This is a genomic window from Kitasatospora sp. NPDC001132, assembly GCF_053598415.1.
Map to the genome: position 1 here is coordinate 111,798 of NZ_JBSFKF010000003.1, position 112,793 is coordinate 224,590.

The following is a 112,793-nucleotide window of genomic DNA, read 5'->3' on the forward strand; positions in this document are numbered from 1 at the left end:
TGAGGGTGGCTGGGGTGGGGCAGCCGAAGGGGGCGAAGTCTGCAGGGGTTTTCTGTAACTTGCCGGAAACTTGCAGCGCTGAACCTAGAGGCGCCCGGAGGGACCGTCAAGACCCCGGCACGACGGGGCCCCTGGTCCGACGAACCCCGCACGACAAGGGCCCCCGGCACGACAGGACCCCGGTCCGACGACACCCCGGCACGACAAGGGCCCGGCAGCCGTAGCCACCGGGCCCCTCACCTGTCCTGGTTCACCGGCCCGTCAGGAGCCGGTCCGGGCTCAGCCGGTCTGGACGGAGGTGTCGTCGATCACGAAGCTGGTCTGGAGCGAGGCGTCCTCGGTCCCGGCGAACTTCACCGTGACCGTCTGGCCCGCGTAGGACGACAGGTCGAAGGTGCGCTGCTGGTAGCCCGCCGCGGCGTCCACGTTGGAGTAGGTCTTCAGCGTGGTGCCGTTGACCGACACGGTCAGCTTGTCGTACGCGGTGCTGCCCGACTCGGCGGTGTCGATGTGCAGCCAGAAGCTCAGCGTCGCCTTGCAGCCCGCCGGGATGGTCACCGTCTGCGACAGCGAGTCCGAGTGGGTGGAGCCGTAGCCGTTCAGCCACGCCTTCCAGGAGCCGCTGTGGGCCGCCTGGGAGGTGCTGCTGTCGATCACGCCGCTGGACGCCGTCCACGGGGTGGCCGTACCGGTCTCGAAGCCCGTGTTGCCCAGCAGCTGCGCCGGGGTGCAGCCACCGCCACCGGTCGAGACGGTCCAGGTGAAGCTGGTGCTGCCGGTCTTGCCGGCCGAGTCCTTCGCGGTGACGGTCACGTTGTAGGTGCCCGCGGTGGAGGCGGTACCGGTGATCGCGCCGGAGGAGGAGATCGACAGGCCGGTGGGCAGGCCGGTCGCGGTGTAGGTCAGCGGGGCGGTGCCGCCGGTGGCGCTGATCTGGAGGTTGACCGCGCCGCCCACGGCGGTGGACTGGTTGCCCGGGTTGGTGACGGTCACGCCGCCGGAGGGCGCCGTGCCGACGTTGACGCCCGCCCAGGCGGTGCTGACCGCGGTCAGCTCTGCGCTGCCGGCACCGTACAGGTCGGTGGCCGCCTTCTCCGTCGCGGTGCGCGCCGCGGCGTAGTTGGTGCTGGAGGTCATGTAGGTGGTCAGGGCGCGGTACCAGACGGCCGCCGCCTTGTCCCGGCCGATGCCGGTGACCGTGATGTTGCCCTGGGTCGGCGAGTCGTAGCTGACGCCGTTGATGACCTTCGCGCCGCTGCCCTCGGACAGCAGGTAGAAGAAGTGGTTGGCGACGCCGGACGAGTAGTGGACGTCCTTGTTGCCGACGGTGGAGGACCAGTAGTCGGCCGAGGCGCCGTCCTTGGACGGCTTGTCCATGTAGCGCAGCGGGGTGCCGTTCCCGTTGATGTTGATCAACTCACCGATCAGGTAGTCGGGGTTGTCGGTCGGGATGTTGGCGGAGAACTCGACCATGGTGCCGAAGATGTCCGAGGTGGCCTCGTTGAGGCCGCCGGACTCACCGGAGTAGGTCAGGTTGGCGGTGGCCGCGGTGACGCCGTGGCTCATCTCGTGGCCCGCGACGTCCAGTTCGGTGAGCGGAGCGGTGTTGTTGCTGCCGTCGCCGTACGTCATGCAGAAGCAGGAGTCGTCCCAGAACGCGTTCACGTAGTTGTTGCCGTAGTGGACGCGGCTGTAGGCGCCGACACCGTCGTTGCGGATGCCGTTGCGGCCGAAGGTGTTCTTGTAGTAGTCCCAGGTGGCCGCGACGCCGAAGTGGGCGTCGACCGCGGCGGACTCGCCGTTGTTGACGGTGCCGTCGCCCCAGGTGTCGGTGGACTTGCTGTACAGCGTGCCGGTGCCAGAGGTTCCGTGGTTCAGGTTGGTGGTGTACATCCCGCCGCGGGCGGCGTCCTTCATCTGGTACGTCGAACCCGACTGGGTGGTACCGATGGTGACGTTGCCGACGAAGACGCCCTTGCCGGAGCCGGTCTCGATGCCGTCCCACTGCTGGATGACCTGGCCGCTGGTGGCGTCGGTGACGACGTGCATCTTGCTCGGGGTGCCGTCGGACTTGGTGGAGGAGACGACGGTCTCCCAGGCCAGCCGGGGGCTGTTGTCGGCGGCCCAGACCACCAGGCGCGGCGCGGTGTCGACCGCGGTGCCCGACTCGGCGGCGAGCGCGGCGCTCTGCGCGGCCGGCGCGGCCAGCTTCGGCGTGGTGCTGACACCGCTCAGCGAGGCGGTGCTGGCCCGGTCCACGCTCTTGGTCGCACCGGTGGGCGCCTGGTGCACCACCAGGTCCCCACCCAGGACGGGCAGTCCGTTGAGGGTGCGCTCGTACCGCAGGTGGCGAGTGCCGTCCGCGTCCTGGATGACGTCCTTGGTGACCAGCTTCTCCTCGCCGCTCAGGCCCAGGCTCTGGGCGAGGGTGGCGGTCTGCTGGTTCGCGACGGAGATCAGCTGGGCGCGGCCGGCCTGCTGGGCCGCGACGGCGGCCGGCGCGTCCGGGGTGGCCGCCTGGGCGATCACCGGGAACCCGGTGACCAGCAGCGCGGTGGAGGCGGCCATGACAACCGCCGCCTTCCGGGCGTGAGCGTAACGGGACATGCGGACTCCTTTTCCGACCGGCGCTGGGTCGCGCACGGTGGAGAGAAAACCTGGGCCGCGGTTGCGGCGCAGTGGGGGCCCCCGCCGGGTGCGACGGGAGTGCGGGATGCGGTGCTCACAACTCGTTGCAGGGTCGGGACGCGCTGCACCTGAACTGGAACGGCTGCACCGGGGGGTGGGGCCCCCTCGTCTACAGCCGGGGGAATCGTGGCAGCAAACGAGCCGTTAATGACAGATGCATGCCACGGATTGGCCGATTCATTACCGAAACCGTATGCAGGCCGGTTCGTCAGTTGTGTTACCCCGCGACGAACTCGTGAACACGGTTTTCATGCCCCGAACAAAGTTCGATCACTGCCGGATGTCGGTGACCAGCACTCAGGTCCGCTTCCCCCGGCGGCGGGTGGCCGACAGCGCCCGGCAGACCCGGCACGTCACAGTTCCGGCCGTGCCATCGACGGTTTCCGGCCAGAGTGCGCCCGGAACGGAACCGGCCCTCCCCCACACGCAGCCGGGCCCCGCACCACCAGAACGGTGGTACGGGGCCCGGGAGTTGCAGAGGTGTACGAACCGGTGTCGGACGAACCCGCACCGGGCGCACCCTCACCGGACGGACCGGTGTCGGACCGACCGGTGTCGGACCGTCAGCGCTGGACGAACACCGCCACGGTGCGGCCCGGCACGGTGAAGGTCCCGGTCGCGGCGTCGAAGCCGGACCGCTGCACCACCCGGTCCGCCCCGCCCGCCTGGACGGGGTGCAGCGCCTGACCGGTGCCCCGCAGCGCCGGCACGGTCTGCGCCTGCGCCGCGGGCGTGGCGTTGAAGACCACCGTGATGCCCTTCTCCGCCCCCGGCAGCCCGGTGCCGTCCAGGTGCAGGGTGATCACCCCGGGCGTCTCACCCGCGGTGCCGGAGAGCGGGTAGGAGAGCCGCTGCTGGACGGCGGCCAGGGTCGGCAGCGAGAACAGCGGCGAGGACTGCTTGATCCGCAGGAACTCCTGGTACTGCGCGGAGGTCGCCCGGATGTCGGCCGCGCCGACGGTCAGCTCCGGGTCGGCCAGCAGGGATCGGGCCGCCGCCCACTGCTCCTGGTTGTCCTTCGCCATCGGCAGGCCGCGGCCCCAGCCGTTGCCGTCGGCGGGGTCCCAGTGGATCGCGTTGAACCAGTCCCCCGAGTCGTAGGAGTTGGAGTCGAGCGACTTGGAGCGCAGCAGGTCGCTGCCGGCCTGGGCGAAGCCCGCGCCCTGGGTGAGCGCGGTCAGCGAGAGCCCGAGCGCCTGCATCCGGGCCCGGTCGGCGGGCGCGGTGCCGGTCGGCAGCTTGTACGCGAGCGCGTCGAAGAGATCGGTGTTGTCGTGGGCGTCCACGTACTCCACCGCCTCGCCGGGCTTGGCCGCGTACCCGGTCGGGGCACCGTTGTAGTCGACCTGGGCACCGGTGACGGGCTTGCCCGAGCTGTCGGTGAAGGAGTAGCCGGCCAGGTTGCCGGTCAGCCCGACCTTCAGCTGGTCCATCTGGTGCAGCAGCCGGGCCTTCTGCTCCTCCGGGGTGCCGTTCGCGGCCGAGCCGTTCGGGTCGGTGTACAGGCCCGAGGCGAAGCCCTGCTGCTGGGCGGAGTTCAGCATGAAGTTGCCGCCGCGGGCGGCGTCCCGGATCCGGTCGTCGAAGGTGGCGATGCCGGTGCCGGCCATGTTGACCTGGGTGGCCTGCACGAACCGGGCGTCGTTGGCGACCACGCCGAAGTTCCAGCCCTCGCCGTAGAGCAGGACGTTCCGGCCGTCCACGCCGTCCGAGTCCGGCGTCATCTTCCGCAGCGCGGCCTGCACGTCCAGCATGGTGGACTTCGGGTCCAGGCCCATCAGGTCGAAGCGGAAGCCGTCCACCTTGTACTCGCGGGCCCACAGCGTCACCGAGTCGACCACCAGCCGGTTCATCATGGCGTGCTCGGGCGCGGTGTCGGAGCAGCAGCTGTCCGTCGTCACCTTGCCGTTGGCGTCCAGCCGCTGGTAGTAGCCGGGCACCACCCGGTCCAGCACCGAGTGCTCGGCCTGGCCGCTGGCGGCGGTGTGGTTGTAGACCACGTCGAGCACCACCCGCAGCCCGGCCGCGTGCATCGCCTGCACCATCTGCCGGAACTGCACCGTCCGGGCCACCCCGTTGGGGTCAGTGGCGTAGGAGCCCTCGGGCACGTTGTAGTGCAGCGGGTCGTAGCCCCAGTTGTACGCGTCGTCGGCGGCCACGGCCGCCACGCACTCCTGCTGCTTGGGGCCGTCCGCCGCAAGGGACTTGAGGTCGCAGGCGGGCAGCTTCTGGTCCGTCCGGTTCTCCCGGACGGTGGCGATGTCGAAGGTCGGCAGCAGGTGCACCGTGGTCACCCCGGCCTTGGCGAGCTCCCGGAGGTGCCGCATCCCGGCCGAGTCCGACTCGGTGAACGCCAGGTAGGTGCCGCGCTCGGCGGCCGGGACGGTGGAGTCCTCGACCGAGAAGTCCCGGACGTGCAGTTCCTGGATCTGCTGCTGCGCGGGCGGGACGGCCTGCGGGCGGGCGTGGTCGTCCCAGCCCTTCGGCTTGAGCTCCCTGGCGTCGAGGTCGGCGACCAGGCTGCGCTTCGAGTCGGTGGACAGCGCCACCGAGTACGGGTCGGTGACGGTGTTGACGACGACCTGCTGCACCGAGGGCGCCCAGACCTTCACCTGGTACAGGTAGCACTTGCCGTCCAACTCGCGCTTGTCACGGACGACTTCCCACACCCCGGTCTCGTCGTCCAGCTTCAGCGGCAGCGTCTTCGGGGTGCCCCCGGTGGCGCTGTCGTAGACCTGGACGGAGACCTCCTGCGCGGTCGGCGCCCACAGCGACAGCGCCACCTTGCCGTTGTAGTGGGCCGGCCCGAAGTCGACCTTGCCGGTCTTCCCGGCGTACAGGTCGTCCAGCACGCCCGGGATCTGCACGCCGGTGGCGGCCGACACCGCGCCGCTGGGCAGGTGTTCGGTGAACAGCAGCTGGGCGCGCAGCGCGGCCGGGACGCGGGCGGTGTCCCTCGGGTCCACGGTGAAGGCCCGGTAGCCCGTCAGGTGCGGGTACTTCGCCTTCTGCGCGTCGGTCAGCCCGCCCTTGACCGGGGTGAGCCGCAGCCACTTGCCGGGCTTGGTCAGCGCGCCCCGGTCGGCCCGGATGCCGCCCTCGGGGTCGTACACCAGCTGGGCGCTGGTGCCGCCGGCCAGGGCGTCGTCGCCCGAGCCGTAGTTCGCCGGGACGACGACGGTCCGCGCGTCGATCCACTGGGCCTTGGCGGCGGCGAGGTCGACCTGCGAGGAGGCGGCCGGGTTCTGCGGCAGCAGGTAGCCCTCGCGGCCGCCCAGGATCCAGACCTCCTTGCCGTTGACGGCGAAGTCCAGCGACTGGTCGGCGGGCAGGTCCTTGTCGTTGCCCTTGTGCAGGATGTAGCTGAGGCTGGTCGCCCCGGGGGCCAGCGGCACCTCGAAGACGGCGCCGAAGGCGTCGCGGCGCGCCGGCGCCAGCGGCTTGCCCCAGTCGGTGGGGGCGGCGGCGCCGGTCCAGTCGTGCAGGCCCCAGCCGTCGTAGTCGCCGTCGGCCCGGTTGTAGTGGATGACGGCGGTGTTCGCGGGCTGGCTGTTCGGCGGCCCGGGGTCGGCGGTGCGCACGGCCGGGTCGCCCTGCCGGAGCCACACCTCGCCGGTGCTGCCGACGTCGAGGTGCCGGTCGGCGTCGACGTCCTTGACGCCGTCCTTCTCCACGATGAACCCGACGTCCGAGGCGCCGGGCTTCAGCCGCACGTACGCGAAGGCGCCGTACGCGTCCCGCCCGGTGAAGGCGTGCCCGGCCGGCCACTGGGTGGACTCGCCGTCGGCGAGGCCGCCCCAGGCGTAGAGGTTCCAGCCGTCGTAGTCGCCGTCCGGCCGGTTGTAGTGGACGACGGCGTACGGGCGGGAGCCGGCGGTGGGCACCGGCTTGGGCGCGGGGGCGCCGGTGGTGAAGCTCGCGGTGGCGGACCGCAGGTGGCCGCTGGAGTCCTGCACGACGGCCTTGTAGCGCACCACCGTGCCGGGGGCGACGGCGCCGAGGTCCTGGGTCACCGCGTACTTTCCGGTGTCGGCGGTGCCCAGGGTCTGCCAGGGCCCGTTGCCGATCTGCGCGGCGAAGCTGACCCGGTTGAAGCCCTTGTCCGTCGTGGCGCCGACGGTGACCAGCCCGGTCGAGCCGTCGGCCGGCGGCTGCACCGAGAGCTGCGGCGCCGAACCGACGGCCGCGAGCTTCCCGCCCGCCTTGAACACCACGGAGGAGAGCGCCGGCACGGTGACCGTCACCTTGCGGTCGGCGCCGCTGGTGATCCGTTCCCCCGCGGACGGGTGGATCCGGTCGAAGCCCATCCCCGCGGAGAAGGTGTCCAGGGTGACGGTCTTCGCCTCGGTGGCGTTGTTGACCGCCACCAGGTACTCGACCTGCTGCCCGGCGTCGATCCGGGAGAAGGCGTACACGCCCGCGCCGTCGGCGGCGTACCGCTCGATCTGGGCGCCGTCGGCCAGCGCCGGGTTGTCCCGGCGCAGCTTGGCCAGCCCGGCGACGCCCTGGTAGAGCTCGCCGCCCTGCCCGTACCGGTCGGCCGGGCCGGCGGGGCCGCCGAGCACCCGGTCGGCGTTGTAGGAGTCGGTGCGCGAGGCGAACATGTCCTGCCGGGCGTCCTTGTCGCCGCCCGCGCCGGTGAAGCCCTGCTCGTCGCCGTAGTAGACGACGGGCTGGCCGCGGGTGAGGAACTGCAGCTCGTTGGCGAGCCGGTCCTTCTTCAGCAGGGTCGCCTCGTCGGCACCCGGGTTGTCGGCGAGCAGGAAGGAGCCGAAGCGGCCCATGTCGTGGTTGCCGAGGAAGGTCGGCAGCTCGTACGCGTCGGTGTCGGCGCTGGTGTAGCGGTAGTCCTGGGCGTAGACGTCGGCGAGGTTGCGCGCCGAGCCGCCCTGCGAGACGTAGGAGCGGGCCGCGCCCTGGAACGGGAAGTCCAGGGTGGCCTGGAGCCTGCCCTTGGTGACGTACGGCGAGGTGACCGCCGGGTCCCCGGAGTAGACCTCGCCGAACATGAAGAACTTCTTGTTGCCCTGCTTGGCGGCGAAGTCCTTGAGCGCGGGGGCCCACTGCTGCCAGAACGCCATGTTGACGTGCTTGACGGTGTCGATCCGGAAGCCGTCCACGCCGGCGTCCTTGACCCACTGCTGGTAGACCTTCTCGAAGCCCTTCACCACCTTGGGGTTCTGGGTGTCGAGGTCGTCCAGGCCGCTGAAGTCGCCCTCGGTGGCGGACTCGCCGACGAAGGTGGAGTCGCCCCGGTTGTGGTAGAGCGCCGGGTCGTTGAGCCAGGACGGGGTCTTGGCCGTGGCGTCGGCCGGGGTGCGGAAGACCGGGGTGTAGGGGAAGGAGTCCCCGGTGGTCTTCGGCCAGGGCGAGCCGGCATCGGCGACGGCGGTCTCGTCCACCGGGTTCCCGTCCGCGTCGAGCGTCGGGTAGGCGCCGGCGGAACGGTAGCCGTACTGCTTCTCGGCGTAGTCGATGACGTCGGCGGTGTGGTTGGTGATGACGTCGAAGAAGACCTTGATGCCGCGGGCGTGCGCCTTGGCGATCAGCTCCTTGAGCTGCTCGTTGGTGCCGAAGTGCGGGTCGACCTGGGTGAAGTCGGTGATCCAGTAGCCGTGGTACCCGGCCGAGGCGTCGGCCCCGCTGCCCTGCACCGGCTTGTTCTTGAAGATCGGGGCCATCCAGATCGCGGTGGTGCCGAGGTTCTGGATGTAGTCGAGCCGCTGGATCAGCCCGGCCAGGTCGCCGCCGTGGTAGAAGCCCTTGTCGGCGGGGTCGAAGCCGTTCTCCAGTCGCCCTCCGGTGATGCCGCCGGTGTCGTTGGCGGCGTCGCCGTTGGCGAAGCGGTCGGGCAGGACGAAGTAGAACTGCTCGCGGCTGAGGTCGTGCCGCCCGGCGGTGGCCGCCAGCGCGGCGTCCGAGGGCGGGGCCGGCGGGGCGGCGGCGAGGGCCGCGGGGGCACTGCCGAGGGTGGCGGCGGTCAGTGCGGCGGCCAGCAGGACGGCCGTGCGGCCGGGCGGTCTGCGACGGCCGGTGGTTCGTCGGGCAGTGCTCCGTCGGGGGCGGAGCGGGGCATCGGCCACTGAGGGCTCCCTTAGGGGAAGGGTCGATCGATTTCCCAGGAAGCTAGCGGCCTGCAATATGTTTCAGCAAGATGCAGAAACCGTTTCGTAGCGGGAAGTTCCAGGTGGGTGACCGTCTCCGACCACCCCGGTTACTCCCCTGGAGCGACGAGCGTGACAATGGGACGTATGTCCGTCCCACCGGTATGCACCCAACCCCCGAACACCCCCTACCCCGGTGGGAGCCGGCCCGTAGCCCTCAAGGGGGACAGCCGGTGAAGAATCCACTTCCAGAGGATGAGCAGACGGCTACGAGCGGTCTGGCAGACTTGCCGTCCATGGGGGAACCGACCGAGATCCAGCGAGGCGGCGCCGGGCGCGCCGACGCGGCGAGCGGTGGCGGTTCCGAAGCAGCGAAGGCCGTCCCCGGCCGCCTGCCCGATGGAGCCACCCGTGCCGCCCAGTCCCGTCCCGCAGCCCTGCGCGCGCACATCAGCGCCCAGCGCCGCTCACCGGCCAGGCCGCGGATCTGGTTCGAGCTGGCGCTGATCGGGATCAGCTACTGGATCTACTCGATCGTGCGCAACGCGGTTCCCGAACAGGAAGCGATAGCCCAGAAGCACGCCAGCTGGATCTGGGACCTGGAGCACCACCTGGGCATCGCCGTCGAGCACTCGATCAACCACGCCGTGGACAGCGTCGGGTGGCTCATCACCGGGATGAACTACTACTACGCGACGCTGCACTTCGTGATCACGATCGGCGTGCTGGTCTGGCTCTACCGCAGCCACCCCGGGCGCTACGTCGCGGCCCGCTCGGTGCTGTTCGTCACCACCGGCATCGCCCTGGTCGGCTTCTACTTCTTCCCGCTGGCCCCGCCCCGGCTGATGACCGACGGCGGCTTCATCGACACCGTGAAGGTCCACGGCACCTGGGGCTCGATGGCCTCCGGGCCCGCCGCACACGTCTCCAACCAGTACGCGGCGATGCCCTCCATGCACATCGGCTGGTCGATGTGGTGCGGTCTGGCGATCTTCTTCCTGGCCCGCCGGACGTGGGTCAGGGTGCTCGGCCTGCTCTACCCGGCCGCCACCCTGGTGGTCATCGTCTCCACCGCCAACCACTTCTGGATGGACGCCGTCGGCGGCGTACTCTGCCTGGCGGTGGGCTTCCTCGCCGCCCGCTGGATGTACCACGAGTGGGTGTACCGACTGCCCAAGGTGCCCGCCCGGGAGGCGGTGGCCGAGCAGCCGATCACCGTCCCCGAGCAGTGGAGCGAGCCCGCGGTCAGCAGCGCCCGCCGCTAGGCCCGTCCCCAGGACCTCCCGGAAGGGGCCCCTGAACAGGGGCCCCTTCCGCGTACCCGCCGGCGCTCGTCCCTCGGTCGCGCCCGCCGGTCGACCCGTCAGCCGACGCCGTAGAACAGCCGGTCCACCACCGCCCGGGCCCGACGGGTGGTCCGCCGGTAGTCGTCCAGCAGTTCGCCGCTGTGCCCGGAGCCGTACCCGAGGTAGCGGGCCACCCCGGCCAGCTCCCTGGCCTCCCCCGGGAAGCTGTCCCCCGGCCGCCCGCGCACCAGCATCACCGCCGCCCGCACCCGGGAGGCCAGCACCCAGGCCGCGTCCAGCACCTCGGCGTCCTCCGGCTCGACCAGCCCGCCCGCCACGGCGGCCGCCAGGGCCGCCCTGGTCCGGGTGGTGCGCAGGCCCGGCAGCTCGTGCCCGTGCCGGAGCTGCAGCAGCTGCACCGTCCACTCGACGTCCGCCAGCCCACCCCGGCCGATCTTGGTGTGGGTGGTCGGGTCGGCCCCGCGCGGCAGCCGCTCGGCCTCGATCCGCGCCTTGATCCGGCGGATCTCCATCACGTCGCGCTCCGGCACCCCGCCGCCCGGGTAGCGCAGCGGGTCGATCAGCTGCCGGAACCGCGTGCCCAGCTCCTCGTCCCCGGCCACCGGCTCGGCCCGCAACAGCGCCTGGCTCTCCCAGGCGTGCGACCAGCGCCGGTAGTACGCCGCGTACGAGGCGAGGGTGCGCACCAGCGGTCCGCTGCGGCCCTCCGGCCGCAGGTCGGCGTCGACCAGCAGCGGCGGCTCGGTGGAGGGCGCGCCCAGCTGGGAACGCAGCTCGTGGCAGACCGCCTGGGCGGCCCGGGCGGCCTCCTCCTCCAGCGAGCCGAGCAGCGGCTCGTGGACGAAGAGCACGTCCGCGTCCGAGCCGTAGCCCAGCTCGTGGCCGCCGAAGCGGCCCATGGCGATCACCGAGATCCGGGTCGGCAGGTCCCCGTGCTCGGCCTCCCATCCGGCGACGCAGGCGCGCAGCGCGCCGCCCAGGGTGGCGGCGTTGAGCGCGGTGAGCGCCTCCCCCGCGGTGTCCAGCGCCTCGGCGGGGTCGTCCCCGAGCCGGCCGAGCACGTCCGCGGCGGCGGTACGGAACAGCTCCCGGCGGCGCACCGAACGGGCGGCGGCCACCGCGGCCCGGGTGGAGCCGGCCCGGCCGACGGCGGCCAGCACCTCCGACTGCAGCGCCGCCCGGCCGCGCGGTTCCAGGCCCTGCGGGTCACCCAGCATGGCCACCGCCTCGGGGGCGCGCAGCAGCAGGTCGGGCGCGAGCCGGCCGGCCGACAGCACCCGGGCCAGCTGTTCGGCGGCGGCGCTCTCGTCGCGCAGCAGCCGCAGGTACCAGGGGGTGCGGCCGAGCGCGTCGGAGACCTGCCGGAAGTTGAGCAGCCCGGCGTCCGGGTCGGCGGACTCGGCGAACCAGCCGAGCAGCACCGGCAGCAGGGTGCGCTGGATCGCGGCCTTGCGGCTCACCCCAGAGGCGAGCGCGCTGAGGTGGCGCAGCGCGGCCGCCGGGTCCGCGTAGCCCAGCGCCTCCAGCCGGGCCCGGGCCGCTTCCGGGGTCAACCCGGTGGCTCCCGGCGGCAGTTCGGCGACGGCGTCGAGCAGCGGCCGGTAGAACAGCTTCTCGTGCAGCCGCCGGACCTCCACCGCGTGCCGCTTCCACTCGCGTTGCAGGGCGGCCACCGGGTCGGCGCGGGTGTCGTCGTTGATCAGCGCGGCGAGCGAGCGGGCGAGGCGGCGCAGGTCCTCCTCGGCGGTGGGCATCAGATGGGTGCGGCGCAGCCGGTACAGCTGGATGCGGTGCTCCAGCGAGCGCAGGAAGCGGTACGCGGTGTCCAGCGAGGCGGCGTCCGCCCGGCCCACGTACCCGCCGCGGGAGAGCGCGGCCAGCGCCTCCAGGGTGTTGCCGCTGCGCAGCGCCGGGTCGGTGCGGCCGTGCACGAGCTGGAGCAGCTGTACGGAGAACTCGACGTCGCGCAGCCCGCCCGGGCCGAGCTTGAGCTGGCGGTCCAGTTCGGTGGCCGGGATGGAGTCGACGACCCGGCGGCGCATCTGCTGGACGTCGGCGACGAAGTTCTCCCGGGCGGCGGCCTGCCAGACCATCGGGGCGAGCGCCTCGACGTACGCGGCGCCGAGCTCGGCGTCCCCGGCGACCGGGCGGGCCTTGAGCAGCGCCTGGAACTCCCAGGTCTTGGCCCAGCGCTGGTAGTAGGCGAGGTGGCTGGCCAGGGTGCGCACCAGCGGGCCGTTACGGCCCTCGGGGCGCAGATTGGCGTCCACCGGCCAGATGGTGCCCTCCCCGGTGGTGTCCGAGCAGAGCCGGGTGAGGGCGGCGGCCAGCCGGGTGGCGGCCTTGACCGCGTCGTGCTCCTCGACGCCCTCGCGCGGTTCGGCGACGAAGATGACGTCCACGTCGGAGACGTAGTTGAGTTCGCGGCCGCCGCACTTGCCCATGCCGATGACCGCGAGCCGGCAGGCCGCGGCGGCCTCCGGGTCCTGCTCGGCGGCGAGGTCCAGGGCCGTCTGGAGGGTGGCGCCGGCCAGGTCGGCGAGTTCGGCGGCGGCCTGCGCGAGGTCGGTGGTGCCGGTGAGGTCGCGGGCGGCGATGGCGAGCAGGCAGCGGCGGTAGGCGACGCGCAGCGCGTTCGCGGGGCCGAGGGACAGGTCGGCGCGGACGCCTTCGGCGAGGGCGCGGCGGAAGTCCTCCGGGCCGGGGTGCATGTCGCGCAGCTCGAAGGTGACCAGCACGTGCCAGTCGTGCGGGTGCCGGGCCAGGTGGTCGCCGAGCGCGGTGGAGACGCCGAGCACGCCGAGCAGCCGGTCGCGCAGCGGCTTGGAGGTGGTGAGGGTGTCGCGCAGGGTGTGCCGGTCGGCCTCGTCGGCGGCCTCCAGCAGCCGGGCCAGGCCGAGCAGCGCGAGGTCGGGGTCGGCGGTGGCGCCGAGCGCGTCCAGCAGCACGGGGTCGTCGGCCAGGCCCTCCAGCCCGGGGCCCTCCAGCAGCCGCACCGCCCGCGCCGGGTCGGTGAACCCGCGCCGGACCAGCCGGTTCTCCGGCCGGCTGACCCGGCTCCCGGCCCGTTGTTCCTCCACCGCCATCGACCCCTCCATCCGTCCGCCCAAGCAGGTTACGCGCCTGTGGGCCGCCCCGCCGGGCATGCCACGGGCCCGGTCCGCCCGAGCGCCGGCGGGCCGGGCGGCGCGCCCCCGGGGCGCGGCGTGGCGTGTCGGCTTGCCCGCCGGCTCGACGGCGCGGTGGAGTACGCATGGCCGGCCGGGACGCCCGCCGGGGCGGTGCCCGGCGCGGCCCCGCCCGCCCCCTCCCCCCGCACTCCCGCCCGAAGGGACGACCCCATGGCGACCGAGCACCCGGCCGAGCGGAGAGCCCCGCGCCGACACCCCCTGCGGCTCGCGATCGGCGCGCTCGGCGACCTGCTGTTCACCCTCGGCGTGCTGCTCGCCCTGCTGGTCGTCCACTCGCTGTGGTGGACGAACCTCACGGCCGACCGTCACGCGGACCTCTCCGCCGCCCGGCTGCGCCAGTCCTGGTCGGCCCCTGCCCCGGCCGCCCCGCCGACCGACGCCGCACCGCCGCTCGGCCAGGGCGACGCCGTCGGCTTCCTCCACGTCCCGGCCCTGGGCGCCGGCTACCAGGTGCTGATCAAGGTCGGTACCGACGGGGAGACCCTCGCGGACGGGGTCGCCGGAGCCTACACGGCGCCGTACCGCTCGGCCATGCCGTGGGAGGCTTCGGGCAACTTCGCCCTGGCCGCCCACCGCGACGGCCACGGCGCCAGGTTCCACGACCTGGACCGGCTGCGGCCGGGCGACCCGCTGGTCGTGGAGACCAGGGACCGCTGGTACGTCTACCGCGTCGACGCCACGCTGCCCGAGACCGCCAAGGACGACACCGGTGTCATCGCCCCGGTCCCCGTCGGCTCGCCGTACGGCGGGCCGGGCCGCTACATCACCCTGACGACCTGCACGCCGGTCTACACCTCGCTGTACCGGATGGCCGTCTGGGGCAGCCTCGTCCGGGAGGAGCCGATGGACCCGGACCGCACGCCGCCCGCCGAGCTGCGCTGAGCCGGTCCGGTGGACATGCGACGGACGGGCGGTGCGCCACGCGCACCGCCCGTCCGCCAGCCGGTCAGATCCGTCGGTCGGTCACCGGGCACTCCGGTCGGAGCGCCGGCCGGCGCGCATGGCCACCGCACCCGCCGCGATGAGCGCCGCCGAGAGGCCGAACAGGGCCGGCGAGGTGTCGCTCCCCGTCTCCGCCAGCTCCCAGTGGTGCCAGCCGTGCTCCTCCTCGTGGCCGCCGTGGTGGCCCTCGTGACCTCCGTGGCCCTCGTGCCCCTCATGGCCTTCGTGGCCCGGGTGGCTCGGGTGGCTCGGGTGGCTCGGCCCGTGCCCCGGCCCCTCGCTGTACTTGGCCTTGTTCACATTGGAGATGTTGTTGGTCTGCGAGGCCGACTGACTGTTGCTCGCCGTGTTCTGCGAGGAGTTGTTCGCGCTGGCGGTGGCGCTGTTGTTCGCGTTGTTGTCAACGGTGTTGACGACGGTGTTCTGGACGACGACCGTCACGTTGACGTTCTGGTCCTGGCTCTGTTGGCCGTTCTGGGACTGTGACTGGTTCTGGTTCTGGTTCTGGCTCTGGCTCTGGCTCTCGGACTGGTTGCCGCCACCACCGTGGCCCCCACCGTGGTCGCCGGGGCCCTCGCCCCCACCGTGGTCACAGGGGTTGCAGTGGCAGGCGTGGTGGTGGTGGCAGTGCTTGCCGGTGAGGCCCGACAGTCGGTCCAGCTCGCCCAGTCGGTCGAGGTACCCGAACGTCGACGGCAGGGCCGTGTTCCGACCGCGCTCGCCGTCCTCCTCGCCCGGCTCGGTTCCTTCCGCGGCCGGCGGCTCCTCCCCGCCCGGCTCGGCGGCGGTGACGGCCGGGGCCTGGGCCTGGGCCTGGGCCGGAGCCGCCGCCGCGGCCGGAGCCGCCGCCGGAGCCGCGGCCGGGGCGACGGCCGGGGCCTGGGCCTGGGCCTGGGCCGGAGCCACCGCCGGGGCCGCGGCCGGAGCCGCCGCCGGGGCCGCCGCCGGGGCCTTGGCCGGAGCCGCGGCCGGGGCCTTGGCCGGGGCCTTGGCCGCGGGCGCTTCGGCCGTCGCCGTCACTGTCTTGGTGCCCTCCGTCCGCGAGGACTGACGGGCCACCAGTTCGGACGGGACGGCACCACGGCTGTCGAAGTTCCAGGTATGGGTGGCTCTACCGCTGCCCTCCGCCGCCGCACGGAGGAGCCCGTCGACCCATTCACCCTGGGCCTCCGCCGGTACGGCGGCTGTGTGGTGGTCGGCGACGGGCGAGGCGTAGGCCGCGGAGCCGGCACCCAACACGAGGGCGGCCGAGGTCAGTCCGGACAGGGCCAGGGCGGTGATTCGAGTACGCATGACACTCCAGGATGATCCGCAGAACGGATCTTCTGCTTACGCCTCCGCGTCACCCCGCCATGGCGCGCACCGCTGCAGAGTAACCTCATTGGCCCAGCGGATTAGCGTGCGTGGGGTACACCGCCCGAGCGGCCCGGACCGGCCGACGAACCGTCAGAGCACCTGGAGGTTCTTCCGCAGCTCGAAGGGGGTGACCTCGGAGCGGTACTCCTCCCACTCGTGCTTCTTGTTGCGCAGGAAGAAGTCGAACACGTGCTCGCCGAGGGTCTCGGCGACGAGCTCGCTGCGCTGCATCAGGTCGATGGCCTCGCCGAGGTTCTGCGGCATCGGTTGGATGCCGAGGGCGCGCCGCTCGGAGTCGGTGAGCGCCCACACGTCGTCGTCGGCACCGGGCGGGAGTTCGTAGCCCTCCTCGATGCCCTTCAGGCCGGCCGCGAGGGTGACGGCGTAGGCGAGGTAGGGGTTGCAGCCGGTGTCCAGCGAGCGGACCTCGATCCGGGTGGAGCCCTGCTTGCCCGGCTTGTACATCGGGACCCGGATCAGCGCCGAGCGGTTGTTGTGGCCCCAGCAGATGTAGGACGGCGCCTCGCCGCCGGCTCCGGCGGTGCGCTGGGAGCCGCCCCAGATCCGCTTGTACGAGTTCACCCACTGGTTGGTGACGGCGGCGGTCTCGGCGGCGTGCTTCAGCAGGCCGGCGATGAAGGAGCGGCCGACCTTGGACAGCTGGTACTCGGCGCCGGACTCGTGGAAGGCGTTGCGGTCGCCCTCGAACAGCGAGACGTGGGTGTGCATGCCGCTGCCGGGGTGCTCGGAGAACGGCTTGGGCATGAAGCTCGCGTGTACGCCCTGCTCCAGCGCGACCTCCTTCATGACCAGTCGGAAGGTCATGATGTTGTCGGCGGTGGACAGCGCGTCGGCGTAGCGCAGGTCGATCTCCTGCTGGCCGGGGGCGCCCTCGTGGTGCGAGAACTCGACCGAGATGCCCATCGACTCCAGCATGGTGATCGCCTGGCGGCGGAAGTCGTGGCCCACCCCGCGCGGGGTGTGGTCGAAGTAGCCGGACTGGTCGGCGGGGATCGGCGGGGTGCCGTCGCCGGGCAGGTTCTTCAGCAGGAAGAACTCGATCTCCGGGTGGGTGTAGAAGGTGAAGCCCTGCTCGGAGGCCTTCTCCAGGGTGCGCTTGAGCACGAACCGGGGGTCGGCGAAGGACGGCGAGCCGTCGGGCATCAGGATGTCGCAGAACATCCGGGCGGTGCCCGGGGTCTCGGAGCGCCACGGCAGGATCTGGAAGGTGGTCGGGTCGGGCTTGGCGATCATGTCGGACTCGTACACCCGGGCGAATCCCTCGATCGCCGAGCCGTCGAAGCCGATGCCCTCCTCGAAGGCCTGTTCCAGCTCGGCCGGGGCCACCGCGACCGACTTCAGGAACCCGAGCACGTCGGTGAACCACAGCCGGACGAACCGGATGTCACGCTCTTCGAGCGTCCGAAGCACGAACTGTTGCTGCTTGCCCATGGGGACAGTCTCACCTCTGCTCTTTACGCTCGTGTTACGCCTCGGAGGCCCCCGCAAAGACCTCGTAAAGCGGCTGCCCCCATCATGGCCGATCTCCGCCCGACCCGGCAGCGCCGACCCCCGCCGTCACTCCCCACCCAGGACATAGCGTCAGTTAGACGATTACACTCGGGGCATGCCCAATCTCCGTCTCGCCCTGAGCCAGATCGACCCCTGGGTCGGTGACCTCGACCGCAACGGCGACGAGGTGGTGCGCTGGACCAGGCTGGCCGTGGAGGCCGGCGCGCAGCTGGTCGCCTTCCCCGAGATGGCCCTCACCGGGTACCCGGTGGAGGACCTCGCCCTGCGCGGATCCTTCGTCGAGGCCTCCCGCGCCGCGCTGGTCGGGCTGGCCGACCGGCTGGCGGCGGACGGGCTGGGCGAGGTCCCGGTGGTGGTCGGCTACCTCGGGCGTTCGGAGCACGCCTCGCCGCGTTTCAACCGCCCGGCCGGCTCCCCGCAGAACTGCGCCGCGGTGCTGCACCGGGGCGAGGTGGTGACCCGCTTCGCCAAGCACCACCTGCCCAACTACGGCGTGTTCGACGAGTTCCGCTGGTTCGTCCCGGGCGACCAGCTGCCGGTGCTGCGGGTGCGCGGGGTGGACGTCGCCCTGGCCATCTGCGAGGACATCTGGCAGGACGGCGGGCGGGTCACCGCCGCCCGCGAGGCCGGCGCCGGGCTGCTGCTGGTGGTCAACGGTTCCCCGTACGAGCGGAACAAGGACGACCAGCGGCTGGAGCTGGTGCGGCGCCGGGCGGCCGAGGCCGGCTGCACCCTGGCGTACGTCAACATGGTCGGCGGCCAGGACGAGCTGGTCTTCGACGGCGACTCGATCGTGGTCGGCACGGACGGCGAAGTCCTGGCCCGCGCACCGCAGTTCGAGGAGCACCTGGTGGTGCTGGACCTCGATCTGCCGGCCGCCGCGAGCGACGACACCGACGGGCTGCTGCTGAGCGACGGCCTGCACCTGGTCCTCACCGAGCTGGGCGGCGAGCCGCAGGCCGCGCCCGCGGTGCGGCTCACCGCCGGGGTGGCGCCGCGGATCTCGGACGAGGCCGAGATCTGGGCCGCGCTGGTCTCCGGCACCCGGGCGTACGTGACCAAGAACGGCTTCCGGTCGGTGCTGCTCGGCCTCTCCGGCGGCATCGACTCGGCGCTGGTGGCCGCGATCGCGGTGGACGCGGTGGGCGCGCGGAACGTGCACTGCGTCTCCATGCCCAGCCGCTACTCCTCCCAGCACTCCCGGGACGACGCGGCCGAACTGGCCCGCCGCACCGGGCTGTCGCTGCGGACCGTCTCCATCGCCCCGATGTTCGACGCCTACCTGGGGGCGACCGAACTGACCGGCCTGGCCGAGGAGAACCTCCAGTCCCGGCTGCGCGGCACCCTGCTGATGGCGATCTCCAACCAGGAGGGGCACCTCGTGCTCGCGCCCGGCAACAAGAGCGAGCTGGCGGTCGGCTACTCGACCCTGTACGGAGACTCGGTGGGCGCCTACGGGCCCATCAAGGACGTCTACAAGTCACTGGTCTTCCGGCTGGCACGCTGGCGCAACGAGGAGGCCGAGCGGCGCGGCGAGGTGCCCCCGATCCCGGAGCACACCATCACCAAGCCGCCGTCCGCCGAGCTGCGGCCGGACCAGGTGGACACCGACTCGCTGCCCGACTACGACGTGCTGGACAGCGTGCTGACCCGCTACATCGAGGGCGACGAGGGCCGGGACGCGATCGTCGCGGCCGGCTTCGACCCGGCCCTGGTGGACCGGGTGGTCCGGCTCGTCGACACCGCCGAGTACAAGCGGCGCCAGTACCCGCCGGGCCCGAAGATCTCGGCCAAGAACTTCGGCCGGGACCGCCGCCTGCCGATCACCAACCGCTGGCGGCGCGGCTAGCGGACGGGCTGGTAGCGGTAGCTGGCGGCCACCCCGAGGTGGTCGCTGCCGTCCCGGGGCAGGGTGCGGGAGTCCACCGGGTCCAGCCCGCCCTTGCTCATGATCTGGTCGATCCGGGCCGTCGGGAAGGCGGCCGGCCAGCTGAAGCCGAAGCCGTCTCCGGCGGCGCCCTGGGCCGAGCGCATCTGCGAGGTGACCGGCGCCAGGCTGCGGTCGTTCATGGTGCCGTTGAGGTCGCCGAGCAGCAGGACCTTCTTCAGCGGCTCGGCCTCGATCGCGTCGCCGAGCGCCTGCGCGCTGAGGTCCCGCTGGTTGACGGTGAAGCCGCCCTCGGCCTTCAGCCGCACCGAGGGCAGGTGCGCCACGTACACCGCGAGCGGGCCCTGCGGGGTGGTGACCTCGGCGCGGAAGGCCCTGGTCCAGCCCATCTTCAGGTCCACCGGGGAGACGTCCCCGATCGGGTACTTCGACCAGAGCCCGACCGTGCCCTCCACGGTGTGGTGCGGGTAGGCGGCGGCGAGCCCGGTCTCGTACGAGCGCAGCTGCCGGCCGGCCAGCTCCTGCAGGGCGACGATCTGGGCGCCGGAGTCCACCAGGGTGCGGATGGTGCCCGGCACGTCGGTGTTGGCGGCGGCGACGTTGTGGCTGACCACCGTCCAGTCGCCCTTGCCGCCGCTCTTGTCCGACAGCAGGCCGCCGAACAGGTTGACCCAGAGCACCAGGGGCAGCAGCAGGGCGACCAGCGCGGTGGCGGAGCGGCGCAGCAGCGCGGGCACCAGCAGCACCGGGACGGCCAGGCCCAGCCAGGGCAGGAAGGTCTCCAGCAGGCTGCCGAGGTTGCCGACGCTGTTGGGTACCTCGGCGTGGAAGGCGAGCAGCGCGGCGGTGAGCACGGCCAGCGCGGCGATCACCAGGCCGCGCCGCCAGGTGCCGCTGCCGCGGGCGTCCCGGCCCCAGTGGCGCAGGCCGAGGAAGCCGCCGCGGCGCGCCGTGGGGGCCGGGCCGTCGGCGCCGCCCCCGGGGGCCGCGATCCGCTCGGTCCTGTCCGCCTGCGCCATGAAGTGGCTCCCGTCGCTCGTGCCGTCGCCGTTCCGGTGCCCGGCCCGTCGTGAGTGCGGGCGTCTACCGGGTCGGTGCCGGTGTGGTCGGACCCGGCTCAGCCTATGCCGGGACAGACGTCGGGCCTGCTGAGCGGGTTCCGGCGTGGCCCGGTTTGGTGAGGGAGGCCACGTCCGGGGCGAGGCCGGGCCGGGGGGGCGGGCGAGGCCGCGCGGGGGCGGCCCGGTCAGCGGGGTGCGAGGCCCTCGAGCACGGAGTCGACCAGCTTGCGGGCCAGGTCCGGGTCCTCCAGGTCGGAGTCGTCCCACAGGATGCTGCGGTAGAGGATCGGCCCGAGCAGCAGGTCGTTGAGCAGGTCCACGTCGAGGTCGTCGCGGATCACGCCCTCGGCGACGGCCTGGCGGATCAGGCGGAGCCCGACCTCCCGGCGCGGTTTGATCACCCGCTCGCGGTAGGCGGAGTACAGCTCGGGCAGGGTCTGCATCTGGCCGAGGGCGGCCTTGAGCACCCAGCGGGTTCGCTTGGCCAGGCCGCGCCGGCGGATGTGGTCCACCAGGGCGATCAGGTCGGCCCGGGCGCCGGCGCCGGCGGACTCGGGCAGCGGCTCCTCCAGCCGGCTGACCACGTCGACCAGCAGGGCTTCCTTGTTGGGCCAGCGCCGGTAGATGGTGGCCTTGCCGACGCCGCCCGCGGCGGCGATGCCCTCGATGGTGAGCTCCGACAGCGCGGTGCCGCCGGCCATCAGGTCCTCGACGGCCGTGAGGATGGCCTGCTCGGCGGCCTCGCTGCGGGGCCGGCCACGGCGTACCTCGGCGCAGTGCTGCCCGGTGCCGGCGGTCGGCGTGTCCGTCTTCATCCCCGCTGTCTCTCCCTCGTGGTCGGCCCCGCCACCCGGTGGCGTACCCGGATGACAGGGCCATTGTCACTCAGTCACGGCGCGCGCCGGCCGCAGGTCGGGCGTCCGCGGCCGCGGCCTCCCGTGCCTGGCCGCGCTGTTCGGGGGCCGGACCGGCCGGGCCCGCGGGGGTGGCCGGGCGGCGCGGCAGCAGGAACCAGGCGACCACGGCGCCGACCAGCGAGACGCCCACCGAGAGCGAGGCGACCACGTGCATGGCGTGGATGAAGGAGTCGTTCGCCGGGGCGATCAGCGCCTGGCCGCCGGGGATGCGGTCGGCGATGGCCAGGGTGGCCTCCAGCGACTCGCCGGCCTTGTCGCGCAGGTCCTCGGGCAGCCGGGTGAGGGTGTCGGCCATCCCGTCGCGGTAGGCGGTGGAGAGCACGGCGCCGAGCACGGCGACCCCGAGCGAGCCGCCGACCTGGCGGAAGGTGTTGTTGACGGCCGAGCCGGCGCCGGCCTTCTCCCGGGGCAGCGAGGCCATGATCGCGACGGTGACCGGCGGCATGACGTGCGCCATGCCGGCGCCCATCACCAGGCCGAGCAGGACCAGCACCCAGATCGGGCTGGTGGCGGTCAGCACGACGTAGCCGAGGAACCCGAGCGCGACCAGCAGCATGCCGCCGGTGGCGGTGGCGGCGACGCCGAGCCGGTCGACCACCAGCCGGGCCCGCGGGGCGAACACCAGCTGGGCGGCGGCCAGCGGCAGCATCAGCACGCCGGCCTGGAGGGCGCTGTAGCCGCGCACGCTCTGGATGTAGAAGACGCCGAAGAAGGAGACGCCCATCAGCGCGAAGAAGATCACGCCGACGACCACCACGGAGGCGCTGAACACCCGGTTGCGGAACCAGGTGACGTCCAGCGCGGGGAACGGGGTGCGGCGCTCGAACCAGACGAAGGCGGCCAGGGCGAGCACGCCGACCAGGGTCGGCACCCAGGCCTCGACCGCGGTGAAGTCGGCCAGCTCGCCGCCCTTGATGATGCCGTAGATCAGCGCGACCAGGCCGACGATCGACAGCAGCACGCCGACGGGGTCCATCCGGCCCGGGTTGGGGTCCTTGGACTCGGGGACGAGGATCACCATCGCGACCAGCGCGACGACCACGATCGGGACGTTGACCAGGAAGACCGAGCCCCACCAGAAGTGCTCGATCAGCAGGCCGCCGGTGATCGGGCCGATGGCGATGGCCAGACCGACCGCGCCGGCCCAGATCCCGATCGCCTTGGGCTGCTCGGAGCGCTCGAAGACGTTCATGATGATCGCCAGCGTGGCGGGCATCGCGAGCGCGCCGCCGACGCCCATCAGGGCGCGGTATCCGATGAGTTCACCGGGCGAGGCGGCCAGCGCGGACAGCAGCGAGGCGACTCCGAAGACCAGCATGCCGGCCAGCAGAGCGCGCTTGCGGCCGAACCGGTCGCCGAGCAGGCCTGAGGTGAACAGCAGTCCCGCGAAGACCAGGGTGTAGGAGTTGATCGACCATTCCAGGTCGCTCTGGGTGGCTCCGAGTCCGACCGGCGCGGGGGTCGCGATGGTCTTCATCGCGACGTTGAGGATCGAGTTGTCGAGGACGACGACGAGCAGGGCGAGCAGCAGGGTGGCGAGGATCACCCAGCGCCGACGGTGGATGGCTTCCGACACACGAGGTGGCGCGGCTGCGGTGGTCATGGTTCTTCCCGTCCGTGTTGGCGTGGCACTGGCGGGCATTTACGAGCCGAGCACGTCTCGCAACCCCCCGCACCAGAGTAGCGGCCGATACGATACGAGCCGAATCCGTTTCGTAAAGGGCGGGCAAATTCGGGAGGCTCCCGCGCGCCCTGGCCCGGGGCGGCCCGCACGCCCGGTGTGTCCCGGATCGCACCGGGACGACCGCACCCCTCTTTGCGCCGGAGCCGGGGCGTGCAAGCATGGAGGTGATCCGGGGACGCCGTACGGCGCCACGAGACGACAACCCTTCAGGAGTCCGTTCGATGAACGCTTCTACGCCTTCGCCTGCCCAGAACCAGGCGTCGACCACCTCCCTCTACGGCGGGGTCACCAACCGCCGGGTCACCGTCCGCGACCTCGCCGCCGCCAAGCAGCGCGGCGAGAAGTGGTCGATGCTCACCGCCTACGACGCCCTCACCGCGGGCGTGTTCGACGAGGCCGGCATCCCGGTGCTGCTGGTCGGCGACTCGGCGGGCAACTGCCACCTCGGCTACGAGACCACCGTCCCGGTGACCATGGATCAGATGGTGATGCTCTCCGCCGCCGTCGTCCGCGGCACCAAGCGGTCCATGATCGTCGCCGACCTGCCGTTCGGCTCGTACCAGGAGTCCCCCGCGCAGGCCATGCACAACGCGGCCCGGCTGATGAAGGAGGCCGGGGTCGGCGCGGTCAAGCTGGAGGGCGGGGAGCGCAGCGCCCGCTCGATCGAGCTGCTGGTCGAGGCCGGCGTCCCGGTGATGGCCCACATCGGCCTCACCCCGCAGTCCGTGCACGCCCTCGGCGGCTACCCGGTCCAGGGGCGCGGCGACGAGGCGGCGCACCGGCTGCTGCGCGACGCCAAGGCCGTCCAGCAGGCGGGCGCCTTCGCGGTGGTCCTGGAGGCCGTCCCGGCCGAGCTGGCCGCCCAGGTCACCGAGCAGCTGGCGATCCCGACCGTCGGCATCGGCGGCGGGCCGGACACCGACGCGCAGGTGCTGGTCTGGACCGACATGGCCGGCATGACGGCCGGCCGGGTGCCCAAGTTCGTCAAGCAGTACGCCGACCTGCGGACCGTCCTCGGCGACGCCGCCCGGGCGTACGCCGAGGACGTGCGCACCGGCGCCTTCCCGGCGGCGGAGCACAGCTTCCACTGACGCGACGGCGCCTTCCGCCGACGCACACGGCCCCACGGCCCCGCTCCACAGCCCGGAGCGGGGCCGCTGTCGTGTCCGCGGGCGCGGCCGAGAACCGGTGACAGCGGCCTGACAGCGGACGGGGCGGGCCCGACAGGGAGCTGACAGCGGCGGCGGACAGCCTGGGGGCATGACACGAATCGCGACGGCCCCGAACGACCGGGGAACCACCTCCGCACACGCCGTGGAGGTGCACGGCATCGTCAAACACTTCGGTGGGACCAAGGCCCTCGACGGGGTCGACCTCACCGTCAGGGAGGGCACCGTCCTCGGCGTGCTCGGCCCCAACGGCGCCGGCAAGACGACCCTGGTGCGCATCCTCTCCACCCTGATCAAGCCGGACGCCGGCACCGCGTACGTCGGCGGCTACGACGTGCTGCGCCAACCCAAGCAGCTGCGCCGCACGATCGGCCTCACCGGCCAGTACGCCTCCGTGGACGAGCTGCTCTCCGGGTACGAGAACCTCTACCTGATCGGCCGGCTGCTCGACCTCTCCCGCCGCGACGCCAAGGCCAGGGCCACCGAGCTGCTGGAGCGCTTCTCGCTCACCGAGGCCGCCAAGCGGACCGCCAAGACCTACTCCGGCGGCATGCGCCGCCGGCTCGACCTGGCCGCCAGCATGATCGGCCGCCCCCGGGTGCTCTACCTGGACGAGCCCACCACCGGCCTGGACCCGCGCACCCGCAACGAGGTCTGGGACGAGGTGCAGCGGATGGTCTCCGAGGGCACCACCGTGCTGCTGACCACCCAGTACATGGAGGAGGCGGAGCAGCTCGCGAACGAGCTGACCGTCATCGACCGCGGCCGGGTGATCGCCAACGGCGCCGTCTCCGAGCTCAAGGCCAAGGTCGGCGGCCAGACCCTCCAGGTGCGCCCGGCCCACCCGGCCGAGCTGCCGGACATGGCCCACTGCCTGCGGGACATCGGCATCACCAACGCCACCGTGTCCACCGACACCGGGCTGCTCGCGGTGCCGATCACCGACGACGCGCAGCTGACCGCGGTGATCGGGGTGCTCGGCACCCGCGGCTTCGCCGTCGCCGGCATCGACACCAAGGTGCCCAGCCTGGACGAGGTCTTCCTCGCCATCACCGGCAAGCCCGCGTCCGCCGCGGACACCGCCCCCAGCCTCGTCAAGGAGCCCGTCGCATGACCACCGCCACGCTCACCCCCGCACCGGGCCGCACCACCCGGCCGTCGGCGGAGGACAGCCGGATCGGCCTGGTCGGCGCCCTGCGCCACGTCGGCGCGCTGACCCGGCGCAACCTGATGCGGATCAAGGCCGACCCGGAGTCGATGTTCGACGCCGTGCTGATGCCGATCATCTTCACCGTGCTGTTCGTCTACGTCTTCGGCGGCGCGATGGCCGGCGACCAGGACACCTACAAGCAGTACCTGATCCCCGGGCTCCTCGGGCAGACCGGCCTCACCCTCGCGATGGCCGTCGGCACCGGCCTCAACAGCGACTTCCAGACCGGCGTGATGGACCGTTTCCGCACCCTGCCGATCGGCCGGTCCTCGGTGCTGCTGTCCAAGATCGCCGCCGAGACCCTCCGCGGGCTGCTCTCCTTCGCGATCCTGATCGGCTTCGCGATGTGCATCGGCTTCGAGGTGAAGACCGGTCTGCTGGAGGTGCTGGCCACGATCGGCCTGGGCCTGGTGTTCGGCATGTCGATCGTCTGGATCTCGATGCTGCTGGGCATGGCCCTGCGCAGCGCCCAGGCCGTCCAGGGCGTGGCCATGCTGGTCCTGATGCCGATGCAGTTCGGCAGCTCGATCTTCGCCCGGACCGACACCATGCCGGGCTGGCTGCAGGCCTTCACCAAGATCAATCCGCTGTCGGCGCTGGCCGACGCCTCCCGCTCGCTGCTCAACGGCGAGGGCCCGGTGGCCCATCCGGTGATGATCGTGCTGATCTGGTCGGCCGCCGTCACCGCGGTCTTCGCCCCGCTGGCGGTCGCCCGCTTCCGCAAGCGGACCTGACCCACCCGACCACCGTCGGCCCCGCGGGGGAAAGGCCGACGGGCAGGACGGCCGGCCGCCCGGGACGGGGCGCCGGCCGACGTACGGGCCCGTGCGGCCGGTGACCAGGGGACGGGCGCCGGCCGTACGGGCTCGACCGCGCGCCGCCGCACCGGCTCGACCGCAGGGGCTAGCCGATCAGCCCCTCCAGCACCTCGAAGACCTGCTCCTGGGTCATCCCGACCCCGCCGGCCCGGGCCTCCTCGTACCCGGCCCCGCCCAGCAGCTCCCGCAGGACGGCCTCGGTGCGCACCCGCTCGGCCCGGTCCAGGTAGCCGCCCTTGGGGCCGTTCAGGCCACCGTGCGCGGCGGTCAGCACGGCCGCCACCCGGGCCCGCTCCAGGTCCCCGTCGCGCTGGGCGAAGGCGCACAGCACCGCCGTCACCGCGGGCACCACCAGGACCGTCATGTGTTCGGCGAAGCCGCTCGCCGCCGTCACCGCCCGCAGCTGCCGCCAGCCGTCGCGCAGCAGCTCGAACCCCGCCTCCGGATCCCCGGCCCGGGCGATGATCCAGCCGCGGGAGCTCCGCAGCATCCCGCTCACCAGGCTCGGCGCGAAACCGCCGACCCGGACCGTGTCCAGCCTGTCCAGCTCGGCCAGCGCCTGCGCGAACTCGCCCCGTTGGGCGTGGATGCCGCAGAGCGCCAGGTGGCCGAACATCAGTGCCCCGGTGGTGGACTGGTTGAGGCCCGGGGTGTCGATCAAGGCCAGCGCCTCGCGGATGACCCGCTCGCCGCGGTCCATGTCGTGCTCCAGGAGGGCGCTGCCCAGGTTCACCCGCAGGATCGGCACCTCCTGCGACGCGCCCAGCTCCTCGACCAGCTCGATCGCCCGCGCGTACGCCTCGGCGGCGGCCGCGGACTCGCCCCGGTTGGCCAGCGACTCGCCGTGCGCGGACAGCGCCTGGGAGGTCCCCCAGAGGTCACCCGACCGCTCGTACAGCTCCAGCGAGCGCTCGCCGTCCACGATGCTCTGCTCCGCACCGCTCGGCCAGTCGTTCATCATCCTGGCCCGCACCTGGAGGATGAAGGCCAGGTCGCTCACCTCGCCGTACTGCTCGCAGCCGCGGACGGCGTCGTCGATCAGCTCCTTCATCACGTCCGTGCGGCCGGCCAGGAAGGCGCCGAACACCCGCATCAGCCCGGGGAAGCGGTAGGCCTGCGGCAGGTCCGGCGTGTAGGCGTCCATCAGCCGCTGGGCGACCCGGATCGCCTCCGGGTCGCCCAGGACGTCCAGGTTGCCCTCGAACAGCCCGATCAGCCGGAACATCGCGAGCAGCCGGCGGGCCTCCTCGACCACCCCGGCGGACAGCGGCAGCTCGTACGCGAAGACGCTGCGCTCCAGCGGCACCGGCCGCGGGGCGTCCGGGCCGAACGGGTCCGGGCCGAGCGCGGCGACCGCGTTGTACCAGGTGCGCGCCTCCAGGCTGTAGCCGCGCAGCGACCAGTACCAGCTCATGCCCACCGCGATGAGCAGCGCCTGCTCCTCGTCCCGCAGGTCGATCGCCCGGCGCAGCGCCGTCCGGATGTTGTCCTGCTCGCGCTCCAGCACGGCCAGCCAGTGCAGCTGCCGGGGGCCGTGGATCTGCCCGTCGGAGACGGCGACCAGGGTGCGGAAGTACGCCAGGTGGCGGGCCTCGGTGGCGGTGCGCTCTGCGGCGGACTCGGCGAGGCGCTCGGTCGCGTACTCGTGGATGGTCTCCAGCATCCGGTAGCGCGGCAGGCTGGCCCCGTCCAGGTCGGCCACCAGCAGGGACTTGTCGACGAGTGACAGCAGCAGGTCGGCGACCTCGCCGGAGGCCACCTCGACGCCGTCGGCGCAGACCGTCTCGGCGTCCTCCAGCTGCCAGCCGCCCGCGAACACCGAGAGCCGGCGCAGCACCGCCCGCTCCCGCTTGCCCAGCAGGTCCCAGCTCCAGTCGACCACCGCGCGCAGCGTCTGCTGGCGCGGCAGCAGGGTGCGGCTGCCCGCGGTGAGCAGCGCGAACCGGCCGTCCAACCGGTCGGCTATCTGGCGCGCCGTCATCACCCGCAGCCGGGCGGCGGCCAGTTCGATGGCCAGCGGCAGCCCGTCCAGCCGGCGGCAGATCTCCGCGCAGGCCTCCGGGTCGCCCTGCGGGTCGAATCCCGGACGGGCGGTGGCCGCGCGCTCGGCGAACAGCCGCAGCGCGACCGGGTCGGGCAGCGGCTCGACCGGCAGCACCGTCTCGCCGGGCACGCCCAGCGGCTCACGGCTGGTGGCGAGCACCGTCAGCCCGGGGCACTCGGCGAGCAGGGCGTCGGCGAGGTCGGCGGCGGCCTGGATCAGGTGCTCGCAGTTGTCCAGGACGAGCAGCATCCGGCGGTGGCGGCAGTGCTCGACCAGCCGACGCACCGGGTCCTCGGCCCGCTTCTCGATCACCTCGGCGACCATGCTGGTGCTGTGCAGCACGATCTCGCGCAGGCCGAGCGCCGAGACCACGGCGGCGGGCACCGCGCCCGGGCTCTCCAGCGGGGCGAGTTCGACCACCCAGACGCCGTCCGGCCAGCCCCCGGCGGACTGTTCGGCGCGGCCGGCCTCGGTCGAGAGGCTGGTCTTGCCGGAGCCGCCGGGGCCGGTCAGGGTCACCAACCGACGGTCCGTCAGCATCCCGCGCAGCGTGGCGAGATCGTCCTCACGGCCGACGAAGCTGGTCAGCCGGCCGCGCAGGTTGCCGCCGGGGCGCGGGAGTTGGGACGCGGGTGCGGCGTCGGGCCCGGGGGTCGGGGAGCCGGCGGGCTCCGGCTTCGACGCCCGCTGCTCCGCGGGGGTTGCGGGGGTTGCGGGGGTTGTGAGGGCTGCGGGCGTCGCGGGCGTCGGGGCGAGCAACTCGGCGTGCAGGGCGCGAAGTCCGCGGCCCGGGTCGACGCCGAGCTCCTCGGCCAGCGCGCGCCTGGTCCGCTCGTAGTGGCGCAGCGCCTCGGCCGTCCGCCCGCTCCCGTGCAGCGCCCGGATCATCAGCAGCTGCAACGACTCGTCCAGCGGCTGCCGTTCGCACAGCTCGGCCAGTTCGGCGACCAGCTCCGCGGCCCGGCCGAGGCCGAGTTCGGCGGTGATCCGGTGGCGGCGGGCCTCCTCGCGCTGGGCCTCCAACCGGACGGCCGGGCCGCCGCGGTCCGGCAGGTCGGCCAGCGCGGGGCCGCGCCACAGTGCCAGCGCCGCGCGCAACCTCTCGGCGGCGAGCGCGTCGTCCCCGGCGTCCAGGGCGCGGCGGCCCTCGCCGGTCAGCCGCTGGAAGTCGGCGAGGTCGGAGGCCGGGGCGGTCAGCCAGTACCCGGCCGGGCCGGAGCCGACCTCGTCCCGGCCGATGGTGCGGCGCAGCCGGCCGACCAGGGTCTGGAGCGCGGCGGAGGAGTCCTGCGGCGGATCGGCGTCCCACACCTCGTCCACCAGGAGGTCGGCCGGGACCGGACGGCCCTGCCGCAGGACGAGGGCGCTGAGCAGGGCCCTCAGCCGGGCGCCGCCGATCGGCACCGGGGTGCCGTCGTCGTGGTGGGCCGTCGTCGTCCCGAGGATGCCGTAGTACACCGGACCATTCTGGTCGATCGCCGGGGGAAGGGCCGCACATTTGTCCTGGGCCCCTCCCCCGGCGGGCGCGTAGGGTGGAACGCCACCGCGCTCCCGGACGTTCACCGGGAGCCGCTTGTCCGGCCACCGGACCGCCCGGCATGATCGACCACGGTCCGAAGCCGATCCTCTTCCCCTGCCCACGGAGCACCCACACCATGACCTTCGCCGCCACGCCGCGCTCCCGCAGCGAGGACCGCCGGATCAGCCCGGTGTTCTGGGTGCTCCTCGCCGTCCTCGGCACCTCCGGCTGGGCGGTGTACCAGGGTTACGGCAACGCCTCGTTCGGGGTGTTCCTGTTCGTGGTCGCGGGCTGGATGGTCTCCCTCTGCCTGCACGAGTACGCCCACGCGCGCACCGCGCTGCACGGCGGCGACATCACCGTCGGCGCCAAGGGCTACCTCACGCTCAACCCGCTGAAGTACGCCAACGTACTGCTCAGCTTCGTGCTGCCGATCGTCTTCGTGATCCTCGGCGGCATCGGCCTGCCCGGCGGCTCGGTCTGGATCGAGCGCCACCGCATCCAGGGCCGGCTCAAGCACAGCCTGGTCTCGGCGGCCGGCCCGCTGGTCAACCTGCTCATCGCGGCGGCGCTGCTGATCCCGATCGGCGCGGGCTGGCTGGACGATCCCACCGTGCACGCGTACTGGAACGGCTACGAGCTGATCATCTCGCCGTTCTCCGGCGCGCTGGGCTTCCTCGGCTTCCTGCAGCTGAGCGCCGCGGTGCTGAACCTGCTGCCGGTGCCCGGGCTGGACGGCTACGGCATCGTCGAGCCCTGGCTGTCGTACAAGACCCGGCGCGCGGTCGAGCCGTTCGCGCCGTACGGGATGCTCGCGGTGTTCGCGCTGCTGTGGCAGCCCCAGGTGAACCAGTTCTTCTTCGGGATCGTCCACGGCCTGATGACCCTGTTCGGCGTGGACCAGGACTACGCGACGCTCGGCCGGTACCTGTTCAGCTTCTGGAAGAACTAGCCCCGGCTGGTTGCCGGGCCGGCTCAGCCCTGCTCGGCGACCGCGGCGGCGATCTTGGCCCGGCGGCGGTTCATCCACAGCACGTTGCTGGCCACCCCGGCCAGCGGCAGCCAGATCAGGCCCAGCCAGAAGCCCTGGACCAGCGAGACCACGAGGGCCACGAGCGCGAGGACGACGGCGGCCAGGGCGAAGACGGACGTGCGAGGCATGGCGGAAGGCTCCTAGAACGGGTGCGGGCGGCCGGGTCACGGCCGCCACCCATTGTCGCCGACCTCACCTCCGGCGCCGGGCCAGGGGTGAGGTCGACACGGCCGTCGGGCCCGTCCTGTCGGTCAGGGCGGACCCGGGGACGACCGGTAGGACGGGCCGTCGCTCAGACGTCGGTGATCCGCAGACCCGCGTGGGCCTTGTAGCGGCGGTTGACCGAGATCAGGTTGGCCACCAGCGCCTCCACCTGGTGGGCGTTGCGCAGCCGGCCCGCGAAGACGCCGCGCATCCCGGGGATGCGGCCGGCCAGGCCCCGGACGATGTCCGTGGCCTCCCGGTCGTCGCCGAGCACCATGACGTCGGTGTCGACGGACTCCACCGACTCGTCCTGGAGCAGCACGGCCGACAGGTGGTGGAACGCGGCGGTGACCCGGGAGTCCGGCAGCAGCGCGGCGGCCTGCTCGGCGGCGCTGCCCTCCTCCGGCTTCAGCGCGTACGCGCCCTGCTTGTCGAAGCCCAGCGGGTTGACGCAGTCGACGACGATCTTGCCCGCGAGCTCCTCGCGCAGCGCCGTCAGGGTGGCGGCGTGGCCGTCCCACGGGACCGCGATGATCACCACGTCGCTCTCCCGGGCGACGGTGGCGTTGTCGGCGCCGCGCACGCCGAGGCCCAGCTCGGCCGCCGAGGCCTCGGCCCGGGCGGCGTCGCGGGAGCCGATGATCACCTGCTGGCCGGCCTTGGCCAGCCGCAGGGCCAGGCCCCGCCCCTGGTCGCCGGTGCCGCCGAGGACACCGACCACCAACTGCGAGACGTCGGGTACCTCGTGGGCCGGGTTTGTCGCTGAATCGAGGGAAGTCATGGGCCGATCCTGCCAAATCCCGGGCCTCGCGGGACATCCTGGGCCGCATGGACGCGGTGAGAGTTTCGGCACTCCGGGAACGGCTGACGGGAACGGGCTGGCTGGAGGCGGTCGGCGGCTTCGCCGGGGCGCTGCGCCGATCGGTGGACCGGCGCGGGGCGAGCGGGCTGCTGCTGGTCGGAACCGAGACGTACGAGCCCTGGCACCTGGCCGCCCACCTGGACGACCAGGCCGCCTGGTCGGACGTCCCCGGGCTGGCACCCACCCTGCTGCGGCACAGCCCGCCGGCCGACGCCCCCGCCCATCTGACGCACGATCTGCGCAGACTCGCCGAGGCCGGGCGAGGCGCCACCGTGCTGCTGGTGGTCCCGCGGACGGCCGGCGCCCCGCTGCTGGAGCGGGTGCACGACGCCCGGCGGCACGGCGCGACGGTGCTGGCGCTGGACGGGGGCGGGCCGGGCGGGCCGGGCGGGCCCGGTGAACCCGGCGGCCTCGGCGGCCTCGCCCGTCCTGGCGGTCACGGCGGTCACGACGGTCTCGGCGGTCTCGATGAGCTCCGCGAGCTCGCGCACGAGCGGCTGGTCGTCGGCACCGCCGCCGAGGAGCCCTTCGACCTCGCCCAGCACCTGGTCAGCGCCGCCGCCGGGCAGCGGCCCGGCCTCCGCTCCGTCCGGGCCCGGCTCGCCGACCTCGCCGGGCGGCTGACGTCGACGCCCGCGATCAGCCGCTGGTAGCCGGGGGCGGCCTTCGGTCCGTCGGCACGTGCCGGTCCGTCACCACGTGGAAAACCCTTTGCGGAAGGCGTGACCACCACCCGAGGATGATGGTTCGTGAACGTCGACGAACCCCCGCATCCCCCCGTGTCCGGACGCGCCCGGAAGCTGGTGCGCTCGCTGACGCCCGACCTGTCCCCCTGGCGCGCCTCCCGTGACTTCCGCTACCTGTGGACGTCCGGCTGCGTCACCAGCTTCGGCAGCTTCCTGACGTTCATCGCCGTGCCGATGCAGATCAAGGAGCTCACCGGCTCCTCCTTCGCGGTCGGTCTGATCGGCGCCGTCGAACTCGTCCCGCTGATCGTCTTCGGCCTGTGGGGCGGCGCCCTCGCCGACGCCCTGGACCGCCGGAAGCTGGTGCTGCGCGCCGAGGCCGCGCTCGGCCTGCTGGCCGGGCTGCTGCTGCTCAACGCCCTGCTGCCGCACCCGCTGCTCTGGCCGGTCTATGTGGTCGCCGCACTGGCCGCGGCCGCCGACGGCCTCCAGCGCCCGGCGCTGGACTCGCTCACCCCGCGGGTCGTCCCGCACCAGCACCTGGCGGCCGCGTTCGCCCTCAAGTCGCTCTACCACAACGTCGCCTCGATCGCCGGGCCGGCGCTGGCCGGTGTGGTGGTGGCCTTCGCCGGGGTGCAGACCGCGTACGCGCTGGACATCCTCACCTTCGCCGCCTCGCTGCTGCTGCTCGTCCGGATCAAGGCGGTGCCGCCGCCCACCGGTGCCGAACGGCCTTCCGTCCAGGCGGTGTTGAACGGCGTCCGGTACGCCTGGAGCCGCAAGGACCTGCTCGGCACCTACGCGATCGACACCTGCGCCATGCTGTTCGCCTACCCGGTGGCCGTCTTCCCGTTCCTGGCCTCGGAGTTGGGGGCGGACTGGGCGCTCGGGCCGATGTACGCGGCCTCCGCCCTCGGCGCCCTGCTGGTCGGCGCGACCAGCGGCTGGACCTCCCGCGTCCACCGGCACGGACGGCTGCTGGTGGCCGCCGCCGTCGGCTGGGGCGGGGCGATGGCACTCGCCGGCCTGTCCGAGCACATCTGGCTGGTGCTGCTCGGCCTGGCGCTGGCCGGCGGCGCCGACGAGATCAGCGGGCTCGCCCGCTCGACCATGTGGAACCAGTCCATCCCGGACGAGCTGCGCGGCCGGATGGCCGGCGTCGAACTGCTCAGCTACTCCGTCGGCCCGCAGCTCGGCCAGGTCAGGGCCGGCACCATGGCCGGACTGATCGGCGTGCGCGCCGCCGTCTGGACCGGCGGCGTGGCCTGCGTCGTCGCCGTGCTCGCGGTCGCCGCCGCCCTCCCGAAGCTGCTCGCCTACGACGACCGCACCGACCCCCACGCCGCCGCCGTCCGCGCCGCCCACGAACACGCCGAACCCGAGGCCACCCCGGCGACGTGACCGGCACCCCGTCCCGGGGTTACCGGGCGCTCCGTCAGGGGCCGTAGATCGTGGAGCAGTGGCCGACGTGGACCACCCACACCACCAACTGCCCGTTGTCGACCGTGTAGACGATGCGGTAGTCACCCACCCGCAGTCGCCGCCGGTCGGGCTGCGAGACGAGTACACATGGGCGCGATCGAGCCGACGCCGCCGGCCCGGGTCTACTCGGCGTCGTCCTTCGGCTGGTCGCTCCAGCGCGGGTCGTTCTGCCACTCGCGGTTGCGTTCGTCGGCGATGCGCAGGGCCTGGGCGGCCTCCTCGGGGCTGGCGTAGGGGCCGAGGCGGTCCTTCGCCGGGCACTCCGGGCCCTCTTCGACCTTGTCGTGCTTGATGCAGTAGAACCACTCGCCGGGCTTGCCGGTCGGCTTGCGGTTGAATCCGAGGGGCATCGCGCTCTCCTGTTCAGAAGGCCGGAAGGACTGGGTCGGTACCGATCATTCCCCGCCCCGGGCCGGGACGCACACCGCCCTGGACCGGCGGGGATCGCCCAGGGTCCGGATCGGCCCGGCGACTAGACTCGCGGCATGGCTCTCGTACCCGGCATCCAGTCCCCCATCCGCAAGGTCCCGGCGAACATCGCGCGCCCCGAGTACGTCGGCAAGCCCGCGCCGACGCCGTACACCGGGCCCGAGGTGCAGACCGCCGAGACGATCGAGAAGATGCGGATCGCGGGCGGGATCGCCGCCCGGGCGATGGAGGAGGCGGCCAAGCTGATCGCCCCCGGTGTCACCACCGACGCGCTGGACGCCGTCGCCCACGCGTACATGTGCGACCACGGCGCCTACCCGTCCGACCTCGGCTACCGGGGCTTCCCCAAGTCCGTCTGCACCTCGATCAACGAGGTGATCTGCCACGGCATCCCGGACTCGACCGTGCTCCAGGACGGCGACATCGTCAACATCGACGCCACCGCGTACATCCACGGGGTGCACGGCGACCTCAACGCCACCTACCTGGTCGGCGACGTGGACGAGGAGTCCCGGCTGCTGGTCGAGCGCACCCGGGAATCCCTCAACCGGGCGATCAAGGCGGTCAAGCCGGGCCGTCAGATCAACGTCATCGGGCGGGTCATCGAGTCCTACGCCAAGCGCTTCGACTACGGCGTGGTGCGGGACTTCACCGGGCACGGCATCAACACGTCGTTCCACTCCGGCCTGATCATCCCGCACTACGACAGCGAGCGGGCCACCGAGGTGATCAAGCCGGGCATGACCTTCACCATCGAGCCGATGCTGACCCTGGGCACCTACGACTACGAGATCTGGGAGGACGGCTGGACCGTCGTCACCAAGGACCGCAAGCGCACCGCCCAGTTCGAGCACACCCTGGTGGTCACGGCGGACGGCGCGGAGATCCTCACCCTGCCGTGACCCGCGGCGCCGTGACCCGCGCAGCGGTGTCCGGCGCCGCCCGGTGGGCGTCTAGCCGATCAGCCACTGCTCCTCGGCGACGGCGCCCACCTCGGTGCAGGCGTCGGTGAGCACGTCCAGGACGCGCAGCGGGTCCGGCAGCGGCTGCTCGGGCCCGCGCAGCCACCGCACGTGGGAGCCGTCCGGCAACGCGGCCGGCGGCAGCAGGGTGTACGAGCCGCGGCAGTGCCAGCGCAGGCCGGGGTGCTCGGACATGGTGTCCGGGGTGGAGTCGAGCGCGCTCGGCCACCACTCGTCCTCGTCCTGCGGGGTGCCGCGGGTGGCGGTGAAGAAGAGGTAGCGGTCCTCGCCGACGGCGGCGACCGGGCCCTCGACGCCCAGCGCCGTCAGCCGTTCCAGCGCCAGCCGGCCGGCCTCCGCCGGGACGTCCAGCACGTCGTGCACCCGGCCGGTGGCGGTGACGAAGTTGGCCTGCGGGTCGCGGGCGAGCCAGCGGGAGAGCTGTTCGGGGTCGGTGGTGGCCTGGGTCTGCCAGGCGAAGGAGACCGGGTGCTGGGCGGGGGCCGGGCAGGCCACCCGGTCGCAGGAGCACCGGTAGCCGGCCGGGTGGGTGGCCGGCGCGAGCGGGAATCCGGCGCGCACCGCGCCGAGCAGCTGATCGAGTCCGGCGGCCGGGTCGTCCGAGCCCCCCGCCCGCTGACGATCACGCTTCTGCCACCAGGTCGTCCACCTGCTGCCGGCTTCCATCGGGCCCCTTCCGCGCAACTGCCGTGCCTGGTGCGACACAGCGTTCGACGTACCACTCGACGCAACGCACGGCACCCCCGGCTGCTTCCCGGGGTGCTCGGCCCTGACGTCCGCGCCCTGCCGGCCGCGGCCCGGGGTCACCGGACGGCCGACGCCCGGGTCACGGTACGCAGTCGCGGCAGCACGCTGTCCGCGCCAAGTCGACCGGAGGGCGCGCGGATTCGCGCCTCGACCGGCCCGTACGGGGCCCGCTGACCCGGGGTGGACCCCGAGGGCGTAACAGGAAGGATAAGGGTGCGGAGGGCTTCCGGATGACCGGGGGCGGTGCCTCTCCGGTCACACTCCCGACGCGGCCCCGGTCGCTCCGGGACCGCTCCCGGGCCGGTGCCCGGCCGGTCCCGGGTCCTCGGCGGAGGTGAGACCCTGGAGGGATGAAGAGCGCGGACACCGAATTCGTCGGCGGCCCCCTGGACGGAACGATCCTGCCGATCCCGCTGGGGCCGATACTCGGCGTGCCGAAGAAGTACAAGGTCCCGGTCCCCGCGCACGGCGAGGCCCCCGCACGCACACTGGTGTACGTCCGGAGCAAGCAGGTTCGGGGCCTGAGCTGGTTCTGGCGCTACGAGTACGACGAGGCGGCCTCCGGCTGACGGCCGCCCCCTTCCTCCGCACGCTCCCCCCGGGAGGTCGGCATGGCGAGGACGGTACGGCACCCGAGGAGCCGCTCCCGGGCGGTCGAGCACCACAACCGGCAGGTGGCCGGCGTCACCGGGCTGCTGCTGCCGGCGGTGTGCGTCCACAGCGTGGTCATCGGGCCGAGCGCCTGGCTCTGGTTCGGGTGGGCGGTGCTGCTGCTGGTGTGCGTGGCACTGTTCGTGGTCCGGCCGTGAGGCCGTCCCCGGACCGCCCGACCGCCCGACCGCCCGGGCAGCGGCACCGCCCGCCCCGTCCCCCAGGACCGGTCAGTCATCCTCGGCGAGGATGAGGTACAGCTTCTTGCGGGCCTCGGTCAGCACCGTCAGCCCCTTGGCGCGCTGCGCCTCGGTGCCGGTGGTCATGACCTGGCGGATCGCCTGGTCGACGGCGGCGAGCGCCTGGCCGACCTCCTGGACGGCCTCCCAGTCGACCTCCCGGCCGGCTTCCGCCCACGGCTCGGCCGGCCCGGCGTCGGCCTCGGCCCGGCCCGCCTCGGTGAGCGAGACCAGCCGCTTGCCGCCGACCTCCTCCGCGGTGATCAGACCCTCCTCCTCCAGCAGCTGGAGGTTGGGGTAGATCGACCCGGGACTGGGCCGCCAGGCCCCGCCGGTCCGCTCGGTGATCTCGGCGATCATCTCGTAGCCGTGCATCGGCCGCTCCTTGAGCAGCGCCAGCAGCGAGGCCCGGACGTCACCGCGCCGGGCCCGCCCGCCGCGCCGCCCGTGCGGACCACCGCGCCGGCCACCGTGCCCGCCGAAGCCGTGCCCGTACGGGCCGCCCATCGGCCGGCCGGGGCCGCCGCCGAACGGCGGGCCGAACCCGCCGAACGCCTCCCGACCCTCGCCCTGCCCGGGCATCCCCCGGAACCCCGGGCCCGGGCCGCGGCGCCGACCGCCGCCGCGCGGGTCCTCCCAGCGGAATCGCCTTCCCTGACGTTCTGAGCGCATCGCGCCCACCTCCTCGAATCCCAGAGGTTCAACGAGGCAGTCGAGTCACTGTCTCGATAGTTCGACGATATATCGGTGACTATCGCTCGTCAACGGATTCCGACACGCCCACGGAGCACCGCGCATCCCCCGCCCAGCCGCTACGGTGGCGGGCATGGCCGCAGAACGAGACCTCGCGACACTGCTGCGCGCGATGAGCCCGCAGCTCAACCCGGGGCGGTACGTCTACTGCACGCTCCCCGCGCGGGTGCCCGCCGGCATGCGGCCGGTGGTGACCGTCGCCGAGCCCGAGGGGGTGACGATGGTGGTCGCCCAGGAGGAGGCGGACGCGCTCGGGCTGCGCTACGAGTACGTGGCGGCCTGGATCACCCTGCGGATCCACTCGGCACTGGAGGCCGTCGGACTCACCGCCGCCGTGTCCGGCCGGCTCGCCGAGGAGGGCATCAGCTGCAACGTGGTGGCCGGCTTCCACCACGACCACCTGTTCGTCGCCGCCGACGACGCCGACCGCGCCGTCCGCGCCCTGGAGGAACTCTCCGCCCGTTCCGCCTGACGGCGACGCCGAGTGGCCGTCTCCCCGGGAGCCTCCAAGACTGGAAGTGACCGCGCGACCACCCCGGGCCGCGGCCCCACCGGAAGGAGACGGCCGCCATGGCAATCTGCGTCACCTGCGGCAACGACTACTGGCTGGCCTTCGAGATCAAGACGGTCACCGGCGACACCTACACCTTCGACAGCTTCGAGTGCGCGATGGAGAAACTCGCGCCACGCTGCGAACAGTGCCACGTCCGCATCGTCGGCCACGGCGTCGAGGTCGCCGGCATGTTCTTCTGCTGCGCCAACTGCGCCCGCGTCAGTGGCGGCCTCGGCGACCAGATCCGCGACGCCGTCGGCGCCCACCCCGCCTGAGACCGCCGTGCCCGCCCCGGCCGGGGCGGGCATCTCCCGTCCGGGGCGTCACCGCGTCGCCGAGGGCGGGGGGTCCGCGCACTCCTGGTCGTACTTGTGCTGGAGGTCGGACAGCCGCTTCTCGTCGTACGACAGCTGTCTGCGGTCCGCGGCCAGTCCCGCCTCGGTCTCGGAGACCCTCACCGGATCGGGAGGGTTCTGGGCGTTCAGCTGCGCGAGCCGGGTCTGGTCGTCCGCCACCGCCGTGTGGTCGCGGTCCACCGCGTGCTCGGCCGTGGTCATCCACACCCGCATGCGACTGCACGTGTCCTGTGCCGGAGGGGCCATGGTCGCGCCCCCTTCCTCTCGGATTCGGGCGTTGCCCGCTGCCTCCATCGTGGCGCCGCCCCGCCGCGGGCCGCATCCGGAACTCCCCGGCGGAGCCGGACCGGGCATGACGAAGGGCCCTGCGCCCTGTCGTTTCCGCAGGTCGCAGGGCCCTCGTGAAGCCAGGGGCGGAAGAGTCGGCCTGTACGCCGGGAACAGTCTCTTCACGAGCAGCGACCTGCGGAAACGTCGTTCCCGGCGGTCCGATCGCCACGTGATCGCCACACCTTCGGCGACCGCCACTCACTTCGCCTCTTCAGCGGCTCCTCGCCCGTCGTGAGGCTCTCGTCAGACGGTGGTGGTGCAGACGAATCCGAGGTCGGCTAGGCCCTCGCTCTGGCACAGCCGGTCGGATGCGCCCCCGGCAGCTGTCTGCAAGAGCTGGTAGTCGGCGCCGCACTCCTTGCCCCAGTGCATCGCCGAGCGCCACAGGAGCCGCCCGAGGCCGAGTCCTCGGTATTCCGGCAGAACACCGAAGTACTGCGGGAGGAGTCGTCGCCTACCGATGGGGTCGGCCATGGTCTCCATGGGGCCGATTCCGCCTACTACGCGCTCGTCCTGGACAGCGACCAGCACGGGGCCGACGCTGTCGATCCGGGAGTGCAGGAACACAAAGCCCTCGCCGGCCAGCTTCTCGGCGAACTCGGGGAAGGTGGTCCGGATGGCTTCGGGCTGTTGGCCGAGGGCCTCGATTCCCTCAACGGCAGGTGCGTCCTGAGTGCGGGGCGGGAAGTCACTTGCAGGACGGCCGGTCACGTCCAGGTCGGCCCACTGGGCGCGCACGGCGTCCGCGAGCCACGAGGGGGCGGTCTCGGCGGTACCCAGGGCGCGCAGATCCTCGTACTTGGCCCGCGGGAGCCGGAGACCACCCCGGCCACCGGGGCGCACCAACAGGTATTCGTCCAGGAACGGGCTGGCGATCAGGTCATGCACGTGTTTCCTCCTTCGCTGAGCGGCATTCGGTAGCTGTGACGCCGTGCTGGCCCACCTGCCGCAGTGCGTCTGGTGAGGTCAACCGATCTCGGCCCAAACCCATTTGCCGAATGGGGCTTCATCGACGCCCCAGCGGTTGGCGATGCTGTCGACGAGGCCCATGCCGCGCCCAGACGTCTCGGTGACCCCACTCTTGATGACCACGGGCAGAGTGCGCGACGAATCGCGGACCGTCAGTCGGAGCCGGTCACCGTCCAGCCCGAGTGCGACACACAGCCGGGTGCAACCGGTATGCCGGGCTGCGTTGCCGACCAGTTCCGAGACGATCAGCCGAGCTTCTTCCAGTAGATCGAGGCGGCCCCACTCGGTCAGCTTCTCCTGGACCAGGTGCCGGGCACTCCTCGCCGACTCGGGGGCGCAGGGCATGTGCCGCATGCAGCGGCGGCGCTGCATGGCGGGCACGTCAAGTGCGGCGGCCACCAAAGAAGTGTCGGCATGGATCGGGCCGTGCTTTGTGCGCGGCAGCGTCGTCCTGGTCGTCACAGCGGCCTCCGGTAGTCAGGGGCCGCCCGGCGCTCTTCCATGGAGCCGAGGGGGATCGGTGATTCCTCGCGCTGGGCGGCTGTTAGTCATTGAACGGCGCGGGCATGCCGTAGGAGAGGGGCCACGAAGGGGTGCATTTTCTGGCAGGGGGCCGCCAATGGGGCCGGAATTGATGCACCGTCAGCTTCGATCGAGGGGGCCACTTGTGAGCGGTGTCAGCCCAGACGGGATCGGCCGCCTGCTACGGGAGATCCGCGAGGCGCATCCGAAGAAGACACGCGCCGAGCAGGCAGAGTTAGTCGCCGCAGCAAGTGGTGAGTGGTGCGACTGGGAGACCATCAAGCGGTGGGAAACGGAGAAACGAATTCCGCAGAAACCCTCGTACCAGGGGATCGCCGACGCCTACGGTCTGACCGTGGACCAGGTGGCCGAGGCCGCCGCCGCCTCGCGGCGGTACCGGAGTGAGCGCAGCACGAAGGGCTACAGCGTGGACAGGCGGAAGTTCATCGGAGCAGGGATAGGAGCAGCCGCCGGCATCGTCGTGCTGCCCGATATCGCGCAGGCCCGCGAGGGGATCGCCGCCGCGCTCAGGCCATCCGGAGAGGGCGATCTCGCCTACCTGGAATCGGCGTTCGAGCGGCACCGGGGCGGCTACCGTGGCCGGGCACCGGAGGCGGTGCTCGCCGAGATGATGGGTGATCTCGATCTGCTGGGCGAGGTGCTGAACCGCCCTCACCCGACGCGTACCCGTGCAGACCTCGCCCGGACGGCGGCAGGCATTGCGGGCTTGGTGGCGATCGTCCAGCACGATCGCGGCGACCAGCGCGACGCCTACCGGTGGTTCGCCACCGCCGAGCAGGCCGCGCGAGAGTCCGGTGATCAGCGGATGATCGCGTGGGTGCTGGCCCGGCATGCCATGGTCCCGCTCAACTACGGCGCTCCTGGGGCTGCCGCTCGGATCGCCGAGCGGGCCCGGCGGGAGGCGGGGAGCAGCCCAACGGCGGCCGGAGCACTCGCTGCGGCCGTCACCGCGCGGGCTCAGGCGACCTCCGGAGACCTCGATGGGGCCCGGCGAGCACTGGACGACGCGCGCAATCTCGCGGAGCGCCTGGACGGCACCGAGGCGGCCGACACCTGGTTCGGCTACTCCGCGCAGAAGCACCACGTGCACCTGTCGCAGGCGTACACACTGCTGGGCGACACGGGCAGCGCCTACCAGGCGCAGGAGGACGCCCTGGCGCTCACGGATTCTCCGTCGGTGATGGTGCGCGCCCTGCTGGCAGTGGACACCGCCGCATGCCTGCACGTCGACGGCGACCCGTCCGGTGCCGCCGAAATGGCATCCGGGGTGTGGGAGCGGCTGCCGGCCACCTACCGTGAGGGTCTGATCCGATCCCGCGCCGAGACGCTGCATCGCCAGCTCACCGGTCGGCCGTACGCGCTGCTCGGGGAGGCGCTGGCCAGCTGAGTCGCGCGTCGAGTGCTGTCGCGATCAGCGCATGGGTCTCGGATGGCTGTTTCGACAGTTCTCACCGCCACGCGATCGCCACAGCACACCCAGAAACAGGCAGAAACAGAAACGAAGAGTCAGCAAGTGGTTACAGGCCTTCGAGGCATGAAAAGGCCCCCTGACCTGCTGTTTCGCAGGTCAGGGGGCCTTCCCTCAGGTCGGCGACGGAAGAGTCGGCCTGTACGCCGGGTTCTGTCTCCCGGGTTGCTCACGCGGCCCGGGGAGGCGGCCATCCATCTAGGGCTGCCGTTGCCGACAGCCTCGTGCGGTCCACCCGCGGACTCGGGCGAGCAGCCTTCGAACGTCCGCGCACGGTGCCCGAGGGCACCGATCTTGACCTTGCTCCAGGTGGGGTTTACCTAGCCGGCCGGGTCACCCCGGTCGCTGGTGGTCTCTTACACCACCGTTTCACCCTTACCCACCACGAAAAGCGGTGGGCGGTCTGTTTTCTGTGGCACTGTCCCGCGGGTCACCCCGGGTGGGCGTTACCCACCACCCTGCTCTGTGGAGCCCGGACGTTCCTCGGCGGGTCTGGGACCCGTCGCGACCGCCCGGCCGGCTCTTCCGCCGTAGTGGTCATCGTAGCCGCTCGGGCGGTGCCTCCTGTACACCGGACCGGACGGGCGGTGCCTCGGAGCCGAGGCGGGCCGCCACCCGGGCGGCCGTCGCGCTCGCCCAGGCGGTGGTGGTGGCCAGTCCGAGGGCGAGGACCGCGCCGCCGAGGCCGACCAGGATCCACCAGCCGGCGTGGCTGGCCGGGGCGAAGCCGGTCGCGACCGGCCCGACCACGGCCGAGGTGACGACCGTGCCGATCACCGCCACGCCCAGCGACTGGCCGACCTGACGGCTGGTCGAGGCGACCGCGGCCGCCACCCCCGCCTGGGCGCGCGGCATGCCGGCGACGGCGGAGTTGGTGATCGGCGCGTTCACCATGCCGAAGCCGAAGCCGAACAGCCCGTACGCGACCAGCAGCAGGGCCGGCGGGGAGTCGGCGGCGAGCCGGGTGAGCAGCAGCCCGCTCGCGGCGATGCCGAGGCCGGCCGCGACCAGCGGCAGGCGCGGGCCCCGGGCGGCGACGATCCGTCCGGAGAGCGGCGCGCAGACCAGCATCATCCCGGCCATCGGCAGGGTCCACAGGCCGGCCTCGACCGGGCTGTAGTGGCGGACGTCCTGGAGGTAGAGGGTGTTGAGGAAGAGGAAGCCGCCGAGCGCGGCGAAGGCGCAGACCGCGGTGACGGTGGCGCCGGTGAACGGCGCGCTGGCGAAGAACCGCGGGTCCACCAGCGGCTGGGCCACCCTCCGTTCCCAGAGCGGGAAGGCGATCAGCGCGGCCCCGGCGGTCGCGGCCAGGGCGAGGATCAGCGGGGAGGTCCAGCCGTTGGCCGGACCCTCGATGATCGCGGCGGTGCCGCAGCCGAGCAGCACGATCATCAGCAGCTGGCCCACCGGGTCCAGTCGGCGCGGCCGGGGCGCGCGGGACTCGGGGACGAAGCGGGCGGTCAGCGCGATGGCGGCGAGCGCCACCGGGACGTTGATCAGGAAGATCGACGGCCAGCCCGCGCCGTCCACCAGGAAGCCACCGAGCAGCGGTCCGAGCGCCATCGAGATGCCGACCACGCCGCCCCAGACGCCGATCGCCCTGGCCCGTTCCTTCGGGTCGGTGAAGGTGTTGGTGATGATCGACATCGCCACCGGGTTGAGCATCGAGCCGCCCACCGCCTGCAGCGCGCGGAACGCCACCAGCCAGCCCAGGCTCGGTGCCAGGCTGCACAGCAGCGAGCCGAGAGCGAAGCAGACCAGGCCGGTCTGGAACACCCGGCGGCGGCCGAAGCGGTCGGCCACCGAGCCGAACAGCATCAGCAACGAGGCCAGCACCAGGGTGTAGGCGTCGATGATCCACTGCAGCCCGGACGCCGGGGCGCCCAGGTCCCGCTGGATCACCGGCAGGGCGATGTTCACCACGGTGTTGTCGAGGCCGACGATGAACAGGCTCAGGCAGCAGATCGCCAGGACGAGCAGACGGCGGCGGGGCCCGAGGGCGGGCGCGGGCGCGGCGGTGCGGGGCTGGGGGGCGGGCACGGACCGATCCTCCCACCGCGGGACGTGCCCGGGCGGGTGGGCGGCGCGTCCGGGTGGCGGCGCCGGGGCGGCGGCGGGCGTGTCGCGGGCGGGCGCGGGAGCGGCGGCGGGCGGGCGCGGGCTTCCCCGGCTCCGGCGGGCGGGGGCCCGGACCGGTGTAAGCGCTCGTACGGTGGGGGCAGCCGACGGTGTACGAAGGGGGTTCGGGCGATGAGTGGTGTGGTGCGGGCGGCCGGGGGCGCGGTGGCCGCGGTCCTGGGGGCGACCGGGGTGCTGCACGCGGTGTGGACGGTGACGCCGTGGCCGCTGGGGTCCGCGGAGGAGTTCGCGGACGCCGTGGTGGGCCGGGGCGACGGGGTGCCGCCGGTGTCCGCGTGCCTGGTGGTGGCGGGGGCGCTCGGGGCCGGGGCGTACCTGGTGGGGGCGGAGGCCGGGGTGCTGCCGGCGGTGGGGCCGCGACGGCTGCGGCGGGCCGGGGTGCGGACGGTGGCGGTGGTGCTGCTGGCGCGCGGGCTGGCCGGTCCGGTGGTGTTCGGGCGGGTCGGTGAGCGCTCGGAGCGGTTCCGCCGGCTGAACGCGCGGTACTACTCGCCGCTCTGTGCCGCGCTGGGGGCCGGGGCCGCCGTGGTCGCGGGGGCGGGGTCGGGGCGGCGGCCGCAGTAGGGTTGCGGGGTTCGTCTGCAACAGATTGTCGAGGTGTCCGCTGTGCTGGTGCTTTTGCCGCCCTCGGAGGGCAAGTCCGGGTCCGGGGACGGCGCGCCGGTGGAGCTGGAGCGGCTGTCGCTGCCCGGGCTGACGGCGGCGCGCGGCGCGGTGCTGGACGCGCTGGTGGGCCTGTGCCGGGGCGACGAGGACACCGCCGCCAGGGTGCTCGGCCTCTCCCCCGGCCTGCGCGGCGAGATCGCCAGGAACGCCGCGCTGCCGACGGCCGGCGCCCGCCCGGCGGGCGAGGTGTACACCGGGGTGCTGTTCGACAACCTCGGCCTGGCCACCCTGGACGAGGCCGCGTACGACCGGGCCGAGCGTTCGCTGCTGGTCTTCTCCGGCCTCTGGGGCGCCGTACGGATCTCCGACCGGATCCCGTCCTACCGCTGCTCGATGGGCGTGAAACTCCCCGAGCTGGGGGCGCTCGGCGCGTACTGGCGGAACGCGACGGCCTCCGTGCTTCCGGACGTCGCGGACGGCCTGGTGCTGGACCTGCGCAGTTCCGCGTACGCGGCGGCCTGGAAGCCGGCCGGTGAGGTGGCCTCCCGCACGGCGACCGTCCGGGTGCTCCAGGAGCGCGACGGCAAGCGCACCGTGGTCAGCCACTTCAACAAGGCGACGAAGGGCCGGATCGTCCGGGACCTGCTGCTCGCCGGCGCCGAGCCGAAGACCCCCGACGCGCTGATGGAGGCGCTGCTGGACCTGGGCCACCACGTGGAGCTGGCGGCCCTGGGCACGGCGCGCAAGCCGTGGCAGCTGGACGTGGTGGTCACCGAGGTGCACTGACCCTCCCCCCGAGGGGCGGGTCAGCGCAGGTGCGAGGTGTCGTTGAGCAGCCGCAGCGAGGCGTTGCCGTCCGCGTAGTACTGGACGGCGCAGATCGAGGCGGCGGACAGCTCCATCCGGTACATCGAGTCCGGCGGGGCGCCGAGCGCCAGCCGGACCAGGGTCTTGATCGGGCTGACGTGCGAGACCACCAGCACGGTCTTCCCCGCGTACCGGGCGAGGATCTTGTCCCGGGCGACGCCGGCCCGGTGGGTGAGCGTGGTGAAGCTCTCGCCGCTGCCGGTCGGCTTGGCCTTGGCGGAGCCGAGCCAGGCGGTCAGGTCGTCCGGGTACCGCTCCCGCACCTCGGCGAAGGTCAGGCCCTCCCAGTCCCCGAAGTCGACCTCGCGCAGCCCGTCCTCGTACCGGACCTCCAGGCCGAGCCGGGCGGCGACGCTCTCGGCGGTCTGCCGGGTGCGGCGCATCGGGGAGGCGACGACCGCCTGGACGCTGCCGCGCGCGGCCAGCGCCTCGGCGGCCCGCTCGGCCTGCCAGCGGCCCTTGTCGGAGAGCTCCGGGTCGCTGCCGCCGCTGCCGGAGAAGCGCTTCTCCGGGGTGAGCGGGGTCTCGCCGTGGCGCAGCAGGACGAAGGTGGTGGGGGTTCCGAGGTCGGCGGGGGCGGCCCAGCCGGCCTTGGCGGCGGGGGGCTCGGGCAGGGGTTCCTCGACGGCGGCGGCCGCCGGCTTGCGGGGCTCCCACTGGCGCCCGGCCTTGCCCGCGTCCATCGCCTCGTTGGCCAGCCGGTCGGCGTCCTTGTTCCGCTCGCGCGGGATCCAGGTGTACGTGACCCTGGCGCGCGGGAAGACGGTGCGCGCCTCGGCGGCGAGCGGCTGCATGTCGGGGTGCTTGATCTTCCAGCGCCCGGACATCTGCTCGACGACCAGCTTGGAGTCCATCCGGACGTCCACCGAGGCGTCCGGGTCCAGCTCCCGGGCCGCCTTGAGCCCGGCGATCAGGCCCTTGTACTCGGCCACGTTGTTGGTGGCGTGGCCGATGAACTCGGCGGCCTCGGCGACGATCTGCCCGGTGTCCCCGTCGCGGACCACCGCGCCGTAGCCGGCCGGCCCCGGGTTGCCCCGGGACCCGCCGTCGGCTTCGACGATGAAGCGCGCCGTCACCGGCTCAGACGCCCGAGTCGGAGGTGCGGACCAGGATCCGCGAGCAGTTCTCGCAACGGACGACCTTGTCGGCCGGCTCGGCCTTGATGGCGTTCAGCTCGGTGATCGAGAACTCGGTGCGGCAGCCCTCGCAGCGGCGCTGGTAGAGGCGGGCCGCGCCGACGCCGCCCTGGGTCTCGCGCAGCTTGGTGTAGACCTTCAGCAGGTCGGCCGGGATGACGGCGGCGATGGTCTCGCGGTCGCGCTTGACCTTGTCGGCCTCCGCGTCGATCTCGGCGAAGGCGGCGTCGCGGCGGCCCTCGGCCTCCTTGAGCACGACGGTGGAGTGCTCCAGGCGGGCGGTCAGCTCCTCGACCCGGCTGGTGGCGCTCTCCTGGCGCTCCATGATCCCCAGCACGACGTCCTCCAGGTCGCCCTGGCGCTTGGCGAGCGAGCCGATCTCGTGCTGGAGGTTCTCCAGGTCCTTCGGCGAGGTGATCGCGCCGGAGTCCAGGCGCTGCTGGTTGCGGGCGGCACGGGAGCGGACCTGCTCGACGTCCTGCTCGGCCTTGGCCAGCTCGCGGGCGGTGTCGCCCTTCTGGGCCTCGGCGGCGACGACGAGGTCCTTCAGGGCGGTGTGGTCGGCGGTGGCCTTCTCGATCTCGGCGTGCTCGGGCAGGCTCCGGCGCCGGTGGGCCAGCTGGTCGAGCTTCGAGTCGATGGCCTGGAGGTCGAGCAGGCGGATCTGGTCGGCGGGCGCGGCGTTCAAGCGGAGTGCTCCTGTGAATCGGGTCAGGCGGTGAAGGACATGGGGGCGTGCGCGGTCCACGGGTCGGTGACCCGGTGGGAGACCTTGGTCTCCACGGCCCAGCCGCGCTTGTCGGCGGCGGCCAGCAGGGCCCGCTCGGCCAGGGTGAGCCAGGGCCACTCGGTGGCCCAGTGGGCGGCGTCGAGCAGCGCGACGGGCGCCGCCTCGGCGGCCTCGGAGGCCGGGTGGTGACGCAGGTCGGCGGTCAGGTAGGCGTCCACGCCGGCCGACCGGACGTCGGCGAAGAGGCTGTCGCCGGAGCCGCCGCACACCGCGACCCGGCCGATCAGCCGGTCGGGGTCGCCGGAGACGCGGACACCCGCGGCGGTGGCGGGCAGGCCCTTCGCCACCTGCGCGGCGAAGGCGGCGAGGGTCAGCGGGGGCTCCAGCAGGCCGATCCGGCCGGTGCCGCGGCGGCCCAGCGGGTCGGTCGGGTCCGGCACCAGCGGGCCGGTCACCCGCAGGCCCACCGCCTCGGCGAGGGCGTCCGAGACGCCGGGGTCGGCGTGGTCGGCGTTGGTGTGGGCGACGTGCAGGGCGATGCCGTTGGTGATCAGCGTGTGCACCACCCGGCCCTTGAAGGTGGTGGCGGCGACGCTGGTGGTGCCGCGCAGGTAGAGGGGGTGGTGGGTGACCACGAGGTCGGCGCCCCACTCCACGGCCTCGTCGACGACCGCCTGGACGGGGTCGACGGCGAACAGCACACGGTTGACCTCGGCCTGAGGGTCTCCGCAGACCAGGCCGACGGCGTCCCAGGACTCCGCCCACTGCGGGGGGTAGACCTCTTCGAGCGCGGTGATGACGTCGGACAGTTTCGGCACCTGTCGAGACTACCGTGCGCGCGGGGGCGGTCGGGCCTCGGCCGTTCGGCGGGCTGCCGGGGGAACCGTCGCCGCCGTTCGGACGCGGGAGCTGTGGGCGTACGGGTGCGCGTCAATCCGCGCCGGGAGGCGCCCGGCGGTCTCCACGCGCTCCGTACGCGGCCGCGCGCCGGGCGCCCGTTACTCACAGCAGTGTTCTCGTACGAATTCGAAACCGCGCCCTGATCACCCTTACGAGTGAAGTGACCGGCTCTGCGTTGAGGCTTCGGTTGGCTCGAAAGTAACTTCACTCCTGCGAACGGGAGTTGCCCCGGCGGCAGCCACGGCCAGCAGTCGGGCGGATGCCACGCCGGGCCGGACGGGATCCGGGTGGGCGCTCCCGCACCGGGGCGGCGCCGCCGCTCCTTCCGAGGGAACCGATCAGGCCGGGCCGCGCGCCCGGGTGCCGAGCGAGCAGTGGGCACCCGGGGACGGCGGCCGCGACGAAGGGATGTGGTGGCGGATGGGGGCGGGCACATCGCTGCGTACGGCCGGGGCGAGGGGATCGGTGGACCGCGGACCGGGAGCGGCGGGTTCGTGGCCGGAGACGACGCGGGCGGCACTGGCCGGCACCGACGCCCGCGAGGCGCTGCGGGACGAGGCCGCGCTGCTCGACCGGTCGGCGGGGCGGGGGCCGGCGCCGCGCCCCCTCGAACTGATCGAAGAAGAGGACTCCGTCTTCCTGGTGCAGGAACGAATCACCGGGCAGCCCCTGGGCAGCTGGGTGGCCGCCCGGCTGCGGCACGACGGCAGGCCCCGGCTCCGGCCGGCCCCGGCACCACCGGCCGTACGCCGGCAGCCGTCCGACCGAACGGACCCGTCCGGCACCACCGGGGTGAGCGGAGCATGAACGTGGCCACCCGGACCGCGACCCAGGCCCTGCGCCGGCTGAGCTTCGCCTTCGCCGCCGACGGCAGCCACGCCGCCTGCCTCGCCTCCGCCGCCGACAGCGGCTGGTACGTGGAGAGTTGGCGACTGCCGCCGGACGGCGAGCCGGCCGCGCCGACCCCGCTGCCGCTGCCCGGCAACCGCTCGGAGAGCCCGCGCTCGCAGCTGGTCGCCCTGTCGGACGGCTCGGTGCTGACCTGCCGGCACGACGGCGACCGGCACGACCTGGTCCGCCTCTCGCCCGGCGAAACCGGCACCCTGGAGCAGCAGTTGGGCTCACTGCGGATGGCCGGACTGCGCCTGCTGCCGCTCCCGGCGCGGGACGGCGCAGGCCCGCGGACGCCGGTGGCGGTCGCGCTCGGCAGCGACACCCGCCCGGCGACCACCGCCTGGCTGGTGCGCACGGACGGCAGCGAGCCCGAACGGGTCGCCGAGATCCCCGGGTTGCACGGCGGCGGCACCTGGCTGGACCGTACGGGCGCACTGCTCGCGCTGGACCGGGTGAACGCCGGCCTGGTCCGCAGCGTGGTGCTCGACCTGCGCACCGGCCGCACCAGCCCGCTGCTGGAGATCGGCCCGCAGAGCAACGACCGCCTGGTGCTGTTCGACCCGGACAGCCGGTTCGCGATGGTGCGCAGCGACGCGCCCGGCACCGACCGGCTCGGCTGGGGCGTCCTCGGCGCCGGGCAGCCGCTGCGGTTCCCGGAGTGCCTGCACGTCGCGGGCATGGTGTTGCGGCCGGTGGCACTGCGGGTGGCTGCGGACGGCCCGCGGGTCGCGGTGCAGATCGACCACGGCGCGGGATCGGCGCTCGCGCTGTGGCGGCCCTCGACCGGGCGGCTGGACCCGCTGCCGGTGCCGCCCGGGCGGCTCGGCGCGGTCGGTCACTGGGACGCGGCGGGGCTGCGGCTGCCGTACTCCTCGCCCGACCACCCGGCCGCGCTGGCCACCCTCGACGTGGACGCGCTGCTGGCGCACGGCCCGCTCCCGGCCGCCTCCGGACCGACGCCGCTGCCGCTGCGACTCGCGCCGCTGGCCTCGGGGCTGCCCGGCCCGTGGCGGGACACCGTCCTGCCCTGGCAGCCCGGCGGGGTGCGCCCGGTGCGGACCGAACCGCCGGGCTGGCGGCTCGACGGCAGCACCCCGCCCGGCGACGGCGGCCGCTGGCACCCCGCGCAGAGCCTCGAACTGGCGGGCCCGGCAGGCCCGTTGGAGGCCGTGGTGTACGGCGGGGACGCCTGGCTGAGCAGCCCACACCTGGTGCTGGCGCTGCACGGCGGCCCGGCGGACGCCTGGCGGCTGGAGTTCGAGCCGGCGCTGCAGCGGATGGCCGCCGAGGGCCTGGCGGTCGTCGCCCCCAACCAGCGCGGCTCCACCGGTTACGGCGTGGCGCACGCGCTGGCCATCCGGGGTGCCTGGGGCGGCCCGGACCTGGACGACGTCCTCCACCTGCTGGACGGCATCGCGGGCCAGCGCGCCGCTCTCGGCCTGGAGCCGCCGGCCCTCTTCGGGGTCAGTTACGGCGCCTTCCTGGCGCTGCTGGCGGCGGCGCACGCGCCGGCCGAGCAGGTCGCCCGCTGCGCGGTGGTCGCGCCGTTCCTGTCCGGTGCCCGGCTGCTGGCCGAATCGGCGCCCCCCGTACGGGCGTTGACCACCCGGCTGGGCGGCGGCGAGCCGATCGCGGACCCCCGCGGACCGCGCGACGTGCTGCAGCTGGCGCACCGGCTGAGCGCGCCACTGCTGGTGGTGCACGGCAACCGGGACGAGGTCGTGCCGGTGAGCCAGTCCCGCTCGCTGCGGCACGAACTGCTGCGGATCGGCCGGGTCGAGGGCGAGGACTTCCGGTACGTCGAGGCGGCCGGATCCGGGCACGAGGTGCTCGCCGACGAGGGCGCCGCCGTCCTGCACGAGCTGCTGGCCACGTTCCTGCGGACCGGCCGTCCGGGCTGACCTGGCCGTCCGGCTGACCAGGCGGTAGCCCTCCGGGCCCGGAGGCGCCGCGCTGGGCGATCCGAGTGAACCCGCCGCGGGTGGGCGCCGGTTGTCGGTCCGGCCCGTCCCCCGCCGCGGCGTCCCCGACCCACCCCGGACCGGGCGGCCGTCGGCTCGCTTCCGGGCCTCCGACCAGCCCGGGACTCGCGTCACGATCTCGATAGGATCTCGTCCGTCGCGGCGGTTATGGTGGCCGGGGCACGGGCCGCGATCACTGGCTGCGGGCGCGTACCGAGCGCCCGATCGGGGACCCGACCGTGCGCCACCGGCGCCGGCCGGGCGCCGATGACCTGCACCCTCCGCACGGAAAAGACGATTCTCATGTCCGACACCCTCACCGACACCACCGGACCCGCGGTTACCGGGACCGACGCCGACGAGAAGACGGCCAAGGGCACCGCGTCGCACGGCCGCCACCGCGGTGGCTCCGCCGCCGACGACAGCCCGGAGACCGACCCGCACGGCCGCCACCGCGCGGCCGGGGCGCGGGGCTGACCGAACCGGCAGCGGGCCCGCCGGGAGTGCCCCCACTCCCCCGGCGGGCCCGACCCGTTTCCGGAGCCCGCCGGGGGAACGGCGCCCTCAGCCCATCGTCACGACCGTCCGCAGCGCCTCACCGCTGCGCATCTGCGCGATCGCCTCGTTGACGTCCGCGAGCCCGACCCGGTGGGTGACCATGCCGTCGAGGTCGATCCGCCCGGCGCGCCAGAGGTCCACGACGAGGCCGATGGTGCGCGACACCGTCGCCCCGCCGTAGAGCGAGGGCAGCAGGCGCTTCTCGTTGAAGAACAGCTCGCCCATCGTGAACTGCGCGAGGTCGTCCTGCGCGCCCGCGCCGATGACGACCACCGCGCCGCCGCGCCGGGCGGCGTCGTAGCCGGCCCGGACGGTGGCCGCGCGGCCGACCGCCTCGAAGACGTGGTCGAAGCCGCCGCCGGGCAGTTTCTTGGCCACCGCCTTCAGCTCCTCGGGCGCGATCGCCTCGGTGGCGCCGAACGCCAGGGCGCGCTCGCGGCGCGAGGCCACCGGGTCGACGACGGTGATCCGGCCGGCGCCGCAGACCCGGGCGCCCTGCACGGTGGCCACGCCGACGCCGCCCGCCCCGATCACCGCGACGGAGGCCCCGGGCTGGACCCCGGCGGTGTTCACCGCGGCGCCGATGCCCGTGGTCACGCCGCAGCCGATCAGCGCGGCGGCCTCGTACGGGAGGTCGGCGGGCACCTTGATGACGGCGTTCGCCGCGACCACGACCTCCTCGGCGAAGGCCCCGGTGCCGTAGAAGCCGGAGGCGCTCAGCTCCCCCTCGGCGATCCGGAAGCCGGGGGCTCCGAGGCCGCGCAGGCTGGCGACGCACAGGTGGCCGCGGTCCTGGCGGCAGTGGTCGCAGTGGCCGCACGGGGCCATCCAGCAGAGCACCACGCGGTCGCCGACGGCGAGACCGGTGACGCCCTCACCGACCTCCACCACGTCCCCGGCGCCCTCGTGCCCGGGGACGAACGGCGCGGGCTGCGGCAGCACACCGCTCATCGCGGAGAGGTCCGAGTGGCAGAGGCTGGCGGCGCGCATCCGCACCCGTACGGTGCCCGGCCCGAAGCCCACGGCCGTCACGTCCTCGCGCACGTCGAGGGTCTCCTGGCCGGTCTCGTGCAGGACGGCTGCGCGCATGGTGCTGCTCCCGGGGTGCCGGTGTTCCTCTGATCGACGGTCGCGCCGATTCTGGCACGGTCGGCGCAGCGCGACTAGAACGCGTTCCACACCCCGACCGGCCCGGACGCCCCGACCGGCCCGGACGCCCCGGGCGCCACCGCTCCCGCTACCGTCGAGTAGGGTCCGTGCACGTCCGCCCGCGTCCCGACCCCGAGGAGCACCCATGTCCGACCTGCTGCTGAGCGCCGAACCGGCGCCCGAGGTGCTGGCGGCGTTCGAGGGGGCCACCGGGTTCATGCCGGTGGACGAGGGGCTCGCACTGTACGCGGCGGCGGTGGCGGCGGCGCGCGGCACCGGGCTGCCGGTGCTGGAGATCGGCACCTACTGCGGCCGCTCGGCGATCCTGCTCGCGGCGGCGGCCCGGGAGGCCGGGACGGTCGCGCTGACCGTCGACCACCACCGCGGCTCGGAGGAGCAGCAGCCCGGCTGGGAGTACCACGACCCGACGCTGGTCGACCCCGAGGTCGGGCTGATGGACACCCTGCCGCGGTTCCGCCGCACCCTGCACGCGGCCGGGCTGGAGGAGCACGTGGTGGCCCTGGTCGGCCGCTCGCCGCGGATCGCCGCGCTGTGGGGGCGCCCGCTGGGCCTGGTGTTCATCGACGGCGGGCACACCGACGAGCACGCGACCGGCGACTACGAGGGCTGGGTCCCGCATCTGGCGCCGGAGGGCCTGCTGGTGGTGCACGACGTCTTCCCGGACCCGGCGGACGGCGGCCAGGCCCCGTACCGGGTGTACCTGCGGGCGCTGGCCGAGGGCTTCGAGGAGGTCTCGGTGACCGGCTCCCTGCGCGTCCTGCGCCGCGCCGCCCGCTGAGCCCGTTCAGCCGGCTGAGCCCGGCCGCGCGGCGGCCCGTGCGGCGGCCCGTGCGGCGGCCCGTGCGTTCCCGCCGCCCGGTCACCCGTTCGTTCCCGCCTCCCCGAGCCGATGCTCTAACGTCGTGCCAGGGCTGTCGGGCGGGGGTTCCACCGGTACGGTGGCCGCGCAGCACCAGGCAGAGCATCGGCGGACGGTTGGGGGCCAGCAGCGACATGACGGACCAGCAGAACAGCGCTCCGGCGGTCTGGGACCCCACCGCGCGCGGTGGCGCCGGCGGCTGGGTGCGCGGCCCGCAGCGCCCGGCCGACGCCCGGTCCGCGTCCGAGGCCTCCGCCGCCCCGGCACCCGCCGCGCCCACCGCACCCCTGCCGCCCGCGCCCGGCGCCGTCGGCGACCAGGGCCCGCCGCCGGGTGCCCGCCCGTACCCGGCCACCCCGCCCGGCTACGACCCGCCGACCGCCCGGCTGTTCCCCGCCGCCACCCCGCCGCCCCCGGCCGCCCCGCCCGCGGCCCCGCCGTTCCCCTCCCACTCCGGCCCGCAGTCCCACGTGCCGCAGCAGGACCCCGGCCACGACTACTTCCTGCAGCCGCCCGCCGCTGCGCCGCCGCCCCCGCCCGCCGCCGCCCCGCCGCCCCCGTACGCCTTCCAGCCCGACTACCCGACCGGCCCCGTCGGCGAGGAGGAGCGGCCGGCCAACCGCAGGGCCCCGCTGCTGATCGGCTTCGCGCTGCTCCTGGTGCTGGCGGTCGGCGGCGGCCTGCTGTTCGCCGTCCGCGGCGGCGGCGACAAGGACGGCCAGGCCGCGCCCGCCCCGACCTCCGCCCGGGCGACCGGCGCGGACAGCCTGCCGCCCGCCCCCGCGCCCACGGGTACGGACGGCGCGCCGAGCGCCGCCGCGAGCGCGTCCGGCGCGCCGTCCCCGACCTCGACCGCTCCCGGCCCTGGCGCCCAGGCCCAGGCCCAGGCGCTGGACGCCCTGCTCAGCGAGGGCGAGAGCGCCAAGGCCCCGATCGGCAGCGCCGTCGCCAAGGTGACCAGCTGCCCGCCGAAGGCCGACATCGAGAGCGCCGCGCAGACCTTCGACAACGGCGCGACCCAGCGGACCGCCCTGCTGGCCAAGCTCTCCCAGCTGAGCGTCACGGACGTACCGGGCGGCGCGGACGCGGTGAACTCGCTGAAGTCCGCCTGGCAGCTGTCCGCCGACATCGACAAGGCGTACGCGAGCTGGGCGCGCTCCGTCGCCGCCCAGGGGTGCACCGGCAGGGCCCCGGCCACCCAGGACAAGAAGCACGCCGACGAGCTCAACCCGCAGGCCACCCAGGCGAAGACGGACTTCATGAACAAGTGGAACGCGATCGCGAAGAGCTACGGCCTGACTCCGCGCACCCAGGACAGGATCTGACCGACCAGTGACCGGCTCCGCCCCCCGACCGCCCCGTCGCTCCGCCCTGCTGCGCGCCACCACGGCCGCCGCGGTGGCCGTTCCGCTCTGCACGGCGGGCTGGTTCGGCTGGCGGGCACTCGACCGCTCCGACCCGGCGGGCGCCACCGCGGCCCCGGCCACCCAGGCCGCGGCGCCCGCGACTCCTGCGACCGAACAGCCGAGCACCGCCGACGGCGCGGCCGCGCCGCCCCTCATCCCACCCGTGGCCCCGGCGCCCACCGACAGCGCACCCGCCGGGACCCCGCCCCCGCCCGCCGCCGGCGGTGAGGGCGCCGCCCTGGCCGGCCGCACCGTTCTGCTCGACCCCGGCCACAACCCCGGCAACTCCGCCCACACCGCCGAGATCGACCGCCAGGTGGACATCGGCAACGCCCGCAAGGAGTGCGACACCACCGGGACCGAGACCAACGCCGGCTACACCGAGGCCGAGTACACCCTGGACGTCTCCCGCCGGGCCCGCGCCATCCTGGCCACCCGGGGCGCCAAGGTGGTGCTGGTGCAGGACGGCGACCGCCCGTGGGGCCCGTGCATCGACGAACGCGCCCGCGCGGGCGCCGACGCGCACGCCGACGTCGCGCTCTCGGTGCACGGGGACGGCGGCCCGGCGGGCGGCAGCGGGTTCCACGTGATCATGCCCGCCAGGGTGGTGGCCGGGAAGGCGGACAACGCGGCGATCGTCGATCCCTCGCACCGGCTCGGGCTGCTGCTGCGCGACCGGTTCCACGCCGCGACCGGTGAGCCGTACGCGGACTACATCGCCAAGGACGGCCTGGACACCCGCTCCGACCTGGGCGGCCTCAACCTCTCCACCGTCCCCAAGGTGTTCATCGAGTGCGGTAACATGCGCAACTCGACGGACGCGAAGCGGATGACGGACCCTCAGTGGCGCCAGCAAGCGGCCCAGGGGATCGCCGACGCGCTGACCGCGTTCCTGACGACCCAGGAGAAGGCCGAAGAGCGACGCGGGAGTTGAGCCGCAGCCCCCCGCAGGACGACGCTTCGGCCGGACCGCACGGTTTGCAACGACTTCGCCCCATTCCCGGTCCCGCCGTGCACCGGCAGGACGGTTGGGCCTAGGCTTCTGGTCCGTTCGGGAGTTTCGGCCGGTCAGCCCGACCGTACGAACCACCGTCCACGACACGTCAACGAGGGGAACGTTAGTGAATCTGCGCGCTCTCACGAGGGGAGACGCCGCCGTCGCGGGCGCGGCCGTCCTGCTCTTCATCGCCTCCTTCCTGCCCTACTGGACCGTGGACTGCAGCGGCCGGTACTGCGGCGACACGACGCAGAACGCATGGAGCACCGAACTGTTCCCCGTCCTGCCCTCGATCTACCTGCTGGGCATCGCCGCCGCCCTGCTGATCCTGGTGCAGCGCTTCCAGGGCCCGGCCGCGGCCACCCGCCAGGTGCTCGGCCTGCGGCTGGACCAGTGGGGCATCGCCTTCTCCGTGGCGGCGCTGTGGACCTCGCTCTGGTCGCTGGGCGGTGGCCCGAAGGCCCCCAGCTTCAGCCACGGCTTCGGCGCCTGGCTCGGCGTCATCGCCCTGGTCGTGCTGGCCGGCGCCGCCGCCGCGAGCGCCCTGGTGCCCGCGCTGAAGGCCCCGCTGGTCGCCGACCGCCCGGCGGCCGTCCCCGGCCAGTACGGCTACCCCGGCCAGCCCGGCCACCCGGGTGCCGCCCAGGCCGGCCAGTACGGCTACCCGGCCCAGGGCCAGGACCCGGCGTTCGGCGGCCAGGGCGGCTACGGCTACCCGGGTGCCGGCCAGCCGCAGCCCGGCCAGCCGGTCCAGGCCGCCCAGCCGCACGACGCCGCCGCCCAGGCCCCGCAGCCGACCCCGGCCGCGCAGCAGGCGCCCGCCCCGGCGGACTTCCAGCCCTTCTGGTTCGCCGTCCCGGCCCCGCGCCAGCTGGCCCCGAAGGACAACCCGGCCGGCGCCCCGGTCGGCGAGGTCGTGCCGGGCACCTGGTACCTGGCCGTCGAGCAGCGCGGCGCCGCGCTGGTGGCGCAGCTGCCGGACGGCAGCCAGGGCGTGCTGGCCGACACCACGGGCATCCAGCGCGGCTGACGGCCCGGTCGGCCGCTCGGCCGACCGCGCTCGGACGCACACGCGAAGGGGCGGGACCGGAGAACCGGTCCCGCCCCTTCGCCGTTCGCGCGTTCGGCGTTCGCGCGTTCGGCGTTCGCCGACTCAGCAGCAGTCCTCGACCACCAGCCCGACGGGCAGCTGCTCCCCGCCGAAGACCGCGACCGTCGCCGGGTCCCCGCCGAGCGCGGCCACCGCGAGCAGCAGCGCCCCGGCCGTCCAGGTGGTGCGCTCCTCCGGCCAGATGGCGTCGTCCTCGAAGACGTACCCGGTCCAGTACGAGCCGTCCTCGTGCCGCAGGTGCTTCTGGATCCAGCGCAGGATGTCCACCGCGCGGTCGGACTGGCCGATCGCCCAGAGCGCGAGCGCCAGCTCGGCGCTCTCCCCGCCGGTCACCCACGGGCGGTCGCTGACGCAGCGCACGCCGAGGCCGGGGACGACGAAGCGCTCCCAGTCCCGCTCGATCCTGGCCAGCGCCGCGTCGCCGCGCAGGCCGGTGCCGAGCACCGGGTAGTACCAGTCCATCGAGTAGCGGTCCTTGTCCAGGAACCGCTCGGGGTGGTGGGAGACGGCGTGACCCAGCCGCCCGGCCGCGAGCTCCCAGTCGGGCTGCGGCTCCTCCAGGTACTCGGCGATGGCCAGGCCGCAGCGCAGGGCGTGCAGGATGCTGGACGAGCCGGTGAGCAGTGCCTCGTCGGTGGCGGCGCCGTCCTCGTCGACCCGCCAGGCGATCGGGCCGCCGGGCAGCCGCATTCCGACGATGAAGTCCAGGGCGCGCCGGACGACCGGCCAGATCCACTCCAGGAAGGCGTCGTCACCGGTGCTGAGGTGGTGGTGCCAGACCCCGACCGCGATGTACGCGCAGAAGTTGCTCTCCTTGGCCCGGTCGGTGACCACACCGTCGGTGTAGGCCGCGTACCAGGAGCCGTCCGGGTTCTGGGCAGCCGCGAGCCACCGGTAGGCGGACTCGGCGGCGGCGTGCTCGCCGGCCGTGTCGAGGGCCATCGCGGCCTCGGTGTGGTCCCAGGGGTCGAGGTGGTGGCCGGCGAACCAGGGTATGGCGCCGTCGGGGCGCTGCTCGGCCAGGATGCTGCGCACGGTGTCGGCGGCCTGCTCGGCGTCGAGCACCCCGTCGAGCAGCAGCACCTCGGGAACGGCGGCGGTCATGCCGACCCGCCCGGCGCGTGGTCGGCCGCGGTGCGGTCGGGCTCGATGCGGTCGGGCTCGATGCGGTCGGGCTCGATGCGGTTGGGCTTGGAGGCGTACGCGACGAAGCTCTTGCCGATCACCGGGTTGAGCGCCCGCTCGGCGGCCTTGGTGAGGGTGCTGATCACCGGGGTGCCGACGATGTCCCAGACCAGCAGCTGGTGGTAGGCCTTGACCGGCAGCGCCTTGTCGTTGTCGACGCCGACCGCGCACTTGATCCACCAGTACGGCGAGTGCAGCGCGTGCGCGTGGTGGGTGCCGTACGGCTCCAGGCCGGCGTCCTTGAGCTTGCCGAGCAGTTCGTCGCCCCGGTAGATCCGGATGTGGCCGCCCTCGTTCGCGTGGTACTCGTCGGACAGCGCCCAGCAGATCTTCTCCGGCAGCCAGCGCGGCACGGTGACGGCGAGCAGGCCGCCCGGCTTGAGGACCCGGAACATCTCGTTGAGCACGCCCTTGTCGTCCGGGATGTGCTCCATCACCTCGGAGATGATGATCTTGTCGAAGTACTCGTCCTCGAACGGCAGCGCCAGCGCGTTGCCCTCCATCGCGACCGCCGACGCGCCCTCGGGGGCCTCACCGGCCTGCTCCATCGCCGCGAACCACTTCCTGACCTCGGCGATCTCCTCGGCGTTCTGGTCGAGGGCGATCACGTTGGCGCCACGGCGGTAGCACTCGAACGCGTGCCGGCCCCCGCCGCAGCCCAGGTCGAGCACCCGGTCGCCGGGGGCGAGCGGAAAGCGCGAGAAATCGACGGTCAGCACTTCAGGACTCCCATTCCTTTTGCTACCAAGCGTTCTTGACGCTCCGTCGGACAAGCCCCGCCTGCCCGACAACGGCGGGGCCGTGGCTAGGCCACGTACCGCCAGCCCGGCCCCGAGCGGGCACGGGCGCCGACGCCGGTGGCGATCGCCGCGCGGTAGGCCTCGGCGGTCAGCTCGGCCGCCCGCTCCCAGGTGAACCGGGCGAGCACCCGCTCCCGTCCGGCCGCACCGAGCGCGGCCCGCAGCCGCGGGTCGTCCAGCAGCCGGCCGAGCGCCGCGGCCAGCGCGTCCGCCTCCCCCGGCGGGACGGCCAGGCAGGTCTCCCCGTCCGGTCCTGCCACCTCGGGGATCGCCCCGCCGGTGGTGGCGACCAGCGGGGTGCCGGTGGCCATCGCCTCGGCGGCGGGCAGCGAGAAGCCCTCGTACAGCGAGGGGACGCAGGCCACCTCGGCCGAGCGGTAGAGGTCGACCAGTTCCCGGTCGGTCAGCCCGCTGCGGAACTCGATGTGCTCTGCCAGTCCGAAGCGGCTCACCGCCTCGGCCACCGGCCCGTCCTCCTTCTGCGGCTTGCCGACCACCACCAGGTGGGCGTCCCGCTCGGTGCGGACCTTGGCGAGCGCCTCGACCAGGAAGACCAGGCCCTTCAGCGGGACGTCCGCGCTGGAGGTGGTGACGATCCGGCCGGGGACGCGCTCGACCGCGTCCGACGGCGACCAGAGCCGGGTGTCGGCGCCGATCGGCACCACCGAGATCGCGCCCGGCGCGGCGCCCAGGTGCTCGGCGATCTCGCGCTGCGAGGTGCCGGAGACGGTGATCACGTGGTCCAGCCGGGCGGCCACCCTGCGCTGCATCCGGGTGAAGGCGTACCAGCGGCGCAACGAGAGCCGCTTGCCCCGGGTGGTGGCGGCGTCCAGCTCCAGCTGCCGGTCCACGGTGATCGGGTGGTGGATCGTGGTGACCAGCGGGAAGCCGTGCCGGGCCAGGCCGAGCAGGCCGTAGCCGAGGGTCTGGTTGTCGTGCACCACGTCGTAGCGGCCCTTGTGGGCGGCCAGGTACCGGCGGGCGCGCAGCGAGAAGGTGAGCGGCTCGGGGAAGCCGCCGGTGCGCATGGTGGCGTACTCCAGCACGTCAACCGGGCCGCGGAACTCGTCGCGGGCCGGGGTGCGGAACGGGTCGTCGGCGCGGTAGAGGTCCAGGCTGGGCAGCTCGACCAGGCGCACCGAGCCGGGGCCCTCGACCTCGTCCAGCACCGGGAAGGGCTGGGCGCCGATCACGTCCACGTGGTGGCCGAGCCTGGCCAGCTCCCGGGAGAGGTGTCGTACGTACACGCCCTGACCGCCGCAGAAGGGGTCACCGCGGTACGACAACAGGGCAATCCGCAGCGGCTGCGCGATCATCCCGGGCCCTCTTCTCTAGCTGCTGACGGTGCTGCCGGTCGTGCTTCCGGTCGCTAAAGTAGATCAGGTTTCAGTGGCCGGGGAACTCGCCGTCGACCACGTGAACAATGAGAGACCTCGAAGATACCGGCCCGTAGCTTTTCCTCAGGAGCCAGGGCTGGTGATTCCCACCACGCGAATCCTGCCGACCATGTGGAGCACGCCGCCACTCTCGCCCGCCCGGGAGCACCCTTGCCGCCACCCCCTCCTCCGACGCTGCCGCCGGTCCCGCCGACCGTACCGCCGCCCGGCGAGCCGCCGCTGACCGCGAGCCAGGCCGAACGGCGCCGGCGCATCCTGCGGGCCGCCACCGCGCTGGCGGTGCGGGGCGGGTACGAGGCGGTGCAGATGCGGGAGGTCGCGGAGGGCGCGCACGTCGCCCTCGGCACGCTCTACCGCTACTTCCCGTCCAAGGTGCACCTGCTGGTCGCGGTGATGCTGGAGCAGCTCCAGGGCCTGCGCGAGCACATCCGGCGGCACCCGCCGACCGACCTCGAACCGGCGCCGAGGGTCGCCGACACCCTCACCCGGGCCTTCCACGCGCTGCAGCGCGAACCGCTGCTGGCCGAGGCGATGGTCCGGGCGCTGTCCTTCGCGGACCGCTCGGTCGGGGCCGAGGTGGACCGGGTCAGCGTCGCCACCGGGCAGCTCATCCTGGACGCGATCGGCCAGTCCGAACCGCCCACCGAGAGCCAGCGCGCGGCGGTGCGGGTGATCGAGCACACCTGGCACTCGGCGCTGGTCGCCTGGCTCTCCGGCCGCGCCTCGATCGCCGAGGTGCGGGCCGACCTGCACACCGCGGCCCGGCTGCTCACCCTGCCGTGAACCGGCCGACCACCGCGCCCAGGAACAGCCCCTGCGCACCCGTCGACTGGAACCTGTTCCTGCTGGGCCCGGGCCGCTGCGCGCGCCCCGGCGGCTAGAGTCGACAGGCAGCAGAACTCCATCCCGCTCCTCCCCCGGGGAAAGCCGGTGCGAATCCGGCGCTGACCCCGCAACCGTGAGTCCGGCGCCGCACGCGGCCGCCCGGGCGAGTCGGAACACCCGGGGAGGGGCGAGCGGCCAGTCAGGACGCACGCGCCCGGCACCGTCGAGGACTACGGAACGGCCCCGCCCGGGCCACCACCGCTCACCGAAAGGCACACCGCACCATGCTGACCGCCGCCCGCCTGGGCGCCGCCGCCCTGTCCGCCGCGCTGTTCACCGGCCTCGCCGCCGGCCCGGCCCTCGCCGACAGCCCCGCGCCGACCCCGCCCACCACCGACGGGCTGTACGGCAAGAGCGACCCGACGTACGACGGCGTCTGGCGGCAGTCACTGGCGCTCACCGCGCTCACGGCGGCCAAGGTCACCCCGGCCGACTCCGCGGTCGGCTGGCTCACCGGACAGCAGTGCGAGGACGGCGGCTGGCCCTCGTACCGAGCCGCCGGCGCGGCCTGCGACCCCAAGACCGAGGACAGCAACGCCACCGCCGTCGCCGTCCAGGCCCTGGTCGCCCTCGGCGGGCACCAGGACGCCGTCGACAAGGGCGTCGCCTGGCTCAAGGCCAACCAGAACGCCGACGGCAGCTGGGCCTACAACCCGGGCAGCCCGGGCGACGCCAACTCCACCGGGCTCGCCGTCAACGCGCTGTTCGCCGCCAGGACCGACCCGGCGGGCGTCGCCAAGGCCGGCAAGTCCGCCTTCGACGGGCTCGCCCTCTTCCAGCTCGGCTGCGCCGCCCCCGCCGACCAGCGCGGCGCCTTCGCGTACCAGCCCGACCCGGCCTCCGGCGCCCTCACCCCGAACGCCCTGGCCAGCGCCCAGGCCGCGCTCGCCGCCGGCGGCGGCCACCTGCCGGCCGCCACCTCGGTGCGCGCCGACGCCGCCCCCAAGGCCCTCGCCTGCGCCTCCGACGCCGCGGCGGCCTCCCCGTCCGCAGTCGCCCACGCGGACTCCGGCGAGGCCGTCGGCGCCTACCTGACCGCCCAGCTCGCGGCCGGCGGCAACCACCTCAGCCTCACCACCCCGGGCGCCGCCCCCACCCCCGACTACACCGCCACCGCCTGGGCCGCCCTCGCCCTCATCCAGAGCGGCCACCCCCAGCAGGCCGCCGGCGCCGTCGACTGGCTCGGCCAGGAGGGCGCCACCTGGACGAAGGACGGCACCGACGCCGGCGCCACCGCCACCCTCCTGCTGGTCGACCAGGCCGCCCAGCGCGACACCGCCGCCCTGACCGGCCGGCTCACCGCCCTCGGCCCGACGCCCAAGGCCGCCGCGGCCTCCTCGGCGACGCAGGCCCCGAAGGAGAAGAAGGACGGCGGCATCGGCCAGTACTGGCTCATCGGCGTCGGCCTCCTCATCGGCGTCGGCGGCGGCCTCCTGCTCAGCCTCCAGCGCAAGCGCAACCAGCACCTCTGATGCGCGCCGCTCCCCTCGCCGCCCCGGGCCGGCGGTCCTCCACCGGCCTTGCCGTGCTGCTCCCGCCCCTCCTCGGGGCGGTGCTGCTGCTCGCCTGCGCCGCGCCCGCGCAGGCCGCCGGGTACCGGTACTGGTCGTTCTGGCGCGGCGGCGAGGGCGGCAGCTGGACGTACCAGCAGCAGGGGCCCGCCGTCGCGGTGCCGCCGGACGGGGCGGTGGACGGGTGGCGGTTCGCGCTGAGCCCGGACGGCGGGCAGGACGCCGCGAAGCCGCGGGCCGCCGGAAGCTTCGCCGGGATCTGCGCGAACACCCCCGCGCAGGAGGGGCGCAAGCGGGTGGCCGTCGTGCTGGACTTCGGGACCGCCGAGGACACCGGCGCGTCCGCCGGCTCTTCGGCCGCCGGCTCTTCGGTGACCGCGCCCGAACAGCGCACGGCCTGCGCGAGCGTCGCACCCCGCGCCACCTCGGCCGAGGTGCTGGCCGCCGTCGCCCCGCCGCTGCGCTACGACACCAACGGGCTGCTGTGCGCCATCGCCGGGTACCCGAAGGCGGGCTGCGGCGACCAGGTCGGCGCGGCGGGCGCCACCCAGCCGGACGCCGGCGCCGCGTCGGCCGACCAGGGCGGCGGCAGCGGCCCCGACGTCGGCCTGCTCGCCGGCGGCGCGCTGGTCGCCGTCCTCGCCGGCGGAGCCGTCTGGCAGGCCCGCCGCCGCCGTCACTCCTAGTCCCCCACTCAGGAAACCTCCGTGAGCAGCACCGCCGCCCGTAGCACCCGCCCGCCCACCGGTCCCCGTCAACTGCACCCCGGGGCCTGGTGGTCGTGGGCGCTCGGGCTGGGCGCGGCGGCGACCCGCACCACCAATCCGGCGATCCTGCTACTGCTCGCCGCCGTCGCCGGGTACGTGGTCGCGGCCCGGCGCGGCGATGCGCCGTGGTCGCGCTCGTACGGGGCGTTCCTGCGCCTGGGCCTGCTGGTGCTGGGCATCCGGCTGGTGTTCGCGGTCTTCCTCGGCTCGCCGATCCCCGGCACCCATGTGCTGTTCACACTGCCCGAACTCCCGCTGCCCGCCTGGGCGCAGGGCGTGCGGATCGGCGGGCGGGTCACCGTCGAGGGGCTGCTCGCGGCGCTGTACGACGGGCTGCGACTGGCGACCCTGCTGATCTGCGTCGGCGCCGCCAACTCCCTGGCCAGCCCGGCCCGCCTGCTGCGCACCCTGCCCGGCGCGCTCTACGAGGCGGGCGTCGCCGTCGTGGTGGCGATGACCTTCGCGCCGAACCTGATCGCGGACGTCCGCCGACTGCGCGCCGCCCGCCGGCTGCGCGGCCGCACCGACAAGGGCATCGCGGCCGTGCTGAGCGTCGGACTCCCGGTACTGGAGGGCGCGTTGGAGCGGTCCATCGCCCTGGCCGCCGCGATGGACACCCGAGGCTTCGGCCGCACCGCCGACGTCCCGCGCCGGCTCGCCCGGGCGACGGCCGCGCTCACCCTGGCCGGGCTGCTCGGGATCTGCCTGGCCGCGTACGGGCTGCTGACCGCCGACGGCGCGGGCTGGGCGCTGCCCGTCCTGGCGCTCGGCCTGGCCGCCGCCTTCGCCGGACTGCTGCTCGGCAGCCGACGGTCCGTCAGGAGCCGCTACCGACCCGACCCCTGGGCCCTTCCCGAGTGGCTGACCGCCGGCTCCGGAGTGGGCGTGGCGGCCCTCACCACCTACCTGGCCGCGCAGGACCCGGCCGCGTTCGCCCCCACCGTCGTCCCGCCGACCGTCCCCGCGCTGCCCCTGGCCGCCGTGCTGACCGTCCTGCTCGGCCTGGTACCGGCGTTCGCCGCCCCGACCCCGCCCCGGAGGGCATCGTGATCACCTTCGAGCAGGTCTCCGTCCGGTACGCGGACTCCGCCGCGCCCGTGCTGAACGGCGTCGACCTCACCGTCCCCGAGGGCGAACTCTGCCTGCTGGTCGGCCCGTCCGGCTCCGGCAAGTCCACCCTGCTGGGGACGGTCAGCGGCCTGGTGCCGCACTTCACCGGCGGGGTGCTGCACGGCCGGGTCACCGTGGACGGCCGGGACACCCGCGAGCACCGGCCGCGCGAACTCGCGGACCTGGTCGGCACGGTGGGACAGGACCCGCTGGCGCACTTCGTCACCGACACGGTGGAGGACGAACTCGCCTACGGCATGGAGTCGCTGGGCCTGCCGGGCGACGTGATGCGCCGCCGGGTCGAGGAGACCCTCGACCTGCTCGGCCTCGCCGACCTGCGCGACCGCTCCCTGAACTCCCTGTCCGGCGGCCAGCAGCAGCGCGTCGCGATCGGCTCGGTACTCACCGTGCACCCGCGCGTGCTGGTGCTGGACGAACCCACCTCGGCGCTCGACCCGGGCGCGGCCGAGGAGGTGCTGTCCGTCCTCCAGCGGCTGGTGCACGACCTCGGCACCACCGTGCTGATGGCCGAGCACCGGCTGGAGCGGGTCGTCCAGTACGCCGACCAGGTGCTGCTGCTCACCCCCGACGCCCCGCCCGTCCTCGGCGAACCCGCCGAGGTGATGGCGCACTCCCCGGTGCACCCGCCGGTGGTCGGCCTCGGCCGGCTCGCGGGCTGGCGGCCGCTGCCGCTGTCCGTCCGCGACGCCCGCCGCAAGGCCGCCCCGCTGCGCGCCGAACTGGACGGCCGCGGCCCGGCCCCCGCCTCCGCCCCGACCGCGTCCCCGCTGGCCGTGACCGACCGCCTCGCCGTCCGGCGCGGCCCCGTCCCGGCGCTGCGCGGCGTGGACCTCGCCCTCCACCCCGGCGAGATCACCGCCCTGATGGGCCGCAACGGCGCCGGCAAGTCCACCCTGCTGGGCAGCCTGGTCGGCCTGCACGCCCCCGCCTCCGGCAGCGTCAGGGTCGGCGGCCGCACCCCGCACCGGACCCGGCCCGCCGAGCTGATCCGGGAGGTCGGCCTCGTCCCGCAGGACCCGCGCGACCTGCTGTACGGCGAGTCCGTCGCCGCCGAGTGCGCCGCCGCCGACACCGACGCGGGCGCCGCCGCCGGCACCTGCCGCGCGCTGGTCGAGCGCCTGCTGCCCGGCATCGCCGACGACGCCCACCCGCGCGACCTGTCCGAGGGCCAACGGCTCACCCTCGCCCTCGCCGTCGTGCTCACCGCCCGGCCCCCGCTGCTGCTCCTGGACGAGCCGACCCGCGGCCTCGACTACGCCGCCAAGGCCCGGCTGGTGGAGATCCTGCGCTCGCTGGCGGTCGAGGGCCACGCCGTGCTGCTCGCCACCCACGACGTCGAACTGGCCGCCGAACTCGCCCACCGCACGGTGATCCTGGCCGAGGGCGAGACCGTCGCGGACGGCCCGACGGCGGAGGTGGTGGTCTCCTCCCCCGCCTTCGCCCCGCAGGTCGCCAAAGTGCTGGCGCCCGGGCCGTGGCTCACCGTCGGGCAGGTCGCGGAGGCGCTGGGCGCATGAGCACTCGTCCCGTCCCGCTGGGGCGCCGGTCGATAACGGCGCTGCTGTCCGTCTCCTTCGTCGGCGTCGCCGCCTTCGGCTGGCCGCTGCTCGCCTCCACCAAGTCGGCGCTGGTCGGACACTCCACGGATGCGCCGTGGCTGTTCGCGCTGCTGCTGCCGCTGCTCCTCGCCGTCGTCGTCGCCCAGATCTCCGAGGGCCGTACGGCGGGCGGCGGGGCGCCCGGGCTGGACGCCAAGTCCGTGGCCCTGCTGGGCGTGCTGGCGGCGGCGGGCGCTGCGCTGCGGCCGCTCGGCGCGGGCACGGCCGGACTGGAGCCGATGTTCTTCCTGATGGTGCTGTCCGGGCGGGTGCTCGGGCCGGGCTTCGGCTTCGTGCTCGGCTCGCTGTCGATGTTCGCCTCCGCGCTGCTCACCGGCGGGGTCGGGCCGTGGCTGCCGTTCCAGATGCTCGCCATGGGCTGGGTGTGCCTGGGCGCGGGCCTGCTGCCGGGGGCCTCCTCCCTGCGTGGCCGCCGTGAACTCCTGCTGCTCGCCGGGTACGGAGCCGTCGCGTCGCTGCTGTACGGCACGATCATGAACCTCCAGGGCTGGCCGTACATCGGCGGCCTGGCCGGCTCCATCTCCTTCGTACCGGGCGACGCGCTGCCCGCCAACCTGGTCCGCTTCGCGGCGTACTGCCTGACCACGTCCCTGGGTTGGGACCTGCCTAGGGCCGCCCTGACCGTCGTCCTGTGCCTGACCCTCGGCACCCCCGTCCTGCGCGCCCTGCGCCGCACGACCCGCCGCGCCGCCTTCGACGCCCCGGTCACCTTCCGCCCGCCGGAGTCGTGAGCCGCCGGGAGCCGCGGAAGTAGGCGTTGGCCGCCAGGAGTCAGGTTTCTCGACAGGCCCGATCCTCCGCGCCCGGCCCGGCATGGCCCTCCCGCTGACCGAAGAATCCCCCGGGGGCCACTTCTACTCCGCTGCCGCCCGGCAGGCGCCACACACCTGCCCGGGCCCGGCCACGGGCCGCCCGCACAACCCGCTGCGCCCGGGGCACTCGTGCCTCCTCGGGCCGTCGCCCGCCTGTCGGGGCGCGGGAACGGCCGGCACCTTGGCGATCCGCGCCGCCACGATCGCCCCGACGCTGTGCGTGACCCTGTCCGGGAGGGGCGCCGACAGAATCCCGGTGAGCACCTCACGGCTCCACCCACCGGCCAGCAGCCCCTCCACCCGCGCGGCCTGGTCGCACAGCGGCTTCCCCGCCAGGGCCATCCTCGGCTCCCGGCGGCCGAGTTCGAGCAACAGCGCCATGCCCGCCGTCAACTCCTCGGATGGACGGACGGAAGGCTCTTCCACGTCCTTGGTTGCCGGTTCCTTGGATGGGCCTCCCGCCCTCCCGACAGCTGGCACACCCGGAGCTGGGACACCGGCGGCCGGGGGCGCGGGAAGCGGCGGCACGGTGTGCACCGCTTTGCCCGTCACCGGCACCTCGTGCACCGAGACGACCGTCCGCACCTGCCCGGTCTGCGGGTCCCGCAGCATACGACGCACGTAGTGCCCCGCCGCCTCCAGCTCCCGCAACGCTCGGGCGACGGTCGTCCGCCCCTCCACACTCTTGGCGGCGAGGGTGCGGATGTCCTCGCGGGCGCCGTCCGGCAGGCTGAGCAGGTAGCTCAGCAGCCCGCGCGCGGCCCAACTCAGCGAGTGCTTACGGATGACGTGGCCGTTGTCGAGGATCGTGTATCCGGGCGCATGCTTGGGGATACGATGAATCTGCATTCGGGAGTCCTTCGCTCCTGGTGCCAAACCCCGGGGTGTTGGCGCACCGCCGGGGATCACTTTTTGCTCACGCACCGAGCGCCCCGTGGAGCACCCGGCACGGCAATGTTCACCGTAATGCCGTAACGTCCCATCAAGCTCCCACTCCCACCACCCATTCGGGCGGCGCGTGCGCGCACAACCCGGCGCGCCCCGGGCTCGTGAGCCCGGGGCGTGCCTCGCAATCCGGCAGTCAACCGACCACATGGTCCGGCTCGTCCAGCCACACCCGGTGCTCGCCCTCGACGGTGACGGTCAGGCCGAACCGGTCGAGGCCCGGCTCGCCCTGGCGCTGCCACCAGGAGTGGGCGGCGGTCACCTCGTCCCACAGGCTGCGGGAGCCGGACTGCGAGACGGCGTGCTTGCCGTCCCAGTCGGCGAGGCGGCAGTGGGCATACGAAACCCCGTCCCAGACCTCGAACCGGCCGGTACCGAAGCGGTCGTAGCCCGCCCACACCTCCTGCCGGAACAGGCCCGGCAGCCGCAGCCCGATCGCGAAGGCCGCGTCGGTGTGCTCAGCCACAGCGGCGGGGTCGAGTGCGGACGGACCGTACCGGACGTCCCCGATCTCGAACTCGCCGCTCCCGGGCCGCTGGTCCCGCACCCACATGAAGGCGACGTCCTCGACGAACGGCCCGCTCGCAGAACGGCCGTCCTCGGCGACGGTGAGCTTCAGCAGCCCGCCGTTGCAGAACGCCGTGCCGTACGGAACGAGGATCACGCCCCCGGGCGCCGTCTGCTCGATCAGCGCCCCGGGGACGCGTTGCACGGCCGCGGTGACGTGAACCCGGTCGTACGGCGCGCCCGCCGGATGGCCGAGCTGGCACATCCGGGCGGCCATCCCGACCGGCACCGCGACGTAGCCGCCGGTGCCGAGCATGACGTCCGGGCCGAAGTCGGCGACCGCGGAGCGGGCCTGTGCCACTCCCAGGGGAACGCGGCCCATGTCCTTGACGTTGGCGGGTGACACCAGCTTGAGCGGGTTGGCGGAGCGCCGGATCTTCCCGGTGGCGACGGTCCTGAACGGGATGTTCTCGGCGGCCGTCACCTTGGCCTCAAGGCCGGTGGCGGTGCCGATCCACAGGACGTCCAGGGTGCCGTTGACCTCGGCGAGCCGCGACCGCAGGGCGCGGATCGCAGTGAGCGCCGGGTAGGTGTGGCCACCCGTTCCGCCGCCAGTGACGATCAGCCGCAGAGGTCGGCCAAGAGGAGAGACGAGATCGCTGATGTCCCGGTTCACATCCGGAACATACTGGTGGCACTGGTCGTACGGGGACCGCTGCTGGGCGCTGGCCACCGGCGCGCCGGCCGCGGTCTACGGGCCGCCGCGCCGGTAGCCGACACGACATGCGGCCGCGCTCCGGTACCCGACCGGGGCAGCGGCCTCGGGCCAAGATGGCGTCGACACCCGGCGCAGGCCCGAGGAGCAGAGCGATGACCGAGCAGAACCCCGAGCAACTCCCCACCGTCGCCGTCGCGATCGTCGTCAAGGACGGCCGGGTGCTGATGGTGCGACGGCGGATCGCCGAGGGCGAGCTGTCCTGGCAGTTCCCGGCCGGGGAGGTGGAGCCGAACGAGTCCCCCGAGGAGGCGGCCGTCCGCGAGACCGCCGAGGAGACCGGACTCCACGTCGCGGCCGCCCGGCTGCTCGGCGAGCGGGAGCATCCGCAGAGCGGGCGCCGGATGGCGTACACGGCCTGCGAGGTGGTCGGCGGCACCGCCATGGTGATGGACTCCGACGAGCTGGACCGGGTGGTGTGGGCGTCCCACGCCGAGCTGGCCGAGTACGTGCCGTTCCCGATGTTCCCGCCGGTGCAGGAGTACCTGGACGGCACGCTCGCCGGGTAGGCCGGGGGCGGCGGACGACCCCGCGCGAGAAGTCGGCCCGTCCGACTTCCCACTCAAGAGCACCACTGCCGGGGCACCAACGCCCCCGGACGGCCGGAATCCGGGAACGCCCTCGTTCGCCCCCGTACGCCCCTACGCTGTCCCGCAGCACCGGGAGCGAGGGCGTTCGGGGGAGCCAGTGGAACTAGGTCAGTTGCGCGTCTTCGAGGCCGTCGTCACCCACCGCACCGTCACCGGCGCGGCCGTGGCGCTCGGGCTGGCCCCGTCCTCGGTCTCCGAACAGGTCCGCACCCTCGAACTCAGCCTCGGCACCGAGCTGTTCGACCGGGCGCGGCGCGACCTCACCCTCACCTCGGCGGGAGAACGGCTGCTGCCCTGGTCCCGCCGCCTCCTCGACCAGGCCGAACAGGCCCGCCGCGACGTCACCGTCGCCGTCGCCACCCGGACCCGCCTGCGCCTCGGCGTCCTGGCAGCCGTCGCCGCCACCCACCTCCCGGCCGTCCTCGCCCGCCTCACCGACCGCCGGCCCGGCCTGCACCTGTCCCTCCACACCGACCGCGCCCGTGACGCACTCCTCGACGGTGTCGCGGCCGGTGCCCTGGACGCCGCCGTGGTCCTGGACGCCCCCGGCCCGCTCGGAGCGCTCGGCTTCCCCCTGCCACCCGCCCCGCTCGACCACCTCGACCTCCAGGCCGTCCCCCTCGCCCTGGTCGCGGCCCCCACCCACCCACTGGCCCGCGCCACCACCCTCACCCCCGAGCACCTCCGCGGCCACCGCCTCCTCGTCGGCTCCCCCACCTGCTCCTACCGCCTCGCCGGCGACCGCCTCCTCGGCCCCCGCGTCCGACGCCTCCACACCGGCGCCGTCCCCGCCACCCGCGCCTGCGCCGAACAGGGCCTCGGCATCGCCCTCCTCCCCGCCCACGCCGTCCACGACCGCCTCGTCGCCGGCACCCTCACCCGCCTCCCCCTCGACCCCCCGCCCCTCCACCTCCGTCTCCTCTGGCCCGCCGACCACGCCCCCCTGCCGGCCCTCCGCCCCCTCTCGGCACACGAGCGCGCCCCGGGGTTCGAGGAACCCCGGGGCGCGCAACCGCTCTCCTGACGTCAGGCCTTGGGGCCCGCGGACTGGACGACCTCGAAGGACCAGAGGGTGGAGCCGGAGGCGGCCGGGCGCTTGGGGGCCTCGCCCTCGCCGCCGTGCTGGTGGGCCGCCTTCATCGGGCCCTCCATCCAGGCCTTGAAGTCCTCCTCGCTGCGCCAGCGGGTGTAGACGAGGTACTGGTCGGTGCCCTCGACGGGGCGGAGGAGTTCGAACCACTCGAAGCCGTCCGAGTTCTCCACGGCGCCGGCCCGGGAGGCGAAGCGCTGCTCCAGCACCTCGCGCTGCTCGGCCGGCACCGTCAGGACGTTGATCTTCACGACGGACATGGGGGCTCCTTGCTGCTCCGCCGGCGCGCTGGTGCGGCCGCCGGTGCGGTGACGGGGACTGCCTACGGGAGCAGTCTGCTACACCTCACGGCCGGGCGGGTGGTGGGCCGCCAAAGGCGTGGGCGGGGCGGGCACCGCGAAGGAACCCCCTAGGCTGGACAATGCCGTTGTCCATATGGTCAATGAGGTCGTCTATCGTGCCAAGTGAACCACCCCCGCCGGGTTTTGATCTGCCGCTACGCCTGCTGCTCGCCTTCCGGGCGATCATCGACGAGCTGCACGAGCGCATCACCCGCGAGGGCCATCCGACCTGCGCCCGATGCACGGCTTCGTCCTCCAGGCGATCGGCCCGCAGGGCACCACCGCCTCCGAACTCGGCCGCCGCCTCGGCGTCACCAAACAGGCGGCGGGCAAGACCGTCGACAACCTGGAGCAGCTCGGCTACGTCGAGCGCGCCGCCGACCCGGCCGACACCCGGCGCAAGGTGGTCCGGCTCACCGAGCGCGGGACGGACTGCCTGCTCCGCTCGGCCCGGATCTTCGACGAGCTGCGCGAGGAGTGGTCGGAAGTCCTCGGCGAGGAGCAGCTGAGACTGCTGGTGGACGGCCTGCGCCGGCTCGCCCCCGGCGACCCGTTCCGCCTCGACACCCCGCCCTGGTTCGGCACGCCGTAGGGCCGAACACGCCCGGCGTCAGGACTCGGGCATTCCCCGGGTCGCGAGGGTCTGGTTCTTGTACGCCTTCACGCCGGTGATCTCGGCGCCGAACCACTCCGGCGCCGAGAACGCCGCCGCCTGCGCCTCGGAGCCGAACTCGACCTCGACGGTGCGCAGTCCGGCCAACTCCCCCTGGTAGACGTCCGCGTAGACGGTGACACCGGAGGCCTCGAAGGTGTACCGGTCCTTGACCACCCGGGCGCCCTCGGTGGCCGGCCAGAGCTCGGTGAACTCCTGCTCCCCCAGCTCGCGTTCCACCTCGATCCGGACGGGGGAACCCTCCGCGGAGGAGGCGCTCCGCTTGACGCCGAGGACGCGGCTGCCGCCGATCCGCCGCAGCCGCACCTCCGTCCCGTCGTCTTTGATCGCGATGTACCCCTGCTCGATGTGCTGCCGCACCGCCGTCTGCGGCGGCTCGAAGGCGCTCAGCAGGAACTTGCGCTCGATCTCGAGCGGCATGCCGCACCACCCTTCCCCATCACGCCGAACGGGCCGTCAAGCCATCGGACCGTCGGACCGTCGGATCATCAGAACGACCGCCCCTCACCACGGTACGGCCCCTGGGGCCCCGACGGGTCCGGCCGGTCCCGCGGGTCCGCGCACAGCGAGGAGCTGAGCCGGTTCAGCAGCCCCGCGATCTCGGCGTGCCGCTGCTCGTCCCAGTCCCCCAGCAGTTCGGCGAGCTGGGTGCGCCGGGCGGCCACCAGCCGCAGGGCCGTCTCCTCCCCCGGCTCGGTGAGCCGCAGCGGCAGCCCGCCGGACCGCGCCGCCAGCCCCCGGCCCTCCACCTCCCGGACGGCCTCCTCGACGGTGGCCATCGGGACGATCCGCGCCTCGGCCAGTTCGGCCGGCTCGACCGAGCCGTGCTGGTGGATCTGGAGGAGCAGCCAGCTGGAGGCGGGCAGCAGGTCCAGCCCTGCGGTCTCGGTGATCCGCCGGAAGAGGTCGCGCCGGGCCTCCCGGCTGTTCAGCACCGACAGGGCGCGGGCGATCTCGTCCAGCGAGCTGCGTTCCACGGGGTTGATCCCGATGGACTCGCCGAGGTCGGGGGCGGTGACGGTGGAGCGCAGCTTCTGTTCGCGCAGGAACAGCGACAGCACGAAGGCGACCCCCGCGACCGGCACCGCGTACAGGAACACCCGGGTGATCGACTCGGCGTACGCGTGGTAGACCGCCGGCTGGACGGCGGCCGGCAGCCGGGGGATGACCCGCGGGTCGGCGGTGATGGCCTCCGGCTGGAAGCCGGGCGGCAGCGGCACCCCGGCCAGGGCGTCGGCGAGCCGGCTGCGCAGTCCGCTCGCGAAGACCGTCCCGAAGATGGAGACGCCGAAGGAGGCCCCGATGGAGCGGAAGAAGGTGGCGCCCGCGGTGGCCACGCCGAGGTCCTCGTAGCCGACCGAGTTCTGCACGATCAGCACCAGCACCTGCATCACCAGGCCCAGCCCGAGCCCGAAGACCAGGAAGTACAGGCTCATCTCGGCGGTGCTGCTGTGCTCGTCCAACCGGGAGAGCAGCAGCAGTCCGACGGTGGTCACGGCCGTCCCGACGATCGGGAAGATCCGGTAGTGGCCGGTGCGGGCGACGATCTGGCCGGAGCCGATCGAGGTGAGCAGCATGCCGAGCACCATCGGCAGCATGTGGATGCCGGACAGGGTGGGTGAGACCTGCTGGACCACCTGGAGGAAGGTCGGCAGGTAGGTCAGCGCGCCGAACATCGCGAAGCCGACCACGAAGGAGATCACCGCGACCAGGCTGAACGTCCGCGAGCGGAACAGCCGCAGCGGCAGCACCGGCTCCACCGCCGTCCGCTCGACCAGGACGAAGGCGAGCAGCAGCACCAGCCCGAGCACGCCGAGGCCGACGATCTGCCAGGACGTCCAGGCCCAGGTGGTCCCGCCGAGCGAGGTCATCAGCACCAGGCAGGTGGCGACGGCGGCGATCAGGACGGTGCCGAGGTAGTCGATCCGGTGCTCGCGCCGGACCTCCAGCCCGTGCAGCGCCGTCGCGATCACCACCAGGGCGACGATGCCGATCGGCAGGTTGATGTAGAAGACCCAGCGCCAGCTGAGGTGGTCGACGAACAGTCCGCCGAGCAGCGGCCCGAGCACGCTGGTGACGCCGAACACGGCGCCGAACAGGCCCTGGTAGCGGCCGCGGTCCCGCGGGGCGACGAGGTCGCCGACGATCGCCTGGGAGAGCACGATCAGCCCGCCGCCGCCCAGGCCCTGGAGGGCGCGGAAGGCGATCAGCTCGCCCATGTTCTGGGCGATCCCGCACAGCACCGAGCCGAGCAGGAAGATCACGATGGAGGCCTGGAAGAAGCGCTTCCGGCCGTACATGTCGCCGAGCTTGCCCCACAGCGGGGTCGCGGCGGTGGAGGCCAGCAGGTAGGCGGTGACCACCCACGAGAGGTGTTGGAGGCCGCCGAGGTCGCTGACGATGGTCGGCAGCGCGGTGGAGACGATGGTCTGGTCGAGGGCGGCGAGCAGCATCGCGAGCAGCAGGGCGCCGATCGGCACCCAGACGTTGGACACGGTGACCGCCGGCGGGACCGGCTCGCCCGCCGGGCTCCGGTCGGACGCGGTGCTCGGCTCCGTCACGGCTTCTCCGCGGGCGTCACGGCGTCTCCGTGGACATGGCGTCTCCATGGGGTCGCGGGCCCGTCGGCCGGGCCGTGCGGATGGTCACTCCCAGCTGACCGCGCTGGTCGCTTCGTCCCGATTCGTTCCGTCGGTTTGAGCCGAGCGTAAGCGCCGGGGACAACCGCCGCGCTCCGGGCGTTCCCCGAAGGGCCGACCGGCACCCACCGGCACGACACTCCGCCGAGGGACGGACGCCCCTGTCCACCCCTCGGACGGTCCTGCATAATCAGGCGCGTCCGCGCGCCGCCCGGGTCCGCCCGGAGCGTGCTCGGGACGACCGGACGACAGCCGGCCGGTCGACGGACGACCCGAACGACCCGAACGACCGCCCACGAAATTCGACGCGCAACCGAGGAGGACCGGCCGATGCCGGACCAGCACTGCCCGACGTGCGGCGCCGCACGCTCCACCGGGTGCGGCTGCGTCCCGGACCCGAGCCTCACCGAGACCGCCGTCCTGCCCCACCTGGAGGGCCCGCCACTGGTCCGCCCGTACGTCCCGCGGACGGCCGACCAGGTGGCCGACGAGGCGCATCCGAACACCCCGGTGGTCGACCCGTTCGCGACCACGGTGCTGCCGCCGGTGCCTCCGGGGCAGCCCGCCGCGCCCGGGTCGCCGGTCGTTCCCCCGCTGGGACCGGACGCGGACGCGTACGCCACCACGGTGCTGCCGCCGGTCGGCCCGGGGCAGGCGCCGTTCGGTGCGGAGCAGGCGCCGTTCGGCCCGGACGGGGCCTACCCGGGCGCCGGCGCCCACCCGGACGCGTACGCCACCACCGTGCTGCCCCCGGTCCCGCCGGCCGGGCCGGGCGGGTACCCGGCGGCGGCCACGCAGCCGCCGACACCGGCTTCGGCGCCGGACGGGGACGAGATCGGCCTCTTCCCCTTCGGTCAGGCCCAGGACTTCCGGCCGGGCCCGTCCGGGCCCGGCCCGGAGGGGGGCGGCCGGGCCGCCCGACGGGCGGCCGAGCAGGCCGGGCGCCGCCCGCTCGCCCAGCGCAAGGGGCTGCTCGCCGGGGTCGGTGCCGCCCTGGTGGCGCTCACCATCGGCGTCGCGTACGCGGTGACGCCCTCCGCCGAGCCGTCGGCCAAACAGGCGCAGCCGCTGCCGACGACCACCCTGGCGCCCGCGCCGGTGGACCCGCCGACCCTGGCCGCGCCCGCCCCGAGCGCGCCGCCGCCGACCAGCGAGGCGCCGAGCCCGACGCCCACCCCCACCCGCAAGCCGAGCCCGACCAAGACGGCCACGCCGCCGCCGACCGTCGCGCCGACGACGCCGCCTCCCCCGGTCCAGGCACCCGTGCCGGCCCCCACCCCGACGCCCGCACCCACGCCGACGCCCACCCCGACGCCCAGCCCCCGGCTGCTCCAGGTCGGGATGACCGGGCCGGACGTCAGGGACATGCAGCAGCGCCTGTACGTGGCCGAATGCGGATTCGTCGACAAGTCGATCGTCAGCGGCACCTTCGACGACTGGACCAGGACGGTGCTCAGCGGCTACCAGCGCGAGAACCGGATCAAGGGCGAGAACGGCGTCTACGGCCCCAAGACCCAGGCCACCCTCACCGCCGACCCGGGCTGCTGACCCCTGACCCGCGACACGCGAAAGGCGGCGGCCGCCCACCGGCAGCCGCCGCCCCGCACGTCGACCCGCGCCTCGCCGGGCAGTCGTCAGCCGGTGATCGCCCCGAAGAGGCTGTAGCCCGCCAGCGCCACCATGATCGCTGCCGCCACCCGGATGATCAGCTTCATCGGCACGTACTTGAGCAGCTTCTGCCCGCCCACGATGGCGACCCCGCCGACCGCGCACAGCGCCAGCCAGGAGCCGATGCCGACGGCCAGCGGATCGGCGTACTTGGCCGCCAGGTTGGCGGTCATGATCTGGGTCAGGTCGCCGAACTCGGCGATCGCGACGACCACGAAGCTGGCCCCGGCCACCTTCCAGAAGCTGTTCGAGGACGGCTCCTTGGCCGCGTGCCCGTCCTCGTCGTCGCCCCCGCCGTGGAACAGCAGCATCGCCGCACCGACCAGGAACAGCACGCCGGTGACGCCCTCCACCCAGCGGTGCGGCAGCAGCGAGAGCAGGTGCCCGGCGACGAGCGCGATGCCCACCTGGAGGGCGAAGGCGGCGGCGATGCCCGCGAAGACGTAGCTCGCGCGGTACTTCGTGCCGAGCACCAGGCTGGCCAGCGCGGTCTTGTCCGGCAGTTCGGCCAGGAAGATGATGCCGAAGGTCAACGCGGCAACGGTGATACTCATCAGGAGTTCCTCGGTCGGGCTGCCAGGCCTCCGCAGGCCCGTCAGGGGACGCTTCGGCCCGACAGCACTGGTCATGGTCACAGCACTGCGGCCGAAGGTCTCGCCGGCAACGCCCCTTCGGGCGGTGCCCCGGGCGCCGGGCCCCTGGGGGCCAGTATGTCGACGGTCCGGTGGAGGGCTACTCCCCTTCAACGGCCCCAAGCGTACCCGACCGCGCCGACCGGCCCCCCGCTACCGGAAGCCCTCCTCCGGCTCGGCGGCGACCAGCCCGCGCCCGACCAGTTCCAGTACCGCCACGATCGCCACCGACTCCACCGCCAGCAACCCGATCAGCACGAACAGCTGCACCGCCCCCGCCTGGACCGGCGAGGCCCCGCCCAGCAGCATCCCGACGAAGGCCCCGGGCAGGGTGACCAGGCCGACCGTCCGGGTCTGGTCCAGCGCCGGGACGAGCGAGGTCGCGGCCGCCGTCCGGCAGATCTCCAGCCGGGCGTCGCGCTCCTCGAAGCCGAGCGCGAGCGCGGCCTCCACCTCGCCGCGCCGCAGCCGCAGCTCGTCCAGGGCCCGCCGCCCGGCCAGCGAGGTCGCGCTGAGCGCGCCGCCGATCAGGATGCCGGCGACCGGGATGACGGACAGGCCCTCGGGCGGCAGCAGTCCGACACCCAGCAGCAGGGCGAGCACCGGCAGCACCCCCGCCCCGATCGGGGCGGCCGCCCAGACCCAGCCCGGGCCGCGGGTCATCCGCCGCCCGGCGGTGCGCACCGCGACCGAGAACATCAGCAGCACGAACAGCGCCGACCACCAGAGCGATCCGACCACCCAGGTGATCACCGCGGCGACGGCGGCCAGCTGCACCACCGCGCGCAGTCCGGCCCGCAGCACCGCGTGGCCGTGCCCGAGCAGGCCCCACCCGGCCACCGCGACGGCGGCCAGCAGCAGCACGGCCGTGACCACCCCGAGCACCGGGGTGACGGGCAGCAGCTGGCCACCGGACGCCACCGGACCGGCCGAGGGCACCAGGGCCGAGGGCGGCGTCACGTCCGGCCCGTCAGATCCAGCTGGTGAACCACATCCGGTCCTGCCAGGACGACATGGGGATCACCTCCGCCGTGTACAGCGGGTAGAAGAAGGCGAAGCAGCCGACGATCGCGAGCACGATCACCCCGGCACCGATCGCACCGATCCGACGGCGCTCGGGGCTGCACCCGGCCGGGCCGAGCATCGCCCCGAGCATCTGGGCGACGGCCAGGCACAGGAACGGCACCAGCACGACCATGTAGAAGGAGAAGATCGTCCGCTCCTGGTACTTGAACCAGGGCAGGTAGATCGCGGCCACCGCGCAGAGCACCGCGCCCGAGCGCCAGTCCCGCCGGAAGAACCAGCGCCACAGCAGGTAGACCAGCGCGAAGCAGGCCGTCCACCACAGGAACGGGGTGCCGAGGCCGAGGATCTGTGCCGCGCAGCCGCCCGAGGAGGTGCAGCCGTGCTGCCCGTACGGGATCTGCTCCCAGTACATCGACACCGGGCGGCCGTCGACCAGCCAGGCGAAGGGGTTGGACTGGTAGGTGTGCGGCTGGTTCAGGCCGGTGTTGAAGTCGAACATCTGCGAGTGGAAGTGCCACAGGCTGCGCAGCGGGGCGGGCACCCAGCTCATCGGGACCTGCGGCAGCGGGATGCCGAGGACGCTGTCCGGGGAGAGCCCGGCGCGGCCGTCGGCCCAGTGCCGGTCGTAGCCGCCCTGGCCGTTGCCGCCACTGGCCAGCCAACCGCTCCAGGCGCCGACGTACACCACGACGGCTGAGCCGACCATGGCGAGGAAGGCGGGCAGGGCGTCCCGGCGCAGCATGGAGCGCCAGGGGCGGTGGGCGCCGGCGCCGCGGCGGCCGGCCTGGTCCCACAGGACGGTCAGGACGCCGAAGGCGGCGAGGATCGGGGCGCCGTTCCACTTGACCGCGCAGGCGGCGCCGACGAGCACCCCGGCGGCGATCCGCCAGGGGCGCCACCCGAGCCGCACCGCGTCGGCGTCGCCGCCGCCCTCGGCGACCGCGGCGAGCCGGGCGCGGGCGTGGTCGCGGTCGATCAGCAGGCTGCCGAAGGAGGCCAGCACGAAGAACATCTGGATGCCGTCGAGCAGGCCGACCCGGCTCATCACCAGCTGGAGGCCGTCCACAGCCATCAGCAGCGCGGCGGTGCAGCCGATCAGGGTGGAGCCGAAGAGGCGGCGGCCGATCCGGGCCAGCATCAGCACGGTGACGGTGCCGAGCAGGGCGGTCATGAACCGCCAGCCGAAGGGGTTCAGCCCGAACAACTGCTCGCCGATCGACATCACCCACTTGCCGAGCGGCGGGTGCGCGATGAATTCGGGCGCGGAGCTCAGCGGGATCGACTGCGGGACGGACAGGATGTCGGCGTTGGCGTGGTCGGGCCAGGTGCCCTCGTAGCCCTGCTGGAGCAGGGACCACGCGTCCTTGGGGTAGTACGTCTCGTCGAAGACGAAGGCGTTGGGGTGGCCGAGGTTCCAGAACCGCAGCAGGCCGGCGAAGAGCGCGACGGCGATCGGTCCGAGCCAGCCGGAGCGGTCGGCCGCCCAGCGGACCAGACCGCCGCGCGAGGCCTCTGCCGGGGCCGCGGGGGCCGGGGCCGCCGGTGGGTGCGTGAGCGCCGCTTGCGTCATAGCCTCGCCGATTCGCCTGTCTGCTCTGCCCGGGTCCTGGCTCCGCCCGGGGTCGCGCCGCTCCGGCCTGGGCCGGGCGGTCAACAGCCACTGACACTATGTGGCGGTGCGCGCGAAGCCAAGCGCGACGGGCGCCGACCAGGTGACCTGGCCGGCGCCCGTCGCGAACGCCCTCGCGGGCCGTTCCGCTACGCGGCGGTCTGCAGTTCCCGGACCTGGACGGTGTGGACCACGGCCGGGGCCGCGTTGTCCTGCTCCGGCGTGAGGTACGGGCGCAGCCGCAGCGCCAGGGTGACGATCAGCAGCGTGCAGCCCGCCATGGCCGCGAGGTAGAGCGGCCAGGCGCCGGAGCCGACCAGCAGCACGCCGACGGCCGGACCGACCGCGACCGCGATCTGCTTCACCAGGGCGTACCCGGCGTTGTAGGTGCCGAGCAGCCGGGCCGGGGCGAGGTCCGCGACGATCGGGCCCATGGTGGGCGCCAGCAGCGACTCGCCGACGCCGAACAGGGCGTAGACGGAGACGATCGCGATCGTGGCGGCCATGGTCTCGGTCCGGATCAGGCCGGCCAGCAGGGCCATCGCCCAGGCGCCGAGCCAGACCAGGCCGGCCGCGGCCATCGCGGTGGTGCGGCGGCGGCGCGCCGTGATCCGCACCACGAACATCTGCAGCACCACGATGGTCAGCGCATTGGCACCGATCGCGAAGCCCAGGGTGGACGGCGCGGTGTGGACGGTGGAGGTGGCGAAGGCCGCGACACCGGACTCGAACTGGCCGTAGCAGGTGAAGAAGATCAGCCCGGCGAGCAGGCAGAGCCGCAGCATCGCCTTGTCCGCGACCAGCGCGCGCAGGCCCGTCGGGCCGTCCGCCTTCTCGTGGACCGCCGTCAGCTGGGCCCTCGGTATCCGGGCGGTGCCGGTGACCAGGGCGAGGCCGAGGAAGGTGGCCGCCTCGATGGTGAACAGCCGGGTGAGGCTGGAAGGGTCGGCCACGTTCACGATCTGGCCGCCGACCAGCGCACCGATGCCCATGCCCAGGTTGACCAGGGTGAACTGGAGCGCGAAGGCGTGCGAGCGGGTGGCCGCCGTGGAGCAGCGGACGATCATCGTGGCGAGCGCCGGCTGGCAGGCCGTGACGCCCGCGCCGAACAGGAAGGAGGAGACCAGCAGACCCGGGGTGCCGGTGGCGTGCCCGAAGGCGAACGCGCCGGTGGCGGCGAGCGCCGTACCGGCCAGCAGCACCGGGCGGGGGCCGTACCTGTCGATGCCGCGGCCGATGAACGGGAGGACGGCGAGGGCGGCCAGCGCGAACAGCGTGAACACCATCCAGGCGACCATCGACCCCAGCCCGCGCACCTGCTCCACGTACACGTACATGTACGGAAGCGTGAATCCGCTGCCGAACGCGCTGAGCGCGTTGCCGATCTGGACGCGGCGCAGCGGGCCGCCCGCTCCACGCCGCTGCCTCTGCTGCTTCACCGTGCCGGTCACCGTGCACATCCCTTCCTGGTTTCGACTGGATACTCTTAAGTCCAGAAGATTTCAGAGCTAAAGTTTGACGAGATAAAGTCTTAGCACCGGAAGAGTGCGGAGTCAAAGGCTTAAGGGGTGCACGCACGTGGGAGACTGGTCGGCATGACTACGGACAAGCCGCGGCCGGATGCCGACAAGCCCGCCCCGGCCACCCGCCTGGAGCTCGGCATCGCCGAACAAGTGGCGCTCTACCAGCGGGAGTTCCCCACTGTCGACCCGCAGGTGGAGACCATCGTGCAGACCCTCCTACGGGTCTCCCGGCGGATGGGCGTGGCGTACGACCGGCAGCTGACCGTGCTCGGGATCACCTCCGCCGAGTGGGAGGTGCTCAAGGCCCTGGTGGTCTCCGGCAGCCCGTACCGGCTGGGGCCGGGCGAGCTGGCCAAGCGGCTCGGGCTCACCCCGGCCGCGATGACGCACCGGATCGACCGCATGGTGGCCGACGGCCTGGTCACCCGGGAGCGGGACGAGACCAACCGGGTTCGGGTGATCATCGAGCTGACCGAGACCGGCCGCGACAAGTGGCTGGAGTCGATGCGGATGGCGGCGGTGTTCGAGGAGGAGTTCCTCCAGGACGTCGCGGGCGAGGAGCGCGCCGAGCTCTCCGCGACACTGGGCCGGATGCTGCGGCGGATCGAGGAGAGCCAGCCGGACGCGCTCGGGCGCACCGACGACCTGGCGTAGCCGCTCCGGGAACGCGAACGGGTCCGGCCCGCCGGGAGGATGATCCTCCCGGCGGGCCGGACTTCGTCACTTCAGGTGCTGCGAGGGTCCGTCAGGCCCTCGGCGGCCGGTCGGCCGTCAGCAGGGGCCGTTGTCGGTCCAGACGCCCCACTGGCCGCTCAGGCTCGGGTCGTCGCCCATGGTCCACCACTTGTTGGTGTAGTAGTGGCCCTTCCACGAGACCTTGGTGCCACCGGCCGCGTAGGTGGTGTTCGCGTCCCAGCTCGGGGCCGCCGAGCAGGCCGGCGCCGGCGTGGTCTGGGTGCTGGTCGGGGTCGGGCTCGGGGTGCCGGAGCCGGTCGGGGTCGGGGTCGGGGTCGCCGAACCGGTCGGGGACGGCGGGGCCGGGCAGCCGGTGGCGGAGCCGTTGGTGGCGCTCACCATCTTGTCGAACAGGGCGGTCTTGGTACCCAGGTCGTACAGCGAGAAGGCGAAGGAGCCGCCGAGGCCGTTGCAGTGCGCGTAGTCGAGCTTGGCCTGGATCGACTTGGCGTCCTCACCGCTCCAGAAGGTGTTGCCGTCGTAGAAGTACGTGGCCTGCGCGGCGTCGTCCCAGAAGGTCTTGGACGGGTTGTCGACGAAGCCCGCGAGCTCCTTGTACATCTGGATGCCGGGGACGTTGCCGGACATCGCCGCACCGGCCGCCGGCTGGGTGGCGGGCTGGAACAGGCCGTGCTGGCCGTTGTCCTTCACGCCGGTCCAGCCGCGGTAGTAGAACGGCACCCCCATGTTGATCTTGTTGGCGGGGAAGCCGCCGGGGATGCCGTAGTCCTTGTCGCCGACCGTCCACGCCTTGATGGCGTTGTCGATCGAGTACTTGCCGTTGCCCGGCTTGACCGGGGTCGACGGGTCGTTCGGGCCCGCGTAGAGCGCGGCCTGGTGGTTGGTCGGGCCCTGCGCGTCCCAGCCGCCGTGCATGTCGTAGGTCATGACGTCGAGGAAGGTCAGGTACTGACCGATCTTGTCGGTCTCGACGTTCATGATCTTGTCCTGGCCGGCGCCGACCGCCGCCGACAGGGCGTAGGTCTTCTTGTCGGCGGCGCCCTGCGCGTCCAGCTGGGTGCGGAACTCCTTCAGCAGCGCCGTGAAGTTCTGCTTGTCGGCCGGGCTGGAGATGTTGCCGGTGTGGCCGCCGCCGCCCGGGTACTCCCAGTCGATGTCGATGCCGTCGAAGACGCCGGCCGCCGAGCCCGGACCGCCGAAGCCCGCGTCGACGGGCAGGTTGCCCTTGATGAACATGTCGATGCAGGACGACACCAGGTGCTTGCGCGAGGCGTCCGTGGCCGAGGCCGGCGAGAAGTACTTGGAGTAGGTCCAACCACCCAGCGAGAGCAGGACCTTGAGGTTCGGGTTCTTCGCCTTCAGCTTCTTCAGCTGGTTGAAGTTGCCCGCGATCGGCTGGTTCCAGACGTCGCCGACGCCGTCGACCGAGATGTCCGCGCCGAAGCTCTTCTGGTAGTCGGCGAACGCGTCGGCGGCGCCGTCACCCGCGTTGGGGTTGTTGTCGTTCGTGTCCGCGGCCTTGGTGGCCTCGAAACACCCCAGGTCGGTCGGGTGGATGTTGGCGAAGTCGTAGATCAGGTAGTCCAGCTTCCCGGCGACGCCGGTGTCCTGGATCGTCTTGGGGTAGTACGCGTTCGCGTAGACCGACCACTGGTCGTAGTACGCGACCTTGATGCCGCCGCTGGTGGCGGGCGCACCGGTGGAGTTGGTGGTCGCGGCGTTGGCCGCGCCGCCGCCGGACAGCGCGAGGCCGGCGCCGAGCAGCAGGGAGGCGGTGGTGCCGGCCGCGATGGCGGCCATGCTCTTGGGGCGACGTCGGCGGCCGCCCTGCGGAGCCGGGGTCCCGGCCCTTTCAATGCGTGAGCGCAGCATGGGTGCGTGACTCCTGGTTGTGGGGGTTCCCGCCGTCCCGGGGGCGCGCGTCCGGGGTGGGGCCGGACGACCGGGACATGACAGGCATGGGTGGGGAATCGAGCGGATCGGGCCATGACGGACTACCGGGATGTGCCGAACCGGCGCCGGCGACACGCGGTCGCTGACGCCGGTTCAGGGGCTCCCTGCACCTGGGCAATAAAAATGGACTAGACCAACTCACCCGTCAAGAGGGGCCGTCGGGCCTTGAGACCCGCTTAAGGTTCCACCCCCGCACCGACCTGGGCGGCCGCACCCGGCCCCGTAACCGGAGATCAGTAGCCGACGGCGTTGGCCACCTCGGCCTTGACCGTGCCGGAGAGGTCCCGGTGGGCGTGCGCGGTGGCCTGGGCGCTCTGCCCGGGGGCCACGTCCTGGACGGTCACCGCGGCCGCGTCCAGCACCTTGCCGGACTCGTCGGTGAAGTTCACCTGGATCGCGTACCGGTACGACTGCTGCCCGTGGTTGGTGACGCTCAACGGCGCCTGCGGCTTGCCGTCCGGACCGGTGGTCACCGCCCCGACGGTGATGTCCCCCTTGGCGTCCAGCCCGCCCTTGATCCCGGCGACGGCCGAGGAGGCCGCCGACACCGCCGCCGAGGCCTGCGCCTGGGCCGAGGCGATCGCCGAGCCCGCCCCGCCGGCCGCCGAGGCCAGCGCCGAGGCGGCGGAGGCGGCGGCGCTCGCGCCCTTCTTCACCGCGGCCGTCGCCGAGGAGGCCACGCTCTCCGCGCTCTTCCCGGAGGAGCAGCCCGCGAGCGTCGCCGCACCGACCACCGCCACGGCCAACACCCCTGCCACCGCACGCCGTCGGCGGCCCAGCGGCGGCGCGTCCAGATCCTGCGCGGTGGCCCTCGGCGGGGTCGGGTGGCTGGCTCGGGTGAGCGGCTGGCGGTCCATGCGGTCCCTCGTTTCCGGTCGGCGCCGGGCTGCCCGGCACACCTCCCCGCCCACCCTCCGAGGACCGGCGGACCGCCGCCAGCAGGGCTGCTGCCTCCGGGTGACCCGGCCGCGCCGCCGTGAGTCGGCCGCGGGCCGGTGCCCGGGGCGGCTCCCGGCCAGGGCCTCGCTCGGATCCCTGCCGGGTCCGCCGAACCCAGGAGACGGTCCGGTCCCTAGGAGAGCCCCGAGCCCTCCTGCGCGTCCGCCTCGACCGCGGCCCGCTCCTCGCGCAGCCGCATCACGTGCCGGCGCCGCGCGACCGTGCCGTACGCCCCGGCGGCGCTCGCCACGAACGACACCAGGCCGACCCACGGCCGGTCGAAGACGTGGCCGGTCAGGTGGTCCAGCGAGTAGCGGCCGGCCCCGGCCAGGCCGATCGCCAGCCCGGTCGCGCCGAGGAAGGCCGGGTACTCGTAGCCGCCGGACATCGCGAAGAAGCCGGCCGGGGCGTGCACCGACACGGCGCCCGCCATCGTCCCGGCCACCACCGCGCCGGCCGCCGGCGTGGCCAGCCCGGCCACCAGCAGCGCGCCGCCGCCCGCCTCGCCGAGGCCGGCCGCGAGCGCGCTCTGCCGCGCCGGGTGGAAGCCCATCTGTTCCATGGCCTGGGTGGCGCCCTCCAGGCCGCCGCCCCCGAACCAGCCGAACAGCTTCTGGGTGCCGTGCGCGATCAGCACCCCGCCGACCGCGCCGCGCAGGGCCAGCAGGCCCAGGTCCTTACGGTTCAGGCACGTGCCCATGTCGCATCCTCGCTTCCGCGGCGGAGTGGTCCTGCTCGGCGGCAGTCCTACCTCCATGGGACCCGACAGCGCGCGCCCCTTCGAGCCGGGGCCGCCATCCGGGCGAATTCCTCCGCGACCGGGAATGAACCGCGGCCGACGAGACGCACGCCACGCCCGGACGCGGAGCGTGGCGGACCGGCCGCCCGCAGCCCCGCGGTCATGCTTGGCCCATGTTCGTCTTCAACCTGAGCAGCGCCTTCATCACCTTCTTCGCCGTGGTCGGCCCACCGAAGACCCTGCTGGCCTTCGCCCGGCTGGCCGGGACCAGGAGCAACCTGGAGCTGCGCCGGCTGGCGGCCCTGAGCACGGCCATCTCGTCGGTGATCGGCCTGGTGCTCGGCTTCGGGGCCGACGAACTGACCACCCTGTTCCACATCAGCGACCAGTCCCTGCGGCTCGCCGGCGGGGCGATCTTCTTCGTCTACGCCGTCGCGCTGGTCTTCGGCGTCCACCTCGGCGCGGACGGCGACGAGGACGAGCACCTGGCGAACCCGCTCGTGGACGGCATCCGCGAACTGCTGCTGCCGTACATCGCCAGCCCGCTCGCCATCACGGCCGTCCTGGTCGCCTCGCTCAACCAGGACAACTGGGGCTGGAAGGCCGCCGTCTCCGGGGCGTACGTGGCCGTCGCGGTGATCAACTACCTCTGCGTGGCGGTGCTCGCCCCGCTGATGCGGCGCACCCACCGCACCTCGCTGGAGGTGCTGTCCCGGCTGCTCGGACTGCTGCTGGCGGCGGTCGGCGTCGAGCTGTTCCTGGAGGGGCTGTCCGGGCTCGGGGTGCACCTGCCGGACGGGCACTGAGCCGGGCCGCCCTCGGCCCGGCCCGTCGGCCGTCCCGCCGGCCAGCCGGTCGGTCGGCCAGCCGGTCAGTCCGCCGGTCAGCCCGCCACGAGGCGGGCCAGCACCTCGCCGATCCGCTCGCGCACCAGCGGGTCGGCGACCAGCCCGTCCGGGCCGACCGCGCCGCGCTCCAGCGGAAGCCGGACGCAGGCCTCGTCCAGCACCGCGGCGCCGGTGTAGCCGAGGACGGTGCGCAGGGCGGCCTCGGCGCCCAGACCGCGGCCCGGGCCCGCGGCGTTGATCCAGCCGGTGGGCTTGTCCGAGATCTCGACCCCGCCGACCGTCCAGTCCAGCAGGTTCTTGAACGCGCCCGGCAGCGTCCCGGCGTACTCGGGCGTGCAGACCAGCAGCGCGTCGGCCGCCTCGATGGCGGCCCGCAGCGCGGCCACCGGCTCCGGCAGCGGGTCGGTGTCGTGGTCCGGGTTGAAGTGCGGCAACCCGGCCAGCCCGGCGTAGTACGTGGCCCGCAGACCCGGGATGGCGGCGGCCACCTCGGCCGCGGTGCGCAGCACCGTCTCGTTGGTGGAACCGGCCCGCAGGCTCCCGGGCAGCAGCAGGATGTGGCGCTCGTTCGGCATGCCGGGCAACCTACTCCTTGACGCCCGCGTCAACGCCAGCGGCCGCCGGGACCCGCCCTGGGACCGCCCGGGCCGCGCTCAGCGCGGCACCACCGGCCGCCAGGGCACCGGGCTGGAGAGGATCATCGAACTGGACGGCTGGCCGTAGCCGCCGAGCCGGTCGCACACCGCCTCGAACTCGGCCATCGTCGACACCGCGACCAACAGCACGCAGCACGCCCCGCCGGTGACCCGGTGCAACTGGACCACCTCCGGCCAGGTCGGCACGTCCGGGTCGCGCAGCACGCAGCGCGGGCCGTAGCACTGGATCTGGACCAGCGCGGTGATCGGCAGCCCGGCCCGGGTGAGGTCCACGTGGGCGTGGTAGCCGCTGATCACCCCCTCCGACTCCAGCCGGCGGACCCGTTCGGCCACCGCGGGTGCGGACAGGCTCACCCGGCGGGAGAGTTCGTTGTACGAGAGCCGGGCGTCGGCCTGGAGCTCGGCGAGCAGGCGGCGGTCGACGGCGTCCAAGGCGGCCTCCCGGGCGGTCGGGATCAAGGGGTTTCCGTTCGTAAGGCGGATCGGCGGAACGCCTCGCGAACGACAGCTCAAAGGGCGGTTGCGATGCCCGTCACCCATTCAAGCGGGGGCCACCGCCGCCGCACAATGGGCACCCGGTGGAACCCGGCAGTCCGGCTGGTTCACCGGACCGGGCGACGGGGCCCGGAGGAGCAGGAGGATCGGGATGGGGCACGACACGGTGGAGACACCCAACCTGTCGTTCGGTCGGGACGGAGCGCCGGGTCGGGGCACCCCGTACGCCCAGTACGTGCGCCTGGACGAGCTGCACGGCCTGCAGCACCCGCGCAGCGAGGAGCCGGCCGAGCTGTCGTTCATCGTCACCACCCAGGTGATGGAGCTGCTGTTCGACCTGCTGCGGCACGAGTGGACGCTCGCCCGGCGGGCGCTGCGCGAGGACGACCTGGCCGCCGCCCTGGCCGCGCTGCGCCGGGGCACCCACGTGCAGGACGTGCTGGTGGAGTCCTGGGACCTGCTGGCCACCATGACCCCGCACGAGTTCAACTCCTTCCGCACGCTGTTCGGCGAGGCCTCCGGCTTCCAGTCCGCGGCCTTCCTGCGGCTGGAGTTCCTGCTCGGCAACAAGAACGCCGCACTGCTGGCGATGTACGACGGGATGCCCGACACCCAGGCCGAGCTGACCGAGGCGCTGCGCTCCCCCGGGCTGTACGACGAGGCCCTGGCGCTGCTGGCCCGCCGCGGCCTGGCCCCGCACCGGGCGCCCTCCGAGCAGCGCTACCAGCCGTCCGCTGAGGTCGAGGCGGCCTGGCGGCGCGTCTACACCGAGCCGGAGCTCGCCGCGCTCCAGCCGCTCGGCGAGGCCCTGCTGGACGTGGCCGAGCGGGTCACCCGGTGGCGCCAGCGCCACCTCTCGGCGGTCAAGCGGACCATGGGCGGCAAGCCCGGCTCGGGCGGCTCCAGCGGGCTGACCTGGCTGCGCAAGTCGGCCGAGCAGGACGTCTTTCCGGAACTCTGGACGATCCGGGACGGGCTGTGACGGACTGCGACGGGCCGTGGCTCGCCGGCGCGGGCCGCGGGACGGGGCACGACCGGGACGGGACCGGACGCGCCCTGACGGGACTGGACGAACCGTGCACACGGATGACGAGGGAGGGACGGGCATGACCACGCGCGAGGACTGCGCGGCGCTGGACGCCGTCGACCCGCTGGCGGAATTCCGCAAGGAGTTCACCCTGCCGGACGGGGTGATCTACCTGGACGGCAACTCGCTGGGCGCCCTGCCGGCGCGCACGCCCGAACGGGTGCGCCGGGTGGTCGAGGAGGAGTGGGGCCGGGAGCTGATCCGCAGCTGGAACGACGCCGGCTGGTTCGAGCAGCCGTACCGGCTGGGGCGGCGGATCGCGCCGCTGGTCGGCGCCGACCCGGCGGAAGTGGTCGTCTGCGACACCACCTCGGTCAACCTGTTCAAGGTGCTGTCGGCCGCGCTGCGGCTGCGCCCCGGCCGGCGCACCGTGCTCGGCGACGCCGAGGCCTTCCCGACCGACCTGTACATCGCCGAGGGCGTGACCGGCCTGGTCGAGGGCGCGCGCAGCGCGCTGATCCGCCCGGAGGAGCTGGACCGGCACCTGGACGGGGACGTCGCCGCGGTCGTCCTCTCGCACGTGGACTACCGCACCGGTGAGCTGCTGGACATGCCCGGGATCACCGCCCGGGTACGGGCCTCGGGCGCCCTGATGATCTGGGACGTCTGCCACTCGGTGGGCGCGCTGCCGGTCGAACTCGACGCCGCCGGAGCGGACTTCGCGATCGGCTGCACCTACAAGTACCTGAACGGCGGCCCCGGCTCACCGGCCTTCCTGTACGTCGCCGGGCGGCACCTGGCGGCCGGCCCGCTCCAGCCGCTGAGCGGCTGGTTCGGCCACGCCCGACCGTTCGCCTTCGAGCCCGGGTACGACCCGAAGACGGGCATCGGCCGCTTCCTGACCAGCTCGCCCTCGCTGCTCGGCCAGGCCGCCCTCGGCGCCTCGCTGGACATCTGGGAGCGGGCCGACCTGGCCGCGGTGCGGGCGAAGAGCCTGGCCCTGACCGACCTGTTCGTGTCGCTGACCGAGGGGCTGGACGGCGTCGAGGTGGTGACCCCGCGCGAGCACGCCCGGCGCGGCAGCCAGGTCGCGCTGCGGCACGCCGACGGCTACCCGGTGGTGCAGGCACTGATCGAGCGCGGGGTGATCGGCGACTTCCGCGCGCCGGACCTGATGCGCTTCGGATTCACCCCGCTCTACCTCTCGTACACCGAGGTCTGGGACGCGGCCCGGCAGCTGGCCGAGGTACTGGAGAGCGGCGAGTGGCGGGCGGAGCGCTTCTCCCGCCGGGGCGAGGTGACGTAGCCCGGGGGCCGGAGGCCGGGTCCTGGGACCGGGGCCGAGCCGGGGGGCCGGAGGCCGGGTCCTGGGACCGGGGCCGAGCCGGGGGGGCCGGGGCCGAGCCCTGGAACCGGGGGCCTGGGCCGGGGGCCGGGGCCGGTCGTGACGCAGCTCATGTCCGGGCCGAGTTCGATCCCCTTCGTCCTCGGGAACGCTCCGGACTGACGGACCGTCACACCCTGGGGAGGTAGTGCGTGAACCTCGAACTCGGCCCGCTCAAGCCCGAACCGGCCCCGCTGCTCCTGGGGCTGGCGCTGTTCTTCCTGCTGCTGTGGACGCTCGGCCGCCACCTGCTCCCCCGGATCGAACGGGTGCAGTCCGAACGCTGGGAGGCCACCGAGGGGCGCGCCGAACACGCCGAGGCCCTGCTCGCCGAGGCCGAGGCCACCCGGGAGGCCCGCCTGCGGGAGCTGGCCGAGGCCCGGCACGAGGCGGCCCGGATCCGCGAGGAATACGCCGAGCGCGGCGCGGCGGCGATGGTCACGGCCCGCGCGGAGGGCATCCGCGACCGGGACGAACTGCTCACCGCCGGCCGCGCCCGGATCGCCGCCGACCGGGCCGAGGCGGCCCGGGTGCTGCGCCGGGACGTCGGCGAGCTGGCCGTCACCCTGGCCAGCCGGGTGATCGGCGAGCCGGTGCACGCCGTCGCCGCCCGGCGGCGCACTGTGGAGCGCTTCTTCGAGGCGAACTAGCCTGCACGGGGCGGGAGTTCGCCGTCCGCCCCGCCGGATCGCGTCAGCTCGGCGACCAGTTCACGGTAGACGGCGAAGGCCGGCTTGGGCGTGTAGTCGTCGCGCAGCAGGCCGAAGTGCGGGAACAGCCCGGCGCCCGCGCTGTCCGCGTCCCGCAGCGCGAAGAACGCGTAGCCGGTGACGTTGAGTTCGGCGGCGAGCCCGGCGACGGCCCGGACCACCTCCGCCACCACCTCGGCCTGCCGCGCCTCGCTCCGCCCGGGGCCGGTGGGCCAGCCGTTCTCGCAGATCCGCACCGGGACGCCGGGGCCGATCCCTGCCCGGGGCAGCGCGCTCTCGCGGAAGTCGGTGAGCACCGCCCTTACCGCGTCGGCGAGTTGCTCCGGCGGGACGGGGCGGAAGACGTCCGGGAAGAAGTCCAGGCCGACGTAGTCCAGGGCACGGTGGAAGCGCTCGTCGGCGAGCCGGCCGAGCTCGGACCAGAAGGTGTCCGCGGGGTCGAAGGAGGGCACCGCGTTGAAGCCGACGGCCAGCCGGTCGAATCCTCGGGCCAGCGCCTCCTCCTTGGCCGCGACCACGCCCTCGACCAGCGCGCGGCGGACGTTCGGCATGCTCCCGTCCACGGGCGGGAGGTCGAGGTTGGGCTCCTCGCAGATCTGGAGCAGGGCGAGCCGGTGGCCCTCGGCCCGGACCGTGCGCCGGACGAAGTCCAGCCAGCCCGCCAACTCGTCGCCGCGCTCCCGGTACTGCACCACCAGGTCGAGCCGGCGGCCCTCCCCGGCGTACTGCTCGGGCCGTTCCGGGGTGTGCTCGCCCCCCGGGTACGAGCGGTAGGCGCGGACCAGGAACTCCCTTGCGTCGCCCTGGAGTTCGTGCAGCGCCGCGGCGATCCTGGCCGGCTCGTCGGGGCGGGCGGGCGCGATGACGCCGGTGTCGTCACCGAGGAGTCCGCCGGGATAGATGCCGAAGGTGAAGGTCATGCCGTCACCGTAGCGGATATTTTTGGTGTCACTGCAAGTTTCAAGTGACACCATGATTCACGGATAGGATCCGGCCATGGGACTTCGCGAACTCAAGAAGCAGCAGACCCGGGAACTGCTCTCCGACACCGCCATGGGCCTGTTCGCCGAGCGCGGCTTCGACCGGGTCACGGTGGTCGAGGTGGCCCGGGCCGCCGGGGTCTCGCCGAACACGGTCTTCAACTACTTCCCGACCAAAGAGGACCTGTTCTTCGACCGGCAGGAGGAGGTGGTCGCCCGCCTCGCCGAGGTGGTCCGCCGCCGCCCCGCGGGCAGCTCGGCCGTGGACGCCGTCCGGGCCGACCTGCTGGCGGCCTTCGCGGAGGGGGAACCGACGGTCGGGCTGAACCCCGGGATGGCGGCGTTCTGGCGGATCGTCGAGGACAGCGCCGCCCTGCGGGCCCGACTGCTGGAGCTCGGCGACCGGGCCGAGGCGGCACTGGCGGCCGTCCTGGCCGAGGAGTCGGGAGCCGGCCGGGACGACCCGCTCCCCCGGATCGTGGCCGGAGCCGTCGCGGGGGCCCACCGGGCGGTGCTCGGCGAGGTCCGGCGGGCGATGGTGGCCGGGGAACCGGCCGGAACGGTACGGACCCGGGTCGAGGCCGCGGTCGAGCGGGCCTTCGGGCTGCTCGCCTCGGGCCTCGCCCACTACCCGGCCGGGCGGTAGGCGACCCGGGCGGCGTTCGGCGCGACGGCGGGGCGGGGCGAGGGCGGAGCGGGAACGGCGCAGGCCGCCCGGTCGGGTCGACTCGGGCGGCCTGCGCGGCAGTTCGGCTGTCCGACTGCCCGGCTGTCCGACTTCTCGGCCGTACGGCCCGTACGGCCGTCAGCCGTGGCGGCCGCGACGGCGGCGGGCGGCCAGCACGGCCAGACCGCCGAGGCCGAGCAGGCCGACGCCCGCCACACCGAAGACCACCGGGGCGTTGCCCGCGCCGGTGGAGGGCAGCTGACCGCCGCCACCGGGGTGGCCGGTCGGCTCCTCGGTCGGGTGGAGGCCGGTCGGGGCCGGGCCGGCGCTCGACGTCGTCGCACCGGCCGACGGCGAGGTCGGCGAGGTGGACGCCGGGGAGGTCGGGGAGGTCGGGGAGGTCGGGGCCGGGGAGGTGGGGCTCGGCGAGGTGGGCGCCGGGGACGTCGGCGAGGGCGACGGCGTCGACGAGGTCGGCGACGGGCTGGGCGTCACGGCGCAGTCCGGCAGGTCGCCGTCGAACGGGTAGCTGTGGATCTCGTAGCCGCCGGTGCCGGTGTGGACCAGGCTGCCCGCGAGGTACACCCGGCCGTTCATGCCCGGCTGGGCGATGGTCGTGGTGCCGCGGGGGTTGCCTGCCAGGACCGAGCCCTGGAACTGGGCGCTGCCGAGGATCTGCGCCGAGGTCGCGGTCGGGAAGTTGTACATGAGCTTCGAGCGCATCTCGGTGGTCTGGTCCCCGGCCAGGCCGGTGCCGGTGTAGGTGTTGACGACCGGGTTGTCCCCGAGCATGTTCACCACGACGGTGGCGCCGGCCGGTATGCCGGCGAAGACCAGGCCGATCTGCCCGCCGGACGGCGAGGCGAGGTCCTGGGTGACATTGAAGACCTGCTTCGCGCTGGTCCCGTCGCCGGTGAAGGTCGCCTCGCTGGAGGTGACGGCGACGGTGCCGGTCGCGGCGGCCCGGCCGACGCAGCCGGAGACCTCCTCGATCCGGGTCAGCACCGACCGGTAGGGCGCGGCGGCGTTCGGATCCTGGATCGACTCACCCGTGGGGTCGATGTTCACGGCACCGGTGACCGAGCCCGCGTGGCGCAGATGACCGAAGGCCGGGCCGCGCGAGTCGATGCCGCCGATCAGGACGGTGTTGCCGGCCCTGACGTCGACGTCGCCGCCGGTGGTGACGAAGTCGCTGCCGTTCGGCGGCACCACGCGCGAGCCGACGCCGACGACGCCCATGTTGTAGGCGCCGCCGCCGTTCTTGTCGACGGTCAGGTTCCCCAGCGCGACGATCCTGCCCTCGGCCTCCGCGGCCCGGCCGTTCACGGTGTAGTCGCCGCCGGTGAAGACGTTGACGGTGGCGTCCCGGCCGGGGAAGTCGCCGTTGTGCGCCGGCGGCCAGGTGCTGGGGCAGTCGGGCCCGGAGCAGGCGCCCAGCGGCGGGGCCAGCGGAGCGGCCGAACCGACCGTCAGGACCGCGGCCAGCGGCAGCGCGGTGACGGTGGTCGCCACCGCGACCAGGGCGGACCGGCGCCCGCGCGGGGCCGGAGTTCTCACGGTGGTCGTTCTGTGCTCCGGCGAACCGGTGGCCTGACCCATCGACAATTCCTCCGTGCATGGGAAAGGGCAGGCCGGGACGACCTGCCGTGACGTGATGTCTGCGCTGCTGCGACGTCTGCGACGTCTGCTCGGCGATTCCAGAGATTCGGGACATCAAACATCAAATCAGACATTCTCACCCTATAGATCCTCAGATCTGATCCGAAATTCATCCGCACGGAGCAGCGTCCGCCCGGGCGGACGCGAGTTCGGGGGAAGCCTTAGGTTGGAAGCATGAGCACCGAGGCCCAGGAAGAGAGCGCACCGCTCGTCGCCGTCGCGTCCGCCGACGCCGTACTGCGGCACCCCGAGGCGGGCGAGCACCTGCTGACCGCCATGGAGCGGGAGCGCGCCGCGCGCTTCCGGCACGAGTCCGGGCGGATCGACTTCACCGCCGGGCACCTGCTGGTCCGGCTCTGCGCCGCCCGGCTGCTCGGCGTGCCGATGGCCGGCCTCGTCCTCGCCCAGCAGTGCCCGGACTGCGGGCTCGCCGACCACGGCAAGCCCTACCTGCCGGACCACCCCGGGGTGCACGTGAGCCTCTCCCACACCCGGGGCGTGGTCGCGGCCGGTGCCGGGTTCCAGCCGGTCGGGGTGGACGTCGAGCTGTCCACCCGGGGCGGCTCGCTGCGTTCGGTCGCCCGCCGGGTGCTCGCCCCGGCCGAGCTCGCCCTCGTCGAGGCCGACCCGCAGCCGGAGCGGGCGTTCCTGCGGCTCTGGGTGCGCAAGGAGTCGCTGATCAAGATCGGCAGGGCCACCCTGGACACCCTCGGCCGGGTCGACCTCTCCGCCCTGCCGCTGGCCGTCCCGCCGGGCGCGCCGCTGCGCAGCCGGTACGAGGACCTGCACCTGCTCGACTGGACCGACCTGGCCGACCCGGAGCACGTCGCCGCCGTCGCGGCCGTCAGCACCGCCCCGCCCCGGATCGTGGAGCTCACGGCTTCGAGCTGATCGGGGTGGGGGGTGGGCCTTGGGGCGGGGCCGGGGCGGGCCCTGAGGCCGGGCCGGGGTGGGCCTTGGAGCGGGGCCGGGGCGGGCCCGCGCGGTGGGCCGGTGGATAAGCGGTGTTAGCGTGCCTGGCGTGGGCACGCCGGACGCGCGCCCGCCTACCAGCTGCCCACCGGATTCAAAAGGGTGCCCCGCCATGGCCAAGTTCCTGCTGAGCCTGCACGTCCTCGTGTCGGTCCTGTTCATAGGCCCGGTCGCGGTGGCCGTCAGCATGTTCCCCCGCCGGGCGAAGGCCGCGCTGGCCGGCGGACCGGACCGGGCCTCCGACGCCGGTGTGCTGCGCGTACTGCACCGGATCACCCAGCTCTACGCGCTGCTCGGGGTCGCGGTGCCGGTGCTCGGCATCGGCCTGGCCCAGGTGATGGACGTGCTCGGGCAGTCCTGGGTGATCGTCTCGATGGTGCTGACCGGCCTCGCCGCGCTCGCACTGCTGCTCTTCGTGCTGCCCGGCCAGCAGGCCGCCGTGGACGCGCTCGAACTGGACCCGTCGGACGAGCAGCACGGCAAGGCCGTCAGCGGCCTGAAGCTGCTGCCGATGACCGCCGGGGTGTTCAACCTGCTGTGGGCCGTGGTCGTGGTGATCATGGTCATCCGCCCGGGGTCGAGCACCGGCGTCTGAGCCGCCGCTCCCCTGCTCCCTGGCCCCCCGGCTTTCGGGCCGCTGGTCCCCGGCCCCTGATCGCCACCGCCCCCTCCCGCCGACCGGGGTCGTTCGAGTACCGTCCTGGGCCATGACGATCATGGCGGGCATGGGCAGCCCGACGGGAACCGGAGTCGGGCCGCTGCTGCGCGGCTGGCGGGAGCGACGACAGCTCAGCCAGCTGCAACTGGCGCTGCGGGCCGACTCCTCGGCCCGCCACCTCAGCTTCGTCGAGAACGGCCGCTCCCGGCCGAGCCGGGAGCTGGTGCTGCGGCTGGCCGAGCACCTGGACGTGCCGGTGCGCGAGCGCAACACCCTGCTGCTCGCGGCCGGCTACGCCCCGCACTACCCCGAGACGCCGCTGGACGACCCGTCGATGTCCGCGCTGCGCGGCGGGCTGGAACGGCTGCTGGCCGCCCACGACCCGTACCCGGCGGTGGTGGTCGACGGCTCCTTCCGGGTGCTGGCGGCCAACCGCGCGCTCGGACTGCTGCTGGACGGCATCGCCCCGCACCTGCTGGAGCCGCCGCTCAACGCGATCCGGATCACCCTCCACCCGGACGGGCTGGCACCGCGCATCCTCAACCTTCGGCAGTGGCGGCAGCACCTGCTGGAGCGGATGGAACGGCAGCTGGAACTGGTGCGGGCCGAGCCGCTGCGCCGGCTGTACGAGGAGGTCCGCGGCTACCCCGAGCCGGCCGGCGACCCCGCGGACGCCCCGGGCGCGGGCGGCGGGGCGGGCGGCGGCGCGGCTGCGGGCGGCGGGGCGGGCGGCGGCGCGGCTGCGGGCGCTCCGGGGGGAGCCGACGGGTTCCCGTTCGCGCTGCCGATGCGGGTCCGGCACGACGGGCAGGTGCTCTCCTTCCTCTCCACCATCGCCACCTTCAACACCCCGCTGGACGTCACCGTCTCCGAGCTGGCCATGGAGACCTTCCTACCGGCCGACGCGGAGACCGTGCGGTTCCTGCAAGCCGCGATCGGGCCGGACCGTTAGCCCTGGCCCCGGGTCTGACCCCGGGTCTGGCCTTGGGCCTGGCGCCGCAGGGCGGTGAACTGGAGGACGGCGAACAGGCCCACCGCCGCAGCCTGTGCGGGGATCCAGACGAACCCGGCGGTGGTCGGCTCCAGCCACAGCTCCATCGCGACCAGGCTGAGCACCACCCAGACGAGGTTGAGGTCGATCACGGCCCGCACCCCGAGCACCGGCGGCCGCCGACGGGCGGCCAGCGCGCCGACCGCGAGCGCGTAGCCGAGGAGGAGGAGCCCGAGGTCGACCAGGGTGGTGCGGCCGGCGCCGAGCAGTTCGCCGAGCGGGCCGGAGAAGGCCAGGTAGGCGAGGCCGTTGCCGCCGGTGACCAGGGCGTCCAGGGTGAGGGCGCCGCGCACCGTCCACGGCGAGAAGGCGGAACCGGGTCGGGCGGGCGTGAGGGTGTTCGCGTGGACGGACATGGCGGATCGCCTCCTGTCAGGGGGTGGGATCCCGGGGCCGTGGCGGCCGCACCGGATGCCACCACCCTGCCCCGTGGGGCGGCGGGCGTCGATTACCCCTCAGGTAACGGCGGACCGGGGGCAGGGCCCCGGGGCCGGGCCGGGGGCAGGGGCCGGGAGCCGGGCCGGGGGCTGAGGGCCCGTCCCCCCGCGGGTGACGACCGGCCCGCTACGGCCGCCGGGCCGGCTGCCGGAGCAGGACGCCGGCCCGCTTCACCGCGCGGGCGGTGATGGTGGTCTCGGCCCGGGCGGCACCGAGCGGGCCGAGGGTGTCGGTGAGAAAGCGGTACAGCTCGCCGTGGTCCGGACAGAACACCGTGGCCAGCAGGTTGGCCGGGCCGCTGGTGGCGAACACCCCGTGCACCTGCGGGTGCCGGGCCAGCGCCGTGCCGACCTCGGCGATCCGGCCGGGCGGCACGTCCAGCCAGAGGTTGGCGTCCACGGCCATGCCGAGCAGCCGCGGGTCCACGGTGGCGTGGGTGCGCAGCAGCCCGGCCTCGTCCAGCCGATGCAGTCGGCGGCGCACCGTGGACTCGGGCGCGCCGACGGCCCCGGCCAGCGCGGCGTGGGACTGCCGGGCGTCCTCGCCCAGCCGCTCCAGCAGCGCGCGGTCGAGACCGTCCAGCGGCGGGGGCGCGGCGGGGCGGGGAGCGGCCGGGCGGGAAGTGGTGGGCCTGGCGAGTGCGGCGGCCTCCTCGTCGGTGAGGTACCCGGCCCGCCACTGCCCGGCGTCGGCGAAGGCGTGCAGCACGGCGTGGGTGGTGGTCTCGGTGACGGCACCGGTCGCGGGCAACTGCCCGTACAGCAGCCGGTCGCGGGAGCCGGCGTCGGTGAGCATCACGGCGCCCACCTCGTGGCCGCCGAGCATCACGTCGACGAACGGGACGTCCGAGCGGTCGGCGAGGGCCTGGGCGATGGCGTCCACCCGCCCGCTCAGCACCCGGACCCGCAGCAGCAGCGCACCCACGGCGGCGTCCTCGACGTCCGGCAACCGGACCACCCGCAGCACCCCGGCCTGACGCATCCGGCCCAGCCGGCGGGTGACCGTCCGGGCGGAGACGTCCAGCACCCCGGCGATCCGGCCGGGCTCGGCCCTTCCGTCCACCTGGAGGGCGCACACCAGGCGGCGGTCCAGGGTGTCCAGCACGCTGTCCGGATCGGTGGTGGAGAGGTCCATGGTGTCCGATTTCCGTCACTCTCGGCAGTAGTTGCGTCCTGATCGGCAACCTGACGGTACTCCTTGTCCCGACCGACCGGCCGGAGCGGACGGAGCGGACGCCGGGCCGGAGCCCCGCCCCGGCGTGAGGAATCGAGCGTGAGGAATCGAGGAGGGGTCGCCGTGACGAAGGAACTGTGGACGCTGGCGGACGGTGTGGAGGCCGCGGTGCGCGAGGTCGGGGCGGGGCTGGCGGCACGCCGGTCCGCCGACCCGGTCACGGCGCGGACCGTCGAGGAGGCGGCGGCCGCCTTCGCCGAACTGGACGGCCCGGCCGCAGCAGCGTTGCGGGAGCGGCTGACGGCGCTGCGCCCGCAGGCCGGCTGGGTGCCCGAGGAACTGGACGGCACGGTGCCCGCCGAGGGCGAGTGGTGGCTGTGCGACGCGACCGACGGCGCGGTGCAGTACCTGCTCGGGCAGCCGCACTGGGCGGTGACCGCCACCCTGGTGCGGGACGGCACCGCGGTACTGGCCGTGGTGCACGCCCCGGAGCAGGACGGCCGCACCTACCGGGCGGTGCTCGGCGGCGGGGCCCGGCTGGACGAGCGGCCGATCGCGCCCCTGGAACGGGAGTTGGCCGTCACCGTCGCCGCCACCAGCCAGCCGCCGCGGGTGGCCGCCGACCCGGTGGCGCTGCGCCGGGCGGGCGAGTCGCTGTCCGCGATGGCGGGAGCGGTCCTGGCAGTGCGCAACCTCGGCCCGACCGCACTCCAGGTGGCCCAGGTCGGCTCGGGGCACCTGGCGCTGTTCTGGGAGTACGGCCTCGACGCGGGCAACCTGTTGCCCGGCGCCCTGATCGCGCGCGAGGCGGGCGCGGCGGTGACGGACGCCGCCGGGTCGGCCTGGACGGCCGGCTCCGACGGCTTCCTCGCCGCCGCGCCCGGGTTGCACACTCGGGCGCTGGAGGTGCTGCGGACGGTGCGGTGATCGGCGGTGCGGTGATCAGCCTTCGGGCTTGACGCCGAAGAGGGCAGCCGCGTTGTCGTGGCAGACCGCCCGCAGCCACTCCTCCCCCAGCCCCAGCCCGGCCAGCGCCTCCAGCTGGTGGACGTACCGGTAGGGGATGTTGGGGAAGTCGCTGCCGAGCAGGACGCGGTCCGCCAGCCCGCGCAGGCGCCGCAGTTCCTCGCGCGGGAACGGGTCGTCGGCCTCGGCGAAGTCGGTGAACGCGATGGTGGTGTCCAGCCGGACGGCCGGGTGGCGCTCGGCCAGGTCGAGGAAGCCGCGGTACTCGGGCATCCCGAGATGGGCGACCACCACGACCAGGCCCGGGTGCCGCTCCAGCACCGTGCCGATCGGGCCCGGGCCGGTGAACCTGCCCGGCACCGGCCCGGATCCGCAGTGGGTGACCACCGGGGTGCCGGTCTCGGCGAGCAGCCCCCAGACCTCGTCCAGCAGCGGGTCCGCCGGGTCGTAGCCGCCGACCTGGAGGTGCGCCTTGAACACCCGGGCGCCGTCCTCGATCGCCCGGGCCACGTAGTTGGTCGCCTCGGGCTCGGGGAAGAAGGTCGCGGTGTGCAGGCAGTCCGGGGTGCGGGCGGCGAAGTCGGCGGCCCAGGCGTTCAGCCAGCCGGCCATGCCGGGCTTGTGCGGGTACAGCATGGACGTGAACGCCCGGACTCCGAAGTCCCGCAGCCGTCGGACCCGTTCCTCCTCGGCCTCGCGGTAGGTGATCGGCCAGGGACGGTTCACCAGCGGACCGGCCGCGTCGAAGTACGCCCACACCTTGTCGAGAACGTTCTTCGGCATGAAGTGGGTGTGCACGTCGATCAGCCCGGGAAGGCCGAGCGTCTGCCAGAACTCCCTGACCCTCTCGGCCTCCTGGCCGTCCGTTTCCGGACCGTCCGCCTCGTGGCCGTTCACCGCTCGGTCGTTCACTGCTCGGTTGTTCGCCGTTCGGTCGTTCACTGTTCGGTCGTTCACGCGGGCACCGGCAGGGCGCGGTCGATGATCGTTCCGGTGTCGACCCCGGCCGGCAGGGTGCCGAAGGCCGCGCCGTGGTCGCCGCCCAGCCGGCTCGCGCAGAACGCGTCGGCCACCGCCGGGCTGCCGTAGCGGACCAGCAGCGAGCCCTGGAAGGCCAGTGCCATCGACTCGACCAGTCGGCGGGTGCGGTACTCCAGGTCGCCCAGGTCGGTCAGCTCCTTGCGCAGCGCGGCGACGGCCGCGTCCAGCCGGCGGTCCGCACCCGCGGCGGCGTCGAGTTCGCCGAGGAAGGCCTCCACGCTCTCGGGGCGCTTGGCCATGGCGCGCAGCGCGTCCAGGGCGGCGACATTGCCGGAGCCCTCCCAGATCGACACCAGCGGCGCCTCCCGGTAGAGCCGGGGCATCCCGGACTCCTCCACGTAGCCGTTGCCGCCCAGGCACTCCAGCGCCTCGGCGGAGTGCGCCGGACCGCGCTTGCACACCCAGTACTTGGCCACCGCCAGGCCCAGCCGCCGGACCAGCGCCTCGTTCCCGTCCCCGGCGAGGGTGCGGTCGGTCGCCTGGGCGAGCCGCATGGCGACGATCGTGGCCGCCTCGGACTCCACCACCAGGTCGGCGAGCACGTTGCGCATCAGCGGCTGGTCGACCAGCGCCTTGCCGAACGCCCGCCGGTGCAGGGCGTGGTGGACCGCCCGGGTGGCGCCGTAGCGCATGCCGGAGGCCGCACCGATGGTGCAGTCCAGGCGGGTCATGTTGACCATCTCGATGATGGTCGGGACGCCCCGCCCCTCCTCGCCCACCAGCCAGCCGACCGCGCCGTCGTACTCCAACTCGGCGGAAGCGTTGGACTTGTTGCCGAGCTTGTCCTTGAGGCGCATCAGCTGCAGGCGGTTGCGGCTGCCGTCCGGCAGGACGCGCGGCAGCGCGAAGCAGCTGAGGCCGCCCGGCGCCTGGGCCAGCGTCAGGAAGAGGTCGGACATCGGCGCCGAGGTGAACCACTTGTGGCCGGTGAGCCGGTAGGTACCGTCCGGCTGCGGAGCGGCGGTGGTGGTGTTGGTGCGGACGTCCGAGCCGCCCTGCTTCTCGGTCATCGACATGCCCGCGATCAGCCCGCGCTTGGTGCGCGGCTCGCGCAGCCCGAAGTCGTACTCCCGCGCGGCCAGCAGCGGCTCCAGCTCAGCGGTCAGCTCGGGGTTGGCGCGCAGCGCCGGGACGGCGGCGTAGGTCATCGAGATCGGGCAGGTGTGGCCGGCCTCGACCTGGCCCCAGACGAAGAACCTGGCGGCACGGGCGGAGTGCGCGCCGGGACGCTCGTCGCGCCAGGGCGCGGCGTGCAGGCCGTACGAGACGGCGGTGCGCATCAGCTCGTGCCAGGCCGGGTGGAACTCGACCTCGTCGACGCGGTTTCCGAAGCGGTCGTGGGTGCGCAGCACCGGCGGGTTCTCGTTCGCCAGCCGGCCCCACTCGGCGGCCTGCTCGGAGCCGGCCAGCCGGCCCAGCTCGCGCAGCTCGGGCTCGGCCCAGCCGGCGTCGGCCCGCTGGAGGGCGGCGAGCAGGGTGGGGTCGGCGGCGGTGTCGTGTCCGTACGGCAGGGGCACCTGGTTGGTGACCTCATGCGTCGCTGTCATCGCGTCCTCCCAGGGCACGCAGGGTGAAGGAGACCAGGGCGGGGACCACCGTGGTGTTCTTGCTGTGTTCGGACTCGCCGTGTTCGGACTCGCCGTGTCCGGGCGCGCTGCGTCCGGGCTCGCTGGGTTCGGGCGCGCCGGGTTCGGGCGCGCCGGGTCCGGGCCTGCCGTTCCCGGACTCGCCGGGTCCGGGCCGGGCGGTTCCGACCGGTGCGGCGGCGAGCGGGCCGGCCAGCGCCTCGCCGACCGCGCCGACCAGGGCGGCCGCGGTCAGCACCGGCTCCTGCTCGGGCAGTTCGCCGCTCGCCACCGCGGCGGCGATCTCGGTGGCGATCACGTCCCGGAACGCCCGCCGGAACACCAGGCGCTCCTCGTCCACGACCGCGTCGGCCGGCTCGACCAGCAGCGCGTACGCCAGCCGGGGTGCGCGCAGGGCGCGGGCGGCGAAGGTCTCGACCACGGCGGCGATCCGCTGCCGCGGGGTGTCCCGGAGCGCGACGGCGGCGTTGACCGCGTCGATCTCGTGCGTGACCACCCGGCGGAACAACTGCACCGACAGCTCGGCCTTGCCGCTGAAGTGCTGGTAGAGGCTGCCGGTGGCGATCCCGGCGCGGTCCGCCACGGCGGCCATCGTGCAGCCGCCGTAGCCACGCTCGGCGAGCAGGCCGACCGCTGCCTGGAGCACCGCTTCGCGCTGGGCGTCCAGGCGGGCTTGTACGGCGGGCGTGCGTCGGTAGGCCATGGAAGCATTGAAGCACTGATTCATTGCTTCGGGGAGGGGTCGGTCCGCTGCTTCTTCGGCTGCGCCCGCCGTTCCCCGAACGACGCGAGGAGGCCGCCCCGGAACCCGGGGCGACCTCCTCGACTGCGTGCCTGGTGGTACCGCCTGCTGCGCGCGTCGGCGTTACAGCGGGCGGCGCTCCTGCTCCAGCCGCTGGCCCTCGACGTCCAGCGGACCGAAGTCCGCACCCGCCCCGGGCGACTTGGCGAGCGAGCGGGCGGCGTTCGGGCCGCTCAGGCCCGCCCACTCCAGCACCTTGGCGGTGGCCTCCGCCGACTGCGCGGCGGGCAGCTGCCCGATCTTGGAGCCGTGGTTGCCGCCGGGCACGGTGTAGACGTAGCTGTCCTCGCTGCCCCGGCCGAGGCGGAACGGCTTGGCGCCCCACGGGTCGTTGCCGCCGTAGACGTACATGATCCGCTCACCCTCGCGCTTCACCCAGCGGTCGATGTCGGGCATCGCGTTCGGGTTGAAGACGGTCGGGATCTCCTTCGGCACGTAGCTGCGGACCGAGTAGAGCTCCTTGTAGTCGTAGTGCAGCACGCCCTTGAGGTGCGAGACGTCGAAGAACGGCGCGCCCAGCTCGGTCGCGGCCTGGTAGTAGTACGCGGTGTACTTCGCCAGCGACTGGTCGCTGTTGCCGGTGACGCCGGACTGCGAGTCGAACCAGGCGTACAGCTCGTCGTCGGTCGCGGTGGCCGCCACCGGGACCTTGGCGCAGTCGGACTCCAGGCTGTACTGCCAGAACGCCCAGACCACGTCCAGCACGCCGGCCTCGTACGCGCGGTCCGGGGTGCCGAGGGTGTTGAAGGTGGAGCCGGCCGCCTTGTTGTCGGCGACGTAGCGGGCCTCCAGACGGTCGCGGCGCACCAGCAGCTCGCGCTGGGCGGCGTTCAGCCGGGCCCGGCACTCGGGCGTGCCGACGGTGCGGAAGAACTCGCTGTACGCCTCGTAGTCGTTGACGTTGGTGTTGTTCGGCGCGACGTAGGCGATCGTGCCGGCCACGTCGTCCGGGTAGAAGCGGCGGTAGTAGGTCGAGGACATGCCGCCCTTGCTGGCGCCGGTGGACAGCCACTCCTCCTGGTAGATCCGCTTGAGCGCGGTCACCAGCCGGTGCGAGTCCGCGGCGCCCTGGCGGATGCCGGCCTTGGACCAGTCCGCCGGGTCCGGGCGGGAGGGGGTGAAGAACCGGTACTCGATGGACACCTGGTTGCCGTCCACCAGCCGGGTCGGCTCGGTGCGGGACGGGTTGGTGCCCAGGGTGTAGCCGTTGGTGTAGAAGACGGTCGGGCGGTCGTAGCCTCGGTGCAGCAGACTGAAGCGCTGCTGGAAGGTGCCCAGCCAGGGGCGGTTGTGGTCGATCGGCTGGGTGTAGGTGGCGATGAAGTAGCGGTGACCGGTGGTGGTCGGCTTCTCCTCGGTGACGGTCACCCCGGGGATCGCCGCGAGGCGGTCCTTGATGTCGGCGGTCGGGTCGTCGGCGGGGCTCCGGCCGTGGCGGGAGCCGTTGCCCTGGTCCTTCTGGTCACCCTGGCCGCCCTGGTCGCCCTGGTCGCCCTGCGGGCCCTGGGTAGCGCTCCGGCCGTCGGCGGCGGATGCCGGGCTCGCCAGGCCGCCGACCGCGAGCAGCGGTATCAGCAGGGCGGAGGCCAGCAGTCTTCTCACGGTGGTGGTCATCAACTCTCCATATCTGCGGTGCAGGTGGTGCGATCGGTACGGCGGTCGGGGTGGCAGGCGGTACAGCGGTCGGTGCGGTCGGTGCGGTCGGTACAGCAGGCGCCACGACAGGCGGTACGGCGGCCGGCCGATGGACGGCCGAATGGGCCACCCGCCGTTCGCGGATGGCCCATCGGGAGGAAAGTGCTGGTCAGCGGGTTGCCCTGATGCTCTACGGGCGGGGCAGGGTGCAGCCCGGGAGGGTGAGGTCGAAGCGGTTGCCGGCGGCGAAGCAGGCCGGTATCCCGTAGGTCTCCTGGGCGTAGCCGATGCCCGGGCGGACCGTCACCGCGCCGTTCTGGTCCACCTCGCAGGGGTTGTCCAGGGTGCAGGTCTCGCCGTTCTCGTTGATCGTGTTGTTCACCGCGACCACCTGGTTGGTCGAGGCGTCGACCACCGGCGAGCCGGAGGTCCCTCCGATCACGTTGCAGGTGGAGGTGTAGCGGAGCGAGTCCTTGAAGGTCCAGTCGGCTTCCTTCAGCCGGTAGGCGAAGCCGTCGACCGAGCAGGAGTAGATCTTCTTCCAGTAGCCGGAGACGACCTTGATCGAGGTGCCCTGGACGGGGTGGGTGGCCGCGATCGTCAACGGGGCTATCCCGTACCGGGACTGGATCGAGGCGTAGGTGGTGTTCAGCTGGTAGATCGACACGTCGGTGTCGGTCATCGCGCCGTACACGATCTTGGTCGCGCGCAGCGTGGCGACACCGCTGCCGCTCGCGTTGAGCAGGGTGAAGCTGCGGCTGGAGGACTGGTTGAGGACCACCTGACCCGGGCCGGGCATGCCGGTCTCCAGGCAGTGCCCGTTGGAGAGCACGAGGGCCGGGTCGCTCGCGGCCGAGCCGGGCATCCGCACCAACGAGCCGGAGCAGTTGCTGAGTGCGACTGTCCCGGCGAAGTTGACGGCGGCGACGGACTTGTCAGCGGACGTAACAGACGTGACAGACGTGGCGGCAGGGGCGGCGGCCTGAGCCGGAACGCCACCGACGAAGGCGGTGGCACCGGCGACCAGGAACGTGGCGACCATGCCTATGAGCGGCTTCTTCATGAGAGACCTCTCGCTGTGGGGGTCCACGGGTGGGGGTGCACCAAAGCTGTCGCGGACATGACCCACTGTCAAGAGTCAAAGCAACACCAAGAACCGCCCAAGCCGCAATGACCGGTTACCGCCGCCACCCGGCACGAGACCCGGCCCGCCTCGACCCGCGACCCAGCCCACCCATCACACAAAGCGTCCGTCAACTCCTCGACGGAAGAGCTCAGCCCGCCTGCCAGTGCTCCCGGCCGATGCTGATCAGGCGCAGCTGGAGACGTGCGGTGGCGGCGATCCGTTGCTCCCGCGCCGGGTCCGTCTCCAGCGCCTCCAGGAAGGCAGCGGCCGTGGAGACCATGTGGTCGACGTACAGCTCGGCGAGCATCCGCAGGTCCTGTTCGCTCCACCCGCGCGACTCCGGCTGCAGCGCCAGGGCGGCCCCCACCTCGGCGGCGAAGCGGCCGAGTTCGGCGTCGATCGCCTCACGCACCTGCCGCACTCCGCCGTGCCGCTCGCGCGCCAGGAAGCGCACGTGCCCCCGGTGTTCGCGGACGTGCCGCTCGATCACGTCCACCGCACGGTCGATCAGCTCCTCGGACCCGCCGGACTCGGCGAGCACCGAGCGGATCATGACGTGCAGGCTGGCCAGCGACTCCTCGACCAGCGCCACCCCGAGGGCGGCGAGGTCCGGGAAGTGCCGGTAGAAGGCGGCCGGCGAGAGCCCGGCCTCCCGGGTGACCTCGCGGACGCCCAGGCTCGCCAGGTTCTGATCGGCCAACAGGTGCAGCCCGGCGTCCAGCAATGCCCGCCGACTCTGCTGCTTCTGGGCCTGCCTGGCCCCAACGGTGTGACTCACGCCATTCAGTAAACATTCGTTTGCTGAACTTGGCCAGCCGGGCGTACAGTGAGGACGAAGTCAGTGAACAGTTGTCAACCGAAATCGGCGCAGTCCCAGCCGCAGCCGAAGGAGCCAGCCGTGATCCTGCTCTCCGCCCTCGTCGCCATGGGCATCCTGATCGGCACCGCCGCCCACACCTCGCTCCCGGTCTTCCTCGCCGCCTCCGCCGCCATCACCGCCTGGCTGCTCGCCTTCGGCGCACGCGAGGGCATCGCCCGCCTCCGGCACCGCTGACCCGGCCGCACCGCGGACCGTACCGCGGCCACTGCCCAGAGAGGACCCGCACCACCATGAGCATCGTCACCGACCGCCAGGCGATCGCCCCTCGGAGCACCAGCCGCTCGGAGCTCCGCAGCCAGGCGACCACCCGTCAGGGCACAGCCGAGGCCGACGGCCTCGCCATCGCCTCCTTCCTCCTCGGCCTGCCCGGTCTACTGCTGTTCAACATCGTCCTCGGGCCGATCGCCATCACCCTGGCCACCCTGGCCCTGCTCCGCGGCACCCGCCGACGCGGCCGCGCCCTCCTCGGCCTGACCCTCGGCATCACCTCGCTGGTGATCCTCGCCGTCACCGTTATCACCTCCCACGGGGTGATCATCGACATCGGCTCCTGAACCCGATCCAACTCCCCTTCCACTCGCGGCTCCTGACTCCGTCTCCCGCTCCGTTCCGCACGTCCCTCCCGCACGTCCCTCCCGCACCTCCCGATCCGTCTCCGCGCCACCGTCCGCCCCTGAGGCACCGGGCGAACCTCGACCCCCGGGCCGACGGTTCGAACGACTGATCCCGTCAACCTGCCCCGATCCCCCGGCCCGCCACATAGAGTGGGCCCATCGGCCGCACCGGCCGGACGACCTCAGGGGGCAGGAGTGACCACGGAGAACCGCAGCGACGCACAGGCGCCACGGCCCACCCCGACGGGGGGACGGCTGCTCGCCGTGAGCGATCTGCACATCTCCTACCAGGAGAACCGCGACCTGGTGGAGAAGCTCCAACCCTCCCACCCCGACGACTGGCTGCTCGTCGCCGGTGACGTCGCCGAGCTCACCACCAGCATCGAGTGGGCCCTCGGCCTGCTCGCCGAACGCTTCGCCCGCGTGGTGTGGGTCCCGGGCAACCACGAGCTGTGGACCCACCCGGAGGACCCGGTCCAGCTGCGCGGGGTGGCCCGCTACGAACACCTGGTGGAGCTGTGCCGCCGGCTCGGCGTGGTGACTCCCGAGGACCCGTACCCGCTCTGGGAGGGCCCCGGCGGACCGGTCCGCATCGTCCCGCTCTTCCTCCTCTACGACTACACCTTCCGTGCTCCCGGCACGACCACCAAGGAGGCCTCCCTGGCGGCCGCCTACGAGAGCGGCATCGTGTGCGCGGACGAGCGGATGCTCTACCCGGACCCGTTCCCGGACCGCGACTCCTGGTGCCGCGAGCGCGTCCGGCTGACCGAGAAGCGGCTGGCGGCCTGTGACCCGGACGTCCCGCTCGTCTTCGTCAACCACTACCCGCTGGTCCGGCAGCCCACCGAGATCCTCTGGTACCCCGAGTTCGCCCAGTGGTGCGGGACCGAGCTGACCGCAGACTGGCACACCCGGTTCAACACCGCGGCAATGATCTACGGCCACCTCCACATCCCGCGCCGGACCACCTACGACGGCGTCCCGTTCACGGAGGTCTCGCTCGGCTACCCGCGCGAGTGGCGCAAGCGCGGCCTGCCGGACCCGCTGCTGCGGGAGGTCTTCCCGCAGGCCGCGGGCTGAGCCGCCCCGTCACCGCCTTCGTTCCGCCGCCGATCCACGGGCCGGGGCCGTACCAGTCGGCCAGCTGGGTGTACATGGTGGTTCAACTCCTCGGTGGTGGGCCTCCAGGACCTCGGGTGGTTCCCGAGGTGCCTAGAGCGTCCCTCCGAGAGGTCTCATCACGCGTCCCACCAGCGGCGGCAGTTGGGATACTCCCCGGAGAGTAGGCACCGTCCGCGACACGCCGGGCCGGAAGCAGGCCCGCTCACGGACCGCGACCCGCTCACGGACCGTGCCCGCTCAGCCCAGCCACCCCGGCCGCACCAGCCCCGACTCGTAGGCCAGCACCACCAGTTGCGCCCGGTCCCGCGCGCCGACCTTCAGCATCGCCCGGCTGACGTGCGTCTTCGCCGTCAGCGGGCTGACCACCAGCCGCCGGGCGATCTCCTCGTTGGACAGCCCCATGCCGACCAGCGCCAGCACCTCGCGCTCCCGCTCGGTCAGCATCGAGATGTCCGGCAGCCCCTGCGGCCCGGCCTCGGGTGCCTTCGACCGGGCGGCGAACTCGCCGATCAGCCGCCTGGTGACCCCCGGCGAGAGCAGCGCGTCCCCCGCGACGGCGACCCGGATCGCCCGCAGCAGGTCGGCCGGCTCGGTGTCCTTGACCAGGAAGCCCGCCGCCCCGGAGCGCAGCGCCTCGAAGACGTACTCGTCCAGTTCGAAGGTGGTCAGCACGACCACCCGTACGGAGGACAGCGCAGCGTCGTCGGCGATCCTCCTGGTCGCCTCCAGCCCGTCCGTTCGCGGCATCCGGATGTCCATCAGCACGACGTCCGGCACGAGTTCGCGGGCGAGCCGCAGCGCGGCCTCCCCGTCGTCCGCCTCGCCGACCACCGTGACGTCGTCCTGGAGGTCCAGCAGGGCCCGGAAGCCCGCCCTGACCAGCAGTTGATCATCCGCCAGCAGTACCCGAATCAATCGCTTCCCGCCTTCGGTGTCGGCAGCTCGGCCCGGACCCGGAAGCCGCCGTCGGGCAGCGGCCCCGCGCTGATGGTGCCACCGAACGCCGCCGCGCGTTCCCGCATCCCGACCAGCCCGCTGCCGGATCCGCCCGCGTCACCGAGCACCGCCGGCCCCGGGTCCTCCACCCGGACCACCAGCACGGCCTGGTCCGTCCAGTCCAGCACCACGACCGCCTGCCGGGCCGCCGAGTGCCGGACCACGTTGGTGAGCGCCTCCTGGACGATCCGGAGGGCGGTGAGGTCGACGGTGGCGGGGAGAGCGCGCCGCTCCCCACGCTCCTGCACCTCCGCCTCCAGGCCCACCCGGTCCGCCTGCTCGGTGAGTTCGTCCAACCGGTCCAGCCCCGGGGCCGGCCCGCGTGGCGCCGCCCCGGGCCCGCGCAGCGTGGCGAGCACCTGGCGGACCTCGCCGAGCGCCTCCTTGCTGGTCGACTTGATGGTCACCAGCGCGCTGCGGGCCTCCTCCGGCCGCCGGTCGAGCAACGCGAGCGCCACCCCGGCCTGGATGTTGATCAGCGACAGGCTGTGCGCCAGGATGTCGTGCAACTCCCGGGCCATCTTGAGCCGTTCGTCGTCGGCCCGGCGCTCCTCCAGCTGCTGTCGGTAGGCCCGGTGGGCGGCGATCCGCTCGCGCCGGAACCGGACCAGCTCGCCGCCCGCCATCACCAACAGCAGCCAGGCCAGCAGCCCGAGTTCCTGCGGCCAGACGCTGCCGGACGGCGGGGCGGCACGCTGCCAGCTCTCCGGCAGGGCGAAGGATCCGAGCAGGTGCACCAGGTAGACGCCGCCGGCGCCGGCCCAGGCCGCCCGGCGGTGCCCGGAGCCGATCGCCACGCAGCAGGCGATCAGCCAGCTCACGAAGACCGGCCCGTACGGGTACCCGGCGGCCAGGTACCCGGCGGTGACCACCGAAGTGCCGGCCACCACCGCGACCGGCCGGCGGTGGCGCAGCACCAGCAGGGCCGGCCCGATCAGCAGCAGCAGGTAGCCGAAGGCGTCCAGCGGGGCCCGCCCGCGCTGTTCGTGCGCGGCGAAGGTCGAGCCGACCAGCTGGAGCACCGCGACCGCCGCCGCGACCCCGAGCGGGTACCCCGCCCCGGCCGCACGCGCCCACGGCGGGCGCCACGGGTCGGGCGGCCGCTCCGGTGGCTTCCCGGGCGGCTGCCCCGGTGGCTGTTCCGCCGGCCGCTGTGCCTGGGGCGGCTCGGTCGGCGGGGGCGTGGGCGGCATCATGCCCACAAGCTAGACCCGCGCCCCGTCCCCGCGCGTCCTCCACCAGTGGCGTTCAGGCGTACTCCCGCTGGAGTACGCCCATGGGGAGTCCGCCCTTGGGAAGGACGCCCTCGGCCGGTCGTCCTCAGCCCTCCGCGGCGGCCGCGCCGGCCCCCGCCTCCGCCCCCGCCTCCGCGAAGGTCGCCGACGCCTCCGGCCGCGCCAGGGTGACCACCAGCTCCCCGTCGCCCACGTCCGCGATCAGGGTGTCCCCCTCCCGCACCGAACCGTCCAGCAGCAGGTTGGAGATCCGGTTGTCCAGCTCCGACTGGATCGTCCGGCGCAGCGGCCGGGCCCCGAACTCCGGTTGGTGACCCCGGTTGACCAGGTACTCCTTGGCCGCCTCGGTGACCTCCAGGCGGACGTCCTGGGCCCGCAGCCGCCGCCGGCTGCGCTCCAGCAGCAGGTCCACCACCGACAGCAGGTCCTTCCGGGTGAGCGCGTGGAAGACGATCACCTCGTCGATCCGGTTGAGGAACTCGGGACGGAACTGCTGCCGCAGGTCGCGCATCAGGTCGTCCCTGAGTGTCTGATCAGGAGCTCCGCTCCGGGCGTCCACGCTTCCGACACGGTCGAGGATCCGCTGCGAACCGATGTTGCTGGTCATGATCACCACAGTGTTGCGGAAGTCGACCGTACGCCCCTGGGAGTCGGTCAGCCGCCCGTCGTCCAACACCTGGAGCAGCAGGTTGAAGACGTCCGGGTGCGCCTTCTCCACCTCGTCGAAGAGCAGTACGCTGTACGGCTTGCGGCGCACCGCCTCGGTCAGCTGCCCGGCCTCCTCGTAGCCGACGTACCCGGGCGGGGAGCCGACCAGCCGGGAGACGGTGTGCTTCTCCTGGAACTCGCTCATGTCGAAGCGGATCATCCGGTCCGGGTCGCCGAACAGCAGCGCCGCCAGCGCCTTCGCCAGCTCGGTCTTGCCGACGCCGGTCGGGCCGAGGAAGAGGAAGGAGCCGGTCGGCCGCTCCGGGTCGCCCATCCCGGCCCGGCCGCGGCGTACCGCCTGGGCGACGGCGGTGACCGCCTCCTCCTGGCCGATCACCTTCTCGTGCAGGTGCTCCTCCAGCTTGAGCAGCCGCTCCTTCTCCGTCGCGTTCAGCTCCGCGACCGGGATGCCGGTCCGGGAGGACAGCACCTGCGCGATGTCGTCGGCCGTCACGTCGACGACCCCCTCGTGGGACTCGGCGATCGCCGCCAGCTCGTCCTCGGTCTGCCGCAGCTCCGTCTTCAGGTTGGCGGCCCGGACGAACTCCTCGTCCGCGACGGCCTCCTCCAACTCCCGCTTCAGCTTGGTGATCCGGTCCTGCACCCCGGTCGCCTCGGTGGACCCGCTCAGACTGCGCAGCCGGACCCGCGCACCGGCCTGGTCCAGCAGGTCGATCGCCTTGTCGGGCAGGAAGCGGTCACTGACGTACCGGTCGGAGAGCGTCGCGGCGGCATCCAACGCCTCGTCGGTGAACCGCACCTGGTGGTGCGCCTCGTACGCGTCGCGCAGCCCCTGGAGGATCTCGATCGTCTCCTCGACGCTCGGCTCGGGCACCAGCACCGGCTGGAAGCGGCGCTCCAGTGCGGCGTCCTTCTCCACGTGCTTGCGGTACTCGTCCAGCGTGGTCGCGCCGACCACGCTCAACTCGCCGCGCGCGAGCGCCGGTTTGAGGATGTTGCCGGCGTCCATCGAGCCCTCGCCGCCGCTGCCCGCGCCGACCACGGTGTGCAGCTCGTCCAGGAACAGGATGACGCTCTTCTCGGCCGCGGTGACCTCGTCGATCACGTTCTTCAGCCGTTCCTCGAACTCGCCCCGGTACTTGGAGCCGGCCACCAACGAGGTCAGGTCGAGGGTGACCACCCGCTTCTCCCGCAGGCTCCGGGGCACGTCCCCGGAGACGATCCGCTGGGCCAGGCCCTCGACGATCGCGGTCTTGCCGACACCCGGCTCGCCGATCAGCACCGGATTGTTCTTGGTCCGCCGGGAGAGGATCTCGACGGTCTGCTCGATCTCCTCGGCCCGCCCCACCACCGGGTCCAGCCGGCCCGAGCGCGCCTCCTCGGTGAGGTCGCGCCCGTACTCGTCCAGCGTCGGCGTCTCGCTCGGGTGGGCTCCCGTGCTGCTGCGCTCACCGCCGGTGCCGTGCCCCTCCAGCACCGACTTCAGCGCCTCCTGCGAGGGCGCGGCGTTGCGCAGCGCCACGCCGGCGCCCGAGCGCTCCTGGTCGAGCAGCGCGCCGAGGATGTGCTCGGGACCGATGTACGAGGCGCCGACCTCCTGCGAGCGGGCGTGCGCGGCGAGCAGCGCGCGCTTGGCCGAGGGGGTGAGCGCCGGCCGGCCGCCCACCACGTCGGGACTTCCGGACGGCAGGGCGTGCTCCAGGTCGCCGGAGAGCCGGTCCGGGTCGATGCCGGCCCGCTCCAGCATCCGGCGCGAGGGCTCCACCCGGGTGGCCGCCCAGGCCAGGTGCGCGGTGTCGAGGTCGCTGGATCCGTCCTCGGCGGCCCGCCGCGCGGCCAGCGTCAGCAGTTCCTGCGAGGACTCGCTGAGCAGCCGCCCGATCGGCACCCGCTGCACG

99 protein-coding genes, 1 other RNA gene and 1 riboswitch (1 of these 101 only partly in view) are annotated in these 112,793 nt (G+C 73.6%); of the genes, 47 read left to right on the forward strand and 53 right to left on the reverse strand.

Going from position 1 to position 112,793, the window contains the following annotated elements; all coding sequences use genetic code 11:
* Positions 1-279: 279 nt before the first annotated feature.
* Both ACWDBE_RS04925 and pulA read right to left on the reverse strand, forming a co-directional pair.
* Positions 280-2,607: a M4 family metallopeptidase gene (locus tag ACWDBE_RS04925; RefSeq protein ID WP_449807223.1), complete on the reverse strand. Its 2,328-nt coding sequence runs from the start codon at positions 2,605-2,607 to the stop codon at positions 280-282.
* A gap of 644 nt (positions 2,608-3,251) precedes the next feature.
* The gene (gene pulA / locus ACWDBE_RS04930) at positions 3,252-8,771 is read right to left on the reverse strand and encodes a pullulanase-type alpha-1,6-glucosidase (RefSeq protein ID WP_449807224.1); all 5,520 of its coding nucleotides are present in this window, start codon (positions 8,769-8,771) and stop codon (positions 3,252-3,254) included.
* Between the two features lie 317 nt (positions 8,772-9,088).
* Between pulA and ACWDBE_RS04935 the strand changes: the two genes are divergently transcribed.
* The gene (locus ACWDBE_RS04935) at positions 9,089-10,057 is read left to right on the forward strand and encodes a phosphatase PAP2 family protein (protein WP_449789257.1); all 969 of its coding nucleotides are present in this window, start codon (positions 9,089-9,091) and stop codon (positions 10,055-10,057) included.
* 98 nt (positions 10,058-10,155) lie between these two features.
* Here ACWDBE_RS04935 and ACWDBE_RS04940 read toward each other — a convergent pair whose 3' ends face one another.
* Positions 10,156-13,185, reverse strand: coding sequence for a bifunctional [glutamine synthetase] adenylyltransferase/[glutamine synthetase]-adenylyl-L-tyrosine phosphorylase (locus ACWDBE_RS04940; protein WP_449789256.1), 3,030 nt, complete (start codon positions 13,183-13,185; stop codon positions 10,156-10,158).
* Positions 13,186-13,440: 255 nt separating this feature from the next.
* Here ACWDBE_RS04940 and ACWDBE_RS04945 point away from each other — a divergent pair, with 255 nt between their 5' ends.
* Positions 13,441-14,172, forward strand: coding sequence for a class E sortase (locus ACWDBE_RS04945; protein ID WP_449789255.1), 732 nt, complete (start codon positions 13,441-13,443; stop codon positions 14,170-14,172).
* An 81-nt stretch (positions 14,173-14,253) separates the two neighbouring features.
* Here the strand turns inward: ACWDBE_RS04945 and ACWDBE_RS04950 are convergent, their stop codons facing one another.
* Positions 14,254-15,525: a hypothetical protein gene (locus ACWDBE_RS04950; protein ID WP_449807225.1), complete on the reverse strand. Its 1,272-nt coding sequence runs from the start codon at positions 15,523-15,525 to the stop codon at positions 14,254-14,256.
* A gap of 153 nt (positions 15,526-15,678) precedes the next feature.
* Entirely contained in the window at positions 15,679-17,040 is a 1,362-nt protein-coding gene (locus ACWDBE_RS04955) for a glutamine synthetase family protein (protein WP_402412135.1), read from the reverse strand.
* 175 nt (positions 17,041-17,215) lie between these two features.
* On the opposite strand from ACWDBE_RS04955, the gene ACWDBE_RS04960 reads away from it, so the two are divergent.
* The gene (locus ACWDBE_RS04960; RefSeq protein WP_449807226.1) at positions 17,216-18,970 is read left to right on the forward strand and encodes an NAD+ synthase; all 1,755 of its coding nucleotides are present in this window, start codon (positions 17,216-17,218) and stop codon (positions 18,968-18,970) included.
* On the opposite strand, the gene ACWDBE_RS04965 is transcribed toward ACWDBE_RS04960, so the two are convergent.
* The 3 genes from ACWDBE_RS04965 to ACWDBE_RS04975 all read right to left on the reverse strand — a co-directional run bounded on the left by ACWDBE_RS04965 (position 18,967) and on the right by ACWDBE_RS04975 (position 22,590).
* Positions 18,967-20,028: an endonuclease/exonuclease/phosphatase family protein gene (locus ACWDBE_RS04965; protein ID WP_449807227.1), complete on the reverse strand. Its 1,062-nt coding sequence runs from the start codon at positions 20,026-20,028 to the stop codon at positions 18,967-18,969. The two genes, ACWDBE_RS04960 and ACWDBE_RS04965, sit on opposite strands and share 4 nt — an antisense overlap.
* Before the next feature lie 227 nt (positions 20,029-20,255).
* Positions 20,256-20,885, reverse strand: coding sequence for a TetR/AcrR family transcriptional regulator (locus tag ACWDBE_RS04970; RefSeq protein ID WP_449789251.1), 630 nt, complete (start codon positions 20,883-20,885; stop codon positions 20,256-20,258).
* Between the two features lie 70 nt (positions 20,886-20,955).
* A complete protein-coding gene (locus ACWDBE_RS04975; protein WP_449807228.1) occupies positions 20,956-22,590 on the reverse strand; it encodes a DHA2 family efflux MFS transporter permease subunit in 1,635 nt (544 codons plus the stop codon).
* Positions 22,591-22,892: 302 nt separating this feature from the next.
* On the opposite strand from ACWDBE_RS04975, the gene panB reads away from it, so the two are divergent.
* The 3 genes from panB to ACWDBE_RS04990 all read left to right on the forward strand — a co-directional run bounded on the left by panB (position 22,893) and on the right by ACWDBE_RS04990 (position 25,784).
* Entirely contained in the window at positions 22,893-23,762 is an 870-nt protein-coding gene (gene panB, locus ACWDBE_RS04980) for a 3-methyl-2-oxobutanoate hydroxymethyltransferase (RefSeq protein WP_449789249.1), read from the forward strand.
* A gap of 169 nt (positions 23,763-23,931) precedes the next feature.
* Entirely contained in the window at positions 23,932-24,954 is a 1,023-nt protein-coding gene (locus ACWDBE_RS04985) for an ATP-binding cassette domain-containing protein (RefSeq protein ID WP_449807229.1), read from the forward strand.
* Positions 24,951-25,784, forward strand: coding sequence for an ABC transporter permease (locus tag ACWDBE_RS04990; RefSeq protein ID WP_449807230.1), 834 nt, complete (start codon positions 24,951-24,953; stop codon positions 25,782-25,784). The genes ACWDBE_RS04985 and ACWDBE_RS04990 overlap by 4 nt, the downstream gene beginning before the upstream one ends.
* 169 nt (positions 25,785-25,953) lie before the next feature.
* Here the strand turns inward: ACWDBE_RS04990 and ACWDBE_RS04995 are convergent, their stop codons facing one another.
* On the reverse strand, positions 25,954-29,370 hold the full coding sequence (locus ACWDBE_RS04995; protein WP_449807231.1) for an AfsR/SARP family transcriptional regulator: 3,417 nt from the start codon (positions 29,368-29,370) through the stop codon (positions 25,954-25,956).
* Positions 29,371-29,567: 197 nt separating this feature from the next.
* Here ACWDBE_RS04995 and ACWDBE_RS05000 point away from each other — a divergent pair, with 197 nt between their 5' ends.
* On the forward strand, positions 29,568-30,383 hold the full coding sequence (locus ACWDBE_RS05000; RefSeq protein ID WP_449789245.1) for a site-2 protease family protein: 816 nt from the start codon (positions 29,568-29,570) through the stop codon (positions 30,381-30,383).
* Positions 30,384-30,406: 23 nt separating this feature from the next.
* Here ACWDBE_RS05000 and ACWDBE_RS05005 read toward each other — a convergent pair whose 3' ends face one another.
* Together ACWDBE_RS05005 and npdG are read right to left on the reverse strand one after the other, a co-directional pair.
* Entirely contained in the window at positions 30,407-30,592 is a 186-nt protein-coding gene (locus tag ACWDBE_RS05005; protein WP_392869538.1) for a hypothetical protein, read from the reverse strand.
* Positions 30,593-30,756: 164 nt separating this feature from the next.
* Positions 30,757-31,449, reverse strand: coding sequence for an NADPH-dependent F420 reductase (gene npdG, locus ACWDBE_RS05010; protein WP_449789244.1), 693 nt, complete (start codon positions 31,447-31,449; stop codon positions 30,757-30,759).
* A gap of 47 nt (positions 31,450-31,496) precedes the next feature.
* On the opposite strand from npdG, the gene ACWDBE_RS05015 reads away from it, so the two are divergent.
* Both ACWDBE_RS05015 and ACWDBE_RS05020 read left to right on the forward strand, forming a co-directional pair.
* Positions 31,497-32,183 carry a hypothetical protein gene (locus tag ACWDBE_RS05015; protein WP_449807232.1) on the forward strand — a complete coding sequence of 229 codons (687 nt, stop codon included), beginning with the start codon at positions 31,497-31,499 and terminating at the stop codon, positions 32,181-32,183.
* 126 nt (positions 32,184-32,309) lie between these two features.
* Positions 32,310-33,617: an MFS transporter gene (locus ACWDBE_RS05020; RefSeq protein WP_449807233.1), complete on the forward strand. Its 1,308-nt coding sequence runs from the start codon at positions 32,310-32,312 to the stop codon at positions 33,615-33,617.
* Positions 33,618-33,651: 34 nt separating this feature from the next.
* On the opposite strand, the gene ACWDBE_RS05025 is transcribed toward ACWDBE_RS05020, so the two are convergent.
* Complete coding sequence (locus ACWDBE_RS05025; RefSeq protein ID WP_449807417.1) at positions 33,652-34,143, reverse strand: type II toxin-antitoxin system RelE family toxin; 492 nt, start codon at positions 34,141-34,143, stop codon at positions 33,652-33,654.
* Between the two features lie 40 nt (positions 34,144-34,183).
* Between ACWDBE_RS05025 and map the strand changes: the two genes are divergently transcribed.
* Entirely contained in the window at positions 34,184-35,029 is an 846-nt protein-coding gene (map, locus tag ACWDBE_RS05030) for a type I methionyl aminopeptidase (protein ID WP_449789241.1), read from the forward strand.
* A 51-nt stretch (positions 35,030-35,080) separates the two neighbouring features.
* Here the strand turns inward: map and ACWDBE_RS05035 are convergent, their stop codons facing one another.
* Positions 35,081-35,776: a bifunctional DNA primase/polymerase gene (locus ACWDBE_RS05035; RefSeq protein ID WP_392869550.1), complete on the reverse strand. Its 696-nt coding sequence runs from the start codon at positions 35,774-35,776 to the stop codon at positions 35,081-35,083.
* A 431-nt stretch (positions 35,777-36,207) separates the two neighbouring features.
* On the opposite strand from ACWDBE_RS05035, the gene ACWDBE_RS05040 reads away from it, so the two are divergent.
* A complete protein-coding gene (locus ACWDBE_RS05040) occupies positions 36,208-36,426 on the forward strand; it encodes a hypothetical protein (protein ID WP_392869552.1) in 219 nt (72 codons plus the stop codon).
* Between the two features lie 42 nt (positions 36,427-36,468).
* Positions 36,469-36,666 carry a hypothetical protein gene (locus ACWDBE_RS05045; protein WP_449807234.1) on the forward strand — a complete coding sequence of 66 codons (198 nt, stop codon included), beginning with the start codon at positions 36,469-36,471 and terminating at the stop codon, positions 36,664-36,666.
* A 72-nt stretch (positions 36,667-36,738) separates the two neighbouring features.
* On the opposite strand, the gene ACWDBE_RS05050 is transcribed toward ACWDBE_RS05045, so the two are convergent.
* Positions 36,739-37,419 carry a PadR family transcriptional regulator gene (locus ACWDBE_RS05050; RefSeq protein WP_449807235.1) on the reverse strand — a complete coding sequence of 227 codons (681 nt, stop codon included), beginning with the start codon at positions 37,417-37,419 and terminating at the stop codon, positions 36,739-36,741.
* A 154-nt stretch (positions 37,420-37,573) separates the two neighbouring features.
* On the opposite strand from ACWDBE_RS05050, the gene ACWDBE_RS05055 reads away from it, so the two are divergent.
* A complete protein-coding gene (locus ACWDBE_RS05055; protein ID WP_392869558.1) occupies positions 37,574-37,972 on the forward strand; it encodes an ACT domain-containing protein in 399 nt (132 codons plus the stop codon).
* Positions 37,973-38,070: 98 nt separating this feature from the next.
* On the forward strand, positions 38,071-38,328 hold the full coding sequence (locus ACWDBE_RS05060; RefSeq protein WP_449789237.1) for a Prokaryotic metallothionein: 258 nt from the start codon (positions 38,071-38,073) through the stop codon (positions 38,326-38,328).
* A 48-nt stretch (positions 38,329-38,376) separates the two neighbouring features.
* On the opposite strand, the gene ACWDBE_RS05065 is transcribed toward ACWDBE_RS05060, so the two are convergent.
* The 3 genes from ACWDBE_RS05065 to ACWDBE_RS05075 all read right to left on the reverse strand — a co-directional run bounded on the left by ACWDBE_RS05065 (position 38,377) and on the right by ACWDBE_RS05075 (position 40,170).
* Positions 38,377-38,610 carry a hypothetical protein gene (locus ACWDBE_RS05065; RefSeq protein ID WP_449807236.1) on the reverse strand — a complete coding sequence of 78 codons (234 nt, stop codon included), beginning with the start codon at positions 38,608-38,610 and terminating at the stop codon, positions 38,377-38,379.
* Positions 38,611-38,982: 372 nt separating this feature from the next.
* Complete coding sequence (locus ACWDBE_RS05070; RefSeq protein WP_449807237.1) at positions 38,983-39,627, reverse strand: GNAT family N-acetyltransferase; 645 nt, start codon at positions 39,625-39,627, stop codon at positions 38,983-38,985.
* A gap of 78 nt (positions 39,628-39,705) precedes the next feature.
* Positions 39,706-40,170, reverse strand: a complete 465-nt coding sequence (locus ACWDBE_RS05075; protein WP_449807238.1) for an ATP-binding protein — start codon at positions 40,168-40,170, stop codon at positions 39,706-39,708.
* A gap of 205 nt (positions 40,171-40,375) precedes the next feature.
* Here ACWDBE_RS05075 and ACWDBE_RS05080 point away from each other — a divergent pair, with 205 nt between their 5' ends.
* Positions 40,376-41,638: a transcriptional regulator gene (locus ACWDBE_RS05080; RefSeq protein WP_449807239.1), complete on the forward strand. Its 1,263-nt coding sequence runs from the start codon at positions 40,376-40,378 to the stop codon at positions 41,636-41,638.
* Between the two features lie 207 nt (positions 41,639-41,845).
* Here ACWDBE_RS05080 and rnpB read toward each other — a convergent pair.
* Positions 41,846-42,243, reverse strand: an RNA gene (gene rnpB / locus ACWDBE_RS05085) — RNase P RNA component class A.
* A 13-nt stretch (positions 42,244-42,256) separates the two neighbouring features.
* A complete protein-coding gene (locus ACWDBE_RS05090) occupies positions 42,257-43,759 on the reverse strand; it encodes an MFS transporter (protein WP_449789234.1) in 1,503 nt (500 codons plus the stop codon).
* Positions 43,760-43,969: 210 nt separating this feature from the next.
* Between ACWDBE_RS05090 and ACWDBE_RS05095 the strand changes: the two genes are divergently transcribed.
* Positions 43,970-44,422: a DUF3995 domain-containing protein gene (locus tag ACWDBE_RS05095; protein ID WP_449789233.1), complete on the forward strand. Its 453-nt coding sequence runs from the start codon at positions 43,970-43,972 to the stop codon at positions 44,420-44,422.
* A 42-nt stretch (positions 44,423-44,464) separates the two neighbouring features.
* Positions 44,465-45,250: a peroxide stress protein YaaA gene (gene yaaA, locus ACWDBE_RS05100; protein ID WP_449807240.1), complete on the forward strand. Its 786-nt coding sequence runs from the start codon at positions 44,465-44,467 to the stop codon at positions 45,248-45,250.
* A gap of 20 nt (positions 45,251-45,270) precedes the next feature.
* On the opposite strand, the gene ACWDBE_RS05105 is transcribed toward yaaA, so the two are convergent.
* The 3 genes from ACWDBE_RS05105 to ACWDBE_RS05115 are packed head-to-tail and all read right to left on the reverse strand — an operon-like array spanning position 45,271 to position 48,015.
* Positions 45,271-46,407 carry a bifunctional RNase H/acid phosphatase gene (locus ACWDBE_RS05105; RefSeq protein ID WP_449807241.1) on the reverse strand — a complete coding sequence of 379 codons (1,137 nt, stop codon included), beginning with the start codon at positions 46,405-46,407 and terminating at the stop codon, positions 45,271-45,273.
* Positions 46,408-46,411: 4 nt separating this feature from the next.
* Positions 46,412-47,155 carry a zinc ribbon domain-containing protein gene (locus ACWDBE_RS05110; protein WP_449789230.1) on the reverse strand — a complete coding sequence of 248 codons (744 nt, stop codon included), beginning with the start codon at positions 47,153-47,155 and terminating at the stop codon, positions 46,412-46,414.
* A 23-nt stretch (positions 47,156-47,178) separates the two neighbouring features.
* Entirely contained in the window at positions 47,179-48,015 is an 837-nt protein-coding gene (locus tag ACWDBE_RS05115; protein WP_449789229.1) for a Nif3-like dinuclear metal center hexameric protein, read from the reverse strand.
* Positions 48,016-48,562: 547 nt separating this feature from the next.
* Between ACWDBE_RS05115 and ACWDBE_RS05120 the strand changes: the two genes are divergently transcribed.
* From ACWDBE_RS05120 to ACWDBE_RS05130, 3 genes are all read left to right on the forward strand, one after another.
* Positions 48,563-48,904 (forward strand): hypothetical protein, encoded by a 342-nt coding sequence (locus tag ACWDBE_RS05120; protein WP_449807242.1) that lies wholly within the window; start codon positions 48,563-48,565, stop codon positions 48,902-48,904.
* A complete protein-coding gene (locus ACWDBE_RS05125) occupies positions 48,901-50,892 on the forward strand; it encodes an alpha/beta hydrolase family protein (protein WP_449807243.1) in 1,992 nt (663 codons plus the stop codon). The genes ACWDBE_RS05120 and ACWDBE_RS05125 overlap by 4 nt, the downstream gene beginning before the upstream one ends.
* A gap of 363 nt (positions 50,893-51,255) precedes the next feature.
* Positions 51,256-51,429, forward strand: a complete 174-nt coding sequence (locus tag ACWDBE_RS05130; protein WP_449807244.1) for a hypothetical protein — start codon at positions 51,256-51,258, stop codon at positions 51,427-51,429.
* Positions 51,430-51,516: 87 nt separating this feature from the next.
* On the opposite strand, the gene ACWDBE_RS05135 is transcribed toward ACWDBE_RS05130, so the two are convergent.
* Complete coding sequence (locus tag ACWDBE_RS05135; protein WP_449807245.1) at positions 51,517-52,599, reverse strand: alcohol dehydrogenase catalytic domain-containing protein; 1,083 nt, start codon at positions 52,597-52,599, stop codon at positions 51,517-51,519.
* 205 nt (positions 52,600-52,804) lie between these two features.
* On the opposite strand from ACWDBE_RS05135, the gene ACWDBE_RS05140 reads away from it, so the two are divergent.
* From ACWDBE_RS05140 to ACWDBE_RS05155, 4 genes are all read left to right on the forward strand, one after another.
* Positions 52,805-53,458, forward strand: coding sequence for a class I SAM-dependent methyltransferase (locus ACWDBE_RS05140; RefSeq protein WP_449789225.1), 654 nt, complete (start codon positions 52,805-52,807; stop codon positions 53,456-53,458).
* Positions 53,459-53,673: 215 nt separating this feature from the next.
* Entirely contained in the window at positions 53,674-54,864 is a 1,191-nt protein-coding gene (locus ACWDBE_RS05145; RefSeq protein WP_449807246.1) for a hypothetical protein, read from the forward strand.
* A 7-nt stretch (positions 54,865-54,871) separates the two neighbouring features.
* The gene (locus tag ACWDBE_RS05150; protein WP_449807247.1) at positions 54,872-55,879 is read left to right on the forward strand and encodes an N-acetylmuramoyl-L-alanine amidase; all 1,008 of its coding nucleotides are present in this window, start codon (positions 54,872-54,874) and stop codon (positions 55,877-55,879) included.
* A gap of 187 nt (positions 55,880-56,066) precedes the next feature.
* Positions 56,067-56,972, forward strand: a complete 906-nt coding sequence (locus ACWDBE_RS05155; protein WP_449789222.1) for a hypothetical protein — start codon at positions 56,067-56,069, stop codon at positions 56,970-56,972.
* 123 nt (positions 56,973-57,095) lie between these two features.
* Here ACWDBE_RS05155 and ACWDBE_RS05160 read toward each other — a convergent pair whose 3' ends face one another.
* The 3 genes from ACWDBE_RS05160 to ACWDBE_RS05170 all read right to left on the reverse strand — a co-directional run bounded on the left by ACWDBE_RS05160 (position 57,096) and on the right by ACWDBE_RS05170 (position 60,354).
* Positions 57,096-58,157 (reverse strand): prenyltransferase, encoded by a 1,062-nt coding sequence (locus tag ACWDBE_RS05160; RefSeq protein WP_449789221.1) that lies wholly within the window; start codon positions 58,155-58,157, stop codon positions 57,096-57,098.
* The gene (locus tag ACWDBE_RS05165; RefSeq protein WP_449807248.1) at positions 58,154-58,957 is read right to left on the reverse strand and encodes a class I SAM-dependent methyltransferase; all 804 of its coding nucleotides are present in this window, start codon (positions 58,955-58,957) and stop codon (positions 58,154-58,156) included. Before ACWDBE_RS05165 ends, ACWDBE_RS05160 begins: the two co-directional genes overlap by 4 nt.
* Positions 58,958-59,043: 86 nt before the next feature.
* The gene (locus tag ACWDBE_RS05170; protein WP_449807249.1) at positions 59,044-60,354 is read right to left on the reverse strand and encodes a glycosyltransferase family 4 protein; all 1,311 of its coding nucleotides are present in this window, start codon (positions 60,352-60,354) and stop codon (positions 59,044-59,046) included.
* A gap of 231 nt (positions 60,355-60,585) precedes the next feature.
* Between ACWDBE_RS05170 and ACWDBE_RS05175 the strand changes: the two genes are divergently transcribed.
* The 6 genes from ACWDBE_RS05175 (at position 60,586) to ACWDBE_RS05200 (ending at position 67,079) form a co-directional block, all read left to right on the forward strand.
* Positions 60,586-61,218: a TetR family transcriptional regulator gene (locus ACWDBE_RS05175; protein ID WP_449789218.1), complete on the forward strand. Its 633-nt coding sequence runs from the start codon at positions 60,586-60,588 to the stop codon at positions 61,216-61,218.
* Positions 61,219-61,356: 138 nt separating this feature from the next.
* Positions 61,357-61,438, forward strand: a riboswitch (cobalamin riboswitch).
* A gap of 106 nt (positions 61,439-61,544) precedes the next feature.
* Positions 61,545-62,792, forward strand: a complete 1,248-nt coding sequence (locus tag ACWDBE_RS05180; protein WP_449789217.1) for a prenyltransferase/squalene oxidase repeat-containing protein — start codon at positions 61,545-61,547, stop codon at positions 62,790-62,792.
* The gene (locus ACWDBE_RS05185) at positions 62,792-63,517 is read left to right on the forward strand and encodes an SCO2322 family protein (protein ID WP_449807250.1); all 726 of its coding nucleotides are present in this window, start codon (positions 62,792-62,794) and stop codon (positions 63,515-63,517) included. Before ACWDBE_RS05180 ends, ACWDBE_RS05185 begins: the two co-directional genes overlap by 1 nt.
* A gap of 21 nt (positions 63,518-63,538) precedes the next feature.
* Positions 63,539-64,648, forward strand: a complete 1,110-nt coding sequence (locus ACWDBE_RS05190) for a CbiQ family ECF transporter T component (protein ID WP_449807251.1) — start codon at positions 63,539-63,541, stop codon at positions 64,646-64,648.
* A complete protein-coding gene (locus ACWDBE_RS05195; protein ID WP_449807252.1) occupies positions 64,645-66,246 on the forward strand; it encodes an ABC transporter ATP-binding protein in 1,602 nt (533 codons plus the stop codon). The genes ACWDBE_RS05190 and ACWDBE_RS05195 overlap by 4 nt, the downstream gene beginning before the upstream one ends.
* Positions 66,243-67,079: an ECF transporter S component gene (locus tag ACWDBE_RS05200; RefSeq protein WP_449807253.1), complete on the forward strand. Its 837-nt coding sequence runs from the start codon at positions 66,243-66,245 to the stop codon at positions 67,077-67,079. Before ACWDBE_RS05195 ends, ACWDBE_RS05200 begins: the two co-directional genes overlap by 4 nt.
* A 123-nt stretch (positions 67,080-67,202) precedes the next feature.
* Here the strand turns inward: ACWDBE_RS05200 and ACWDBE_RS05205 are convergent, their stop codons facing one another.
* Positions 67,203-68,009, reverse strand: a complete 807-nt coding sequence (locus tag ACWDBE_RS05205) for a helix-turn-helix domain-containing protein (RefSeq protein ID WP_449807254.1) — start codon at positions 68,007-68,009, stop codon at positions 67,203-67,205.
* A 232-nt stretch (positions 68,010-68,241) separates the two neighbouring features.
* Positions 68,242-69,288 (reverse strand): glycosyltransferase, encoded by a 1,047-nt coding sequence (locus tag ACWDBE_RS05210; protein ID WP_449807255.1) that lies wholly within the window; start codon positions 69,286-69,288, stop codon positions 68,242-68,244.
* Positions 69,289-69,482: 194 nt separating this feature from the next.
* Here ACWDBE_RS05210 and ACWDBE_RS05215 point away from each other — a divergent pair, with 194 nt between their 5' ends.
* Both ACWDBE_RS05215 and ACWDBE_RS05220 read left to right on the forward strand, forming a co-directional pair.
* A complete protein-coding gene (locus ACWDBE_RS05215) occupies positions 69,483-69,896 on the forward strand; it encodes an NUDIX hydrolase (RefSeq protein WP_449807256.1) in 414 nt (137 codons plus the stop codon).
* A gap of 193 nt (positions 69,897-70,089) precedes the next feature.
* Complete coding sequence (locus tag ACWDBE_RS05220; protein ID WP_449807257.1) at positions 70,090-71,001, forward strand: LysR family transcriptional regulator; 912 nt, start codon at positions 70,090-70,092, stop codon at positions 70,999-71,001.
* A 2-nt stretch (positions 71,002-71,003) separates the two neighbouring features.
* Here the strand turns inward: ACWDBE_RS05220 and ACWDBE_RS05225 are convergent, their stop codons facing one another.
* Complete coding sequence (locus ACWDBE_RS05225; RefSeq protein WP_449789208.1) at positions 71,004-71,327, reverse strand: antibiotic biosynthesis monooxygenase family protein; 324 nt, start codon at positions 71,325-71,327, stop codon at positions 71,004-71,006.
* Between the two features lie 319 nt (positions 71,328-71,646).
* On the opposite strand from ACWDBE_RS05225, the gene ACWDBE_RS05230 reads away from it, so the two are divergent.
* Complete coding sequence (locus ACWDBE_RS05230; protein WP_449807258.1) at positions 71,647-72,000, forward strand: MarR family winged helix-turn-helix transcriptional regulator; 354 nt, start codon at positions 71,647-71,649, stop codon at positions 71,998-72,000.
* Positions 72,001-72,018: 18 nt separating this feature from the next.
* On the opposite strand, the gene ACWDBE_RS05235 is transcribed toward ACWDBE_RS05230, so the two are convergent.
* Together ACWDBE_RS05235 and ACWDBE_RS05240 are read right to left on the reverse strand one after the other, a co-directional pair.
* The gene (locus ACWDBE_RS05235; RefSeq protein ID WP_449789206.1) at positions 72,019-72,501 is read right to left on the reverse strand and encodes a CYTH domain-containing protein; all 483 of its coding nucleotides are present in this window, start codon (positions 72,499-72,501) and stop codon (positions 72,019-72,021) included.
* A 68-nt stretch (positions 72,502-72,569) separates the two neighbouring features.
* Positions 72,570-74,534 (reverse strand): MFS transporter, encoded by a 1,965-nt coding sequence (locus ACWDBE_RS05240; protein ID WP_449789268.1) that lies wholly within the window; start codon positions 74,532-74,534, stop codon positions 72,570-72,572.
* Between the two features lie 516 nt (positions 74,535-75,050).
* Between ACWDBE_RS05240 and ACWDBE_RS05245 the strand changes: the two genes are divergently transcribed.
* The gene (locus ACWDBE_RS05245; protein WP_449807259.1) at positions 75,051-76,268 is read left to right on the forward strand and encodes a peptidoglycan-binding domain-containing protein; all 1,218 of its coding nucleotides are present in this window, start codon (positions 75,051-75,053) and stop codon (positions 76,266-76,268) included.
* 86 nt (positions 76,269-76,354) lie between these two features.
* Here ACWDBE_RS05245 and ACWDBE_RS05250 read toward each other — a convergent pair whose 3' ends face one another.
* The 4 genes from ACWDBE_RS05250 to ACWDBE_RS05265 all read right to left on the reverse strand — a co-directional run bounded on the left by ACWDBE_RS05250 (position 76,355) and on the right by ACWDBE_RS05265 (position 81,106).
* The gene (locus ACWDBE_RS05250) at positions 76,355-76,945 is read right to left on the reverse strand and encodes a TMEM165/GDT1 family protein (RefSeq protein WP_449789267.1); all 591 of its coding nucleotides are present in this window, start codon (positions 76,943-76,945) and stop codon (positions 76,355-76,357) included.
* Positions 76,946-77,173: 228 nt separating this feature from the next.
* The gene (locus ACWDBE_RS05255; protein WP_449789204.1) at positions 77,174-77,980 is read right to left on the reverse strand and encodes an ABC transporter permease; all 807 of its coding nucleotides are present in this window, start codon (positions 77,978-77,980) and stop codon (positions 77,174-77,176) included.
* A 10-nt stretch (positions 77,981-77,990) separates the two neighbouring features.
* On the reverse strand, positions 77,991-79,616 hold the full coding sequence (locus ACWDBE_RS05260) for a dolichyl-phosphate-mannose--protein mannosyltransferase (protein WP_449789203.1): 1,626 nt from the start codon (positions 79,614-79,616) through the stop codon (positions 77,991-77,993).
* Positions 79,617-79,804: 188 nt separating this feature from the next.
* The gene (locus ACWDBE_RS05265; RefSeq protein ID WP_449807260.1) at positions 79,805-81,106 is read right to left on the reverse strand and encodes an MFS transporter; all 1,302 of its coding nucleotides are present in this window, start codon (positions 81,104-81,106) and stop codon (positions 79,805-79,807) included.
* 144 nt (positions 81,107-81,250) lie between these two features.
* On the opposite strand from ACWDBE_RS05265, the gene ACWDBE_RS05270 reads away from it, so the two are divergent.
* Entirely contained in the window at positions 81,251-81,832 is a 582-nt protein-coding gene (locus ACWDBE_RS05270) for a MarR family winged helix-turn-helix transcriptional regulator (RefSeq protein ID WP_449789201.1), read from the forward strand.
* A gap of 117 nt (positions 81,833-81,949) precedes the next feature.
* On the opposite strand, the gene ACWDBE_RS05275 is transcribed toward ACWDBE_RS05270, so the two are convergent.
* From ACWDBE_RS05275 to ACWDBE_RS05285, 3 genes are all read right to left on the reverse strand, one after another.
* Positions 81,950-83,674, reverse strand: coding sequence for a glycosyl hydrolase family 18 protein (locus ACWDBE_RS05275; RefSeq protein ID WP_449807261.1), 1,725 nt, complete (start codon positions 83,672-83,674; stop codon positions 81,950-81,952).
* A gap of 386 nt (positions 83,675-84,060) precedes the next feature.
* Entirely contained in the window at positions 84,061-84,684 is a 624-nt protein-coding gene (locus ACWDBE_RS05280; RefSeq protein WP_449807262.1) for an FxLYD domain-containing protein, read from the reverse strand.
* Between the two features lie 215 nt (positions 84,685-84,899).
* Positions 84,900-85,466 (reverse strand): DoxX family protein, encoded by a 567-nt coding sequence (locus tag ACWDBE_RS05285; RefSeq protein ID WP_392869628.1) that lies wholly within the window; start codon positions 85,464-85,466, stop codon positions 84,900-84,902.
* A gap of 212 nt (positions 85,467-85,678) precedes the next feature.
* Here ACWDBE_RS05285 and ACWDBE_RS05290 point away from each other — a divergent pair, with 212 nt between their 5' ends.
* On the forward strand, positions 85,679-86,311 hold the full coding sequence (locus tag ACWDBE_RS05290; protein WP_449789198.1) for a MarC family protein: 633 nt from the start codon (positions 85,679-85,681) through the stop codon (positions 86,309-86,311).
* 77 nt (positions 86,312-86,388) lie between these two features.
* On the opposite strand, the gene ACWDBE_RS05295 is transcribed toward ACWDBE_RS05290, so the two are convergent.
* Both ACWDBE_RS05295 and ACWDBE_RS05300 read right to left on the reverse strand, forming a co-directional pair.
* Positions 86,389-86,928, reverse strand: a complete 540-nt coding sequence (locus ACWDBE_RS05295; protein WP_449789197.1) for an NADPH-dependent FMN reductase — start codon at positions 86,926-86,928, stop codon at positions 86,389-86,391.
* 78 nt (positions 86,929-87,006) lie between these two features.
* A complete protein-coding gene (locus tag ACWDBE_RS05300) occupies positions 87,007-87,468 on the reverse strand; it encodes an Lrp/AsnC family transcriptional regulator (protein ID WP_392869634.1) in 462 nt (153 codons plus the stop codon).
* A gap of 187 nt (positions 87,469-87,655) precedes the next feature.
* Between ACWDBE_RS05300 and ACWDBE_RS05305 the strand changes: the two genes are divergently transcribed.
* The 3 genes from ACWDBE_RS05305 to ACWDBE_RS05315 all read left to right on the forward strand — a co-directional run bounded on the left by ACWDBE_RS05305 (position 87,656) and on the right by ACWDBE_RS05315 (position 90,565).
* Positions 87,656-88,486: a tryptophan 2,3-dioxygenase gene (locus ACWDBE_RS05305; RefSeq protein WP_449807263.1), complete on the forward strand. Its 831-nt coding sequence runs from the start codon at positions 87,656-87,658 to the stop codon at positions 88,484-88,486.
* Between the two features lie 124 nt (positions 88,487-88,610).
* Positions 88,611-89,837 carry a kynureninase gene (gene kynU / locus ACWDBE_RS05310; RefSeq protein WP_449789195.1) on the forward strand — a complete coding sequence of 409 codons (1,227 nt, stop codon included), beginning with the start codon at positions 88,611-88,613 and terminating at the stop codon, positions 89,835-89,837.
* Positions 89,838-90,067: 230 nt separating this feature from the next.
* Positions 90,068-90,565 carry a F0F1 ATP synthase subunit B family protein gene (locus ACWDBE_RS05315; protein ID WP_449789194.1) on the forward strand — a complete coding sequence of 166 codons (498 nt, stop codon included), beginning with the start codon at positions 90,068-90,070 and terminating at the stop codon, positions 90,563-90,565.
* Here the strand turns inward: ACWDBE_RS05315 and ACWDBE_RS05320 are convergent.
* Positions 90,562-91,545, reverse strand: a complete 984-nt coding sequence (locus ACWDBE_RS05320) for a hypothetical protein (protein ID WP_449789193.1) — start codon at positions 91,543-91,545, stop codon at positions 90,562-90,564. The two genes, ACWDBE_RS05315 and ACWDBE_RS05320, sit on opposite strands and share 4 nt — an antisense overlap.
* A 76-nt stretch (positions 91,546-91,621) precedes the next feature.
* On the opposite strand from ACWDBE_RS05320, the gene ACWDBE_RS05325 reads away from it, so the two are divergent.
* On the forward strand, positions 91,622-92,251 hold the full coding sequence (locus ACWDBE_RS05325) for a TetR/AcrR family transcriptional regulator (RefSeq protein WP_449789192.1): 630 nt from the start codon (positions 91,622-91,624) through the stop codon (positions 92,249-92,251).
* A gap of 159 nt (positions 92,252-92,410) precedes the next feature.
* Here ACWDBE_RS05325 and ACWDBE_RS05330 read toward each other — a convergent pair whose 3' ends face one another.
* Entirely contained in the window at positions 92,411-93,829 is a 1,419-nt protein-coding gene (locus tag ACWDBE_RS05330) for a choice-of-anchor A family protein (RefSeq protein WP_449789191.1), read from the reverse strand.
* A 276-nt stretch (positions 93,830-94,105) separates the two neighbouring features.
* On the opposite strand from ACWDBE_RS05330, the gene ACWDBE_RS05335 reads away from it, so the two are divergent.
* The 3 genes from ACWDBE_RS05335 (at position 94,106) to ACWDBE_RS05345 (ending at position 96,513) form a co-directional block, all read left to right on the forward strand.
* Positions 94,106-94,822 (forward strand): 4'-phosphopantetheinyl transferase family protein, encoded by a 717-nt coding sequence (locus ACWDBE_RS05335; protein ID WP_449789190.1) that lies wholly within the window; start codon positions 94,106-94,108, stop codon positions 94,820-94,822.
* 193 nt (positions 94,823-95,015) lie between these two features.
* Complete coding sequence (locus tag ACWDBE_RS05340) at positions 95,016-95,498, forward strand: hypothetical protein (RefSeq protein WP_449789189.1); 483 nt, start codon at positions 95,016-95,018, stop codon at positions 95,496-95,498.
* 112 nt (positions 95,499-95,610) lie between these two features.
* A complete protein-coding gene (locus ACWDBE_RS05345; protein WP_449789188.1) occupies positions 95,611-96,513 on the forward strand; it encodes a helix-turn-helix domain-containing protein in 903 nt (300 codons plus the stop codon).
* On the opposite strand, the gene ACWDBE_RS05350 is transcribed toward ACWDBE_RS05345, so the two are convergent.
* Complete coding sequence (locus ACWDBE_RS05350; RefSeq protein WP_449789187.1) at positions 96,510-96,968, reverse strand: hypothetical protein; 459 nt, start codon at positions 96,966-96,968, stop codon at positions 96,510-96,512. The genes ACWDBE_RS05345 and ACWDBE_RS05350 overlap by 4 nt on opposite strands.
* A 208-nt stretch (positions 96,969-97,176) precedes the next feature.
* The gene (locus ACWDBE_RS05355) at positions 97,177-98,184 is read right to left on the reverse strand and encodes an Lrp/AsnC family transcriptional regulator (RefSeq protein WP_449789186.1); all 1,008 of its coding nucleotides are present in this window, start codon (positions 98,182-98,184) and stop codon (positions 97,177-97,179) included.
* A 162-nt stretch (positions 98,185-98,346) separates the two neighbouring features.
* On the opposite strand from ACWDBE_RS05355, the gene ACWDBE_RS05360 reads away from it, so the two are divergent.
* Positions 98,347-99,150, forward strand: coding sequence for an inositol monophosphatase family protein (locus ACWDBE_RS05360; protein WP_449807264.1), 804 nt, complete (start codon positions 98,347-98,349; stop codon positions 99,148-99,150).
* Positions 99,151-99,165: 15 nt separating this feature from the next.
* Here the strand turns inward: ACWDBE_RS05360 and ACWDBE_RS05365 are convergent, their stop codons facing one another.
* The 6 genes from ACWDBE_RS05365 to ACWDBE_RS05390 form a co-directional block, all read right to left on the reverse strand.
* Positions 99,166-100,101 carry an amidohydrolase family protein gene (locus tag ACWDBE_RS05365; RefSeq protein ID WP_449807265.1) on the reverse strand — a complete coding sequence of 312 codons (936 nt, stop codon included), beginning with the start codon at positions 100,099-100,101 and terminating at the stop codon, positions 99,166-99,168.
* A gap of 41 nt (positions 100,102-100,142) precedes the next feature.
* Entirely contained in the window at positions 100,143-101,777 is a 1,635-nt protein-coding gene (locus tag ACWDBE_RS05370) for an acyl-CoA dehydrogenase family protein (RefSeq protein WP_449789184.1), read from the reverse strand.
* Entirely contained in the window at positions 101,761-102,519 is a 759-nt protein-coding gene (locus ACWDBE_RS05375) for a TetR/AcrR family transcriptional regulator (protein ID WP_449807266.1), read from the reverse strand. The genes ACWDBE_RS05370 and ACWDBE_RS05375 overlap by 17 nt, the downstream gene beginning before the upstream one ends.
* A 162-nt stretch (positions 102,520-102,681) precedes the next feature.
* Positions 102,682-104,232, reverse strand: a complete 1,551-nt coding sequence (locus ACWDBE_RS05380) for a S28 family serine protease (RefSeq protein WP_449807267.1) — start codon at positions 104,230-104,232, stop codon at positions 102,682-102,684.
* Between the two features lie 211 nt (positions 104,233-104,443).
* Entirely contained in the window at positions 104,444-105,316 is an 873-nt protein-coding gene (locus ACWDBE_RS05385) for a S1 family peptidase (RefSeq protein ID WP_449807268.1), read from the reverse strand.
* A gap of 211 nt (positions 105,317-105,527) precedes the next feature.
* The gene (locus tag ACWDBE_RS05390; RefSeq protein WP_449807269.1) at positions 105,528-106,157 is read right to left on the reverse strand and encodes a TetR family transcriptional regulator; all 630 of its coding nucleotides are present in this window, start codon (positions 106,155-106,157) and stop codon (positions 105,528-105,530) included.
* A gap of 120 nt (positions 106,158-106,277) precedes the next feature.
* Between ACWDBE_RS05390 and ACWDBE_RS05395 the strand changes: the two genes are divergently transcribed.
* The 3 genes from ACWDBE_RS05395 to ACWDBE_RS05405 all read left to right on the forward strand — a co-directional run bounded on the left by ACWDBE_RS05395 (position 106,278) and on the right by ACWDBE_RS05405 (position 107,953).
* A complete protein-coding gene (locus tag ACWDBE_RS05395; RefSeq protein ID WP_402412358.1) occupies positions 106,278-106,433 on the forward strand; it encodes a hypothetical protein in 156 nt (51 codons plus the stop codon).
* Positions 106,434-106,489: 56 nt separating this feature from the next.
* The gene (locus ACWDBE_RS05400; RefSeq protein WP_449807270.1) at positions 106,490-106,813 is read left to right on the forward strand and encodes a DUF4190 domain-containing protein; all 324 of its coding nucleotides are present in this window, start codon (positions 106,490-106,492) and stop codon (positions 106,811-106,813) included.
* A gap of 255 nt (positions 106,814-107,068) precedes the next feature.
* A complete protein-coding gene (locus tag ACWDBE_RS05405) occupies positions 107,069-107,953 on the forward strand; it encodes a metallophosphoesterase family protein (protein WP_449807271.1) in 885 nt (294 codons plus the stop codon).
* A gap of 279 nt (positions 107,954-108,232) precedes the next feature.
* Here the strand turns inward: ACWDBE_RS05405 and ACWDBE_RS05410 are convergent, their stop codons facing one another.
* The 3 genes from ACWDBE_RS05410 to ACWDBE_RS05420 form a co-directional block, all read right to left on the reverse strand.
* Positions 108,233-108,910: a response regulator gene (locus ACWDBE_RS05410; RefSeq protein WP_449807272.1), complete on the reverse strand. Its 678-nt coding sequence runs from the start codon at positions 108,908-108,910 to the stop codon at positions 108,233-108,235.
* On the reverse strand, positions 108,907-110,187 hold the full coding sequence (locus ACWDBE_RS05415) for a sensor histidine kinase (protein ID WP_449807273.1): 1,281 nt from the start codon (positions 110,185-110,187) through the stop codon (positions 108,907-108,909). The genes ACWDBE_RS05410 and ACWDBE_RS05415 overlap by 4 nt, the downstream gene beginning before the upstream one ends.
* A gap of 124 nt (positions 110,188-110,311) precedes the next feature.
* Positions 110,312-112,793: the 3' portion of an ATP-dependent Clp protease ATP-binding subunit gene (locus tag ACWDBE_RS05420; protein WP_449807418.1), read on the reverse strand. 83 nt of this gene lie beyond the right edge of the window; only the last 2,482 of its 2,565 coding nucleotides appear in the window; the start codon falls outside the window, past its right edge; it ends in the stop codon at positions 110,312-110,314.

Coding starts and splice junctions, on each gene's coding strand:
- ACWDBE_RS05180 (WP_449789217.1), top strand. CDS start 61,545: ATGCTGACCGCCGCCCGCCTGGGCGCCGCCGCCCTGTCCGCCGCGCTG.
- ACWDBE_RS05370 (WP_449789184.1), bottom strand. CDS start 101,777: ATGACAGCGACGCATGAGGTCACCAACCAGGTGCCCCTGCCGTACGGA.
- ACWDBE_RS04965 (WP_449807227.1), bottom strand. CDS start 20,028: ATGGCGCAGGCGGACAGGACCGAGCGGATCGCGGCCCCCGGGGGCGGC.
- ACWDBE_RS04975 (WP_449807228.1), bottom strand. CDS start 22,590: ATGACCACCGCAGCCGCGCCACCTCGTGTGTCGGAAGCCATCCACCGT.
- ACWDBE_RS05260 (WP_449789203.1), bottom strand. CDS start 79,616: ATGACGCAAGCGGCGCTCACGCACCCACCGGCGGCCCCGGCCCCCGCG.
- ACWDBE_RS05355 (WP_449789186.1), bottom strand. CDS start 98,184: ATGGACCTCTCCACCACCGATCCGGACAGCGTGCTGGACACCCTGGAC.
- ACWDBE_RS05290 (WP_449789198.1), top strand. CDS start 85,679: ATGTTCGTCTTCAACCTGAGCAGCGCCTTCATCACCTTCTTCGCCGTG.
- ACWDBE_RS05335 (WP_449789190.1), top strand. CDS start 94,106: ATGAGCACCGAGGCCCAGGAAGAGAGCGCACCGCTCGTCGCCGTCGCG.
- ACWDBE_RS05270 (WP_449789201.1), top strand. CDS start 81,251: ATGACTACGGACAAGCCGCGGCCGGATGCCGACAAGCCCGCCCCGGCC.
- ACWDBE_RS05095 (WP_449789233.1), top strand. CDS start 43,970: ATGAGTGGTGTGGTGCGGGCGGCCGGGGGCGCGGTGGCCGCGGTCCTG.
- ACWDBE_RS05000 (WP_449789245.1), top strand. CDS start 29,568: ATGACCTTCGCCGCCACGCCGCGCTCCCGCAGCGAGGACCGCCGGATC.
- ACWDBE_RS05340 (WP_449789189.1), top strand. CDS start 95,016: ATGGCCAAGTTCCTGCTGAGCCTGCACGTCCTCGTGTCGGTCCTGTTC.
- ACWDBE_RS05295 (WP_449789197.1), bottom strand. CDS start 86,928: ATGCCGAACGAGCGCCACATCCTGCTGCTGCCCGGGAGCCTGCGGGCC.
- ACWDBE_RS05280 (WP_449807262.1), bottom strand. CDS start 84,684: ATGGACCGCCAGCCGCTCACCCGAGCCAGCCACCCGACCCCGCCGAGG.
- kynU (WP_449789195.1), top strand. CDS start 88,611: ATGACCACGCGCGAGGACTGCGCGGCGCTGGACGCCGTCGACCCGCTG.
- npdG (WP_449789244.1), bottom strand. CDS start 31,449: ATGACTTCCCTCGATTCAGCGACAAACCCGGCCCACGAGGTACCCGAC.
- ACWDBE_RS05170 (WP_449807249.1), bottom strand. CDS start 60,354: ATGATCGCGCAGCCGCTGCGGATTGCCCTGTTGTCGTACCGCGGTGAC.
- ACWDBE_RS05045 (WP_449807234.1), top strand. CDS start 36,469: ATGGCGAGGACGGTACGGCACCCGAGGAGCCGCTCCCGGGCGGTCGAG.
- ACWDBE_RS05145 (WP_449807246.1), top strand. CDS start 53,674: ATGACGGACCAGCAGAACAGCGCTCCGGCGGTCTGGGACCCCACCGCG.
- ACWDBE_RS05205 (WP_449807254.1), bottom strand. CDS start 68,009: ATGCAGATTCATCGTATCCCCAAGCATGCGCCCGGATACACGATCCTC.
- ACWDBE_RS05160 (WP_449789221.1), bottom strand. CDS start 58,157: ATGACCGCCGCCGTTCCCGAGGTGCTGCTGCTCGACGGGGTGCTCGAC.
- ACWDBE_RS04955 (WP_402412135.1), bottom strand. CDS start 17,040: ATGGGCAAGCAGCAACAGTTCGTGCTTCGGACGCTCGAAGAGCGTGAC.
- ACWDBE_RS05005 (WP_392869538.1), bottom strand. CDS start 30,592: ATGCCTCGCACGTCCGTCTTCGCCCTGGCCGCCGTCGTCCTCGCGCTC.
- ACWDBE_RS05385 (WP_449807268.1), bottom strand. CDS start 105,316: ATGAAGAAGCCGCTCATAGGCATGGTCGCCACGTTCCTGGTCGCCGGT.
- ACWDBE_RS05415 (WP_449807273.1), bottom strand. CDS start 110,187: ATGATGCCGCCCACGCCCCCGCCGACCGAGCCGCCCCAGGCACAGCGG.
- ACWDBE_RS04990 (WP_449807230.1), top strand. CDS start 24,951: ATGACCACCGCCACGCTCACCCCCGCACCGGGCCGCACCACCCGGCCG.
- ACWDBE_RS05065 (WP_449807236.1), bottom strand. CDS start 38,610: ATGACCACGGCCGAGCACGCGGTGGACCGCGACCACACGGCGGTGGCG.
- ACWDBE_RS04925 (WP_449807223.1), bottom strand. CDS start 2,607: ATGTCCCGTTACGCTCACGCCCGGAAGGCGGCGGTTGTCATGGCCGCC.
- ACWDBE_RS04940 (WP_449789256.1), bottom strand. CDS start 13,185: ATGGCGGTGGAGGAACAACGGGCCGGGAGCCGGGTCAGCCGGCCGGAG.
- ACWDBE_RS05050 (WP_449807235.1), bottom strand. CDS start 37,419: ATGCGCTCAGAACGTCAGGGAAGGCGATTCCGCTGGGAGGACCCGCGC.
- ACWDBE_RS05225 (WP_449789208.1), bottom strand. CDS start 71,327: ATGTCCGTCGTGAAGATCAACGTCCTGACGGTGCCGGCCGAGCAGCGC.
- ACWDBE_RS05015 (WP_449807232.1), top strand. CDS start 31,497: ATGGACGCGGTGAGAGTTTCGGCACTCCGGGAACGGCTGACGGGAACG.
- ACWDBE_RS05320 (WP_449789193.1), bottom strand. CDS start 91,545: ATGACCTTCACCTTCGGCATCTATCCCGGCGGACTCCTCGGTGACGAC.
- ACWDBE_RS05230 (WP_449807258.1), top strand. CDS start 71,647: ATGCACGGCTTCGTCCTCCAGGCGATCGGCCCGCAGGGCACCACCGCC.
- ACWDBE_RS05240 (WP_449789268.1), bottom strand. CDS start 74,534: ATGCTGCTCGCCGCCCTCGACCAGACCATCGTCTCCACCGCGCTGCCG.
- ACWDBE_RS05235 (WP_449789206.1), bottom strand. CDS start 72,501: ATGCCGCTCGAGATCGAGCGCAAGTTCCTGCTGAGCGCCTTCGAGCCG.
- ACWDBE_RS05125 (WP_449807243.1), top strand. CDS start 48,901: ATGAACGTGGCCACCCGGACCGCGACCCAGGCCCTGCGCCGGCTGAGC.
- ACWDBE_RS04935 (WP_449789257.1), top strand. CDS start 9,089: ATGGGGGAACCGACCGAGATCCAGCGAGGCGGCGCCGGGCGCGCCGAC.
- ACWDBE_RS05040 (WP_392869552.1), top strand. CDS start 36,208: ATGAAGAGCGCGGACACCGAATTCGTCGGCGGCCCCCTGGACGGAACG.
- ACWDBE_RS05185 (WP_449807250.1), top strand. CDS start 62,792: ATGCGCGCCGCTCCCCTCGCCGCCCCGGGCCGGCGGTCCTCCACCGGC.
- ACWDBE_RS05275 (WP_449807261.1), bottom strand. CDS start 83,674: ATGGCCGCCATCGCGGCCGGCACCACCGCCTCCCTGCTGCTCGGCGCC.
- ACWDBE_RS05055 (WP_392869558.1), top strand. CDS start 37,574: ATGGCCGCAGAACGAGACCTCGCGACACTGCTGCGCGCGATGAGCCCG.
- ACWDBE_RS05245 (WP_449807259.1), top strand. CDS start 75,051: ATGCCGGACCAGCACTGCCCGACGTGCGGCGCCGCACGCTCCACCGGG.
- ACWDBE_RS05035 (WP_392869550.1), bottom strand. CDS start 35,776: ATGGAAGCCGGCAGCAGGTGGACGACCTGGTGGCAGAAGCGTGATCGT.
- map (WP_449789241.1), top strand. CDS start 34,184: ATGGCTCTCGTACCCGGCATCCAGTCCCCCATCCGCAAGGTCCCGGCG.
- ACWDBE_RS05375 (WP_449807266.1), bottom strand. CDS start 102,519: ATGGCCTACCGACGCACGCCCGCCGTACAAGCCCGCCTGGACGCCCAG.
- ACWDBE_RS04945 (WP_449789255.1), top strand. CDS start 13,441: ATGGCGACCGAGCACCCGGCCGAGCGGAGAGCCCCGCGCCGACACCCC.
- ACWDBE_RS05380 (WP_449807267.1), bottom strand. CDS start 104,232: ATGACCACCACCGTGAGAAGACTGCTGGCCTCCGCCCTGCTGATACCG.
- ACWDBE_RS04950 (WP_449807225.1), bottom strand. CDS start 15,525: ATGCGTACTCGAATCACCGCCCTGGCCCTGTCCGGACTGACCTCGGCC.
- ACWDBE_RS05140 (WP_449789225.1), top strand. CDS start 52,805: ATGTCCGACCTGCTGCTGAGCGCCGAACCGGCGCCCGAGGTGCTGGCG.
- ACWDBE_RS05135 (WP_449807245.1), bottom strand. CDS start 52,599: ATGCGCGCAGCCGTCCTGCACGAGACCGGCCAGGAGACCCTCGACGTG.
- ACWDBE_RS04985 (WP_449807229.1), top strand. CDS start 23,932: ATGACACGAATCGCGACGGCCCCGAACGACCGGGGAACCACCTCCGCA.
- ACWDBE_RS05060 (WP_449789237.1), top strand. CDS start 38,071: ATGGCAATCTGCGTCACCTGCGGCAACGACTACTGGCTGGCCTTCGAG.
- ACWDBE_RS05325 (WP_449789192.1), top strand. CDS start 91,622: ATGGGACTTCGCGAACTCAAGAAGCAGCAGACCCGGGAACTGCTCTCC.
- ACWDBE_RS04970 (WP_449789251.1), bottom strand. CDS start 20,885: ATGAAGACGGACACGCCGACCGCCGGCACCGGGCAGCACTGCGCCGAG.
- ACWDBE_RS05345 (WP_449789188.1), top strand. CDS start 95,611: ATGACGATCATGGCGGGCATGGGCAGCCCGACGGGAACCGGAGTCGGG.
- ACWDBE_RS05285 (WP_392869628.1), bottom strand. CDS start 85,466: ATGGGCACGTGCCTGAACCGTAAGGACCTGGGCCTGCTGGCCCTGCGC.
- ACWDBE_RS05215 (WP_449807256.1), top strand. CDS start 69,483: ATGACCGAGCAGAACCCCGAGCAACTCCCCACCGTCGCCGTCGCGATC.
- ACWDBE_RS04960 (WP_449807226.1), top strand. CDS start 17,216: ATGCCCAATCTCCGTCTCGCCCTGAGCCAGATCGACCCCTGGGTCGGT.
- panB (WP_449789249.1), top strand. CDS start 22,893: ATGAACGCTTCTACGCCTTCGCCTGCCCAGAACCAGGCGTCGACCACC.
- ACWDBE_RS05130 (WP_449807244.1), top strand. CDS start 51,256: ATGTCCGACACCCTCACCGACACCACCGGACCCGCGGTTACCGGGACC.
- ACWDBE_RS05200 (WP_449807253.1), top strand. CDS start 66,243: ATGAGCACTCGTCCCGTCCCGCTGGGGCGCCGGTCGATAACGGCGCTG.
- ACWDBE_RS05350 (WP_449789187.1), bottom strand. CDS start 96,968: ATGTCCGTCCACGCGAACACCCTCACGCCCGCCCGACCCGGTTCCGCC.
- ACWDBE_RS05400 (WP_449807270.1), top strand. CDS start 106,490: ATGAGCATCGTCACCGACCGCCAGGCGATCGCCCCTCGGAGCACCAGC.
- ACWDBE_RS05305 (WP_449807263.1), top strand. CDS start 87,656: ATGGGGCACGACACGGTGGAGACACCCAACCTGTCGTTCGGTCGGGAC.